110 protein-coding genes, 2 tRNA genes and 4 pseudogenes (2 of these 116 only partly in view) are annotated in these 113,869 nt (G+C 68.9%); 30 read left to right on the top strand and 86 right to left on the bottom strand.

All coding sequences use genetic code 11. The features are described 5' to 3' along the window. Nucleotides 1-149 carry the 5' portion of a trans-aconitate 2-methyltransferase gene (locus ACFY04_RS26290; RefSeq protein WP_389120158.1) on the bottom strand. The gene continues 709 nt to the left of window position 1, outside the view, so only the first 149 of its 858 coding nucleotides appear in the window; it begins with the start codon at nt 147-149; its stop codon lies beyond the left edge, outside the window. Between the two features lie 160 nt (nt 150-309). Between ACFY04_RS26290 and ACFY04_RS26285 the strand changes: the two genes are divergently transcribed. Continuing rightward, nucleotides 310-807 carry a MarR family winged helix-turn-helix transcriptional regulator gene (locus ACFY04_RS26285; protein ID WP_030659599.1) on the top strand — a complete coding sequence of 166 codons (498 nt, stop codon included), beginning with the start codon at nt 310-312 and terminating at the stop codon, nt 805-807. Here ACFY04_RS26285 and ACFY04_RS26280 read toward each other — a convergent pair. The 14 genes from ACFY04_RS26280 to rsmI form a co-directional block, all read right to left on the bottom strand. After that, a complete protein-coding gene (locus tag ACFY04_RS26280; protein WP_389120155.1) occupies nt 766-1,533 on the bottom strand; it encodes a LuxR C-terminal-related transcriptional regulator in 768 nt (255 codons plus the stop codon). The two genes, ACFY04_RS26285 and ACFY04_RS26280, sit on opposite strands and share 42 nt — an antisense overlap. A 490-nt stretch (nt 1,534-2,023) precedes the next feature. After that, nucleotides 2,024-2,983: a UDP-glucose 4-epimerase GalE gene (gene galE / locus ACFY04_RS26275; protein WP_373037001.1), complete on the bottom strand. Its 960-nt coding sequence runs from the start codon at nt 2,981-2,983 to the stop codon at nt 2,024-2,026. A 113-nt stretch (nt 2,984-3,096) separates the two neighbouring features. Then, nucleotides 3,097-3,792: a response regulator transcription factor gene (locus ACFY04_RS26270; RefSeq protein WP_389120153.1), complete on the bottom strand. Its 696-nt coding sequence runs from the start codon at nt 3,790-3,792 to the stop codon at nt 3,097-3,099. Nucleotides 3,793-3,934: 142 nt separating this feature from the next. Next, nucleotides 3,935-5,662: a PQQ-binding-like beta-propeller repeat protein gene (locus ACFY04_RS26265; RefSeq protein WP_389120151.1), complete on the bottom strand. Its 1,728-nt coding sequence runs from the start codon at nt 5,660-5,662 to the stop codon at nt 3,935-3,937. A gap of 43 nt (nt 5,663-5,705) precedes the next feature. Further along, the gene (locus tag ACFY04_RS26260) at nt 5,706-7,322 is read right to left on the bottom strand and encodes a PQQ-binding-like beta-propeller repeat protein (RefSeq protein WP_389120148.1); all 1,617 of its coding nucleotides are present in this window, start codon (nt 7,320-7,322) and stop codon (nt 5,706-5,708) included. A 249-nt stretch (nt 7,323-7,571) separates the two neighbouring features. After that, entirely contained in the window at nt 7,572-9,182 is a 1,611-nt protein-coding gene (locus ACFY04_RS26255) for a PQQ-binding-like beta-propeller repeat protein (protein WP_389120145.1), read from the bottom strand. Nucleotides 9,183-9,252: 70 nt separating this feature from the next. Next, a complete protein-coding gene (locus tag ACFY04_RS26250) occupies nt 9,253-11,055 on the bottom strand; it encodes an ABC-F family ATP-binding cassette domain-containing protein (RefSeq protein ID WP_389120142.1) in 1,803 nt (600 codons plus the stop codon). 28 nt (nt 11,056-11,083) lie between these two features. Further along, nucleotides 11,084-12,412, bottom strand: a complete 1,329-nt coding sequence (locus ACFY04_RS26245) for an acyltransferase (protein ID WP_389120141.1) — start codon at nt 12,410-12,412, stop codon at nt 11,084-11,086. A gap of 182 nt (nt 12,413-12,594) precedes the next feature. Beyond that, nucleotides 12,595-13,506 (bottom strand): 4-(cytidine 5'-diphospho)-2-C-methyl-D-erythritol kinase, encoded by a 912-nt coding sequence (locus ACFY04_RS26240; protein ID WP_389120138.1) that lies wholly within the window; start codon nt 13,504-13,506, stop codon nt 12,595-12,597. Next, nucleotides 13,503-14,423: a 16S rRNA (adenine(1518)-N(6)/adenine(1519)-N(6))-dimethyltransferase RsmA gene (gene rsmA / locus ACFY04_RS26235; protein WP_030717038.1), complete on the bottom strand. Its 921-nt coding sequence runs from the start codon at nt 14,421-14,423 to the stop codon at nt 13,503-13,505. The genes ACFY04_RS26240 and rsmA overlap by 4 nt, the downstream gene beginning before the upstream one ends. Then, nucleotides 14,420-15,919 carry a ubiquitin-like domain-containing protein gene (locus ACFY04_RS26230; protein WP_389120135.1) on the bottom strand — a complete coding sequence of 500 codons (1,500 nt, stop codon included), beginning with the start codon at nt 15,917-15,919 and terminating at the stop codon, nt 14,420-14,422. Before ACFY04_RS26230 ends, rsmA begins: the two co-directional genes overlap by 4 nt. A 125-nt stretch (nt 15,920-16,044) precedes the next feature. Then, a complete protein-coding gene (locus tag ACFY04_RS26225) occupies nt 16,045-16,935 on the bottom strand; it encodes a TatD family hydrolase (RefSeq protein WP_389120134.1) in 891 nt (296 codons plus the stop codon). Between the two features lie 10 nt (nt 16,936-16,945). After that, entirely contained in the window at nt 16,946-17,458 is a 513-nt protein-coding gene (locus tag ACFY04_RS26220; protein WP_389120131.1) for a hypothetical protein, read from the bottom strand. 140 nt (nt 17,459-17,598) lie between these two features. Next, nucleotides 17,599-18,474, bottom strand: coding sequence for a 16S rRNA (cytidine(1402)-2'-O)-methyltransferase (rsmI, locus tag ACFY04_RS26215; protein ID WP_389120130.1), 876 nt, complete (start codon nt 18,472-18,474; stop codon nt 17,599-17,601). Nucleotides 18,475-18,616: 142 nt separating this feature from the next. Here rsmI and ACFY04_RS26210 point away from each other — a divergent pair, with 142 nt between their 5' ends. After that, the gene (locus ACFY04_RS26210; protein WP_389120128.1) at nt 18,617-20,386 is read left to right on the top strand and encodes a dolichyl-phosphate-mannose--protein mannosyltransferase; all 1,770 of its coding nucleotides are present in this window, start codon (nt 18,617-18,619) and stop codon (nt 20,384-20,386) included. 64 nt (nt 20,387-20,450) lie between these two features. On the opposite strand, the gene ACFY04_RS26205 is transcribed toward ACFY04_RS26210, so the two are convergent. Together ACFY04_RS26205 and ACFY04_RS26200 are read right to left on the bottom strand one after the other, a co-directional pair. Further along, on the bottom strand, nt 20,451-20,714 hold the full coding sequence (locus ACFY04_RS26205) for a hypothetical protein (protein WP_389120126.1): 264 nt from the start codon (nt 20,712-20,714) through the stop codon (nt 20,451-20,453). A gap of 178 nt (nt 20,715-20,892) precedes the next feature. Continuing rightward, complete coding sequence (locus ACFY04_RS26200) at nt 20,893-21,441, bottom strand: GNAT family N-acetyltransferase (protein ID WP_389120123.1); 549 nt, start codon at nt 21,439-21,441, stop codon at nt 20,893-20,895. 160 nt (nt 21,442-21,601) lie between these two features. Between ACFY04_RS26200 and ACFY04_RS26195 the strand changes: the two genes are divergently transcribed. Continuing rightward, entirely contained in the window at nt 21,602-23,245 is a 1,644-nt protein-coding gene (locus ACFY04_RS26195; RefSeq protein WP_389120121.1) for a penicillin-binding transpeptidase domain-containing protein, read from the top strand. Between the two features lie 75 nt (nt 23,246-23,320). After that, the gene (locus tag ACFY04_RS26190) at nt 23,321-23,842 is read left to right on the top strand and encodes a YbaK/EbsC family protein (RefSeq protein ID WP_389120118.1); all 522 of its coding nucleotides are present in this window, start codon (nt 23,321-23,323) and stop codon (nt 23,840-23,842) included. Here ACFY04_RS26190 and ACFY04_RS26185 read toward each other — a convergent pair. From ACFY04_RS26185 to ACFY04_RS26170, 4 genes are all read right to left on the bottom strand, one after another. After that, complete coding sequence (locus tag ACFY04_RS26185) at nt 23,831-24,997, bottom strand: serine hydrolase domain-containing protein (protein ID WP_389120116.1); 1,167 nt, start codon at nt 24,995-24,997, stop codon at nt 23,831-23,833. The two genes, ACFY04_RS26190 and ACFY04_RS26185, sit on opposite strands and share 12 nt — an antisense overlap. 173 nt (nt 24,998-25,170) lie before the next feature. Continuing rightward, a complete protein-coding gene (locus ACFY04_RS26180; protein ID WP_389120114.1) occupies nt 25,171-25,944 on the bottom strand; it encodes an energy-coupling factor ABC transporter ATP-binding protein in 774 nt (257 codons plus the stop codon). Then, the gene (gene cbiQ / locus ACFY04_RS26175; RefSeq protein ID WP_389120111.1) at nt 25,932-26,693 is read right to left on the bottom strand and encodes a cobalt ECF transporter T component CbiQ; all 762 of its coding nucleotides are present in this window, start codon (nt 26,691-26,693) and stop codon (nt 25,932-25,934) included. Before cbiQ ends, ACFY04_RS26180 begins: the two co-directional genes overlap by 13 nt. A 1-nt stretch (nt 26,694) precedes the next feature. Continuing rightward, nucleotides 26,695-27,765 (bottom strand): energy-coupling factor ABC transporter permease, encoded by a 1,071-nt coding sequence (locus ACFY04_RS26170; protein ID WP_389120109.1) that lies wholly within the window; start codon nt 27,763-27,765, stop codon nt 26,695-26,697. Nucleotides 27,766-27,935: 170 nt separating this feature from the next. Between ACFY04_RS26170 and ACFY04_RS26165 the strand changes: the two genes are divergently transcribed. After that, nucleotides 27,936-28,382 (top strand): SsgA family sporulation/cell division regulator, encoded by a 447-nt coding sequence (locus ACFY04_RS26165; RefSeq protein WP_389120107.1) that lies wholly within the window; start codon nt 27,936-27,938, stop codon nt 28,380-28,382. Nucleotides 28,383-28,472: 90 nt separating this feature from the next. Here ACFY04_RS26165 and ACFY04_RS26160 read toward each other — a convergent pair whose 3' ends face one another. After that, on the bottom strand, nt 28,473-30,671 hold the full coding sequence (locus ACFY04_RS26160) for an MMPL family transporter (RefSeq protein ID WP_389120106.1): 2,199 nt from the start codon (nt 30,669-30,671) through the stop codon (nt 28,473-28,475). Between the two features lie 130 nt (nt 30,672-30,801). Continuing rightward, nucleotides 30,802-31,392, bottom strand: coding sequence for a TetR/AcrR family transcriptional regulator (locus ACFY04_RS26155; protein ID WP_328963049.1), 591 nt, complete (start codon nt 31,390-31,392; stop codon nt 30,802-30,804). Between the two features lie 151 nt (nt 31,393-31,543). Between ACFY04_RS26155 and ACFY04_RS26150 the strand changes: the two genes are divergently transcribed. After that, nucleotides 31,544-34,825, top strand: coding sequence for a S41 family peptidase (locus ACFY04_RS26150; protein WP_389120103.1), 3,282 nt, complete (start codon nt 31,544-31,546; stop codon nt 34,823-34,825). 117 nt (nt 34,826-34,942) lie between these two features. Here ACFY04_RS26150 and ACFY04_RS26145 read toward each other — a convergent pair whose 3' ends face one another. The 4 genes and pseudogenes from ACFY04_RS26145 to ACFY04_RS26130 all read right to left on the bottom strand — a co-directional run bounded on the left by ACFY04_RS26145 (nt 34,943) and on the right by ACFY04_RS26130 (nt 37,971). Further along, nucleotides 34,943-35,122, bottom strand: a complete 180-nt coding sequence (locus tag ACFY04_RS26145) for a hypothetical protein (protein ID WP_314254379.1) — start codon at nt 35,120-35,122, stop codon at nt 34,943-34,945. A gap of 76 nt (nt 35,123-35,198) precedes the next feature. Beyond that, a complete protein-coding gene (locus tag ACFY04_RS26140; protein ID WP_389120100.1) occupies nt 35,199-36,083 on the bottom strand; it encodes an SDR family oxidoreductase in 885 nt (294 codons plus the stop codon). 107 nt (nt 36,084-36,190) lie between these two features. Continuing rightward, nucleotides 36,191-36,292, bottom strand: a pseudogene (locus tag ACFY04_RS26135) (alpha/beta hydrolase); the annotation flags it as partial. Continuing rightward, nucleotides 36,289-37,971, bottom strand: a complete 1,683-nt coding sequence (locus tag ACFY04_RS26130; protein WP_389120213.1) for a flavin-containing monooxygenase — start codon at nt 37,969-37,971, stop codon at nt 36,289-36,291. The gene ACFY04_RS26130 and the pseudogene ACFY04_RS26135, both read right to left, overlap by 4 nt. A gap of 194 nt (nt 37,972-38,165) precedes the next feature. Here ACFY04_RS26130 and ACFY04_RS26125 point away from each other — a divergent pair, with 194 nt between their 5' ends. Then, the gene (locus ACFY04_RS26125; RefSeq protein ID WP_389120097.1) at nt 38,166-38,879 is read left to right on the top strand and encodes a MerR family transcriptional regulator; all 714 of its coding nucleotides are present in this window, start codon (nt 38,166-38,168) and stop codon (nt 38,877-38,879) included. Here the strand turns inward: ACFY04_RS26125 and ACFY04_RS26120 are convergent. Further along, nucleotides 38,861-39,664: an exodeoxyribonuclease III gene (locus ACFY04_RS26120; RefSeq protein WP_389120095.1), complete on the bottom strand. Its 804-nt coding sequence runs from the start codon at nt 39,662-39,664 to the stop codon at nt 38,861-38,863. The two genes, ACFY04_RS26125 and ACFY04_RS26120, sit on opposite strands and share 19 nt — an antisense overlap. Before the next feature lie 38 nt (nt 39,665-39,702). On the opposite strand from ACFY04_RS26120, the gene ACFY04_RS26115 reads away from it, so the two are divergent. Beyond that, the gene (locus ACFY04_RS26115) at nt 39,703-40,200 is read left to right on the top strand and encodes a GNAT family N-acetyltransferase (protein WP_389120093.1); all 498 of its coding nucleotides are present in this window, start codon (nt 39,703-39,705) and stop codon (nt 40,198-40,200) included. 207 nt (nt 40,201-40,407) lie between these two features. Here the strand turns inward: ACFY04_RS26115 and ACFY04_RS26110 are convergent, their stop codons facing one another. Further along, entirely contained in the window at nt 40,408-41,802 is a 1,395-nt protein-coding gene (locus ACFY04_RS26110) for a CoA transferase (protein WP_389120090.1), read from the bottom strand. Nucleotides 41,803-41,977: 175 nt separating this feature from the next. Here ACFY04_RS26110 and ACFY04_RS26105 point away from each other — a divergent pair, with 175 nt between their 5' ends. From ACFY04_RS26105 to ACFY04_RS26095, 3 genes are read left to right on the top strand one after another with little or no spacing between them, the layout of a single operon-like run. Continuing rightward, nucleotides 41,978-42,964, top strand: a complete 987-nt coding sequence (locus ACFY04_RS26105) for a LuxR family transcriptional regulator (protein WP_389120088.1) — start codon at nt 41,978-41,980, stop codon at nt 42,962-42,964. A gap of 22 nt (nt 42,965-42,986) precedes the next feature. Continuing rightward, nucleotides 42,987-43,973: an aldo/keto reductase gene (locus ACFY04_RS26100; protein ID WP_389120086.1), complete on the top strand. Its 987-nt coding sequence runs from the start codon at nt 42,987-42,989 to the stop codon at nt 43,971-43,973. Nucleotides 43,974-44,006: 33 nt separating this feature from the next. Continuing rightward, nucleotides 44,007-44,537 carry a hypothetical protein gene (locus ACFY04_RS26095; RefSeq protein WP_389120084.1) on the top strand — a complete coding sequence of 177 codons (531 nt, stop codon included), beginning with the start codon at nt 44,007-44,009 and terminating at the stop codon, nt 44,535-44,537. A gap of 24 nt (nt 44,538-44,561) precedes the next feature. Here the strand turns inward: ACFY04_RS26095 and ACFY04_RS26090 are convergent, their stop codons facing one another. The 8 genes from ACFY04_RS26090 to galU form a co-directional block, all read right to left on the bottom strand. Then, complete coding sequence (locus ACFY04_RS26090; RefSeq protein ID WP_389120082.1) at nt 44,562-45,683, bottom strand: hypothetical protein; 1,122 nt, start codon at nt 45,681-45,683, stop codon at nt 44,562-44,564. Nucleotides 45,684-45,817: 134 nt separating this feature from the next. After that, a tRNA-Ala gene (locus tag ACFY04_RS26085) sits at nt 45,818-45,891 on the bottom strand. Nucleotides 45,892-45,969: 78 nt separating this feature from the next. Then, the gene (locus ACFY04_RS26080; RefSeq protein WP_389120080.1) at nt 45,970-46,992 is read right to left on the bottom strand and encodes a hypothetical protein; all 1,023 of its coding nucleotides are present in this window, start codon (nt 46,990-46,992) and stop codon (nt 45,970-45,972) included. A gap of 180 nt (nt 46,993-47,172) precedes the next feature. After that, a complete protein-coding gene (locus tag ACFY04_RS26075) occupies nt 47,173-47,781 on the bottom strand; it encodes a GNAT family protein (protein WP_314250661.1) in 609 nt (202 codons plus the stop codon). A gap of 17 nt (nt 47,782-47,798) precedes the next feature. Further along, nucleotides 47,799-48,320: a molybdenum cofactor biosynthesis protein B gene (locus ACFY04_RS26070; protein ID WP_373042120.1), complete on the bottom strand. Its 522-nt coding sequence runs from the start codon at nt 48,318-48,320 to the stop codon at nt 47,799-47,801. Between the two features lie 86 nt (nt 48,321-48,406). Then, a complete protein-coding gene (gene moaC, locus ACFY04_RS26065) occupies nt 48,407-48,886 on the bottom strand; it encodes a cyclic pyranopterin monophosphate synthase MoaC (RefSeq protein WP_030012065.1) in 480 nt (159 codons plus the stop codon). Nucleotides 48,887-48,959: 73 nt separating this feature from the next. Further along, nucleotides 48,960-50,309, bottom strand: a complete 1,350-nt coding sequence (glp, locus tag ACFY04_RS26060) for a gephyrin-like molybdotransferase Glp (protein WP_389120077.1) — start codon at nt 50,307-50,309, stop codon at nt 48,960-48,962. 4 nt (nt 50,310-50,313) lie between these two features. Next, the gene (galU, locus tag ACFY04_RS26055) at nt 50,314-51,216 is read right to left on the bottom strand and encodes a UTP--glucose-1-phosphate uridylyltransferase GalU (protein WP_389120075.1); all 903 of its coding nucleotides are present in this window, start codon (nt 51,214-51,216) and stop codon (nt 50,314-50,316) included. Between the two features lie 95 nt (nt 51,217-51,311). On the opposite strand from galU, the gene ACFY04_RS26050 reads away from it, so the two are divergent. After that, nucleotides 51,312-51,926, top strand: coding sequence for a 5-formyltetrahydrofolate cyclo-ligase (locus ACFY04_RS26050; protein ID WP_389120073.1), 615 nt, complete (start codon nt 51,312-51,314; stop codon nt 51,924-51,926). A gap of 23 nt (nt 51,927-51,949) precedes the next feature. On the opposite strand, the gene ACFY04_RS26045 is transcribed toward ACFY04_RS26050, so the two are convergent. Then, nucleotides 51,950-54,823 carry a penicillin acylase family protein gene (locus ACFY04_RS26045; RefSeq protein WP_389120072.1) on the bottom strand — a complete coding sequence of 958 codons (2,874 nt, stop codon included), beginning with the start codon at nt 54,821-54,823 and terminating at the stop codon, nt 51,950-51,952. Nucleotides 54,824-55,038: 215 nt separating this feature from the next. Here ACFY04_RS26045 and ACFY04_RS26040 point away from each other — a divergent pair, with 215 nt between their 5' ends. The 10 genes and pseudogenes from ACFY04_RS26040 (at nt 55,039) to mscL (ending at nt 63,002) form a co-directional block, all read left to right on the top strand. Further along, nucleotides 55,039-56,562 carry a potassium/proton antiporter gene (locus ACFY04_RS26040; protein ID WP_389120211.1) on the top strand — a complete coding sequence of 508 codons (1,524 nt, stop codon included), beginning with the start codon at nt 55,039-55,041 and terminating at the stop codon, nt 56,560-56,562. Between the two features lie 400 nt (nt 56,563-56,962). Beyond that, on the top strand, nt 56,963-58,363 hold the full coding sequence (locus tag ACFY04_RS26035; protein WP_389120070.1) for an MFS transporter: 1,401 nt from the start codon (nt 56,963-56,965) through the stop codon (nt 58,361-58,363). Nucleotides 58,364-58,430: 67 nt separating this feature from the next. Further along, nucleotides 58,431-58,742: an FmdB family zinc ribbon protein gene (locus tag ACFY04_RS26030; RefSeq protein ID WP_389120068.1), complete on the top strand. Its 312-nt coding sequence runs from the start codon at nt 58,431-58,433 to the stop codon at nt 58,740-58,742. Nucleotides 58,743-58,823: 81 nt separating this feature from the next. Continuing rightward, the gene (locus ACFY04_RS26025; RefSeq protein ID WP_389120065.1) at nt 58,824-59,657 is read left to right on the top strand and encodes an S-methyl-5'-thioadenosine phosphorylase; all 834 of its coding nucleotides are present in this window, start codon (nt 58,824-58,826) and stop codon (nt 59,655-59,657) included. A 65-nt stretch (nt 59,658-59,722) separates the two neighbouring features. Further along, entirely contained in the window at nt 59,723-60,217 is a 495-nt protein-coding gene (locus tag ACFY04_RS26020; RefSeq protein WP_389120063.1) for a hypothetical protein, read from the top strand. Between the two features lie 95 nt (nt 60,218-60,312). Continuing rightward, entirely contained in the window at nt 60,313-60,870 is a 558-nt protein-coding gene (locus ACFY04_RS26015) for a carboxymuconolactone decarboxylase family protein (protein ID WP_389120061.1), read from the top strand. Between the two features lie 16 nt (nt 60,871-60,886). Beyond that, nucleotides 60,887-61,066: pseudogene (locus ACFY04_RS26010) on the top strand (orotidine 5'-phosphate decarboxylase / HUMPS family protein); the annotation flags it as partial. A gap of 34 nt (nt 61,067-61,100) precedes the next feature. Then, nucleotides 61,101-61,595, top strand: a complete 495-nt coding sequence (locus ACFY04_RS26005; protein ID WP_389120209.1) for an orotidine 5'-phosphate decarboxylase / HUMPS family protein — start codon at nt 61,101-61,103, stop codon at nt 61,593-61,595. 156 nt (nt 61,596-61,751) lie between these two features. Further along, nucleotides 61,752-62,384 carry a hypothetical protein gene (locus ACFY04_RS26000; protein ID WP_389120060.1) on the top strand — a complete coding sequence of 211 codons (633 nt, stop codon included), beginning with the start codon at nt 61,752-61,754 and terminating at the stop codon, nt 62,382-62,384. Between the two features lie 123 nt (nt 62,385-62,507). Next, entirely contained in the window at nt 62,508-63,002 is a 495-nt protein-coding gene (gene mscL / locus ACFY04_RS25995) for a large conductance mechanosensitive channel protein MscL (RefSeq protein ID WP_389120058.1), read from the top strand. A 31-nt stretch (nt 63,003-63,033) separates the two neighbouring features. On the opposite strand, the gene ACFY04_RS25990 is transcribed toward mscL, so the two are convergent. Next, entirely contained in the window at nt 63,034-63,246 is a 213-nt protein-coding gene (locus ACFY04_RS25990; protein WP_373042075.1) for a hypothetical protein, read from the bottom strand. 281 nt (nt 63,247-63,527) lie between these two features. Here ACFY04_RS25990 and ACFY04_RS25985 point away from each other — a divergent pair. Beyond that, a pseudogene (locus ACFY04_RS25985) lies at nt 63,528-63,734 on the top strand (low temperature requirement protein A); the annotation flags it as partial. A gap of 115 nt (nt 63,735-63,849) precedes the next feature. Here the strand turns inward: ACFY04_RS25985 and ACFY04_RS25980 are convergent. From ACFY04_RS25980 to ACFY04_RS25970, 3 genes are all read right to left on the bottom strand, one after another. After that, complete coding sequence (locus ACFY04_RS25980) at nt 63,850-64,044, bottom strand: hypothetical protein (RefSeq protein ID WP_389120057.1); 195 nt, start codon at nt 64,042-64,044, stop codon at nt 63,850-63,852. 822 nt (nt 64,045-64,866) lie between these two features. Continuing rightward, complete coding sequence (locus ACFY04_RS25975; protein WP_389120054.1) at nt 64,867-65,232, bottom strand: hypothetical protein; 366 nt, start codon at nt 65,230-65,232, stop codon at nt 64,867-64,869. 220 nt (nt 65,233-65,452) lie between these two features. Continuing rightward, nucleotides 65,453-65,620 carry a hypothetical protein gene (locus ACFY04_RS25970; protein ID WP_389120051.1) on the bottom strand — a complete coding sequence of 56 codons (168 nt, stop codon included), beginning with the start codon at nt 65,618-65,620 and terminating at the stop codon, nt 65,453-65,455. 126 nt (nt 65,621-65,746) lie between these two features. On the opposite strand from ACFY04_RS25970, the gene ACFY04_RS25965 reads away from it, so the two are divergent. Both ACFY04_RS25965 and ACFY04_RS25960 read left to right on the top strand, forming a co-directional pair. Next, complete coding sequence (locus ACFY04_RS25965; RefSeq protein ID WP_389120048.1) at nt 65,747-66,601, top strand: Scr1 family TA system antitoxin-like transcriptional regulator; 855 nt, start codon at nt 65,747-65,749, stop codon at nt 66,599-66,601. Further along, on the top strand, nt 66,598-66,795 hold the full coding sequence (locus ACFY04_RS25960; protein WP_389120045.1) for a DUF397 domain-containing protein: 198 nt from the start codon (nt 66,598-66,600) through the stop codon (nt 66,793-66,795). Before ACFY04_RS25965 ends, ACFY04_RS25960 begins: the two co-directional genes overlap by 4 nt. 503 nt (nt 66,796-67,298) lie before the next feature. Here ACFY04_RS25960 and ACFY04_RS25955 read toward each other — a convergent pair. From ACFY04_RS25955 to ACFY04_RS25910, 10 genes are all read right to left on the bottom strand, one after another. After that, nucleotides 67,299-67,493: a hypothetical protein gene (locus ACFY04_RS25955; protein WP_389120044.1), complete on the bottom strand. Its 195-nt coding sequence runs from the start codon at nt 67,491-67,493 to the stop codon at nt 67,299-67,301. Between the two features lie 435 nt (nt 67,494-67,928). Further along, nucleotides 67,929-68,411, bottom strand: coding sequence for a hypothetical protein (locus tag ACFY04_RS25950; RefSeq protein WP_389120043.1), 483 nt, complete (start codon nt 68,409-68,411; stop codon nt 67,929-67,931). A gap of 166 nt (nt 68,412-68,577) precedes the next feature. Then, entirely contained in the window at nt 68,578-68,829 is a 252-nt protein-coding gene (locus ACFY04_RS25945; RefSeq protein WP_389120042.1) for a hypothetical protein, read from the bottom strand. Further along, complete coding sequence (locus ACFY04_RS25940) at nt 68,826-69,002, bottom strand: hypothetical protein (RefSeq protein WP_389120039.1); 177 nt, start codon at nt 69,000-69,002, stop codon at nt 68,826-68,828. The genes ACFY04_RS25945 and ACFY04_RS25940 overlap by 4 nt, the downstream gene beginning before the upstream one ends. Next, entirely contained in the window at nt 68,999-69,745 is a 747-nt protein-coding gene (locus ACFY04_RS25935; RefSeq protein WP_389120038.1) for a sigma factor, read from the bottom strand. The genes ACFY04_RS25940 and ACFY04_RS25935 overlap by 4 nt, the downstream gene beginning before the upstream one ends. Before the next feature lie 445 nt (nt 69,746-70,190). After that, nucleotides 70,191-72,047, bottom strand: a complete 1,857-nt coding sequence (locus ACFY04_RS25930) for a DNA polymerase (protein WP_389120036.1) — start codon at nt 72,045-72,047, stop codon at nt 70,191-70,193. Nucleotides 72,048-72,120: 73 nt separating this feature from the next. Continuing rightward, nucleotides 72,121-74,550, bottom strand: coding sequence for a phage/plasmid primase, P4 family (locus ACFY04_RS25925; RefSeq protein WP_389120035.1), 2,430 nt, complete (start codon nt 74,548-74,550; stop codon nt 72,121-72,123). 57 nt (nt 74,551-74,607) lie between these two features. Further along, nucleotides 74,608-75,111, bottom strand: a complete 504-nt coding sequence (locus ACFY04_RS25920; protein ID WP_389120034.1) for a hypothetical protein — start codon at nt 75,109-75,111, stop codon at nt 74,608-74,610. 770 nt (nt 75,112-75,881) lie between these two features. Continuing rightward, nucleotides 75,882-76,598, bottom strand: a complete 717-nt coding sequence (locus tag ACFY04_RS25915; protein ID WP_389120032.1) for a hypothetical protein — start codon at nt 76,596-76,598, stop codon at nt 75,882-75,884. Between the two features lie 135 nt (nt 76,599-76,733). After that, nucleotides 76,734-76,883 carry a hypothetical protein gene (locus tag ACFY04_RS25910; protein ID WP_389120029.1) on the bottom strand — a complete coding sequence of 50 codons (150 nt, stop codon included), beginning with the start codon at nt 76,881-76,883 and terminating at the stop codon, nt 76,734-76,736. Nucleotides 76,884-77,147: 264 nt separating this feature from the next. On the opposite strand from ACFY04_RS25910, the gene ACFY04_RS25905 reads away from it, so the two are divergent. Further along, nucleotides 77,148-77,591, top strand: a complete 444-nt coding sequence (locus tag ACFY04_RS25905; RefSeq protein WP_389120027.1) for a hypothetical protein — start codon at nt 77,148-77,150, stop codon at nt 77,589-77,591. Between the two features lie 213 nt (nt 77,592-77,804). Here ACFY04_RS25905 and ACFY04_RS25900 read toward each other — a convergent pair whose 3' ends face one another. The 26 genes from ACFY04_RS25900 to ACFY04_RS25775 form a co-directional block, all read right to left on the bottom strand. Beyond that, nucleotides 77,805-77,993, bottom strand: coding sequence for a hypothetical protein (locus tag ACFY04_RS25900; protein ID WP_389120025.1), 189 nt, complete (start codon nt 77,991-77,993; stop codon nt 77,805-77,807). 200 nt (nt 77,994-78,193) lie between these two features. Continuing rightward, nucleotides 78,194-78,388 (bottom strand): hypothetical protein, encoded by a 195-nt coding sequence (locus tag ACFY04_RS25895; RefSeq protein ID WP_389120023.1) that lies wholly within the window; start codon nt 78,386-78,388, stop codon nt 78,194-78,196. Nucleotides 78,389-78,435: 47 nt separating this feature from the next. Then, entirely contained in the window at nt 78,436-78,912 is a 477-nt protein-coding gene (locus ACFY04_RS25890; protein ID WP_389120020.1) for a hypothetical protein, read from the bottom strand. 113 nt (nt 78,913-79,025) lie between these two features. Continuing rightward, entirely contained in the window at nt 79,026-80,912 is a 1,887-nt protein-coding gene (locus ACFY04_RS25885) for a hypothetical protein (RefSeq protein ID WP_389120019.1), read from the bottom strand. A gap of 173 nt (nt 80,913-81,085) precedes the next feature. Further along, nucleotides 81,086-81,685, bottom strand: a complete 600-nt coding sequence (locus ACFY04_RS25880) for a hypothetical protein (RefSeq protein ID WP_389120017.1) — start codon at nt 81,683-81,685, stop codon at nt 81,086-81,088. A gap of 27 nt (nt 81,686-81,712) precedes the next feature. After that, nucleotides 81,713-81,931, bottom strand: coding sequence for a hypothetical protein (locus ACFY04_RS25875; protein WP_389120015.1), 219 nt, complete (start codon nt 81,929-81,931; stop codon nt 81,713-81,715). A 50-nt stretch (nt 81,932-81,981) separates the two neighbouring features. After that, on the bottom strand, nt 81,982-82,755 hold the full coding sequence (locus ACFY04_RS25870; RefSeq protein WP_389120012.1) for a peptidoglycan-binding protein: 774 nt from the start codon (nt 82,753-82,755) through the stop codon (nt 81,982-81,984). Between the two features lie 78 nt (nt 82,756-82,833). Continuing rightward, nucleotides 82,834-84,678 (bottom strand): hypothetical protein, encoded by a 1,845-nt coding sequence (locus tag ACFY04_RS25865; protein ID WP_389120010.1) that lies wholly within the window; start codon nt 84,676-84,678, stop codon nt 82,834-82,836. Between the two features lie 87 nt (nt 84,679-84,765). Continuing rightward, nucleotides 84,766-85,008, bottom strand: coding sequence for a hypothetical protein (locus ACFY04_RS25860; protein ID WP_389120008.1), 243 nt, complete (start codon nt 85,006-85,008; stop codon nt 84,766-84,768). Nucleotides 85,009-85,019: 11 nt separating this feature from the next. Then, a complete protein-coding gene (locus tag ACFY04_RS25855; RefSeq protein ID WP_389120006.1) occupies nt 85,020-85,799 on the bottom strand; it encodes a hypothetical protein in 780 nt (259 codons plus the stop codon). A 19-nt stretch (nt 85,800-85,818) separates the two neighbouring features. Beyond that, a complete protein-coding gene (locus ACFY04_RS25850; RefSeq protein WP_389120004.1) occupies nt 85,819-86,892 on the bottom strand; it encodes a hypothetical protein in 1,074 nt (357 codons plus the stop codon). Continuing rightward, complete coding sequence (locus tag ACFY04_RS25845) at nt 86,892-87,695, bottom strand: hypothetical protein (protein WP_389120002.1); 804 nt, start codon at nt 87,693-87,695, stop codon at nt 86,892-86,894. Before ACFY04_RS25845 ends, ACFY04_RS25850 begins: the two co-directional genes overlap by 1 nt. A gap of 51 nt (nt 87,696-87,746) precedes the next feature. Beyond that, nucleotides 87,747-90,164, bottom strand: coding sequence for a phage tail tape measure protein (locus ACFY04_RS25840; RefSeq protein WP_389119999.1), 2,418 nt, complete (start codon nt 90,162-90,164; stop codon nt 87,747-87,749). A gap of 219 nt (nt 90,165-90,383) precedes the next feature. Next, nucleotides 90,384-90,662, bottom strand: a complete 279-nt coding sequence (locus ACFY04_RS25835; RefSeq protein ID WP_389119998.1) for a hypothetical protein — start codon at nt 90,660-90,662, stop codon at nt 90,384-90,386. A gap of 3 nt (nt 90,663-90,665) precedes the next feature. Beyond that, nucleotides 90,666-91,094 (bottom strand): HK97-gp10 family putative phage morphogenesis protein, encoded by a 429-nt coding sequence (locus tag ACFY04_RS25830; RefSeq protein WP_389119996.1) that lies wholly within the window; start codon nt 91,092-91,094, stop codon nt 90,666-90,668. A gap of 37 nt (nt 91,095-91,131) precedes the next feature. Then, nucleotides 91,132-92,127 carry a phage tail tube protein gene (locus ACFY04_RS25825; RefSeq protein ID WP_389119993.1) on the bottom strand — a complete coding sequence of 332 codons (996 nt, stop codon included), beginning with the start codon at nt 92,125-92,127 and terminating at the stop codon, nt 91,132-91,134. Between the two features lie 8 nt (nt 92,128-92,135). After that, on the bottom strand, nt 92,136-92,567 hold the full coding sequence (locus ACFY04_RS25820; RefSeq protein ID WP_389119991.1) for a hypothetical protein: 432 nt from the start codon (nt 92,565-92,567) through the stop codon (nt 92,136-92,138). Nucleotides 92,568-93,009: 442 nt separating this feature from the next. Further along, nucleotides 93,010-94,179 carry a phage major capsid protein gene (locus ACFY04_RS25815; protein WP_389119989.1) on the bottom strand — a complete coding sequence of 390 codons (1,170 nt, stop codon included), beginning with the start codon at nt 94,177-94,179 and terminating at the stop codon, nt 93,010-93,012. Beyond that, complete coding sequence (locus ACFY04_RS25810; protein ID WP_389119986.1) at nt 94,160-94,789, bottom strand: HK97 family phage prohead protease; 630 nt, start codon at nt 94,787-94,789, stop codon at nt 94,160-94,162. The genes ACFY04_RS25815 and ACFY04_RS25810 overlap by 20 nt, the downstream gene beginning before the upstream one ends. Beyond that, complete coding sequence (locus ACFY04_RS25805) at nt 94,752-96,020, bottom strand: phage portal protein (RefSeq protein WP_389119983.1); 1,269 nt, start codon at nt 96,018-96,020, stop codon at nt 94,752-94,754. The genes ACFY04_RS25810 and ACFY04_RS25805 overlap by 38 nt, the downstream gene beginning before the upstream one ends. A 155-nt stretch (nt 96,021-96,175) precedes the next feature. Then, entirely contained in the window at nt 96,176-97,723 is a 1,548-nt protein-coding gene (locus ACFY04_RS25800) for a terminase large subunit domain-containing protein (protein ID WP_389120207.1), read from the bottom strand. Nucleotides 97,724-97,771: 48 nt separating this feature from the next. Continuing rightward, complete coding sequence (locus ACFY04_RS25795) at nt 97,772-98,116, bottom strand: phage terminase small subunit P27 family (protein WP_389120204.1); 345 nt, start codon at nt 98,114-98,116, stop codon at nt 97,772-97,774. Between the two features lie 302 nt (nt 98,117-98,418). Then, nucleotides 98,419-98,589, bottom strand: a complete 171-nt coding sequence (locus ACFY04_RS25790; protein ID WP_389120202.1) for an HNH endonuclease — start codon at nt 98,587-98,589, stop codon at nt 98,419-98,421. A gap of 236 nt (nt 98,590-98,825) precedes the next feature. Further along, nucleotides 98,826-98,901: transfer RNA gene (locus ACFY04_RS25785), tRNA-Leu, on the bottom strand. Between the two features lie 435 nt (nt 98,902-99,336). Continuing rightward, nucleotides 99,337-99,600, bottom strand: coding sequence for a hypothetical protein (locus tag ACFY04_RS25780; protein WP_389119981.1), 264 nt, complete (start codon nt 99,598-99,600; stop codon nt 99,337-99,339). Nucleotides 99,601-99,681: 81 nt separating this feature from the next. After that, the gene (locus ACFY04_RS25775; protein WP_389119978.1) at nt 99,682-101,505 is read right to left on the bottom strand and encodes a recombinase family protein; all 1,824 of its coding nucleotides are present in this window, start codon (nt 101,503-101,505) and stop codon (nt 99,682-99,684) included. Nucleotides 101,506-101,634: 129 nt separating this feature from the next. Between ACFY04_RS25775 and ACFY04_RS25770 the strand changes: the two are divergent. Both ACFY04_RS25770 and ACFY04_RS25765 read left to right on the top strand, forming a co-directional pair. Next, a pseudogene (locus ACFY04_RS25770) lies at nt 101,635-102,609 on the top strand (low temperature requirement protein A); the annotation flags it as partial. A 129-nt stretch (nt 102,610-102,738) separates the two neighbouring features. Further along, nucleotides 102,739-103,992 (top strand): cytochrome P450, encoded by a 1,254-nt coding sequence (locus ACFY04_RS25765; protein WP_389119975.1) that lies wholly within the window; start codon nt 102,739-102,741, stop codon nt 103,990-103,992. 105 nt (nt 103,993-104,097) lie between these two features. Here the strand turns inward: ACFY04_RS25765 and ACFY04_RS25760 are convergent, their stop codons facing one another. Together ACFY04_RS25760 and ACFY04_RS25755 are read right to left on the bottom strand one after the other, a co-directional pair. Beyond that, nucleotides 104,098-104,592: a DUF5949 family protein gene (locus ACFY04_RS25760; RefSeq protein WP_314250623.1), complete on the bottom strand. Its 495-nt coding sequence runs from the start codon at nt 104,590-104,592 to the stop codon at nt 104,098-104,100. Between the two features lie 56 nt (nt 104,593-104,648). Further along, complete coding sequence (locus ACFY04_RS25755) at nt 104,649-105,239, bottom strand: hypothetical protein (RefSeq protein ID WP_389119972.1); 591 nt, start codon at nt 105,237-105,239, stop codon at nt 104,649-104,651. A gap of 120 nt (nt 105,240-105,359) precedes the next feature. On the opposite strand from ACFY04_RS25755, the gene ACFY04_RS25750 reads away from it, so the two are divergent. After that, complete coding sequence (locus tag ACFY04_RS25750; RefSeq protein WP_389119970.1) at nt 105,360-105,836, top strand: DUF6299 family protein; 477 nt, start codon at nt 105,360-105,362, stop codon at nt 105,834-105,836. A 43-nt stretch (nt 105,837-105,879) separates the two neighbouring features. On the opposite strand, the gene ACFY04_RS25745 is transcribed toward ACFY04_RS25750, so the two are convergent. From ACFY04_RS25745 to ACFY04_RS25725, 5 genes are all read right to left on the bottom strand, one after another. After that, complete coding sequence (locus ACFY04_RS25745) at nt 105,880-106,047, bottom strand: hypothetical protein (RefSeq protein WP_389119967.1); 168 nt, start codon at nt 106,045-106,047, stop codon at nt 105,880-105,882. Nucleotides 106,048-106,118: 71 nt separating this feature from the next. After that, nucleotides 106,119-108,206: a SpoIIE family protein phosphatase gene (locus ACFY04_RS25740; RefSeq protein ID WP_389119964.1), complete on the bottom strand. Its 2,088-nt coding sequence runs from the start codon at nt 108,204-108,206 to the stop codon at nt 106,119-106,121. 12 nt (nt 108,207-108,218) lie between these two features. Beyond that, the gene (locus tag ACFY04_RS25735) at nt 108,219-108,503 is read right to left on the bottom strand and encodes a hypothetical protein (RefSeq protein ID WP_389119961.1); all 285 of its coding nucleotides are present in this window, start codon (nt 108,501-108,503) and stop codon (nt 108,219-108,221) included. A gap of 25 nt (nt 108,504-108,528) precedes the next feature. Continuing rightward, complete coding sequence (locus tag ACFY04_RS25730) at nt 108,529-109,830, bottom strand: NAD(P)-binding domain-containing protein (protein WP_389120200.1); 1,302 nt, start codon at nt 109,828-109,830, stop codon at nt 108,529-108,531. Between the two features lie 67 nt (nt 109,831-109,897). Continuing rightward, on the bottom strand, nt 109,898-111,421 hold the full coding sequence (locus ACFY04_RS25725) for an ATP-grasp domain-containing protein (protein WP_389119958.1): 1,524 nt from the start codon (nt 111,419-111,421) through the stop codon (nt 109,898-109,900). Between the two features lie 150 nt (nt 111,422-111,571). Here ACFY04_RS25725 and ACFY04_RS25720 point away from each other — a divergent pair, with 150 nt between their 5' ends. Then, nucleotides 111,572-113,245, top strand: coding sequence for a glycosyl hydrolase (locus ACFY04_RS25720; protein WP_389119955.1), 1,674 nt, complete (start codon nt 111,572-111,574; stop codon nt 113,243-113,245). 5 nt (nt 113,246-113,250) lie between these two features. On the opposite strand, the gene ACFY04_RS25715 is transcribed toward ACFY04_RS25720, so the two are convergent. Next, nucleotides 113,251-113,869 carry the 3' portion of a GNAT family N-acetyltransferase gene (locus ACFY04_RS25715; RefSeq protein ID WP_389119952.1) on the bottom strand. Its footprint extends 524 nt past the window's final position, so only the last 619 of its 1,143 coding nucleotides appear in the window; its start codon lies beyond the right edge, outside the window; it ends in the stop codon at nt 113,251-113,253.

The following is a 113,869-nucleotide window of genomic DNA, read 5'->3' as shown; positions in this document are numbered from 1 at the left end:
CGGTGGGGGAGCTCGGGTATGCGGGTGAGCAGGTCGAGGAAGGGCCGTGTGCGGTGACCCGAGTGCCGGAGGTACTGCTGGGGATCCCAGGTGGGGGCGGATGGCGCGGTGGACGTGGGGGTCCCGGCGCGCGCGGTATCGGAATACATGTTCGAGCCTCCCTGCTGGCGGGCGATCGGAAGCGGAATCCGTTCCGGCCCCCTCCATGCCCCATGCTCCCTTCATTTATATCTCGATGTCAAGATACTCGCGATCGAGATACTCGACATGAAGAGACTTCACGTCGACAGATCCCTTACACTGATCGGCATGGAGGACGAGGTCGACCGACTGGTGGCGGCATGGCGGCGGGAGCGCCCTGACCTCGACGTGGAACCGCTCGAGGTACTGAGCCGCGTCAGCAGGCTCGCGCGCCATCTCGACCGCGCCCGCAGGCTGGCCTTCTCCGAGCACGGCCTGGAGCCGTGGGAGTTCGACGTCCTGACGTCGCTGCGCCGGGCCGGCGCGCCCTACCAGCTCTCCCCCGGCCAGCTGTTGACCCAGACCCTGGTCACCTCCGGCACCATGACCAACCGCATCGACCGGCTCGCCAAGAAGGGCCTCGTCGAACGGCTCCCGGACCCCAGCGACCGCCGGGGGGTCCTGGTGCGGCTCACCCCCGAGGGCCGGGACCGCGCCGACCAGGCCCTCGCCGGGCTGCTGGCCCAGGAACGGGCGATCCTGGCCCAGCTCTCGCAGAGCCAGCGCGGCGATCTCGCCGGGCTGCTACGCCAGTTGACCGCTCCGTTCGACAACATCCCCGGCTAGGTCCGCCGGTCGTACACCGGCCCGCCGGGCCAGTGCCACCGCGGCCAGCGTGGAGTGCACCCCGAGCTTGCCCAGCACGTTCTGCATGTGGGTGCGGACCGTGTGCGGGGACAGGAACAGCCGTGCCGCCACGTCCTTGCGGCCCAGCCCCGCCACCATGCAGCGCAGCACCTCGTGCTCACGCGGGGTCAGCGATTCCACCAGCCGCTCGCTGTCCGTACGGTGCTTGCGCGCCGCGGTCAGCTCCCGGAGCACGCCGGTGAGCAGGGCGGGCGGCAGGTGGGTCTCCTCGCGCAGGACCCCGCGGATCACGGCCAGCAGCCGGGAGAGCGAACAGTCCTTCGCCACCCAGCCCGAGGCTCCCGCCTGGAGTGCGAGGGCGGCCCGGCGGGGATCGTCGCGCTCGGCGAGCACGACGATGCGGACCCCGGGGTGGGACACCCGCACCCCCGCGACCAGCGCGATCCCGTCCGGGCTGGGCGGCGGAGGCCCGGAGCCGGACTCCCGCTGGGCGGGCACGGCCCCCGGGACCACGCCGAGATCGGCGTCGACCAGCAGGACGTCGAAGCGACGGCCCTCGGCCGCCGCGCGTTCGAGGCAGCGCAGCGCGGCGGGGCCGCTGCCGGCCGCGGACACGTCCACGTCCGGCTCGGCCGCGAGCGCGGCTGCGAGCGATTCGGCGAAGATGCGGTGATCGTCGACGACGAGAACCCGGATACGAACCACAAAACCCCCAAGGGTAGGGGAACGGACGACGGCGGGTACGGCGCCCGGACCGGGTGATCCGCAGCTGCCCCGGCCGCCGCCGTGACATCTCTGCACTACCCCGGACCGGACGACGTACCCGACTTGTCTCGACCCCTGAATCAACACCGGCCCCCACCGGTGTCACGCATCAGCGTAGGGCCGGGGGCGTCCGGCGGTTGGCCGAATAGCAGAAGTTTTCCCGGGGATTTTCCGGCGCGGGCGTCCCGAACCCGCTTTGTGATGGCTTGAAATCGCCCGCACCGAAGGTCCTGATGGCGGCTTCGGTACCGGCGTGTGCCGCGGGCAGTTGCACGGGGGGCATTTCACCCGGCGTGTGCACGCCGGGCGCCCGCGCACAGCGCCCGTCCGCAGCGCACGGCCGACACGCACACGCCCCCCGCACCGGTCGGGGTGCGGGGGGCGCGCAGGACAAGGGGAGGTCCGGGCGGATACCGGAGATCCAGGAGGTTCAGGAGGTGTGCGTACGCGCGAAGTTCCACGCGTCCGTGATGATCCCGGTGAGGTCCGAGCGGCTCGGGGTCCAGCCGAGGCGCTCGTGGGCCGTGCGCGCGGAGGCGACGAGCATCGCCGGGTCGCCGGCCCGGCGCGGCGCGACCACCTCGGGGATCTCCCGGCCGGTGACCTTGCGGACGGTCTCGACGACCTCGCGGACCGAGAACCCGTTGCCGTTGCCCAGGTTGCAGATCAGGTGCTCCCCGCCGGTGGCGGCCCGCAGGGCGGCCAGGTGGGCCTCCGCGAGGTCGGCGACGTGGATGTAGTCGCGTACGCAGGTGCCGTCGGGGGTCGGGTAGTCCTCGCCGAACACCGAGATCGACTCCCGCTCGCCCAGCGCGACCTGGAGGACCAGCGGGATCAGGTGCGTCTCGGGGGTGTGGCGCTCGCCGAACTCCCCGTAGGCGCCGGCCACGTTGAAGTAGCGCAGGGACACCGCGGCCAGGCCGTGCGCCACGCACTCCCCCGCGATCATGTGGTCGACGGCCAGCTTCGAGGCGCCGTACGGGTTGGTCGGCGCGGTCACCGAGGCCTCGGTCAGCAGGCCCTCCGTCGGCTCCCCGTAGGTGGCGGCGGTGGAGGAGAACACCAGCTTGCGCACTCCCGCCCCGCGCATCGCGGCCAGCAGGGCCAGCGTCCCGCCGACGTTGTTCTCCCAGTACTTGCCCGGGTTCACCACGGACTCGCCGACCTGCGAGGAGGCCGCGAAGTGCAGCACCGCCTCGTAGGAGCCGTCCACGTACCGGGCGGCGTCCTGGATCCGGCCCTCGATGAAGGTGGCGCCCTCCGGGACCCCTACGCGAAAGCCCGTGCTCAGGTCGTCGAGGACGGTGACCTCGTGGCCGGCCTCCAGAAGGTGGGCCGCGACCACGCTGCCGACGTATCCTGCGCCACCGGTTACCAGGTACTTGCTCACTCGCCTACTGCCTCTCGCGGGGGAGCACGCGCGGGTACGTGCGCGTGCGTGGACACTGGCTTACCCGATTCCGCGCCCACGGGGAAATCGGGGCCCGGCCCCCGGCCGGTACGTCAGCCGCGCGCGGCGGCGGCGGACGGCAGCGTGGGCAGCGCCCGGTCCAGCAGCCCGGTGCGGGCGGCCAGCGCGGCCGCCTCCAGCCTCGACCCCACGCCCAGCTTCATCAGCACCCGCTGCACGTGCGTACGGGCGGTGCTCGGGGCGATCTCCATGCCCGCGGCGATCAGCCGGGTGTCCTCCCCGTCGGCGACCCGGACGAGCACCTCCACCTCGCGCGGGGTGAGCAGCCGCAGCAGCCGGCTCCCCTCGTCGTCGGGCTGGGCGGCGGGGTTCAGCAGCTCCGCGAAGGCCCCCTGCAGCAGCTGCGGGGCGATCGCCACCTCCCCCGCCCTGGCCTTGGCCAGCGCCCGCTCCACCCCCTCGATGCGCTCGTCCTGGCGTACGTACCCCGAGGCGCCGGCGGCGAAGGCGGCCGCGATCCCGCGCGGGCTGGGCACCGGGCCGAGGACGACCACGGCGATCTGCGGGCGCTCCCGTTTGATGCGGACGACGGGCTCGAAGACCCCGGGTTCGGCGGGGGTGGCGGTGCCGAGCAGGCAGACCTCCGGGGCGCGGCTGATGACCAGCTCGGCGGCGCCCGCCGCCGGGGCGGCCGCGGCCAGCACCCGGTGGCCGCGCAGCTTCAGGGCAGAGGCGAGTGCCTCGGCCAGCAGCCGGTGCTCGTCGACCACCACGACCCGTACGCCCATCGAGGAAACACCCCCCACCCTTCTGACCCGGCAAGCTACACGCTTGTTCGACGGTGCGCGGGGGATACCGCGCAGAAGCCCCCGATCGGTGCGGACCGTTCGGGGGCTTTCGGCGGTGCTGTGCGAATTCGGCGCGGCCCCGTCAGCTCGCGGTGAAGGAGACGAAGAGGTACTCCGGGTCGTCCTTGTCCGAGTACGGCTTGGAGACCGTGGTGCGCGAGATGAAGAACTTGCCGTTGTGGTACCGGTACTCGGAGTACTCGGGCGAGTAGCCGGTCTCGGCGCGCCGGCTCGCCTTGTCCTCCGGGTTCTCCATGAGGACGGTCTCCTTCATCGTCCTGCTGTCGATGCTGACGATCTGACCGCCCTTGTCGTACGGGGGGTTCTTGTAGGCGATGATGTTCGACCCGTCCATGCGCAGCGGGAACATCGTGTACCGCTCGCCCGCGTCGGCGCGGTCGGTGGTCTGCTTGCCGGTCTCCAGGTCGAAGGAGAGCAGTTCGTTGGTGCGGCCGCCGGAGGCCTGTTGGCCCTGGTGCTCGTACGACGGCAGGTAGAGCTTGCCGTTGCCGACCACCATGTTCGTGCACTTCTCGACCTCGGATCCGCACTTGCCGCCGAAGTCTCCGGAGGCGAGCGGGATACGGGCCTTCAGCTCGCCCTTGGCGTCGACGACGAAGAGGTCGCTGATGCCCGTGGCGTTCTTCGCGGTCTTGCCGACGTCGGCCGCCACGATCAGCGGCTTGGTGGCGACGATGTACGCGTCCTCGATGCCCTGGGAAAGCTTGTACGAGGCCGTGGGCGCGCCGGTGGCCGGGTCGAGGAGCTGCCCGTACAGCGTGTAGTTGGGGCTCTGGCCGCACTTGCGGATGGCGGCGAGGGCCTCGCCGCCGCCGTAGCCCACGTCACGGCAGCCCTCGCCGTCGACCTTGGGCAGCCACAGGGACTTGCCGTCGGCGAGGTTCCAGGCGGCGCCGCCCGCGGAGATGCCGGCCGCGGCGACCGTCTTGCCGCTGAGGGTGACGCTGGAGAACGTGACGGGCTTGTCGCCGCCGGTGGCGCTCTTGGCGTTGCCGGACCAGACGAGCTTGCCGCTCTCCAGGTCGATGACGCCGACCTCGGTGCACTGGATGTACTTGTTCTCGGGCGTCGGCTGGGAGGCCTTGAAGAGGACCGCCGCCTTGTTCTCGCTGACGTGCTTGGTCGCGCCGCAGAGCTCGCCGGGGAAGGGCAGCTCCCACTTCTTGCCGCCGTCGACGAGGTTGTAGCCGACGACCTTCGACAGATCGGACTTGATGTAGGTGGAGTCGGTCAGCCAGGAGCCGGCGACGCCGACGACGTCGGCCGGGACCGGGCTCGGCAGGTTGAGGAGCGGCTTCGACTTCGGGTTGCCGGGCACCTTCTCGGTGCCGGGCACGAAGTCCTGGGGCTTGTCGTTGCCCGGGGAGGCGCTCGGGTTGCTGTCGGCCTTGTCCCCGCCGCCGCTGTCGCCGGAGGTGTACCAGAGGCCGCCGCCGACGATGAGGACGATGGCCAGGACGGCCGCGCCGACGATCGTCAGCTGGGTGCGCTTGTCGTTGCCGCCGGCCGCGGCCGGGGGCTGCGGGGCGGGCACGGGCGCGCCGCCGGGGGCGCCGGGGGCGCCGAACGGCGGCGGGGTGCCGGGCTGCTGCGGGTAGCCGTAGCCGGGCCCGGTCTGCGGGTACCCGTACGCGGGCTGAGCCGCGGCCGGCGGCTGCTGCGGGGGCCCGGCCTGCGGCGCGGCCGGTTCGGACGGCGGCACGGGCGCGCCGAACCCGCCCGGCGGCGGGTCCTGGGGCGCGCCGAAGCCACCGGACGGCGGCTGGCTGGGGGGCGGCGGGATACTCATCGGTTGCTGTTGCCTCTCGGTGGGCGGGTCGTGGGACGCGTGTTCACTTGCCGAAGGCCATCAGGAGCTTCTCGTCCTTGTTCTCGCCCAGCAGCGTGGTGGTGGAGAGGAAGAACCGCCCGTCCACGTAGGCGGCGCTCTGGGAAGCCAGGAAGGAGGCGGACAGGAAGGAGGATTCGATCCGTGCGGAGGGGCCCGAGGGGAGCTTCAGCAGCGTTTTGGGCGCGCCTCCGTCGGCCGGGAACGAGACGATCTCGCCGGGCTCGCCGACAACGCTGGCGCGGTAGGCGGTCAGCCGGCCGTTCGCGGCATCGAGCGGGATGAGGAGCTTCTTGTCACCGGCCTTGGTGCGCCACTTGATCTTGCCCGTGCCGAGGTCGAAGGCGACGATCTCGCTGCCGGTGGACTTGTCCCCGGCAGCGAGGTAGACGGTGTCCGCGTCGACCGCGGAGTTACCGCAGTTCTGGAGGCCCTCGCTGGTGCTGTAACCACCGCAGTTGACCACGAAGTTGCCTTCACCGGAGAGCGTGTTGCGCTTCTGTCCCTTCTCGTCGAGGACGAGGATGGCCCGCTCCTTGGTGTCGCGGTTGCCGGCGTCGATGACGATGGGGCTGACCGAGTAGACGGCGTTGACCTGGTAGCCCTTGGGCAGGCGGTAGCTCCAGGTCTTCTTGCCGGTGTTCGGGTCGGCGTCCTGGATCTCGATGGTCTTGTCGGCGTCCAGGCAGAGGGCCACGGCGATCATCTTGTTGTTGCCCGCGGCGTAGGTCATGGGCTTGCAGCCCTCGGGGCCCGCGTCGGAGAAGAGCTTGTCGCCGGTGCTCAGGCGGTGGGCGCTCTGGCCCCCCACCCAGTCGAGGGCGAAGGTGTCGCCGCTGAGGGTGACCCTGGTGGAGTCGGCGGTGTCGAAGGGCCCCGTCATGGCGACCTCCTTCGTCCAACCCTCCTTGCCGGCCTTGAGGTCGATGAGCTTCATCTGGTTGCAGCTGGAGCCGTCGGCGTTCTTGACGACCATGACGGTCCTGCCGTCGGGGGTGGTCTGACCGGTGAGTCCGCAGATCTCCGTGCGGAGGTCGATCTTCCACTTCTCCTTGCCGTCGCTCACCCCGTAGCCGATGACGGACTTGTCGACGGTCTTGACGACGGCGTCGCCGACGACCCACATGCCCTTGGCGGGGATTCCGGCTCCCGGGCCCTCCATCTTGGCGGTCTTCAGCCAGAGGGCCTTGTCCTCACCCGGCTTGCGGCCCTCGTTGAGGTCGGTCGGGATGTCCATGCCCTTGCCGTTGCCGTCGCCCTTGTCCACGGACGGGGACCCGGAGGGCTTGGCGTCGGCGGGCTCCTGCGCGACCGGCTTCGGGTCCTTGTCGTCGCCCGAGAAGGCCACGTAGCCGACGCCCCCGAGGACGAGGACGGAGGCCACCGAAGCGGCGATCAGCAGGACCATCTTCTTCTTCGGCGCCATGCCGGGGCCGGGGCCGCCCGGGCCCGCCACCTGCTGCTGCGGCACGGTGGGCGGCTGCGGCGGGTACCCGGGCTGCTGGGCGTACGGGTTCTCACCCTGCGGCGGAAACCCGTACCCCTGCTGCGGCGGACCGGGCAGGTGCCCGTAACCGGAAGGCGTCGGCGGCTGGTTCGAGGGCTGGGGCAGCTCGGTCATCAGCGCACGCTTTCGGCATCGAGGAGGTCGGGGAGGATGACCTTTCTATCACTGACGGCGCGCATACATCGGGCCGGTCCGTCCCCTGTTCCCAAGGGAGGACCGGCCCGTGACGCCGCCGTTATACGGCCGGTTGCCCCCGAAGTCCGACGGAATCCAGGCCTCCTTGGCCGTCTCGCCCCGGCGCGCCGCCAAATCCGCGCGGTCCGGGTCGAGTTAGCGGAGCCCTGCGCCAACCCGGACGCGTCCTCACTTTCCGAAGACCATCAGGAGCTTCTCGTCCTGGCCCTGGGCCCGCAGGTGGGTGGAGGAGATGAAGAACCGTCCGTCCACGTAGTCCAGCTTCGGGAGGGTGAAGGTCCGCTCGATCGGGGCCGCGGGGCCCGAGGGGTGGCGCAGGAGCGCGGTCGGGGTGCCACCGGCGGCCGGGATCGAGAGGACCTCGCCGCCCTGCTCCCGCTCGGCCTTCCGGTAGGCGATCAGCTGCCCGTTCACGGCCTTGAGCGGGGTGAGCGTGCGCTTGTCCCCGGCCGGGACACGCCACTTGTCCTTGCCGGTGGCCAGGTCGATGGCGACGATCTCGTTGGCCTTGCCGGTGCCCGCCGCGGTGGGCAGGTAGAGGGTGCCCGCGTCGACGACGGCCGAGGGGCAGGTCGCCAGGGACCGGAAGACGCCGGTGTCGCCGCAGCCGACGGCGAAGCTGCCCTCGCCGGCAAGGGTGGCGGTCTGCTTCCCGTCGGGTCCCAGGACCACGATGGAGCGCTGCTTCGTCTGCTCGTTGCCGATGTCGATGACGGTCGGGTTCACCGAGTAGATGCTGGTGACCTTGAACTTCGCGGGGAGCCGGTAGGCCCAGCCCTTCGCGCCGGTGACGGGGTCGATGCCGTGGACCTCGGCGGTCGAGTCCTCGTCCGAGCAGGTGACGAGGGCGATCATCTTGCCGTTGCCGGCCTCGTAGGAGTCCGGGTTGCAGCCGTCGCCCACAGGGCTCGCGAAGAGCTTGTCACCGTTGCTGATCTTGAAGGCGCTGGCGTTGCCGCCGCGGCTGACGGTGACGGTGTCCCCGATCATGGACAGCGTGGGGCTGGTGAAGATGTCGAAGAGCCCCTCCTTGGGCACCTCCTTCGACCAGGCCTCCTTGCCCGTCTTGAGGTCGACCACGCGCAGCTGGGTGCAGGAGGTGTTCTCCCCCTCGCCGTCGCGGTACATGACGACCGTCCTGCCCTCGGCCGTGGTCTGCGAGGCGACGGAGCAGATCTGCGCGGGGAAGGGGAGTGTCCACTTCTCCTTGCCGTCCGTGACCGCGTAGCCGGTGAGGTTCTTCCAGAGGCTCTTGACCACGGTGTCGCCGATGACCCACTGGGCGGCGGCGGCGACGCCCATGCCGGGGCCGTCGATCTTGGTGGTCTTGAGCCAGAGGACCTTGTCCTCCCCCTGCTTGCGGCCGGCGTTGAGGTCCGTCTGCTGGCCTCCGCCGTCGCCGTTGCCGTCGCCCTTGTCCACGGAGGGGGACCCGGAGGGCTTGGCGTCGGCGGGCTCCTGCGCGACCGGCTTCGGGTCCTTGTCGTCGCCGGAGAAGGCCACGTAGCCGACGCCCCCGAGAACGAGGACGGAGGCCACCGAAGCGGCGACCAGCAGGACCATCTTCTTCTTCGGCGCCATGCCGGGACCGGAACCGGAACCGCCGGGCCCCGCCGCCTGCTGCGGCACGGTGGGCGGCTGCGGCGGGTACGCGGGCTGCTGGGCGTACGGGTTCTCACCCTGCGGCGGAAACCCGTACCCCTGCTGCGGCGGACCGGGCAGGTGCCCGTAACCGGAAGGCGTCGGCGGCTGGTTCGAGGGCTGGGGCAGCTCGGTCATCAGCGCACGCTTTCGGCATCAGGAGGTCGGGGAGGATGACCTTTCTATCACTGCCCCGGCCCGGTCCCGCTCAGGCCTCCTCGGCCAGCTCCAGCCAGCGCATCTCCAGATCGTCGCGGTCCGAGAGGAGTTCGCGCAGCTCCGCGTCGAGCTTGGCCACCTTGTCGTAGTCGGTGGAGTTCTCGGCGATCTGGGCGTGCAGGTTGCCCTCGCGGTCGGACAGCTTGTTCAGCTGCCGCTCGATCTTCTGGAGCTCCTTCTTCGCGGCGCGCGAGTCCCCCGAGGCGGTGGACTTCGCGGCGCCCGTGGACTGGACGGGCGCCGGGGCGGCCGCCTCGATCATCCGCTGCCGGCGCTCCAGGTACTCGTCCAGACCGCGCGGCAGCATCCGCAGGCTCGCGTCGCCGAGCAGCGCCATCACCGTGTCGGTGGTGCGCTCGATGAAGAAGCGGTCGTGGGAGATCACGATCATCGAGCCGGGCCAGCCGTCGAGGAGGTCCTCCAGCTGGGTCAGGGTCTCGATGTCGAGGTCGTTGGTGGGCTCGTCGAGGAAGAGGACGTTGGGCTCGTCCATCAGCAGGCGCAGGATCTGCAGACGGCGGCGCTCACCGCCGGAGAGGTCGCCGACCGGCGTCCACTGCTTCTCCTTGGTGAAGCCGAACTGCTCGCAGAGCTGGCCCGCCGTCATCTCGCGGCCCTTGCCGAGGTCCACGCGGTCACGCACGCGCTGGACGGCCTCCAGGACGCGCAGGGACGGGTCGAGTTCGCCGACCTCCTGGGAGAGGTAGGCCAGCTTGACGGTCTTGCCGACGATGATCTTTCCGGCGGCGGGCTGGACCTCGCCCTGGGTGCGGGCGGCCTCGGCGAGGGCGCGCAGCAGGGAGGTCTTGCCGGCGCCGTTGACGCCGACGAGGCCGACGCGGTCGCCGGGGCCCAGGTGCCAGGTGAGGTGCTTGAGGAGTTCCTTCGGACCGGCGTGGACGCTGACGCCTTCCAGGTCGAAGACCGTCTTGCCGAGGCGGGCGTTGGCGAACTTCATCAGCTCGGAGGTGTCGCGCGGCGGCGGCACGTCGGCGATGAGCTCGTTGGCGGCCTCGATGCGGTAGCGCGGCTTGGAAGTCCGGGCGGGGGCGCCGCGGCGCAGCCAGGCCAGCTCCTTGCGCATCAGGTTCTGCCGCTTGGACTCCTCGGTCGCGGCGATGCGGTCGCGCTCGGCGCGGGCGAAGACGTAGTCGCTGTAGCCGCCCTCGTACTCGTGCACGTCGCCGCGCTGCACGTCCCACATGCGGGTGCAGACCTGGTCGAGGAACCAGCGGTCGTGGGTGACGCAGACCAGCGCGGAGCGGCGTTCCTGGAGGTGCTTGGCCAGCCAGGAGATGCCCTCGACGTCGAGGTGGTTGGTGGGCTCGTCGAGGATCAGGAGGTCCTGGTCGGCGATGAGCAGCTGGGCGAGGGCGATCCGGCGGCGCTCGCCACCGGAGAGCGGGCCGATGACCGTGTCGAGGCCCTGGCCGAAGCCGGGCAGGTCGAGGCCGCCGAAGAGTCCGGTGAGGACGTCACGGATCTTGGAGTTGCCGGCCCACTCGTGGTCGGCCATGTCACGGATGACCTCGTGGCGGATGGTCGCCCGGGGGTCGAGGGAATCGTGCTGGGTGAGGACGCCCATCCGCAGGCCGCCGGACTGGGTGACCCGGCCGGTGTCGGGCTCCTCCAGCTTGGCGAGCATCCGGATGAGGGTGGTCTTGCCGTCGCCGTTGCGGCCGACCACGCCGATCCGGTCCCCCTCGGACACGCCGAGGGAGATGCCGTCCAGCAGGGTACGTGTGCCGTACACCTTGCTGACTGCCTCGACATTGACCAGATTGACGGCCATCAGACGCGCTCCAGGGAAAGGGTGTGGATCAGCCCCTCAGCCTAACCCTCCGGGCCGGGGCAGACCGTTCTACGAGATACCAGCCGCCCAGTGCCATCGCGATCGCGGCCGGCGCGGTGACGGGCAGGGCGATCAGCGTGGCGCTGTGCCCGTCGAGCAGGCCGCCGAGGCCGGTCATGGACAGGCCCAGGATGCCGAGCAGGCACAGGGTGATCCCGAGGGCGGCGACGGGGCCGCCCGAGCTCCGCACGGAGGCGGGCGCGCCGGGCCGGGGCGCCTCGAAGCGGCGGAACAGCGCGACGAGCACCCCCGTCAGGGCGGCCGCGGCCAGGATCCGTACCGGGACCTGCGCCCACCAGGCGGCCGTGGCGGGAGCCGGCAGGCCGAGGCCGAGGGCGAGCTGGGCCGCGTACACGCCGAGCATGGCGGTCAGGTGCCACAGGAAGGCGGTCATGGCGAGGCCGTTGGCCGCGACCACCCCGCGCCAGACGCGCGGGCGGCGCAGCCACGCGGTGGCGGGCCCGGCCGCCAGCTGGACGGCGCCGACGAGCCACAGGCCGTGGCAGAGCAGGGCGAGGGTGGGCGGGGCCATGTTGGAGACCTTCTCGCCGGGCATCCCGACCATGGACAGCGGGTACGGGCCGTACGCCACCAGCAGGGCGGCGCAGGCGAGTCCCGCGGCGGCGAGGACGGCGGGCCTGCGGATGCGGCCGTCGGCGCGCAGGAAGCCGAGCTGGTGGACGGCGAGCCAGACGAGGGCGAAGTTCAGGAACTCCACGTAGGGGACGCCGAGCGCGAAGCGCAGTACGTCGACCAGTGCGGCCGCCCCGGCCAGGGCGGCGAAGGCGGCCCAGCCGTGGCGCTCGTGCAGCTTCAGCAGCGGCGGGGTGAAGGCGACCATGGCGAGGTAGATCCCGATGAACCACAGCGGCTGGGTGACGAGCCGCAGCGCGGCCCCGGTCAGCGTTCCGCCGCCGTGGCCGGCGAGCTGCACGGCGAGCGCGGCCGCGGCCCACACCAGGACGAAGACGAGGGTGGGGCGCAGCAGCCGCTGGAGCCGGGCCCGCAGGAAGGCGGCGTAGACGGGCCCTTCGGTGCGGCGGGCCAGGGAGCGGTAGGACAGGGCGTGCGAGAACCCGCCGACGAAGAAGAAGACGGGCATGATCTGCAGCCCCCAGGTGAGCACCTGGAGGGCGGGCACGAGGGCGAGCAGATTCCCTATGCCGTCGCCGCTGACGGCGGCCATCAGCCAGTGTCCGGCGATGACGGTGCCGAGCGAGGCGACGCGCAGCAGGTCGACGTACCGGTCACGGTCTGCGGGGGTGGCCTCGGCCAGGGCGCGTGCGCTAGCTGTCATGGGGCCACGGTGTCCCCTGCCGGGTGTCTCCCGACAGGGTGCGGATACTCAACTCCGGCCTGAGTAGGCCGGGCCCAAAGATCCGGGGCTCCGCCCCGAACCCCGCGCCTCGACATTCAGCCCCGCCGGCGTTTGAGGCGCGGGGGTCCGGGGGCGGCGCCCCCGGCAGCGGACCCGCGGGGTCAGGACGGCAGGACCGTGGCACCCGGGGCAGGGCTGGAGGCGATCCGCGTGGCCCGGCAGGTGCCGGAGGCTTCGAGCGCGGCAGCGACCTTGGCGGCGGCTTCCTCGTCCGCGACGAGGAACGCCGTCGTCGGCCCCGAGCCGGAGACCAGCGCGGCGAGCGCACCGCCCTCCACACCCGAGGCCAGCGTCCGCGCCAACTGCGGCCGAAGAGACAGCGCCGCGGCCTGGAGGTCGTTGGCCAAGGTGGCGCCCAGCGCGTCCGCGTCGCCCGAGGCCAGGGCCGCGAGCAGCGCCGGGGAGGCCTCGGGGGCCGGGACCGGGGTGGAGGCGGTGAGGCGGTCGAACTCGCGGAAGACCGCCGGGGTGGACAGCCCGCCGTCGGCCACCGCGAAGACCCAGTGGAACGTCCCCGCCGCGACCGGCGTGAGCAGCTCACCGCGGCCGGTGCCGAGCGCGGCCCCGCCGACGAGGCTGAAGGGGACGTCGCTGCCGAGCTCCGCGCAGATGTCGAGCAGCTCGGCGACCGGGGTGTTCAGGCCCCACAGGGTGTCGCAGGCCAGCAGGGCCGCCGCGCCGTCCGCGCTGCCGCCCGCCATGCCGCCCGCGACCGGGATGTTCTTCGCGATGTGCAGGTGGACGGCGGGTTCGATCCCGGCCCGGGCCGCGAGGATCTCGGCGGCGCGGGCCGCGAGGTTGGTGCGGTTCAGGGGGACCTGGTCGGCGTCGGGGCCGGTGCAGGTGATGGTCAGGGCGTCGGCCGGGGTGGCGGTGACCTCGTCGTACAGGGAGACGGCGAGGAAGACGTTGGCCAGGTCGTGGAAGCCGTCGGGGCGGGCCGCGCCCACCGCCAGCTGGACGTTGACCTTCGCGGGGACCCGTACGGTCACGGGCGCCTGGTGCACGCTCACAGTGCGGGCCTCTCCGCCGCCGGCTTGTGCTCGGCGATCGCCGCGAACTCCTCGACCGTCAGGGACTCCCCGCGGGCCTGTGGCGAGACACCGGCGGCGACCAGCGCGGCCTCCGCGCCCGCCGCCGAGCCGGCCCAGCCGGCCAGCGCGGCGCGCAGCGTCTTGCGGCGCTGGGCGAAGGCGGCGTCGACGACCGCGAAGACCTCGGCCTTGGTGGCGGTGGTCTTGATCGGTTCGGTGCGGCGCACCAGCGAGACGAGACCGGAGTCGACGTTCGGGGCGGGCCAGAAGACCTTGCGGCCGATGGCGCCGGCCCGCTTGACGTGCGCGTACCAGTTGGCCTTGACGGAGGGCACTCCGTAGACCTTGTTGCCCGGTTCCGCGGCCAGCCGGTCGGCGACCTCGGCCTGCACCATCACCAGCGTGCGCTCGATGGTCGGGAAGCGGTCGAGCATGGTGAGCAGGACGGGCACGGCCACGTTGTACGGCAGGTTCGCGACGAGCGCGGTCGGCGCCGGGCCGGGCAGTTCGGTCACCAGCATCGCGTCGGAGTGGACCAGCGCGAAGCGGTCCTTCTTCGCGGGCATCCGGGCCTCGATGGTGGCGGGCAGGGCGGCGGCGAGGATGTCGTCGATCTCGACGGCGACGACCCGGTCCGCGGCCTCCAGCAGCGCGAGCGTCAGCGAGCCGAGCCCCGGGCCGACCTCGACGACCACGTCGTCCGGGCGGACCTCGGCGGTGCGCACGATCCGGCGGACCGTGTTGGCGTCGATGACGAAGTTCTGCCCCTTCTGCTTCGTCGGGCGTACGCCGAGGGCGGCGGCCAGCTCCCTGATGTCGGCCGGGCCGAGGAGGGCGTCGGGCGCGGCGGGGGAGGTGTTCTCGGTGTTCTCGGGCTGCTGCTCTGCGGTGCTCACCGGTAAAGCGTACGGCCGCAGTGCGGCCACGGACTCGCCCCCCGCTGCACGTAGAGCTTCTTCGCCCGGTACGTCTGCTCCGCGCCCGAGGCGTCCTGCGGGCGTCCGCTGCCGCCGAGGCCCTGCCAGGTGCGGACGTCGAACTGGTACAGCCCGCCGTAGGTCCCCGAGGCGTCGGTGGCGGAGGGGCGGCCGCCGGACTCGCACTGGGCGAGGGCCGCCCAGTTGAGGCCGTCGGCGCCGGCGACGGAGCTCGGCAGCGCCGTGGTGCCGACCCTGACGAGCTGGGTGACGGGTTCGCGGACGACCTCGTCGGCGATGGGCCGCGGCTTCTGCCGGACCCCGTTGACGGTGCGCAGGCTGTACGTGACCCTGCGCGCCCCGGGGCGGCCGACGCGTTCGACGACCTCGGTGCCGGCGAACAGCTCGGGGTCCTTGACCTTCTCGGTCTCGTACGGGATCCGCTCCTCGCGGACCTCGCGGGTGCCGGTGATGCGGAGCACGGTGACGGTCTGTCCGTCGCGCGGGAAGTCGGTGGGCGGTACGGAGGTGGTGTCCTGGCCCCGGAGGGTGATGCCGGCCTGGTCGAGGGCCTCCTGAACGGTGGCGGCGTTGGTGCGGATGGTGCGTTCGCGGCCGTCGGCCATGAAGGTGACGCTGCGTTCGGTGCGGACGCTGAGGGCCAGGCCGCCGCGCGGCACGGGGGCGGTGCGGGGGGCGGAGAGGTAGGCGCCCTCGGCGCGGATGCCGAACTGGCGCAGGGCGCCCTCGACGGTTCGGGCGGTGGTCCACACCTGGCGATGCTGTCCGTCGAGGGTCAGGTGCAGGGGGCGGCCGTAGCGGACGACGATCTCCTCGCCGTCGTCGAGGGGTTCGCCGGGGGCGGGGGCGACGAGGTCGTGGGGGCCGACGCCGAGGCCTTCGGCGGCGAGCAGCTCGCCGATGTCGTCGGCGAAGGTGCGGAGGTTGCGCGGGACGCCGTCCACGGTGAGCCGTACGGCCTTGTCGGCGGCCACGAACGCCGTGGTGCCGCCCGCGAGGAAGGCGACGACGAGGGCCTGCGGCACGATCCGCCGCCAGTTCCCGCCGAGGATCTCGGCGGGGGCGCCGCGGCCCCGGGCGCGGCGGCGGCCCGGCACCGTGGGGGCGGGTGCGGCCGGGGCCACCGCCACGGGGGCCGCGGCCCTGCGGCGGCCCGAGCCGGGCGCGACGGGCACCGCGGCCAGGGTGTCGGCCTGCGACAGCTCGGCCGGTGACAGGCCGGCCCGGCGGCGGCGCCCGCCGCGCGGGGCCGGGACCGGGGTCGGGGCCGGGACCGGGACCGGGGCCGAGACTCGGACTGGGGCCGGAGCCGGGACCGGCGGCTCCGGGTCCCACGCGGCGGGCCCGGGATCCCCCGTACCGGACGGCCAGGCCACGGGCTGGGCCAAGGGCTGGGCCTCGTACGCCTCGGGGACGGGACCGCCACGGCGGTGACTGCCCTGCGTATCGCTCACGACGCTCGCTCCACTGGTGATCCGGCACCCTCCGGTGCGGGCACGGCACCCTAGCGGAGGAGCCGTCACACTCCAAAGCGAAACGATTACTCAGCGTGTCGGAGCGGGTGGTGCGCCAGTGGCGGTCAGTAGTCGAAGGCGCGGGCCGTGTTGGCCGCCAGGGCCGTGGCCATCGCGTCCTCGTCGATGCCGCGGACCGCGGCCATCGCCCGGACCGTCAGCGGAATGAGGTACGGCGCGTTGGGCCGTCCGCGGTACGGCGCCGGGGTGAGGTAGGGCGCGTCCGTCTCGACGAGCACCAGCTCCAGCGGAGCCACGGCCAGGGCCTCGCGCAGCGGCGCGGCGTTCTTGAAGGTGACGGTCCCGGCGAAGGACATGTAGTACCCGGCGGCGGCGCACTCGCGGGCCATGTCGGCGTCCCCGGAGTAGCAGTGGAAGACGGTGCGCTCGGGGGCGCCCTCCTCGCGCAGGACGCGCAGCACGTCCGCGTGGGCGTCCCGGTCGTGGATGACGAGCGCCTTGCCCTGCCGCTTGGCGATCTCGATGTGCGCGCGGAAGGAACGCTCCTGCGCGGCCATGCCCTCCGGCCCGGTGCGGAAGTAGTCCAGGCCGGTCTCGCCGACCGCCTTGACGTGGCCGAGGGCCGCCAGCGCCTCGATCTCGGCGAGGGCCTCGTCCAGCGCGGCCTCGCCGCCGCCCGGCCTGGCACCCTGCCGCGACCAGCCGTCCGGATCGCCGAGCACGATCCGCGGCGCTTCGTTCGGGTGGAGGGCGACGGCCGCGTGGACGTTCTCGTACGCGGCCGCGGTCTCGGCGGCCCACCGGGAGCCCTTCACGTCGCAGCCCACCTGGACGACGGTGGTCACGCCCACCGAGGCTGCCTTCGCGAGGCCCTCCTCGACGGTCCCCGACTGCATGTCGAGGTGGGTGTGCGAGTCCGCCACCGCCACCCGGAGGGGTTCGGGCAGCGGCGGCGGTGCGTCCTTGGGCTGCGTCTTCTCCACGCGTGTGCTCATACGGCCGATCTTATGACCGGCGGAAGAGCCCCTTCAGACGGGAGACCAGGCCCCGGCGCTCCCCGGCCGGATCGGCGGCCACCGGCCCCGGGGAGGCGTGCGACCGGGCGGGCTTGCGCTGCCTCGGCGGCTTCGGCGGCTTCGGCGTCCGGGGGACGTTCGCACCGGCCGGCACCGGTCCGGCGATCCCGGGGGCGATCTGGTGGTGGTAGATGTGGTCGATCATCCCCAGCACCGAGGAGACCTGCCCGGCCCGCATGATCCGTACGACGTGTCCGCCGCAGTTCAGGCAGGTCGGGTTGGACAGGGGCGAGGGCACCCGCTCGCCGTTGACCTTGTACATGATGAACGGCTCGCCCTTGCCGTCGACGTGGTGCTCGATCGCGTACGCCTGCTCCCAGCCGTACCCGCACCTCATGCACGCGAAGGAGTAGGCCTCGTGCACGGTGTGCACGTCGGAAGCGGTCACAGCGACAGGGACTGCGGCGGGGACGGGTACCGGGGTGTCTGCGATCTCACTCATGCCAGCTCCTCTTGTTCCACTGGTGCCATTGCCAGTGGACGCCTCAACGGGCGGGAGCGCATCAGGCCCTGTCTACTGTTGGACGGTCTTTGGGCGACTCATGCCCCAAAGCGCCCGGTGCGCGGTCTGAGCTTTGCCTTTCAGGCTAGCTCTTTACCGACCGACGGCACCTTTTGTGCCGCGTTCTTTGCCGCGACCACAGCGTCGAACACCTCGCGCTTGGGTACGCCGGCCTCGGCCGCGACCGCCGCGATGGCCTCCTTGCGCCGCTCACCGGCCTCCTCGCGCACCCGCACCCGGCGCACCAGCTCCTCGTCGTCCACATCTCCGGGCGCGGCGGCCGGGGCGCCCTCGACCACGACGGTGATCTCCCCGCGCACCCCTTCGGCGGCCCAGGCGGCGAGCTCGCCGAGCCCGCCGCGCTTGACCTCCTCGTACGTCTTCGTCAGCTCGCGGCAGACCGCGGCCCGCCGGTCGGCGCCGAAGACCTCGGCCATCGCGGCCAGGGTGTCGTCGAGCCGGTGCGGGGCCTCGAAGTAGACGAGCGTGCGCCGCTCGCCCTCGACCTCGCGCAGCCGGCCCAGGCGCTCCCCCGCCTTGCGCGGCAGGAACCCCTCGAAGCAGAACCGGTCCACCGGCAGCCCGGACATGGCGAGTGCGGTGAGCACCGCGGACGGCCCGGGGACGGCGGTGACCTTGATGTCCTTCTCCACGGCGGCGGCGACCAGCCGGTAGCCGGGGTCGGAGACCGACGGCATGCCCGCGTCCGTCACCAGCAGCACGCGCGCCCCGCCGGCCAGGGCCTCGACCAGCTCCGGGGTGCGCGCCGACTCGTTGCCCTCGAAGTACGAAAGGACGCGCCCGGTGGTGTGCACGCCGAGCCCCTGGGTCAGCCGGCGCAGCCGCCGGGTGTCCTCGGCGGCGATCACATCGGCCCGCTCCAGCTCGGCCGCCAGACGCGGCGGGGCGTCCGCGAGATCGCCGATGGGGGTGCCGGCGAGCACAAGCGTGCCCATCAGGCCTCCGGCCGTGACGGCAGTCGAGGTGGGCTGGGTACCGCGGGGCTGGTCAGTTGTCACCCGCCCATCCTCTCAGCCCGGTGCCCCGCCGCCCCCCGCCACTGGTGGCGCACACAGATCTCTTCCCTACGATGTGCCGGTGACCAGTACCGCGACGCCGCCGCCCAGCCCCGCGGGGGCCCCGCCCGCCTCACCGGTGGGACGCGAAGACGAGCCGCCCACCTGGCTGCGCCGGCTGCGCGGCTTCGGCTACGTGCCGCCCGCCGCCGCTTCCGCGCGCGCGGACGTCCGCACCCGCCTGGTGCCCCCGTACACCAGGCCGTCCAAGCAGTTGTGGATGACCTTCGGGCTGCCGCCCCAGGTATGGGGGACCTGGCGGCTGATCGTCTCGTGGGTGGGGCCGCTGCTGGTGGCGCTGGTCGCGGGAGTGCTGCGGTTCGTGCACCTGGGCAGCCCGAAGGCGGTGATATTCGACGAGACGTACTACGCCAAGGACGCCTGGGCCACGATCCGGCAGGGCTACGAGGCGAGCTGGCCCAAGGACATCGACGCTTCGATCCTCGCCAACCCGGACGCGGTCGCCCTGCCGTCCGACCCGGGCTACGTCGTGCACCCGCCCGTCGGCAAATGGGTGATCGGGCTGGGCGAGTGGATGTTCGGCTTCACGCCCTTCGGCTGGCGGTTCATGACCGCCGTGCTCGGCACCCTGTCGGTGCTGATGCTGTGCCGGATCGGGCGCCGTCTCTTCCGCTCGACCTTCCTGGGCTGCCTGGCGGGCGCGCTGCTCGCGGTGGACGGCCTGCACCTGGTGATGAGCCGCACCGCGCTGCTGGACCTGGTGCTGATGTTCTTCGTGCTCGCCGCCTTCGGGGCCCTGCTCATCGACCGTGACCGGGCCAGAGCCCGGCTCGCGGACGCGCTGCCGGTGGACGAGGAGGGCCGGACCCGGCCGGACGTGAAGATCGCCGAGACGCTGCGGCTGGGCTGGCGGCCGTACCGGATCCTGGCGGGCGTCTGCCTGGGTCTGGCCGGGGGCACGAAGTGGAACGGCTTCGTCATCCTCGCCTTCTTCGGCGTCCTGACCGTGCTGTGGGACGCCGCCGCGCGCCGCACCGCGGGCGCGGGTGCCCCGTACGCCTCGATGCTGCGCCGCGACGCGCTGCCCGCCTTCGTCTCGACCGTGCCGGTGGCGATCGTCACGTACCTGGCCTCGTGGTCGGGCTGGATCCTCAGTCCGGACAACGGCAAGGGCGGCTATCTGCGCGACTGGGCGGCCAAGTACGACCAGGGCAGTTCGCTGGGGTTCCTGCCGGAGTGGCTGCGCAGCCTGTGGCACTACGAGACCGAGGTCTACAAGTTCCACGTCGGCCTGACCTCGGGGCACACCTACGAGTCCAACCCGTGGAGCTGGCTGGTCCTGGGCCGGCCCGTCTCCTACTTCTACGAGTCCCCCGAGGCCGGCACCGACGGCTGCCCGGCGACCGCGGCCGGCAAGTGCGCCCGCGAGGTCCTGGCCCTGGGCACCCCGCTGCTGTGGTGGGCGGGCTGCTTCGCCCTGCTGTACGTGCTGTGGCGGTGGTTCTTCCGCCGCGACTGGCGGGCGGGCGCGATCGCGTGCGCGCTGGGTGCGGGTCTGCTGCCCTGGTTCAACTACCAGGAGCGGACGATCTTCTACTTCTACGCGGTGGTCTTCGTCCCGTACCTGTGCCTGGCGGTGGCGATGATGATCGGCGCCCTGCTGGGCCCGGCCGGGTCGAGCGAGCGCAGACGGGCGCTGGGCGCGATCGGCGCGGGCGTGCTGGTCCTGCTGATCGCGTGGAACTTCATCTACTTCTGGCCGATCTACACGGGCCAGATGTTGCCGATGGACTCCTGGCGCGGCCGCATGTGGCTGGACACCTGGGTCTAGCAGGCGAAGCGACGGGCCCCGATGCCGGACGGTGTCGGGGCCTTCGTCGTCGTCGCCACCGCCGTTACCGGGAGGCCTCGCAGGCCGCGGAGGCGACGTCCTTGCTCGCGCCGACCGCGACGAGGCTGGCGTCGCAGCTGGTCTGGTTGCCGATCGACCCCTGGTAGCAGGCCTCCGCGGCGCCGTCCGTGGCCTTCGGGGCGTGCTGGGCGACGTACTGCTCGCAGGCCTTCACGTCCGCGTGGGCGGACGGGGCGGCGATGGCGGTGCCGCCGACGGCGAGGGCCAGGCCTGCCAGGATGCTGGGGATACGAGCCGACGGACGCATGCGGATGCACCTGCTCTCTCGGTGGGTCACGCGGTCCACCGGCGCGCGGGACCGCGGGCGGGGGCGGGGGCGCGGAGGGGGCACTCCGGGGGGGCGACCGGCTCGACGCAACGGCCACCCTCGCTCTTCCGACGCTAGAACACGGCGCCGGAGCACGCACTTTCGCGCCGCGCCGGGGTCAGCCCTCCCGCGTGTGCTCGTCGTCCCACGCGGGCGCCGTGGTCGTACCTGCGGCCCAGTCCCGCCGCAGGATCGCGTACCCGACCGCGTCGTGGACCGTACCGTCGGCCGAGGGCCATCCTTCCCGGTAGTGCGCCTCCTTGACGTACCCGCACCGCCGGAAGGTGCGGCGCATCGCCGTGTTGTCCTGGCGCGTGGTGCCCTCGATCCGCCGGATCCGGGGGAGTTCGGTGAACAGGTATCCCGTCAGCCAGGTCAGCGCATGGCCGCCGATCCCCCGGCCCCGGTACCGGGAGCGGATCCGCAGGTCGAGGACGGGCGTGCTGTCGCCCAGGTCCATCAGGCGGACCAGGCCGAGGGTCTCGCCGCCGCCGGCGATCCAGAACGACCTGGTCTCCGCGTTGCCGAAGCGGCCCTCCGCGGCCCATTGCCGGGCCTGCTCCGGGTCGACCACGGCCGATCCGTGGAACGGCCAGGTGTCCCCGGCGAGGAAGGCGACCAGGTCATCGGCATCGGCATCGGCGTAGCGCCGGTAGGTGAGGTCCACGGCGGCACTCTAGGGACGGGGGGCCGCCGGTGCCGAGCCGATTACGTTCGGATGTCCCGGTCCGGTAACAACGACGTACCAGAGCGCTGCACAGAGTAAAGTCCGCACCAAGGGTTCTTTGAACGTGTTCAGGAACCGTGACCATGGGGGAAGGACTCAAGTGAACGGGGCAGCGAAGGGTGCCGTCATCGGCGGGGTGTTCCTCGCCATGCTCGGCGGCGCCGGGTACGGGGTGTACGCGCTGGTCGGAGACGCCGGCGGCGACACGGAGGAAGGCCTGGACGGCGAGACCTCCGTCCAGGCCGAGAAGGGCAGCGGGCCGGTCAGCGAGAAGGACGCCGCGAAGACCGCCAAGGCCTTCCTGGCCGCATGGGCGGCCGGGGACGAGCGGGTGGCCGCCGACCTGACGAACAACGCCGCGGCCGCACAGGCCGCGGTCGGGGATTTCAAGACCAAGACGTACGTGTCCAAGGCCGTGATCACCCCCGGCCCGCCGAACGGCACCACCGTGCCGTTCAAGGTCGAGGCGGAGATCACGTACGAGGGCACCACCAAGCCGCTGGCCTACGACTCCCAGCTGACCGTGGTGCGCGGGCTGACCAGCGGAAAGCCGCTGGTCGACTGGCAGCCCTCGGTGATCCACCCGCAGCTCCAGAAGGACGAGAAACTGCGCGCCGGCGCGCCCGCGAGCCCGCCCGTCAAGGCCGTGGACCGCAACGGCGAGGAGCTGACCGCGGAGAAGTACCCCTCGCTGCGCCAGATCCTCGACGAGCTGCGCCAGAACTACGGCAACAAGGCGGGCGGCAAGGCCGGGGCCGAGGTGTGGATCGAGCCGGCCGCCAAGGAGGCGCCCAAGCGGACCCTGCTGACCCTGGTCGAGGGCGAGCCGAGCACCCTCAAGACGTACCTGGACGCGAAGGTGCAGGCGGCGGCCGAGCAGGCGGTCACCAAGTTCCCTGAGGCCTCGGTGGTCGCCGTCCAGCCGAGCAACGGGCACATCCTGGCCATCGCGAACAACCGCAAGGACGGCTTCAACGCGGCGATGCAGGGCAACCGTGCACCCGGATCCACGATGAAGATCGTGACGGGGGCGATGCTGCTGGACCGCGGCCTGGTCGCCGCCGACAAGCCGGCGGAGTGCCCGAAGACGGTGACCTGGGGCCGTGAGTTCCACAACCTGGACCACTTCGACCTGCCGCCCGGCACCAACTTCGCCACCTCGTTCGCCAAATCCTGCAACACCGCCTTCATCAAGCAGATCAAGCCCGTCGACGACGACTCCGCACTGCCGAAGGAGGCGATGGAGGTCTTCGGCATCGGCCTGGACTGGAAGACCGGCGTCAAGTCCACCGACGGCAAGGTCCCGCAGGCGACGGGCGCGGCGGCGGCCGCCGAGTACATCGGGCAGGGCCAGATCACCATGAACCCGCTGAACGTCGCGTCCATCACCGCGACCGCGCGCACCGGTGTCTTCCGCCAGCCGGTACTGGTCTCGCCGGAGCTGGACGGCCGGACGATCGCGACGGCGCAGCGCCGGATGAAGTCCTCGGTGCAGCAGCAGCTGGTCGCCATGATGAAGCTGACGGCGTCCAGCGGCACCGCACAGAAGGCGATGGCCCCGGTCCGCGGCTCGGACAAGGGCGCGAAGACCGGCTCGGCGGAGGTCGGCGGCGCCGGGGACAGCCCCGACAGCTGGTTCACCGGCTTCAGCGGTGACGTGGCCGCGGCGGCCATGGTCGAGGGCGGCGGCCACGGCGGCGAGGCGGCGGGCCCGATCGTCGCCCAGGTACTGAACGCGGGCTGACCGGGTGGCGGCGACGCGACCGGCTCGGGCCGAAATCGGTCGTGTCGCCACGCCGGGCGGCGTTAACGTCGCGGCATGACGACGTCCACGCACCCTCTGTTCGCCGAGGCCCTTGCCGAGCTGGGCCTCGACCTCACCGTCCGGAGCTTTCCCGAAGGGACCCGTACGGCCGCCGACGCGGCGGCCGCGATCGGCTGCGAGCTGAGCCAGATCGTCAAGTCGCTGGTCTTCGCCGCGGACGGGGTCCCGGTGCTGGTCCTCATGGACGGGGCCTCACGGGTGGACGTGGAGGCGGTACGCCGCGAGCTCGGCGCCGGGAAGGTGACGCGGGCCGATGCCGCCCTGGTCCGGGAGACCACGGGGTACGCGATCGGCGGGGTCCCTCCCTTCGGGCACCGCACGCGTACCCGGGTGCTGGCCGACCGGTCGCTGCTGGCCCACGAGGAGATCTGGGCGGCGGCCGGTACCCCGACCACGGTGTTCCCGATGGCCCCGGACGCGCTCATCGCGTACGCGGGGGCCACGCTGGCCGATGTGCGCGAGCAGGCTGGTAAGCAGGCTGACACACCCGCCGACGCGCAGGCTTCAGAAGGCTGACAGCGCCGACTTCAGGGCCCGGACCAGGGCCTGCGCCCGGGGGTCCGCGGTGACCGACTTGGCCAGGGCGTTGGTCACGTAGCCGAAGCCGATGCCCGCCTCCGGGTCCGCGAAGGCCAGGGAGCCGCCGCGGCCGGGGTGCCCGAAGGAGGCCGGCGAGAGCAGCGGGGAGGCCGGGCCGTGCAGCATGTAGCCGGCGCCGAAGCGGGTGTTGACGACCAGCACCCGGTCCGGTCCGGCGGAGTGCTCCCGGGCGGCCAGCGCGGTGGTGGCCGGGGTGAAGATCCGCGCGCCGTCCTCGACCACGCCGATGGCGGCCCCGTAGAAGCGGGCCAGGGCGCGGGCCGTCCCGATGCCGTTCGATGCGGGGAGCTCGGCGGCCCGGTAGGCGGGGTCGTTCTCGTCGGGCAGCGGTTCGATGGCGGCGAAGGCGCGGCGGGTGAGGGAGTCCGGGTCGGCGTAGGCCTCGGAAACGTTGCGCCGCGGCCGGGTCCGCAGCATGCCCGCGCTCTCGGGCGGCTCGACCGGCGCCACCCGGCCCACCCGGTGGGCCTCGGTCTCGGGCAGCCCGATCCAGAACTCCAGCCCCAGCGGTTCGGCGATCTCCTCCGCGAGGACCGAGCCCACCGTGCGGCCGGTCGCCCGCAGCACCAGCTCGGACACCAGCCAGCTGTAGGTCTGCGCGTGGTAGCCGTGCCCGGTGCCCGGCTCCCAGAAGGGCTGCTGCGCGGCGACCGCGCGCGCCCCGGACACCCCGTCGGCGGCCTCGGCGGCGCTCAGCCCCCGGTCCAGCGCCGGTATGCCCGCGCGGTGCGCGAGCACGTCGCGGACCAGGATCCGCTCCTTGCCGCCCGTCTTGAACTCCGGCCAGTACGAGCCCACGGGCGCGTCCAGGTCCAGCAGTCCGCGCTGGTGCAGCAGCAGCGGCACGGCGGCCGCCACGCCCTTGGTGGCGGAGCGGACGATCTGCGCGGTGTCCTCGGTCCAGGGCTCGGTGCCCTCCGCGTCCCGGGTGCCGCCCCACAGGTCGACGACCTTGCGGCCGTCGCGGTACACGGCCACGGCCGCGCCCCGGTCGCCGAGCACCTCGAAGTTGCGTACGAACGCATCTCTGACGGGCTCGAAGCCCTCCGTCACCGTCCCGTGGACATCCACGTCTACTCCCAGCACCTGCCGCGGCGCCCCGACGGCGCCTACGCCACAATGCAACGCCTGCCGGACGGCCCTGCTTCCCGGGTCCCCCCGGAGCGGCTCACCGGGCCCGGCCCCCGACCGGCGGACGGAGTCCGACGCAGCGGCTCGAAGCCTGGGAGGCGCCCCGGCGCCGATCAGTGCGAGGGGCGCGTCAGAAGGGGCGTGCGCGGGTCGAAGCCGAACGGGAGCTCCAGCCGGTGGGCCCGCATCAGCTTGTCGTCGCACAGGAGCTCCTGCGTGCGGCCGTCCGCCGCGATGACCCCCTCGCTGAGGATCACCGAGCGCGGGCACAGTTCCAGCGCGTACGGCAGGTCGTGCGTCACCATCAGCACGGTCACGTCCAGCGAGCGCAGGATGTCCGCGAGCTCGCGGCGCGAGGCGGGGTCCAGATTGGACGAGGGCTCGTCCAGGACCAGGATCTCGGGCCGCATGGCCAGGACGGTCGCCACCGCGACGCGGCGGCGCTGGCCGAAGGACAGGTGGTGCGGCGGCCGGTCGGCGAAGTCCGCCATGCCGACCTGGTCCAGGGCCGCCCGGACCCGCTCCTCCAGCTCGGCGCCCCGCATTCCGGCCGCTGCCGGGCCGAAGGCCACGTCCTCGCGGACGGTCGGCATGAACAGCTGGTCGTCGGGGTCCTGGAAGACGATCCCGACCCGGCGGCGGATCTCGGCGAGGTTCCGCTTCTCCACGGGCAGTCCGGCGACGGCCACGGTGCCGACCCCGCCGGTGAGGATGCCGTTGAGGTGCAGCACCAGGGTGGTCTTGCCGGCGCCGTTGGGTCCGAGCAGGGCGACCCGCTCGCCCGGCCCGACGGTCAGGTCCACCCCGAAGAGGGCCTGGTGGCCGTCCGGGTAGGCGTAGGCGAGGCCGGCGACTTCGAGGGAGGGGGTACTGGTCACAGGGTCCATCCCATCAGACAGACGGCGAGGGCCGTCACCGGGAGCACGGCCGCGTACGCCCACTGGGCGCGCGTGGCCACGACCTCGTCGATCACCGGCATCGAACCGGCGTAGCCACGGCTGACCATCGCGAGGTAGACCCGCTCGCCGCGCTCGTAGGAGCGGATGAACAGCGCGCCGGCGGTCTTGGCCAGCACCCCCCAGTGCCGGATCCCGCTCGCCTCGAAGCCGCGGGAGCGGCGGGCGATGGACATCCGGCGCAGCTCGTCGCTGATCACATCGCCGTAGCGGATCATGAAGGAGGCGATCTGGACGAGCAGCGGCGGCAGCTTCAGCCGCTGCAGGCCCAGCAACAGGGCCCGCAGCTCGGTCGTCGAGGCGAGCACGACGGACGCGGCCACACCGAGGGTTCCCTTGGCGAGGACGTTCCAGGCGCCCCAGAGGCCCGAGACGCTGAGCGACATGCCGAGCACCTCCACCCGCTCGCCCTCGGCCACGAAGGGCATGAGCACGGCGAAGGCGACGAAGGGCACCTCGATCAGCAGCCGCCTGAGCAGGAAGCCGGCCGGGATCCGGGCGACGGCGGCCACCACCGCGATGAGGACGGCGTACAGGCCGAAGGCCCACACCGCCTCGCGCGGTGTGGACACGACGACCACGACGAAGGCCAGGGTCGCGGCGAGCTTGCAGTGCGCAGGCAGGCGGTGGACCGGCGAGTGGCCGTGGCGGTAGAGCTTGTGGGCGTGGCCGGCCCCCATGTCAGCCTGCCGAGACGGAGGTGGAGGTGGAGGTGGAAGCGGCGGTGAGGTCTTCCGCCCGGCGGCGGCGCACGGCCCAGAAGATCCCGGTGCCGGCGACGACGGTCACGCCGACGCCGATGACCCCGGCGAGACCGCCGGACAGGCGGGCGTCGTCGACGTCCTTGACGCTGTAGTCGGCGAGCGGGGAGTTCGCCGCGGCGTGCTCCTCGGCCTTCTCGTCGATCCCCTTGTCCGCGGCGACCTTCTCCAGGCCGTCGGGGTCGGCGGAGGCGTAGAAGGAGACGAACCCGGCGAGCACGAGGGCGGTGACCAGGCCGGTCACCCACACCTTCTTCGTCGATCCGGCGCCGGCGGCGACGGGCGCGGCGGCCTCGGCCGGGGCGTCGACGAGCGCGCCGTCGACGCGCAGCTTCAGGGGCGAGGCCATCCATCGGGCCCCGTGCACCAGGTCGGGGCGTACGGCGATCACCGCGCCCACGGTGGCCGCGGTGATCGCGGCCTCACCGATGCCGATGAGCACGTGCACGCCGACCATGGCGGTGATCACCTTGCCGACGGGCACGTCGGTGGTGCCACCGATGGCGTAGACGGCGGTGAAGGCCGCAGCGGCGGCGGGCACCGAGAGCAGGGCGCCGGTGAAGGCGGCCACGGTGACCGAGCGGCGGGTGGGCGGCAGGATCCCGAGCAGGCCGCGGAAGATCGCGTAGGCGACGACGACGGTGACGACGCCCATGACGGTGACGTTCACACCGAGGGCGGTCAGGCCGCCGTCGGCGAAGAGGATGCCCTGCATGAGCAGGACGACGGACACGCACAGCACGCCGGTGTAGGGGCCGACGAGTATCGCGGCGAGCGCCCCGCCCAGCAGATGGCCGCTGGTGCCGGCGGCGACCGGGAAGTTCAGCATCTGGACGGCGAAGATGAAGGCGGCGACGAGACCGGCGAGCGGCGCGGTGCGCTCGTCGAGTTCGCGCCGGGCGCCGCGGAGACTGACGGCCACCGCGGCGGCGGCCACCACTCCGGCGGCCACCGAGACGGGTGCGTTGATGAATCCGTCGGGCACATGCATGGAGTGGCTCCGCTTCTTACTCAGTCTTTAGCTGTTCAACCATAGTGCCCAGTTGCAAATCGTTGGCAAGAGCGGACGCATCACAAATAGAACCGCGCGCTTTCGTGGGAATGTGCGAGGCTGGACGGGACAAAAGGACGCAAATGTTCTGATTTCGAGGAGTCTTGTCGATGTCAGCAACCGCCGAGAATCCCCCAGCGACGGCGACCGCCACCGCGACCGCGACCGCCACCGCCACCGCCACCGCCACCGCCACCGGCGTCGAGGAACGGGTCCGTGCCCGCGTCATCACGGACGATCCCCTCTACCGGACCATCCCGGTCGCCCTGCGCTTCGCCGTGGCCGAGCCGCTGGCCGTGCGGATCGTCTTCCCGGCAGGCCTGTCCCCCGAGGGCACCGACAACGAGTGGGTCTTCCCCCGGGCCCTCCTGGAGGCCGGCCTCCAGGCCCCGACCGGGACCGGGGACGTACGCGTCTGGCCCTGCGGCCGCGTCCAGGCGGTCGTCGAGTTCCACTCCCCCGAGGGCGTCGCCGTCGTGCAGTTCGACATCGCCGCGCTGCGCCGGTTCCTGCGGCGTACGTACGCCCCCGCGGCCGCCGCCACCCGTCAGGCGTAACCGGGCCCGGCCCCGTACCGCCCGGTGATCGGGCGGTACGGGGCCGGGCCGTCCTGTCGGCAGGTGCGGGGCCGACGGGGTCGGGCGGGGTCAGGCGTTGACCAGCTCGCGGTCCTTGTCCGGGCCCTCCGGGGACTGCGCGGACTCCAGGTGCCTGCGCAGGCTCTCGCCCTCCACGTCCACGTTCGGCAGCAGCCGGTCCAGCCACTTCGGCAGCCACCAGGCCTTGTGCCCGAGCAGGGCGAGCACCGCGGGGACGATGGCCATGCGGACCACGAAGGCGTCGAAGAAGACGGCGACGGCCAGACCGAAGCCGATCATCTTGACCATCTGCTCGCTGGCCCCGATGAAGCCCGCGAACACCGCGATCATGATGACGGCGGCGGCCACGACGACCCGCGCGCTGTACTGGAAGCCGGTGACCACGGCCTGGCCCGGGCGCTCGCCGTGGACGTACGCCTCACGCATCCGGGTGACGAGGAAGACCTCGTAGTCCATGGCCAGGCCGAAGACGACACCCACCATGAAGATCGGCATCATCGACATGATCGGACCGGTCTGCTCCACTCCGAAGACCGAGCCGAGCCAGCCCCACTGGAAGACCGCGACGACCGCGCCGAGGGCGGCGACGACCGAGAGCAGGAAGCCGAGGGCAGCCTTGAGCGGGACCAGGACCGAGCGGAAGACGAGCATCAGCAGCAGGAAGGCGAGGCCGACGACGAGCGCCAGGTAGGGCAGCAGCGCGTCGTTCATCTTCTGCGAGAAGTCGATGTTCATCGCGGTGGCGCCGGTGACGAGGACGTCGTCCCCGCTGCCGTCGCGGATCTCGTGGACCAGTTCCTCGGTGTGCGTGGAGGACGGGCGGTCCTTCGGGATCACGGTGATCACCGCGGCGTCGCCGGCCTCGTTGAGGGTCGGCGGGGTGACCGCGACGACTCCCTCCAGGCCCTTGATCCGGTCGACGGTGGAGTCGGCCAGCGCCTTGTCGCCGTCCACGACCACCATCAGCGGGCCGTTGAAGCCCGGGCCGAAGCCGTCGGACAGCAGGTCGTACGCCTGGCGCTGGGTGGTGGAGACCGGCTGGGCGCCGTCGTCCGGCAGGCCCATCTCCAGCTTGCTCGCAGGGATGGCGATGATGCCGAGGCCGATCACACCGGCCAGCAGCACCATGACGGGGCGGCGCAGGACGAAGCGGGCCCAGCGGGTGCCGCCGTTGGCCTTCTTCTCGGCGCCCGCCGGCTTGCCCTTGCCGAACAGCCGGCTCTTCTCGCCCGCGGGCAGCACCTTCTTGCCCGCGAAGGCGAGGATGGCCGGGACCAGGGTCAGCGCGACGAGCACGGCGATGACCACGGTGCCCGCGGCCGCGAAGCCCATCTTGGTCAGCATGGGGAGGTTGACGACGGCCAGGCCCACCAGGGCGATGACCACGGTCAGACCGGCGAAGACGACGGCGGAGCCGGCGGTTCCGACGGCGCGGCCGGCGGCCTCGTCCCGCTCGCGGCCCTCGGCGAGCTCCACGCGGTAGCGGGAGACGATGAAGAGGGCGTAGTCGATGCCGACCGCGAGGCCGATCATCGTCGCGAGGGTGGCGGTGGTGTTGCCGAGGTCCAGCACGTTGGCGAGCGCGGTGATGGAGGAGACGCCGATGCCCACGCCGATGATCGCGGTCAGCAGCGGCAGACCGGCGGCGATCAGCGAGCCGAAGGTGATGACGAGGACGATCGCGGCGACCGCGATGCCGATGATCTCGCCGGAGCCCGTCTCGGGGGCCGCCATCAGCGCGTCGCCACCGATCTGGACGTTCAGCCCGGCGGCCTTGGCGGCCTCGCCCGAACCCTTGAGCGCCTCGCGGGTGTCGTCCTTCAGCTCCATGCCGCTGACGGTGTACTTGGCGCTGATGTAGGCGGTCGAGCCGTCCTGGCTCACGGCCTGGACCTCGTACGGGTCGGCGACGGAGGAGATCTCGGCCGCGCCCGGTCCGGTCTTCAGACCCGAGACGATCTTCTGGACCTCGGCCTTGGGGCCGGGGTCGGTGACCTTGGCGCCCTCGGGGGCCTTGATGACGATGCGGGCGGTGGCGCCGTCGGCGGCCATGCCCGGGAAGCGCTCGTCCAGCAGGTCGAAGGCCTTCTGGGCCTCCGAACCGGGTATCGAGAACGAGCCGGAGGTGGGCGCCGCCGCCGAGGCGGCGCCGAAGCCGGCGGCGAACAGCAGTGCCACCCAGAGGAGGGCGACGAGACCGCGGCGCCGGAAGGCGCCTCTGCCGAGTCGGTAGAGGAAGGTAGCCACGTCGGTGGTTCTCCCGTTCAGGTCGTGGGATGGATCCGGATCGGATCAGGGCATGAGGAGCCGGCCCGACGACGAGAGCGGCGTGTCAGGAGCAGCGAAGAGCCGAGCTGGGGACGGGGAGGATCGAGGATCAGACGCCGAGGGCGGGGAAGACCACGGCGTCGATGAAGTCACCGAGGAAGGCCCGGTCCACCGAGCGGTCCTCGATCAGCGGGAGCGCGATGAACGCCCCGATGAGCATGTGCGGTACGAAGTCGAGCGCCGGACAGTCCGGGCGGATCTCGCCCCGGTCCACCGCGCGCCGCAGCATCGCCTGGAGACCGTTGATCTCCGGGTCGACCAGCAGGTCGCGCAGGGCCTTGTGCAGCTCCGGGCTCTCGTGGACGGCATGGGCCAGACCCCGCATCAGCGCGGTGTCCTTGGCCATCTGCGCGTCGTCGGAGTGTTCGACCATGAGCGCGAAGTCCCCGCGCAGGCTGCCCGTGTCGATCTCGCGCAGCGAGACCGGCTGCGTGCAGCGCAGGGCCTTGGCGACCAGCTCCGGCTTGCTCCCCCACTGGCGGTAGAGGGTGGCCTTGCTGGACTTCGTACGGGCGGCGACCGCGTCCATGGTCAGCGCCTCGTAGCCGACGTCACGCAGGAGGTCGAGGACCGCCTCGTGCAGTTCGGCCTGCCGCTCGGGGGTGATCCGGCTACGCCGAGCCGCCATCGCCTCGGTCATGTCCGTGCCTCCCGTCGAAGCGAAACTGTTCCGTACGCTTAAGACCATACCCCCACCCCAAGCGAAACGAAACCGTTCCGTTTCGCTTGGGGAGTGGCATGGATCACCTGTACGAGTTGCCAGGGCCCCCCTACGCGGAAAGCATTGGGGGGTGAGTCACGACGTCGCGTACCTCCGGTTCCCGCACCTGCACGACGACCTTCTCTGCTTCGCCACCGAGGACGACCTGTGGGTCGCCCCGCTGGTCCCCGACGGCCAGACACCCGGACGGGCCTGGCGCATCACCGTCGACCGGACCCGTGTCGGCCACCCGCGCTTCTCCCCCGACGGCAAGCACATCGCCTTCACCACCTGGCGCAGCCTCGACCCCGAGATCCACCTCGCCCCCGTCGACGGCGGCCCCGCCCGCCAGCTGAGCCACTGGGGCGCCCTCGACACCCGCGTCTGCGGCTGGACCCCGCCCGACGAGGACGGCCGCAGCGACATCCTGGCCGTGTCCTCGCACAGCCAGCCCTTCTCCTACTTCGCCTGGGCCTACACCCTGCCGACCGACGGCAGCCCCGGCGGGCGCCTGCCCTGGGGACCTGTCTCCGACATCCAGGTGCACGCCACGGAGGAGGGCGAGCGGCACTCCCTGCTGCTCACCGGCAAGCCCCCGCACGAGCCGGCTGCCTGGAAGCGCTACCGCGGCGGGGCCACCGGCCGGCTGTGGCTGCACGGGCAGCGGCTGCTGGAGGACGTCGAGGGCCACCTCGACTCCCCGATGTTCGTGGGCGGCAGGATCGCCTTCCTCTCCGACCACGAGGGCATCGGCAACCTGTACTCCTGCCTGCCCGACGGCACCGGTCTGCGCCGCCACACCGATCACGAGGAGTTCTACGCCCGGCACGCCTCCAGCGACGGCTCCCGCGTCGTCTACCAGTGCGCCGGCGACCTCTGGCTCGTCGAGTCCCTGGACCGGGACGCCGTTCCGCGCAAGCTCGACGTCCGCCTCGGCGGCCCGCGTGCGGGCCGGCGTACGTACCAGGTGCCGGCCGCCAGCCACGTCGACTCGCTCTCCGTGGACGCCACCGGGCGCGCCAGCGCGGTCGTGGTGCGCGGCAGCCTCTACTGGCTGACCCACCGCGACGGCCCGGCCCGCACCATCGCCGACACCCCGGGCGTACGCGTACGGCTGCCGGAGATGCTCGGCAGCGGCGGGCAGGTCGCCTACATCACCGACGCCGAGGGCGAGGATGCGATCGAGATCGCCTACCTGCCGCGGGCCTCCGGGGAACGGGAGCCGCGCCGACTGGCCTCGGGCGAGCTGGGGCGGGTCACCGAGCTGCTCTCGGACCCGGACGGCGAGCGGCTCGCCATCGCCTCCAACGACGGCCGGCTGCTGCTCATCGACGCCACCGAGGAGTCCAACGGCGCGGTCACCGAGCTGATCCGGTCCATCAACGGCCCCGTCACCGACCTCGCCTTCTCCCCCGACGGGGCCTGGCTGACCTGGTCGCACCCGGGCATCGGGCGTTCGCTGCGGCAGATCAAGATGGCCCGGATCTCCGGACCCGGCGCCCGCACCGTCGTCGACGTCACCAACGGCCGCTTCGAGGACGAGAATCCGGTGTTCACCCGGGACGGGCGCTATCTGGCCTTCCTGTCCTGGCGCGGTTTCGACCCGGTCTACGACGTGCACACCGGCGACCTGTCCTTCCCGCTGGGCTGCCGCCCCTACCTGGTGCCGCTGAACTCCGCGACCCCCTCCCCCTTCGCGCTCTCCGCCGAGGGCCGGCCCGCGGCCGGCGGACTCGACGTGGCGGAGGGCGACTCGGGCGAGGCCGACGGCGCCGTGACCGTGGAGGTGGAGGGGCTGGAGAGCCGCGTCACCCCGTTCCCGGTGACCGCGTCCAAGTACTCGGCCCTGTACCCGGTGCACGGCGGCGGGCTGGTGTGGCTGCGCTGGCCGATCTCGGGCGCGCTCGGCGAGACCTTCGCCAACCCGGCCGACATCAGCGGCAAGCCGACGCTGGAGCACTTCGACCTCACCAAGGCCCGCAAGACCGAACTGGCCTCGGGGCTGGACTGGTTCGCGGTCAGCGGCGACGGCACCCGGCTCGTGATCAACGACGACGGCGACCTGCGCGCGGTCCCGGCGACCGAGTCGGGCGACAGCGACTCGACCGTCTACCTGGACCTGCGGCGCATCCTGCACGAGGTGGACCCGGCGGCCGAGTGGCGCCAGGCGTACGAGGAGGCCGGGCGGATCATCCGCGCGTACTTCTGGGAGCCGAAGATGTGCGGCATCGACTGGGACGGGATCCTGAGCCAGTACCGCTCCCTGGTCGAACGGGTCGCCTCGCCCGACGAGTTCGCCGACCTGATGCGCGAGGTCCTCGGCGAACTCGGCACCTCGCACGCCTACGTCTCCCCCGCGCGCCGCAACGAAGGCCCCCCGCACTACCAGCGGGCGATCGGCCTGCTCGGCGCCAACCTCTTCCCCCGGGACGGGGAATGGGTGGTCAGCCGGATCCTGCCCGGCGAGTCCTCGGACTCCAAGGCCCGCTCCCCGCTGGCCGGCACGGGCATCCGGGAGGGAGCGGTGCTCACCCACGTGGACGGCCGTCCGGTGGACCCCGTCGCCGGGCCCTACCCGCTGCTGGCGGCGGCGGGCGGCACCACGGTGGAGCTGACCTTCCAGCCCGCGGCGGGCGAGGGCCGGGCCCGCCGGGTCGCCATCGTGCCGCTGATCGACGAACGGCCGCTGCGCTACCAGGACTGGGTGTCCAAGCGGCGCGAGGCGGTCCGCGAGATCAGCGGCGGCCGGTGCGGCTACCTCCACATCCCCGACATGGGCGGCTCGGGCTGGGCGCAGTTCAACCGCGACCTGCGGATGGAGATGTCCCGGCCCGCGCTGATCGTGGACGTACGCGGCAACGCGGGCGGGCACATCAGCGAGCTGGTGGTGGAGAAGCTGACCCGTTCCATCCTCGGCTGGGACCTGACGCGCAACGCGCAGCCGGTCAGTTACGCCTCCAACGCGCCCCGCGGTCCGATCGTGGCGCTGGCCGACGAGGCGACCTCCTCGGACGGGGACATGATCACCGCGGCCTTCAAACTGCTGGGCCTGGGCCCGGTGGTGGGCCTGCGCACCTGGGGCGGGGTGGTCGGCATGACCGGCCGCCACACCCTCGGGGACGGCACGGTGATCACGGTGCCGATGAATGCCGCCTGGTTCCCGGAGTACGGCTGGTCGGTGGAGAACCACGGCGTGGAGCCGGACCTGGAGATCCAGCGCACTCCCCTCGACTGGGCGGAGGGGCGGCACGCCCAACTGGACGACGCCGTGCACCTGGCGCTGGAACTGCTCGAACAGGACCCGGCCGCGGTGCCGCCCGGCTACACGGACGTACCGGACCGGCGCCGTCCGAAGCTGCCGCCGAGGGAGTGAGCAGGCGCGGCATGCGGGATGCAGGCGCGGCATGCGGGAGGGGCGCGATCCCCGGGAACAGCGGGGATCGCGCCCCTCGGCGCTGCGTGCGGGCCCGGTAACGGCCGGGCCGGGTACCTAGGTCCGGTCGTCGAGCTCGTCCCGGATGTCGTCGAACGACCGCTGCGGCGAGTCCTTCGGCTGCGGGGTCCGCTGGGACTTCGGGTCCTGCGGGCCCTTGCCCGGCTGCTTCTGCCCCTTCTGGGCCTTCTCCTTGAGCTCCTGCGCCTTGTCCTGGAACTGGTCCTTGATACCCATGCTGTTCACTCCATGAGGGGTGTTGGTGGTGGGGCCTCGACCAGACTTGCACGGGCGGACAAAGGTCGCATTTCGATCAGTGACTCTGTGTGCGCTCCTTCTCGTCCGCCGCCCCGCCGGCCCCGACGAGCCCCTTGGACACACCGCTCAGACGCGGCTCGAAGCGCTTCATCTCGCGCTGCCCGACCGTCGCGATCAGCCCCGGCAGGTAGCCGCGCATCCCCTGCATGCCGCGCAGCCACCACTGCGCGTACACGTGCGGCGAGCGCCGCTCGATGCCCGCGACGATCCGGTCGACGGCCGGCCCCAGCGGGTACGTACGGTTCGACGGCCACGGCAGCCGCTGGCGCAACTCCCGCATGACCTCGTCCTGGTCGGCGCCGCGCACCATGTCCGTGTCGGTCCAGGAGAGGTAACCGACGCCGACCTTGACCCCCTTGTGGCCGACCTCCGCGCGCAGGCAGTGCGCGAAGGCCTCGACCCCGGACTTGGAGGCGCAGTAGGCGGTCATCATCGGCGCCGGGGTGATCGCGGCGAGCGAGGCGATCTGCAGGAAGTAGCCGCGGCTCGCCGTCAGTACGGGCAGGAAGGCGCGGGCGGTGACGGCCCCGCCGATCAGGTTGACCTCGATCACCCGGCGCCAGGCGTCCGGGTCCGAGTCGGCGAACGGCCCGCCGGCGGCCACGCCCGCGTTGGCGACGACGATGTCCACCTTGCCGAAGCGCTGCTTGACCTCCTCGGCCACCCGGGCCATGGCCTCGTGGTCGGTGACGTCGGCGTACCAGTGGTCGCTGTCGGTGTGCAGCCGCTCGGAGACCTCCTTGAGGGCCTCCGGCTCCAGGCCGACGAGCGCGATCTTCGCGCCGCGGGCCGACAGCTTGCGCGCGAGCAGCTCGCCGACCCCCCGGGCGGCGCCGGTGACGACGGCGACCTGGCCTTCCAGACTCCTGCGAGCGCTCACGGCGTCTTCTCCTTCACGGTGGTGTCGAGATCGGTGGTGTCCGGCCCGGTGGTGCCCAGATACAGCGCGGCGAGCTCGCGCAGGGCAGCGGTGACGGCCTCGGGGGCCTCGACGTGCAGACGGGCCCCGTCGGCGGAGACGGCGACGAGCTCGCGCCGCGCGAGGGGCGGAGCGTAGGGCCCGGAGACGACATGCATCAACCGGCTCACGCGACACCCTCCGGCGCTTCGGCGGATCCAGCCCCGCCGGCGTTCGAGGCGTCGCCCGGGGCAAATCCAGCCCCGCCGGCGTTTGAGGCGCGGGGGTCCGGGGGCAGCGCCCCCGGCAGCGGCGCCGCACCGGACCCCGCGGCACCCCCGCGGGAGCGGCGCGGCTTCGGCCCGGCGGCAACAGCAACGGCCGGGACCCGCTCGCGCTCCCCCACCCGGACGACCTCGTACTCCGCCAGATCGACGCTCCGCGTCTCCCGGCGGAACTCTCCCGTCGTGCCCGGCCAGACCGTCGTGTTGCGCCCCTGCGCGTCCAGGTACCAGCTGGTGCAGCCGCCGGTGTTCCACACCGTCCGCTCCATCCGGGCCTGCACCTGCCGGTTCCACCGGCTCACGGCGGACGGCCGGGCGCCGAGCGCGACCTTCCCGCCCAGCATGCCGAGCTGCCGCAGGTAGTCCGCCATGTAGTTGAGCTGCGACTCGATCATCAGGATCATCGAGCTGTTCCCGAGTCCGGTGTTCGGCCCGATGATCGTCATCCAGTTGGGGAAGCCGGCCGCGGTGGCCCCGCGCAGCGCCTGCATCCCGTCCTTCCAGGCGTCCGCGAGCGTCTGGCCCTCCGCGCCCACCACCCGGTCCGCGATCGGCATGTCCGTGACGTGGAAGCCGGTGCCGAAGATGATCGCGTCGGCCTCGGTCTCGGTCCCGTCGGCGGCGACCAGCACCGAGCCGCGGATCTCCTTGAGCCCGGAGGCGACCAGGTCCACATCGGGCCGGGCCAGGGCCGGGTAGTACTCGCTGGAGAGCAGGATCCGCTTGCAGCCGATCCGGTAGGAGGGCGTCAGCTTCGCGCGCAGGGCCGGGTCCTTGATCGAGCGCGCCATGTTGGCCTTGGCCAGGGACTCGATGAGGCCGAGCTGGTTCGGGCGCTTGGTGAAGGCGCTGACCTGCAGCTCCCGGATCCCCCACAGCAGCCCGCGCCGCGCCGCCCGGGTGAAGGGCAGCTGGCGGTGGAGCCAGCGCTCCACGGCAGTGATGGACCGGTCGGTACGGGGCATGACCCACGGCGGGGTCCGCTGGAAGAGGGTCAGGCGCTCCGCCTCGGGGGCGATGGCCGGCACGATCTGGATGGCGGAGGCGCCGGTACCGATCATGGCGACGCGCTTGCCGCGCAGGTCGTAGTCGTGGTCCCAGCGGGCGGAGTGGAAGACCTTGCCGGGGAACTCGGCGAGCCCGGGGATCTCCGGCATCTTCGGGTCGGACAGCGGCCCGGTCGCGGAGACGACGACGTCCGCGGCAAGCGATCCGGCCGAGGTCTCGATCTCCCAGCGCAGCTCGTCCGCGTCCCAGCGCATCATCCGCACCTCGGTGTCGAGCCGGATGTGCCGGCGCAGTCCGAAGGTGTCGGCGACGTGCTCCAGGTAGGCGCGGATGGCCGGCTGTCCGGAGAAGGTCCGCGGCCAGTCGGGATGGGGGGCAAACGAGAACGAATAGAGGTGGGAGGGCACGTCGCACGCACACCCGGGGTAGCTGTTGTCGCGCCAGGTGCCGCCGACCGAGTCGGCCCGCTCCAGTACGACGAAGTCCGTGATCCCTTCGCGCCGCAGCCGTACGGCCGCACCGAGCCCGCCGAATCCGGACCCGATCACCGCCACCCGTACGTGCTCGCGCCCGCCCATGCCACTCGTGCCACCCATGCCCGCCGCCTTCCGCTCATCCGCAGTCCCAGCCACGCACCGCACCGCACCGCCGCACCACACCATCGAAACACTGCCAGCAATCACTGGCACAATCGGGAGGGTAGAGCAGCCCCGTACTCATGGGTAGGGGTCCGACCCGGAAAGTTACTGCCGGTACGCCATAAGGTGCGTCTGTGGCGAAGGAAGAGACGCGAGCGAAGACGGTGCGCGAGTACCGCACGGAGGAACTGGCCGAAGCGGCCGGCATCCCGGTCCGCACCCTGCGCTTCTACCGCGAGCGCAAACTGCTCCCACCGCCCCGCCGCGAGGGGCGGATCGCCTGGTACGACGACCACCACCTGGCCCGGCTGCGCACCATCGCCGCCCTGCTGGAACGCGGACACACCCTCGGCGGCATCGCCGAGCTGACCGCCGCCTTCGAGAGCGGCCGCGACGTCGGCCAGCTCGGGGAGCTGCTCGGCATCGGCTGGTCGGAGGAGACCCCGGTCCGGCTCACCCCGGAGGCACTGGCCGACTACTTCGAGGGCGAGGTCACCCCGGAGAACCTGGCGGCCTCCCTGGACCTCGGCTACGTCGCCGTCGACGGCGACGCGATCGTGCACGTCAGCCGCCGTCTGCTGGACGTCTCCTCGGCCCTGGTCCGCGAGGGCGTCCCGCTGGCGGCCGTCCTGGAGACCGGCCGCCGCGTCCGCGAGCACGCGGACGCGATGGCCCTGCTCTTCACCGAGCTGATATCGGCCCACATCTCACCGGACGCGCTCACCCGGCTGCGCCCGCTGGCGAAGAGCGTGGTCGAGGCCGAGCTGACGATGGCGATGGACCGCCTGCTGGCCGCGGGCGGAGGCGCCGCCGCCGACACCGAATCCGGTCAGACGCCCAGCTCGTAGACCACGGTCACGGGCGCGTGGTCGGACCAGCGCTCGGGGTGCGTCTCGGCCCGCTCCACGAAGGCCTTCACGGCCTTCGCCGCCAGCCCGGGGGTGACCACCTGGAGGTCGATCCGCCAGCCGGCGTCGTTGTCGAAGGCCCGCCCGCGGTAGGACCACCAGGAGTACGGCCCCTCGGTGTCCGGGTGCAGTTCCCGCACCACGTCGACGTAGCCCGCGTCCGAGTACACCTTGCCGAGCCACTCCCGCTCCTCGGGGAGGAAGCCCGCGTTCTTCCGGTTCGTCTTCCAGTTCTTGAGGTCGGCCTCCTGGTGACAGATGTTCCAGTCACCGCACACCACGACCTCGCGGCCGTCGGCGGCGGCCCGCTCCTTCAGCGCCGCCAGGTACGTCAGGAACTCCCCCATGAACCGGTACTTCTCGTCCTGCTTCTCCGTCCCGGCCTCGCCCGAGGGCAGGTAGAGGCTGGCCACGGTCACACCCGGAAGGTCGATCTCCAGGTAGCGCCCGGCGGTGTCGAATTCCTCACTGCCGAACCCGACCTGCACGCGCTCGGGCGCCCGTCGCGTGTAGAGCGCGACCCCGGCCCGCCCCTTGGCGGCGGCCGGCGCGAAGACGGTGTGCCAGCCCGCGGGGGCCCGGACCTCGTCCGGGATCTGCCCCTCCTCGGCCCGTACCTCCTGCAGGCAGACCACATCGGCGTCGGATCCCGCGAGCCACGCCCCGAAGCCCTTCTTGGCGGCGGCCCGGATCCCATTCACATTCACGGAGGTCACAGTGAGCATCCCAGCACCTTAGCGGGAGGGTTCCGTACGATGTCCGGATGTCTCACCGGATAGACCTCCGCACCGTGCCGTACGACCACCCGGACGCGGTCAAACTCAACGACCAGGTCCAGCTGGAGTACCAGGAGCGGTACGACGGTGAGGGCGACGCCACCTTCCTGGACCCGGCGATGTTCGCGCCGCCGCACGGCCTGTACCTGATGGCGTACGACGCCACGGGCACCCCGGTGGCGAGCGGCGGCTGGCGCACCCAGGACGAGAACGACGAGGGCTACGCGGACGGCGACGCGGAGCTCAAGCGCATGTACGTCGTCCCGGAGGCCCGCGGCCTGGGCCTCGCCCGCCGCATCCTGGCGGTCCTGGAGGCGGACGCCCGCGCGGCGGGCCGCCACCGCATGGTCCTCGAAACGGGCGACCAGCAGCCGGAGGCGATAGCCCTGTACCTCTCCTCGGGCTACACCCTGTCCCCGAAGTTCGGCCACTACCGCTTCTACGACTCCAGCCGCTGCATGACGAAGCCCTTGACCGACGCCTGAGCCGCTCTCCCGGCGCCGCCGCCCCCACCCTTTCCCCGCGGCCCCACCCAGCCCCGCCGCCCAGCCCAGCCCCGCCGGCGTTTGAGGCGCTCTCTCAGCCCCGCCGGCGTTTGAGGCGCTCTCTCAGCCCCGCCGGCGTTTGAGGCGCAGGGGTCCGGGGGCAGCGCCCCCGCAACGGCGCCGCACCCGCCCCGCCCCACCCCACCCCTACCGCGGGAGCCAGACGGCCCGGTCCGTCCCCCACCGGGACGGCCCTACCCCCCACTCCCCGAAGGGACTGGCGGCGTGCCGCAGCACCCCGTATCCCGACCCGGTCTCCCTGAGCCACGGCTCCGCCGCATACCCCGAAGCCCCCGCCTCCGCACCAGCCTCCGCACCAGCCCCGGCACCCGCACCCACACCCGCACCCGCTCGGGAGAGCCCCCGCACCAGCCACGACCCCGTCCCGGCGAGGGAGAACCGCAGCCCCCGCCCACCCCCCTCCGCCAGCGCCCGCAGTACCCCGGCCGCCACCAGGTACCCCGTCCCGTGGTCCAGCGCCTGCGCCGGCAGCACCCCGGGCCTCCCGTCGGGCCCGGCACACGCGGCGGCGATCCCGTACCCCGCCTGCACCAGCGAGTCGAACCCCCGCCGCCCCGCCCACGGCTCCGCCGCCCGCCACCCCCACGCGCACAGCTCGGCCACCACCAGCCCCGGCCACCGTTCCAGCAGCTGTCGCGCCCCGAGCCCGTACGGCTCCAGCGCGCCCGGCCGGTAGCCCGTCACCACCACGTCGGCCTCGGCGAGCAGTCCCTCGAAGACGGCCCGGTCCCCCGCCTCAGCCAGGTCCAGCAGCGCCGACCGCTTCCCGAAGCCGGTGTCCGCGTACGCGTCGTCCGCCTCCGGCAGCCGCGGCGAATCGATCCGCAGCACGTCCGCCCCCAGCAGCCCGAGCGTGCGCGTCGCGACGGGCCCGGCGATGACCCGGGTCAGATCCAGTACCCGCACCCCCGTGGCGGGCCGGCCGACCGGGGCATCGCCGAGGGTCCGTCCCCGCGCCCCTGTCACCCGTACGGGCTCCACCAGCGGCTGCGGCTCCCCGTAGTCCCGTGCCACGGCGACGGCGAGTCCGCCCTCCCCGTACACGAGCTCCTGCACCTCGACGGCGGTGCGCCCCGCGACCGCGGCGCGTACCGCCTCCGGGGTCGCCGACGGCAGCCGCAACGCCCGTACCAGCGCGGCTGCGTGGTGCGGATAGTTGGCGTGCGTGCGCACCCACCCGTCGGCCGCCTGCCAGAAGCCGGACAGCGGAGCGAACGTCACCGGGGTCCGGCCAGAGACCCGGAGGTGACGTTCGCTGACGAAGGCCGTGGCCACCGCCCCCTCGTGCACGACGAGGGGAGCGGTGTCCCCCGTCGTACCTCCGGCCCGCAGTGCGGCGAGCTCCCCCGCCGCCAGTCCGCAGACCCCGACGGTGGCGCGCGCCAACTCCCGTACCGGCAGCGGCCCTGTCCCGAGATCGCCGGTTCCGGCGTACCGGACCCGTTCGACGAGTTCCGGTGCGCCCCCGACGGCCTCCCAGGCCTGGGCCGTCCCGCTGTCACGTTCCCAACTGATCGTCATGAACGCATCTTTGCCCAGCGGCCCCAACGGCCCCAGCTGCCCTCCCCCGCGGACCTGTTGTGGTCCCCGTGCACCCCATGCTTGCCGCCGGCGGCCCCGAGGGCAGCGGGAAGCGTGCAGGATGATCGTGCAATGCGAGATCCAGCAGGGTGGATATATGTGCACTGGAACGGACATGAGCGACACGGGCCCGTCCACGGAGGTCCGCGGGCACGCGATCTGCCCGGAAGGTCTCCAGTACTTCGCCGGCCTCCTGCAGGGCCGGGCCCCCTCCGGCCCATGCCCCCGGTGCCTGCTCGACCTGGAACTCGTACGGCGGCTGCCCGACGGCACCCTCGCCGCCATCCCGCCCCGGCTCGCGGCGGGCGCGCACACGGAACGTCTGGAGCGGGCCATCGAGGAGCGGCGGAAGGCCCTCGCGGCCGTCCGCACCTCGATCTCCCTGGCCCAGGAGGTCTATCTGGACAGCTACCGCAACGGGGACGCGCATCCGGTCCGTACGGTGCGCGGCGCGGGCACCATCGGCGCGACCGTCTCCGCAGCCGTCGGCTCCTGCCAGGAGGAGCTGCTGACCGCCCAGCCGGGCGGCGGGCGCCCGCAGGAAGTGCTCGACGCGGCGCTCGTGAACGACCTCGCCGCCCTCGGCCGCGGGGTCCGGCAGCGGACCGTCTACCAGCACACCGTCCGCTCCGACCAGCCCACACTGGCCTACGTGGAACAGATCTCGCGGGCGGGCGGCGAAGTCCGCACCCTGGACGAGGTCTTCGACCGGCTGATCGTCTGCGACCGCAGGATCGCCTTCGTCCCCGACCCGGGCGCGGAGCGCAGCGAGGTCGCCCTGGCCATCGAACATCCCGGCGTCGTCCGCTACCTCGTGGGCCTCTTCGAGCACGCCTGGCAGCGCGCCTCGCCGCTGCGGGACGTGTCCGGCGGCCGGCTGCCGGCCGCGCTCACCGACGACATCCGCCGCACGATCCTGCGCCACATGGTCAACGGCCATACCGACGAGGCCATCGCCGCCCGGGTCGGCATGAGCACGCGCAGCGTCGCCCACCACATGCGCTGGGCCGCCGACCGGTTCGGCAGCCGCAGCCGCGCGCAGCTCGCTTATCTGATTGCCCGGAGCGGATTCCTCGACGATCATCCGCCCAGAGAGGTCTGACGAAGCGAAAGGCACCATCACCGTGAAATACCGTGTCATCGGAACCGCCGCCGAGACCCGCCGCGAAGTGAGCGTGCTGAGCCTGGGCACGATGACCTTCGGCACCACCGTCGACGAGGCCACCTCGTACGCGATCCTCGACCGTTTCGCGGAAGCGGGCGGCACCTTCATCGACACCTCCAACAACTACGCCTTCTGGGTCAACGGAACCCAGGGCGGCGAGAGCGAGGAACTGGTCGGACGCTGGCTGCGCAGCCGTGGCGCCGGCGACGGGATCACCGTCGCCACCAAGCTGGGTGCCCGCCCCAACCAGCCGACCAGCGGCTTCAGTCTGGACGTGGAGGGCCTGTCCGCGAAGGTCATCCGGGAGTCCGCGGAACGCAGCCGGGAACGGCTCGGCATCGAGCGCATCCACCTGCTGTACGCGCACATCATGGACGAGAACACCCCGCTGGAGGAGACCGTCCAGGGGTTCGCCGAGGTCGTCGCGAACGGCACGGCGGGCCTGCTCGGCGCCAGCAACCACTGGGCCTGGCGGGTGGAGCGCGCCCGTGCGCTGGCCGCGGCGGCCGGCGTACCCGGCTACGAGGTGCTCCAGCACCACCACAGCTACCTGCGCCAGCGCACCGACCTCCCCAGCCTGCGCTCGCCCGACGGCAACCAGGGCCTGGTCAGCGGCGACCTGCTCAGCTACCTGCGGGACAACCCGTCGCTGACGCAGGTCTCGTACTCCCCGCTGATCGCCGGCGCCTACGTCCGCGACGACAAGCCGCTGGGTCCGGGCTTCGACCACGCGGGCACCGAGCCGCGCCTGCGCGCGGTCCGCGCGGTGGCCGCCGAGACCGGAGCCACCGTCAACCAGGTGGTGCTGTCCTGGCTGATGGGCGGGGACATCCCGATCCTCCCCCTGGTCGGGGCCTCGTCGGTGGCCCAGCTGGAGGAGAGCCTGGCCGCGGTGGACCTCGACCTGACCCCGGACCAGCGCACGAGGCTCGACGCGGCCCACTGACCCCTTGTCAGTGGGTGCCTCTACGGTTCTGGCGTGCCGAACTCCTATACGACCTTGTGGACCAACGACCTGTGCCGGGAGCTCGAACGCACGGGTCGTGCCGGGCAGCGCCTCACGATGCTGTTCGGGGGCCCGCACCAGTCGCTGCCGAGCTTCGTACGGGCGGGGGTCCGGCCGGGCGACACCGTCTTCCCCGTCCGGGCCTTCCGCAAGCGGCTCCACGTGCTGGGGTCCATGGAGGTGTCGCGGGTCATCCCCTACGAGGATGCCGGGGCCGAGCTCCACGACGACGACTACACGAAGCTGCTGGACTGGCGGACGCTGAAGGCGGGCTGCGTCACCGAGGTGCTGCTCGGACCGCCCGGTTCCGCGCTCGGACTCGACGTGACCGTCCCGGCCGATCTGCTGGGACGGCTCACGTACACCTCCCGCCGCGGTGAACGCACCCTCAAGCACGTCGTCGACGGCGAACTGGTCCACTCCATCAGCGTCCAGGGCATCTACCGGCTCGCCACCGACTCGGCCGCCGAGCTCCGGCAGCTCGTCCTGGAGCACAGCCGGTGACCGGCGGACGGCGCGCGGGGCCGCTCACTCGATGCCGGCGGCGGCTCTCAGGCGGTCCAGGACGTCCTGGGGGGTGACGAGGTACGACTTGCCCGTGATGGACCGCTCGTACGAGGAGCGGACCTGCCGCCACAGCGCGCAGGCCTCCCGCCCCGTGACGGCCAGCGCGTTCTGCATGCGCGGGTCGAACAGGTCGTAGTAGTGGAGGGTGAGGCCGGGCTCCACGGTCTCCGGGGTACGGGCCGAGCCCTCCTTCTCGTGGTTCGCGAGGACACTGATCACGTGCGCCATGTGGATCGCGGGCAGGCGGCCCTGCGGGGCGTCCGGGTGCTGGAAGGTGTGCTGCCAGAGGTAGGAGTCGGTGTCCGGGCGGGCCTCGACCGGGGTCGCGGCCAGCCGGCCGAGGTACGCGTGGACGGATCCGCCGGTCCTGATCGAGCCGCCCAGCACGTGCCGGATCCTTTCGAGCAGGCGGTCCTCGTCGTCCGGCGTCTCGTAGGCGAGTCGCGCCTGCTCGACGGCGTGCTCCTGGTACCAGTCCGGAATCCACTCCGGCAGGTCGCCCGCCCCGGGCACCTCCCGCGGCGTGACGCCGGCCATGTCCTCCGGGGCGTGCGCGTCGAGGCGGACCAGCACGCGGCCGGGGATCCTGGTGAACAGCGGGCTGTCCGGGTCCAGTCCGTGCGAGCTGTTCATCCAGAGGCGCAGGTACGGGCCTTCCTCGCCCCCGGGGCGCCAGATCGCCTCCGGCACCTCGGCGTCGTCCTCCGTCACCCGGACGGGGGCGCCGATGCGCCGCGCGATGCCGTCCACGTACTCCCGCCACGCGGTGCGCCCCCGGGCGAGGATCTCCGCGTTCTCCTCGATGCTCTCCGCCTCGATCGCGTACGGCGCATAGCGCGCCAGCCGCACCGGGTTGAGGAAGTCGCGTCCCTTTCCGTACAGCTCGAAGGCGTTGCCGGAACGGCTGTGCACGGTGAGGACGGAGTCGATCTCGATCGTGGTGAAGAACTTGACCTCCTCCATCCACGCGGCGATCTCGCTCTCCCGGACCGGTGGGCCGGACCACAGCCTCGGGTCCGGCAGTCCTATGAAGATGGCCGCGTCCCGGAGTTGGGCCGCCTCGTGCTGCCAAGCAACTGGCACAGTTCTTCTCCCCGTCGGATGATCATTCGCCGATCATCCTAAGGTCGTCCCCGGAAACGCCGAGATCCCGCCCGGTCTTCCGACCGGACGGGATCTCATGACGTCCACGAGAGCTACTCGCGAACTGTCGTTTGTGGACCTGTGGGGATTTGAACCCCAGACCCCCTCGATGCGAACGAGGTGCGCTACCAGACTGCGCCACAGGCCCTTGCGACGTGTGAAACATTAGCATCCCCGCGCGGGTGCTCCAAAACCGATATCCCGCAGCGTCCGCGCAGGTCACCGATCACTCGTTCGCGGCGCGCGGGCGGTCTTCGCCCTCGTACTGGTCGAACAGCGGGGTGCGGCCCTTGCCCTGGCCGCGCGGGCGCGGGGTGGTCTGGGGCTTCGGATCCGGCTTGAGGGGTCCGGGCTGGGCGCGCAGGCGGGGTTCCGTCGGCTCGGCTGTGCTGGAGCGGGTCGCGCTCCAGGCGTCCGGGGCCGCCGGGCCCGTGGCGCGGGGGGCCACCGGGGCGGTCACGTACGTCGGCAGCGGGACCGGGACCGGCTCCCAGCTGTCACCGCGGGCGGGGCCGCGTTCGCGCTCGCGCTGCTGGTCCACCCACTCGGCGTGGTCGGTCTGCTCGACCAGTGCGCGCCGTCCGGCTTCCTGCGGGGAAACCGGTGGCGCAGGGTCCGGTTCGGTGCCCGCCGCGGCCTCGGGCTCACGGCGGCTCGGGCGGTTCTCCCGCAGCTGCCGCGCGGCCGCCTCGGCGCGCCGCCGGTCCATGGTGAACTCGTAGCGCCGCCGCTCCTGGACCCGCAGGTGCACGATGTACGTGCTCAGCAGCAGGGCGGGAACCGCGGGAGCCCACAGGTAGTGCAGACCGCCCACCGCGGCGACGACGGCGCCGAGGGTGAAGACCAGGAAGAGGAGTGCGGTGGTGCGCCGGCGGCGCGCGAGGACCTGGAGGCGCTGTTCGCGCCGGGCCCGCTCCGCCCGCTGCTCCCGTTCGACGGCGGCCGGTCTCGGCTCCGCCCTGGTCGGGGGCACGGCAAAGGCCCGGGCGTCGGCGTCGACGGAATCAACCGTTTCCGTCGCGGCGTCCGGGTCCGCGTGGGGCTCCGCCTGCTCGTCACCACGCTCACGCAGCCCCTTGGCGTAACGGCGCTCCATTCCCGCCCGGCCGGAAAGCAGCCGAATGGCAGTGGAGAAGCGTTCCGTCGGACGGGCTTCGTTCAGCTCGTCCTGCCTCCGGAGCCACATGGGCACCAAGTAGGCGGCCCAGGCCCCGACAATGACTGCGTAGATGAGGCCGCTGCTGCTCACACCTCACACCGTAGAGGGGCGCGGCCGAGGGGATCGGCCAATTGGGCCGGTGTGTCGTGCGATCTCGCTGATATCACGGACTTTTTTTGTGAATCTTCGGATCAGGTTATGGGCGAATCGGTTACCCGAGGCCATTAATTCGAACAGATATTCGCTTATCGACGCTCCGAGTGGTCCCCGCTATTTCGGCGGGGACTGCGAGTGGCGCGCACGGTGCCAGCGGCGCAGCAGCCCCTCCGGGACCTCCTCCACCGTCACCGCGTAGACGAGGTGGTCGCGCCAGGCCCCGTCGATGTGCAGATAGCGCGGCCGCAGCCCCTCCTCGCGCAGGCCCAGCTTCTCCACGACCCGCCGGCTCGGAATGTTCTCGGGGCGGATGCACACCTCGATCCGGTGCAGGCCGACCTTCCCGAAGCAGTGGTCCACCGCCAGCGCGACCGCCGTCGGCATCACGCCGCGGCCCGCCACCTCGCGGTCCACCCAGTAGCCGATGTGGCCCGCGCACATCGAGCCCCAGGTGATCCCGGCGACCGTCAGCTGGCCCACCAGCCGGCCCTGGTACTCGATGACGAAGGGCAGCATCCGGCCCGCGTTCGCCTCCGCCCGCAGATGGCGGACCATCTGGCGGTACGTGGGCCGCTGGACCACCGGCCCCCACGGCGCGGGCGGCGGAATCGTGGCCTCCCACGGCCGGAGCCAGTCGCGGTTGCGCCGGTTGACCTCACGCCAGGCCTTCTGGTCCCGCAGCTTTATCGGCCGGAGCGTGACATCGCCGTCCGACAGGACCACCGGCCAGGTCGGGCCGTTCAGCTCGTGCTCCCGGAGGGTGCCGCCGGTCTGGGGTGGTCGCCGCCCCGCATCTGGTCCACCGCGTGCGGCAGGACGCGGGCCAGGACGGCGAGGCCGTCGCGCACCCCGCCCGTCGAGCCGGGGAGGTTGACGATGAGGGTGCGTCCGGCCACGCCCGCCAGGCCCCGGGACAGGGCCGCGGTCGGCACCTTCGCCAGGCCTTCGGCACGGATGGCCTGCGGGATGCCGGGGACCTCGTAGTCCAGCACCCGCGCGGTGGCGTCCGGGGTGCGGTCGGTCGGCGAGATCCCGGTCCCGCCGGTGGTCAGGATGACGTCGTACCCGGCGGCCACGCCCTCGCGCAGCGCCTGCTCCACGGGATCGCCGTCCGGGACGACCCGCGGGCCGTCCACCGTGAAGCCGAGCTCCTGCAGCGCCTCGGCCAGCAGCGGGCCGCCCTTGTCCGCGTACACGCCCTGCGAGGCCCGGTTCGAGGCCGTGACGACCAGGGCCCGGCCCAGCGGCTGCGCAGAACCCACCGCCTCGGCGGTGACGCCGTGGCCATGACCGTGGGTGTGGGTGTGGGTGTGGGTGTGGCTGTGGACCTCGCCGCCGCGCGGGGCGTTCACGAGCGCGCCCAGTCGCCGGACTTGCCGCCGGTCTTCTCCTCCACCCGGACGTCCGTGATGACCGCGCCCTTGTCGACCGCCTTCACCATGTCGATCACGGTGAGGCCGGCGACCGCGACCGCGGTCAGCGCCTCCATCTCGACGCCCGTGCGGTCGGTCGTCTTCACGGTGGCGAGGATCTCGACCGCGTCGTCGGCGACCCGCAGGTCCACCTTCACGCCCGAGACGGCCAGCGGGTGGCACAGCGGGATCAGGTCGGGGGTCTTCTTCGCCCCCATGATCCCGGCGATGCGCGCGGTCGCGAGGGCGTCGCCCTTGGGGACGCCCTCGCCGCGCAGCAGCTCGATCACCCGCGGGGCGACGAGTACGCGTCCGCTGGCCCGTGCCGTCCGGGTGGTGACGTCCTTCCCGGACACGTCGACCATCCGGGCCGCGCCGGCCTCGTCGATGTGGGTGAGCCTGCTTTCGGTACTCATTGCTGCGCCGCTCCGCTCTGGGCTCCCGGGGAGCCTGTGTGGTGCGACACACGCTACCCGCACCGGCCCGACTTCAGCCGAGCAGGATCACTTCCAGCTCGGTCCCCGGCTCCACCGAGGTGACGTCCTCCGGTACGACCATGAGGGAGTCGGCGTGCGCCAGCGCGGCAATCAGGTGGGAGCCCGATCCGCCGACCGGGCTGACCGTGCCGCTCTCGGCGTCGTACTTGCCGCGCAGGAACTGGCGCCGGCCGGCCGGGGAGCCGAGTGCCTTGCCGGCGCTCAGCACCGCGCGCACGCCCGGCCGCCGGACCTCGGACTCCGGCAGCCCCATGAGGGTGCGGATCGCGGGGCGCACGAATAGCTCGAAGGAGACGTACGAGGACACCGGGTTGCCGGGCAGCGCCAGCAGCGGAGTGTGGTCCGGGCCGATCGTGCCGAAACCCTGCGGCTTGCCGGGCTGCATGGCGAGCTTGCGGAAGTCCATCCGGCCGCCGTCGACGTCCTCGCCCGCGCCCTCGTCGGACTGCCCGACCGAGGACAGCGCCTCCTTGACGACGTCGTACGCGCCGACGCTGACCCCGCCCGTGGTGACCAGCAGGTCGGCCCGGATCAGCTGGTCCTCGATGGTGGCGCGCAGGGTGTCGGCGTCGTCCGCGACGGCGCCGACCCGGTAGGCGATGGCGCCGGCGTCCCGCGCGGCCGCGGCCAGCGCGAAGCTGTTGGAGTCGTAGATGGTGCCCGCCGTGAGCGCCTCGCCGGGCTGGACCAGCTCGCTGCCGGTGGACAGGACCACCACGCGGGGTCGCGGCCGCACCCGTACGGTGCCGCGCCCGATGGCAGCCAGCAGGGCGATCTGCGGCGGCCCGAGGACGGTGCCGGCCGCGAGGGCCAGGTCACCGGCCTGTACGTCGCTGCCGCGCGCGCGGACGTGCGCCCGCGCCTCGGCGGCACGGTGTACCCGTACCTCGCCGCCCGCATGTTCGGGGGCGGCGCTGGCCGGGGTCATCCCGGCGGCCGCGCCGCCGCCCGTGCCGCCGTCGGTCCACTCGACCGGTACGACGGCTTCCGCGCCGGGCGGCAGCGGGGCGCCGGTCATGATCCGGGCAGCCTCGCCGGGGCCCACGGTGGGCAGCTCACCGCTGCCCGCCGCGACGTCCCCGACGACCGTCAGCACCGCGGGGAACTCCTCGCTCGCACCCTGGACGTCGGCCGTCCGGACGGCGTAGCCGTCCATGGAGCTGTTGTCGAAGGGCGGGAGGGCGACGGGCACGGTCACGTCCTCGACCAGGACACAGCCCTGGGCGTCCAGCAGTTGGAGCTCGATGGGCTCCAACGGCCGGACGGCCGAGAGGACGTCCGCGAGGTGCTCGTCCACGGACCACAGACGGTGGCCGGTGTCCTGCGGTGCGGAACTGCTCAAGGTGCTACATCTCCTCCGTGACGTAATGGTGAAGCCAGGTGCGGAACTCGGGGCCCAGGTCCTCGCGCTCGCACGCGAGGCGGACGATGGCCCGCAGGTAGTCGCCGCGGTCCCCGGTGTCGTAGCGACGGCCCCGGAAGATCACGCCGTGCACCGGACCGCCGACGGTCTCGTCGGCGGCCAGCTTCTGCAGGGCGTCGGTGAGCTGGATCTCCCCACCGCGGCCCGGCTCGGTCTCCCGCAGTATGTCGAAGATCGCGGGGTTGAGGACGTAGCGTCCAATAACCGCGTAATTGCTGGGGGCGTCCTCGGCGTCCGGCTTCTCGACGAGGCCGGTGATGCGGACCACGTCCTCCTCGTCCGTGGCCTCGACGGCGGCGCAGCCGTAGAGGTGGACGTTGGCCGGGTCGACCTCCATGAGCGCGATGACGGTGCCGCCGGTGCGGGCGTAGATGTCGGCCATCTGGCGCAGCAGCGGGTCGCGCGGGTCGATGAGGTCGTCGCCGAGCAGGACGGCGAAGGGCTCCCGGCCGACGTGCGGCTCGGCGCACAGCACCGCGTGGCCGAGGCCCCGCGGGTCACCCTGACGGACGTAGTGCATGGTGGCCAGGTCGCTGGACTCCTGGACCTTCTTCAGGCGGTCGTCGTCGCCCTTGGCGATGAGGGCCGACTCCAGCTCGTAGTTCCGGTCGAAGTGGTCTTCCAGGGCACGCTTGTTACGCCCAGTGATCATGAGTACGTCATCGAGCCCGGCCCCGACGGCCTCCTCGACCACGTACTGGATGGCCGGCTTGTCCACAACCGGGAGCATTTCCTTCGGGGTCGCCTTGGTCGCCGGAAGGAAGCGGGTACCGAGGCCAGCGGCCGGAATCACGGCCTTCTTGATCACGGGGTGCAACATAGTCATGCCCCGAACGATAGTGGGCTTCCGTCGAACACCGGACGAGATCGCATCAGGTAGATACAGATATGCCCCGATTCGGAAGGATATTTGATTTCCTCGTGGCAGAGAACCAGCCCACCGCCTCCGCCAAGGCCGAACTGCGCCGGGAACTGCTCGCCGCACGCCGCGCCTTGTCCCCCGAGAACCGCCGTGCGGCGGCCACCGCACTCGCCGTCAGGTCCCTCGAACTGCCCGAACTGGCCGATGCCCGCACGGTGGCGGCCTACGTCTCGGTCGGCACCGAACCCGGCACCCGGGAGCTCCTCGACGCCCTGCGCACGGCCGGCAAGCGGGTGCTGCTCCCCCTGCTGCTGCCCGACGACGACCTCGACTGGGCGGCGTACGAAGGCCCGGCCACACTCGCCGAGGCCGCCCACCCGGGCAAGATGCGGCTGCTGGAGCCGACCGGCCCCGCGCTGGGACCGGACGCGGTCACCGGGGCCGACGCCGTACTGCTGCCCGGGCTCGCCGTGGACGGCCGCGGCATGCGCCTGGGCCGCGGCGGGGGCTCGTACGACCGGGTGCTGGAGCGGCTGGAGCGCGCCGGGGCGCATCCCGCACTCGTCGTGCTCCTCTACGACGACGAGGTGGTCGCGCGGGTCCCGGAGGAACCGCACGACCACCCCGTGCAGGCGGTGGCCACCCCGTCAGGGGTGCGCCGCTTCAGTGCATGACGACCTGGTCCGCGCCCTGACCCCTACGAGCCCTCGGGCTTGAGGGTCAGGGTGTCGACCGTGGCCTTCTCGACGGCGTCCTTGCCGAAGGGCCACTCCAGCAGCTCGCCCTTGGCCCACATCGTCGTCTGGTCCGTGTAGTGCGCGTTGTACGCGTGCCCCGAAGCACCCGTCAGGTTGATCCAGCGCGACTTGTCGAGGTCGTTGAGGTTCACGACCATCCGCATCGAGGGCACCCACGTGACCCCGTACCCGCTGGAGGCGTTCCAGCCGGTCGCGTTGACCGTGGCCTCGCCGCCGCCCACGTCCCACGGGCCGCGGTTGAGGAGCCACTGCATGAAGCCGGGGCCCTCGGTGCCGATCGTCTGGTTCTTCAGCGTCAGCTGGTGCAGGCGGCCCCAGCTCCAGGTGGACTGGTCCTTGCCGAGCTTGGCGGTCAGCTCCCAGCGGGCGTCCCGCATGGCCCGGGCGAAGAGCTCGTCGCGGGTGGTGGCCGCCGGCTGGGTCACGGTCCGCGGCGAACTCCACCACGGCGACTTCTCGTCCTTGACCAGGCGGCGGACCACCTCGAACCAGCGGTCGCCGCCGTCGGGCTGCGCCGAGTCGGCGTCCCGGGTGCCGCATTCGCGGACCGTCTTGGCGAGGTCGTCGGCCGGGCCGGTGCCGTTGCCGACGACGCTCATGCAGCTGCCCTCGATCCGCAGCTCCTTGGGCATCTTGTCGCCGAAGGACAGCTTGAGGATGTGGCGCCAGACCGCGTTGAAGTAGGCCGCGGCCGCCGAGTCGGGCTCCTGCGTGTAGTTCCAGCCGTCGAGCAGCTTCTGCGCGGCCCGCACGCCCGGGTCCGAGACCTCTATCTTCGCCAGCATCGGGGTCAGCAGCGCGGCGATCTCGCTGCTGTTGTCCATCTGCATGGTGCGCATGTCGTCGGTCGAGATCCGGCCGCCGTCCTTGATCTTCGCCTCGATGAGGTCGTTGATCCGCTGGCTGCGGGCGCCGTAGCCCCAGTCGGTGGTCAGCACGTACGGGTACTTGCCCGCGCCGGTCCCGCTCTCCACGACGGCCTGGTTGGCGGTGACGATGTAGCCGCGGGACGGATTGAGGTCCCAGGGCATCTCGTTCTGCTGGATGTAGCCGGTGTTGCCGTCCTTGCCGCCCTTCCAGGCGTACTTGGAGTCCCAGCCCGGGGCGGGCATCCGGCCGTCGTGCTGGCCGCGCACCGGGATGCGGCCCGGGGCCTGGTAGCCGATGTTGCCGTTGGGGGCCTTGTTGTCGGCGTAGATCAGGTTCTGGGACGGGACCTCGAAGTCGGCGGCCGCCTTGCGGAAGTCGTCGAAGGTCTTGGCCTTGTCGAGCCTGAAGACCGCGTCCATGGACTTGCCCGGGTCCAGCGCCGTCCAGCGCAGGGCGACGGCGTAACCGTCACCGCGGTCGGGGGCGGAGCTGGCGACGGGGGCGCGGGTGCCGACCGTGCCGAGCTGCTCGCTGCGGTCGGAGACGAGCGGGCCGTTGTTGGTGGTGCGGACGGTGATCTTCTTGCTGTCGCCGCCCGCGACCTTGATGACCTCTTCACGGGTGGTGAAGGGGAGCACCTTCCCGTCGTAGAGGTAGCCCTCGGGCTTGACCTGCTCCAGGTAGAGGTCGGTGACGTCGGCGCCGAGGTTGGTCATGCCCCAGGCGATGTCGGTGTTGTGGCCTATGACCACGCCGGGCATGCCCGAGAAGGTGTAGCCGGCCACGTCGTACTGGCACTGGGCCGAGACCGCGCGGCAGTGCAGGCCCATCTGATACCAGACCGAGGGCAGCTGCGGGGACAGGTGCGGGTCGTTCGCGAGCAGCGGCTTGCCGGTGGTCGTGTACTGGCCCGAGACGACCCAGGAGTTCGAGCCGATGCCGCTGCCGTTGGGGCCGAGGATCGCGGGGATCTTGTCCAGGGTGTCGGCGAGGGAGGTCAGCTGGGTGCGCAGGCCCACGGTCGCGCCCTGGGCGGCGGCGTTGTCGGCCAGGCCGTTGGCCTCGCCGTTGGCCGGGCCGCCGACCGGGCCCGTGACGGTCGAGGTCTGGGTCCCGGCGGCGTTGCCGTTGCCCGAGCCGGTCCCGGTGCCGGTCCCGGTGCCGGTGCCCGAGCCGCTGCCCTTCGGGGTGTACTTCCCGCCGTCGACCTTGCCGCCCTCGACGATCGGCTTGTTCCGGTCGAAGGGGTACGGCGGGTAGAGCTCGTCGATCTGCGCCTGCGAGAGCTTGGTCGCCATCAGGGCGCGGTCGATCTCGTCCTGCATGTTGCCGCGCAGGTCCCACGCCATCGCCTTGAGCCAGGCCACCGAGTCCACCGGCGACCACTGCTCGGGCCGGTAGTCGTCGCTCAGCTTGAGCGCGGCGTGCTCGACGGAGAGGTCCTTGCCGGACTTCCCCTTCAGGTACGCGTTGACCCCGTCGGCGTAGGCCTGGAGATACTTCTTGGTCTCGGCCGACAGCTTGGTGTCGTACTCGGCCTGCGCGACCTGGCGCCAGCCCAGCGTGCGCAGGAAGGCGTCGGTCTCGACCTGGCCGGAGCCGAACATCTCGGAGAGCCGGCCGGACGTCATGTGACGTCGTACGTCCATCTCCCAGAACCGGTCCTGCGCGTGCACGAAGCCCTGCGCGCGGAAGAGGTCGTCGTCGTTGTCCGCGTAGAGCTGGGGAATGCCGTGGGCGTCGCGCTTGACGTCGACGGTCCCGGTCAGGCCCGGCACCTTGAGCGAGCCGGTCGTCTGGGGGAAGGAGGCGCGCACGCTGTCCACGCTCCAGTACGCCCCGTAGCCGAGGCCCGCGAAGAGCGCCAGGACCAGGACGAGCACGATCAGACGGGCGCGTCGTCCCTTCTTCTTGACGGGAGGAGCGGTTTCGTTGGCGGGCATCGCTGTCCTTAGAGGGGCAGGGTGGTCCTGGGAGTACTGGGAGCAACCATAGGCGCACGACCGCCTCCGTTGATCCGCCAGGGGTCGAGGTGCTGAGGACAGGGGGGAACAGGCGTTTCACAATGTGGTTATCGCGTAAAGGGCGCGTCAAAGATTAGGTAAGGTAACGAACTACTTGCCGAACTTGTCGCCGGGAGGATCGATCCGCCGGGCGCATTGAGGAGGGCCGCCCGCTGACTGTCCACACGCTCAATGAGCTTCTGCTGGTCTGCTCGCTCGTGCTGCTCGTCGCCGTGGCGGCGGTACGCATCTCTTCACGCAGCGGCCTCCCCAGCCTGCTCATCTACCTCGGCATAGGCATCGCGATAGGACAGGACGGCATCGGCAACGTCGTATTCGACAATGCCGAGCTGACCCAGGTCATCGGTTATGCCGCGCTCGTCGTGATCCTCGCCGAGGGTGGTCTGGGCACCAAGTGGAAAGAGATCAAGCCGGCCCTGCCGGCCGCGGTCATGCTGTCACTGGTGGGCGTTGCGATCAGCGTGGGCGTAACGGCGGCGGGAGCGCATTATCTGGTCGGACTGGAATGGCGCCAGGCCCTGCTGATCGGCGCGGTCGTCTCCTCGACCGACGCGGCGGCCGTCTTCTCGGTGCTGCGCAAGGTGCCGCTGCCCGCCCGGATCACCGGTGTCCTGGAGGCCGAGTCCGGTTTCAACGACGCACCCGTCGTCATCCTGGTCGTGGCCTTTTCGACCGTCGGCCCGGTGGACGAGTGGTACGTCCTGATCGGCAAGATCACCCTGGAGCTGGCGATCGGCGCCGCGATCGGCCTGACCGTGGGCTTCCTGGGCGCGTACGGGCTGCGGCACGTGGCGCTGCCCGCCTCCGGCCTCTACCCGATCGCCGTGATGGCCATCGCCATCGTGGCGTACGCGGCCGGCGCCATCGCGCACGGCTCCGGCTTCCTCGCGGTGTACCTGGCGGCGATGGTGCTCGGGAACGCGAAGCTTCCGCACTGGCCGGCCACCCGGGGCTTCGCCGACGGGCTCGGCTGGATCGCCCAGATCGGCATGTTCGTGCTGCTGGGCCTGCTGGTCACCCCGCACGAGCTGGTCCGCGACTTCTGGCCCGCCGTGGTCATCGGGCTGGTACTGACGATGGTGGCGCGCCCCCTGGAGGTCTTCATCAGCCTGCTGCCCTTCCGGATCACCTGGCAGGAGCAGGTGCTGATGTCGTGGGCGGGCCTGCGCGGGGCCGTGCCCATCATCCTGGCGACCATCCCGATGGTGTCCGGGATCGAGGGCAGCGACCGGGTCTTCAACATCGTCTTCGTACTGGTCGTCGTCTACACCCTGGTGCAGGGCCCGACCCTGCCCTGGCTCGCGCGCAAGCTGAACCTCGGGAACGGGGACGAGGGCGCCTTCGACCTCGGGATCGAGTCGGCACCGCTGGAGAAGCTGCGCGGACACCTGCTCTCCTTCTCCATCCCGCCGGCCTCGCGGATGCACGGCGTGGAGGTGAGCGAGCTGCGGCTGCCGCCGGGGGCCTCGGTCACGCTGGTGGTCCGGGACGCGAAGAGTTTTGTACCGGCGCCGTCGACCGTGCTGCGGCGCGGGGACGAGCTGCTGGTGGTGGCCACGGATCCGGTGCGGGACGCGGCGGAGGCACGGCTGCGGGCGGTGGCCCGGGGCGGCAAGCTCGCGGGATGGCTGGGCACGGGCGGACCCGTTTCGCGTTAGAGCGCCGCGAGCGTGTCACTGGAGCGCCGTTAGAGCGTCGTTCTAATTCGGCCAAATTCGCTAAGATATGCCCGATTTTGCCTACTCTTCCGGGCTCTTTGCATGCGAAGCAGCCGTTAATCCCAGGTGAAGAGACCCCCTGTCACCGAATTCACAGGGCGTGGTAGTGGCTTTCCCTGTACGATGAAGGCACACCAGATCGAACCAACTCTGCCTGACGCAGAGCTGGCGCGACCGCAAAGCGGCCGTGGCACCACCCCGACGTGGGCGCCCAGGTATCACTCGGTTCTGCGCAAGAGGACAGCTCTCGGGGCTCCCACATGTACGGGTGCGGTCGCTCACAAGGCGAAGCACCGTCCGCAGACGGGGACGCTCTACCAGGCAGCGGAAAGGCAAGGCCGTGACATCCGCGGTCACGACCGACACGTCCGCCCGCCCCGGCTACGGGCAGCTCCTGCGCACTCCCGGCGCCCTCGGCTTCGTACTCCCCGGCTTCGCAGCACGACTCCCCTTCGGCATGCTGACGATCAGCATCCTGCTGCTGGTCCAGCACACCACCGGTTCCTACGGCAGCGCCGGCATCGTCGCCGCCGTCACCGGTATCTCCATGGCACTGTCCGCCCCGCTGATGGGCATCTTCACCGACCGCTTCGGCCAGACCGCCGTCCTGCTGCCCGTGGTCCTCGCGCACTCCGCCGCCGTCACCGGCCTGGCCGCGCTCGCGCTGCTGGACGCGCCGGTCTGGGCACTGGCGCTGGCCGCCGTACCCACCGGTGCCTCGGTGCCGCAGGTCGGACCGATGGTCCGGGCACGCTGGGCCGCCAAGCTGGAGGGCTCTCCGCTGCTGCCGACGGCCGCCGCCTTCGAGTCCGTCACCGACGAGTTCACCTTCGTCGTCGGCCCCGTCCTGGCGACCGCGCTGTGCACCGGCGTCCACCCGGCGGCCGGCCTGGTCACCGAGGCCACGCTGACCCTGCTCGGCGGCCTGCTCTTCGCGGCCCAGCGGGCCAGCCAGCCCAAGACGCACACCCCGTCGCTCACCGGCGAGAAGCGCGCCTTCGCACTGTCCTTCCCGGGCCTGCGCGTCCTGATCTTCGCCTTCCTCGGGATCGGCGCCGTCTTCGGCGGCATGCAGGTCTCGCTCGCCGCCTTCTCCAACGAGATCGGCAACCCCGGCGCCAACGGCATGCTCTACGGAGTCTTCGCCGCGGGCAACATGATCGCCGGTATCGCCATGGGCGCCATCGCCTGGAAGATCGGCCCGCGTCGCCGGCTGATCCTGGGCTACATCGGCCTCACCGCCGCCGCGTCCGTCCTGTGGGCGGCGAACTCGATGATCCTGCTGGGCGCGCTCGGCCTGGTCGTCGGCCTGTGCATCGCCCCGGCGCTGATCACCGGCTACACGATGGTCGAGCAGCTGGTCCCCGCGAACGCGCGGACCGAGGCCTTCACCTGGCTGACCGGCTCGATCGCCTTCGGTCAGGCCATCGCCGTCATCCTGGCCGGCCGCCTGACGGACGCGCACGGATCCTCGTTCGGCTTCCTGGTGCCCATGGGTGCCACCGCGCTCGCGCTGGCCACCCTGCTGGCGCTGCGCGCGAAGCTCGCCCCGAAGGCCCCGAGCCGGATCGTGAACGCGTCCGCGCAGGAGGCCGCTCCGGCGCCCGCGCCCGCGGCACCGGCCTCTGCGCAGACGCAGGCAAAGGCCCAGGCGACCGCCCGCACCACCCCCTCGCCGGCCTCCCGTAACCGGGTGAACGAGCGTGGGATGGGTCACCGCGTGCCGGTGACGGTGGACTGATCCGCCGGAATACGTCACCATGGAGCGTCGTTAGCACTCATTGAGTCAGAGTGCCAGGAGGAAATTCGTGCCGACCTACCAGTACCAGTGCACCGAGTGCGGTGAGGGCCTTGAGGCCGTGCAGAAGTTCACCGATGACGCACTGACCGTGTGCCCGAGCTGCGACGGACGCCTGAAGAAGGTGTTCTCCGCGGTCGGCATCGTCTTCAAGGGCTCCGGTTTCTACCGGAACGACAGCCGTGGCGCGTCGTCGAGCAGCACCCCTGCCTCGAAGCCGTCGTCCGGCTCCTCGTCGTCCTCGACGTCGACCGCTGCCGCCGCTCCTGCCGCCTCGACGTCGTCGAGCTCGTCGAGCAGCAGCTCCACGTCGGCCGCCTGATCGCTTCTCCCCGAAGCCCCGCCGCCCCTGCCGGCAGCGGGGCTTTCGGCATGCCCACGGCAGGGCCTTAGGGTGGACCGCATGGTGAACGCAGAGATCGGTGTCATCGGCGGCTCGGGCTTCTACTCCTTCCTGGAGGACGTCTCCGAGATCCAGGTGGAGACCCCGTACGGACCCCCGAGCGACTCCCTGTACGTGGGTGAGCTGGCCGGGCGCCAGGTGGCCTTCCTGCCCCGGCACGGACGCAGCCACACCGTCCCCCCGCACAAGATCAACTACCGGGCCAACCTGTGGGCCCTGCGCTCGGTCGGCGTCCGCCAGGTGCTGGGCCCGTGCGCGGTCGGCGGTCTGCGGACCGAGTACGGACCGGGCACGCTGCTCGTTCCCGACCAGCTGGTCGACCGTACGAAGGCCCGCGCCCAGACCTTCTTCGACGGTGAGCCGCTGCCGGACGGTTCTGTTCCGAACGTCGTGCACACCACCTTCGCCGACCCGTACTGCCCGGTGGGCCGGTCCGTGGCGCTGGCGGCGGCCCGCGGGCGGGACTGGGAGCCGGTGGACGGCGGCACCATGGTCGTCATCGAGGGACCGCGCTTCTCGACGCGCGCCGAGTCGCGGTGGCACGCGGCGGCGGGCTGGTCGGTGGTCGGCATGACCGGCCACCCGGAGGCGGTCCTCGCCCGTGAGCTGGGGCTCTGCTACACCTCGATGGCCCTGGTCACGGACCTGGACGCGGGCGCGGAGACCGGTGAGGGCGTCTCCCACACCGAGGTCCTGAAGGTGTTCGGCGAGAACGTCGGGCGGCTGCGCGAGGTCCTCTTCGACGCGGTGGCGGCCCTGCCGGCCACGGAGGCCCGGGCCTGCCTGTGCACGCACGCGCACGACGGGTGGGACCTGGGCATCGAGCTCCCTTAGCCGCTGCCGGGCTGTCCTGGGGACGCCCCGGCCGGGTTGTCAGTGGCGGCCCCTAACCTGCGCGCATGGGAAATCGGGGCGGGATGGCCGTGGCGCATGCCACGGTGGCGGAGGTGCGTGAGTTCGCGGCCGAGGCCGGGTGCGCCGGCGTCGACGGCGACGCGGACCTGGGTGGCGGCTGGTCGGTGGTGTACTGCGCCGACAAGGCGGACGGCGCCGCGGCGGCGCTGGCGCGGCGGACCGGGGCGCCGGTGCTCACGGTGGCCTACCTCGACAGCGATGTCGGCTTCGTCGAGGGCGCGACCTTCGCCGGGGGCCGCTGGAAGGCGCTGCTCAACCGGGACATGGCTGCGGACTACGAGATACCCGTCGACCGGTTCCCCGTCGAGGCGGCCCTGGCGGGCGCCCTCGACTGGGCGGCCGCGGGCGGGCTGACCGCCGACCCGGAGGGTGTGCGGGCCGTCCTCACCGGCTCCGAGGTCTTCGCGGAGGACCTCGCGGACCGGCTCCTCGGCGCGCTCGGGATCGCTCCCGCGGCACCCGGCGAGGAAAGCGCCTAGAGAACCGGCCGTCGGCTGTCACATCCGGCGGGGCTGTCCGGTCCTCCCTGGTGAAGGCGGAAACGAAGACCGCCCCAGCCAGGGAGATGACTGTCATGCCGCGTATCTCGCTCACCCCGCCCCGCACCCTGCTCATGCGGATCGGGGCCTGGTACTCGCGCCGTACCTACGGCAAGGTGCTCGACCCCGGCCAGGCGTACGGGCACAACTCGCGCGTGCTCTTCTCCTACGTCCGGCTGGAGCGGAGCGTGGCGAAGTGGAAGGCGCTCGACGCCGGGCTGAAGCACCTCGCCGTGATGGCGGCGGCGGCGCGCATCAACTGCTCGTGGTGCATGGACTTCGGCTACTGGGAAGGCCACGAGCTGGGCGTGCCGACGGAGAAGATCGAGCGGGTGCCGCAGTGGCGGGAGGCCCCTGAGGTGTTCACCGAGCTGGAACTGCTGGTCATGGAGTACGCCGAGGCCATGACGGAGACCGAGCCGGCGGTCACGGACGAGCTCGCGCGGGAACTGATCGCGCGGCTCGGCGAGGAGGCCTTCGTCGAGCTCACCGCGATGGTCGCGCTGGAGAACTGGCGCTCGCGCGTCAACAGCGCCTTCGGCCTGACCAGTCAGGGCTTCGCGGAGGCCTGCCAGGTCCCGGCCGGGCAGTGACGTCGACAATGGCGGCGTGAACACCGACCGCCCTCTCTCCGAACTCCCTCTCGCCGACCGCAGGGTCATCGTCGCCCTCGACTTCGACGACCGCCGGGCCGCCGAGGCGCTCGTCGAGCGCCTCGGCGACGCGTGCGGCTTCTACAAGATCGGTCTGGAACTGCTGACCGCCGCGGGCCCCGGACTCGCGCGGGACCTCGTCGGGCGGGGGGCACGAGGTCTTTCTCGACCTGAAGCTCTTCGAGATCCCCAACTCCGTCGCCGGAGCGGTCCGGGCCGCGGGCGCGCTGGGCGCGTCCATGGTGACCGTGCACGCCATGGGCGGTACGGGGATCATGTCCGCGGCGGTGGAGGCGGCGCGGGAGTTCCCGCGGCTGCGGGTACTCGCGCTGACGGTGGTCACCAGCATGACCGGGAGCGACCTCGCGGACATCGGCGTGGCCGCGGACACCGAGGAGCAGGTGCTGCGGCTGGCCCGGCTGGCCGTGGGCGCGGGCTGCGACGGGGTCATCGCCTCGCCGCGGGAGGCCGGGGTGCTGCGTGAGCTCCTGGGGCCGGACCGGCTGATCGTCACGCCGGGGGTGGTCCTGGAGCCGGAGGGCGCGGCGGGCGGGCACGCCCGGCCGGGGAGCCGCGGGCTGCCTTCGCGGCCGGCGCCTCGCACATCGTGGTGGGCCGGTCGGTCGCCCGGGCGGCGGACCCGGTGGCCGCGCTGCGGCAGGTGATCTCCTCCGCCGGCTGACTCGTGCGGGTGACGGGGTTGTCCACAAGCTGGGGATCGTCCACAGGCGCCGACGGGATTTCCGGGGAGGCCGGATCGTGAGATGTGTCCGGGCGCCGGGTCCGGACACAGCAACTCCCTCGGTCTGGTGGTGTTCGTCATGTCCCGTACTTCCGCGGCCCCTTCGGTCCGCTCCGCCTCCTCCGCCTCCTCCGCCCCCTCCGTCTCCTGCACCTCCTCCGTCTCCTGCACCTCCTCCGCTTCCCGTGCCGCCCTCGCTCCCGCCGCGTGCGCGACGTCTTCCGCGTGTCCCCCCGCACGCCCGGTCCCGCCGTTCCCGCCGCTTCGCGTGGGGCGGGGCGGGGACCGGCTGCGCCGGGCCGTGCGACGGCGGCGACGGGCCGCCTCGGCCGCGCTGGCCGTGGTGGCGGCGGCCGTGGCGGTGGGCGGGACGGAGGCGCAGGCCTCGCGGGGCGCCGCGCGGCCCGAGGTGCGGGCCTCTCAGCGTGCGGCGCCCCCCGCCGCGGTGCGGATGGTGTCGGCGCCCGTACGCATCGCCGACGCGGCGACGGTGCGGCTGCTGCGGCCCGGGGACCGGGTGGACGTGGTCGCGGCGGAGCGCACCGGGCCGCCCAGGGTGGTGGCCTCGGGGGTGCTGGTCGCCGAAGTCCCCGATCCGGACGGGGGTGTTGCGGACGGTGGGGCGCTGGTGGTGCTGTCCGTTCCGCGGGATACCGCGCCGGGTCTCGTGGGCGCCGGCGCAACGACGCGGCTGGCGGTGACGTTGTGCTGATTCGCACACACGGCCAGTCAATTCACTGCAAGGAGGGGGCCGATTGGACACTCCGCGCCTGGACTGCCGTAGCTTTCGGAACCGTTGGCTCCGTGTTCGGTAGATGTGAAGAGAGGCTCAGTGGTGAGCGAGAAGAAGAAGGAGAGCGTGCTGGCAGGCTTCAAGGCCTTCCTGATGCGCGGCAATGTGGTCGACCTGGCGGTGGCCGTGGTCATCGGCGCCGCGTTCACGAGCATCGTGAACTCGGTGGTCAAGGGGATCATCAGCCCGGTGGTGGGCGCCGTCGGCACGAAGAGCCTGGACGGCTACAAGTCCTGCCTCAAGGCTCCTTGCGCCATCGGCCCGGACGGCCAGCCGACGGGTGTGGAGATCCTCTGGGGCTCGGTGCTGAACGCGACGCTGACCTTCGTCATCACCGCCGCGGTCGTGTACTTCCTGATGGTGCTGCCGATGTCGAAGTACCTCGCCAAGCAGGAGGCCCGGCGCAAGGCGAAGGAAGGTGTCCAGGAGGTCGTCGAGATCACCGAGCTGGAGCTCCTGAAGGAGATCCGGGACGCGCTGGTCGCACAGCGTGGCGGTGGCGGCACGTCCCCCACCGGTCCGCGCAACGGTTTCTGACCTCTCCGGCCTCTCCGGCCGCCCCGGCCGGTCAGACGTGGTGCGGGGGCTTCTCGTCGAGGAAGCGGGCCAGGTCGGCCGCGCTTCCGCCGGCGGGCGGCCGCTCGCCCCAGCCGTGGTCGGTGTCGTCCGAGGACTGCTGGTCCAGCGGGTCGTCGAAGACCAGCCTGGGCTTCGGCCGCGGCTTGTCGGCCTCGGGGGCGGTACGCGAGGGCTGCGGGTCGGGGGCGGGGGTGCTGCTCATGCCTCCAGGGTACGGCCGCCCTCTCCTCCACCCCGGCCCCCGCCCTGTCCGCCGGACCGATCCGGCGGGGCGCCCCGGCTCCGAGGCGGGCGCAGGACCACCGGCACACCGCCGGGCACCCGGCACGGAGGCCGATGCGGGGCCGGTCACGGCGCCCGCCTCCGTCCGCGAACGCTCAGGCCGGGCCGCAGGCCGCGCCTCGCATCCGCCCGGGGCACACGGGCCCGGCGGGCCGCGCGTCCGCCCTGCCGGAGGTCCCTGCCTCTGGTCTCCTGGCCGGTATGGCCTACTCCCCCATGACTGCTCGCAGTCCCGACGAGCTCCACCGTGCCGCCACCCCGCTGGAGCTGTTCTTCGACCTCTGCTTCGTCGTCGCCATCGCCCAGGCCGGCGCCCGGCTGGTGCACTCGCTCGCGGAGGGCCATCCCGGCGCCGGGGTGGTCGGCTACTTCCTCGTCTTCTTCGGCGTGTGGTGGGCGTGGATGAACGCTGCAACACGTTGATGTGAGCCTACCGTCTGCCCTGGTCAGCGTGCCAGGAAAGCAGGAAGCCCCGCCTGTCTGCGAAGGGGGCCGCAGACAGACGGGGCGGGTCAGTGGCTAGTCAGCCGCCGGGGTTACAGGCGGAGCACCCGACTTTAAAGGGCTCTTTCGTCACGTGGTTCACCATGACGATGTGCCCCAAGCCTGAACAGTTGGTGCACGGTTTCAGGCCGCCACGGCGTGCGGCTTCTTGGACCGTGCTGACGAAGAACTCGATGACGTCGGCCTGTTCCGGGTCGTGCCACTCTTCACGCATGTAACACCCCTCCTGATGACGAGGGTTCCCACGGTACGCGCCCGGCGGGTGCCTGAGAACGTGGCAAGCCCATCCGGTCCCGTGCCGGTTCCGCCGCACGACGGGCAGTCGATCCGCATGGGTATCCCGTCCGGCCCCATGACCTCCCTGCCGCCCTGTCCGCCGCACCCCTGGCAGTGCATTGCCGTGACGGTGAGGGGCTGACGGACGGTCGGGAGTTCGACAAGGCGGTTGTCCGCGTTCCGGCCGGACCCGCCACAGGCCCCGCAGGAACCAGCGTCCTTGTACTGGCCCGTTTCCGGGTCCACGTAGACGGTGCGTCCAGCACCGCCACAGTTCGTACAGCTCGCACTCATCTGCATTGACACTCCTATGGGTTCGGAAGTTCGGGACCCGCCCGGTTGCTATTTGGAGCGGCGGCAACCGGGCGGGGGTTAGGCCCGCCCCTGCCGGGACTACCTGATCCGTGGGGAAGCACGTTTCTCGGTTTCATCCGGCAGGGACGGAATCAGTGGAAGCGCGAGGCGCTGGCCAGAATCCTGAAATCGGGGGTATAGCACCCCGTGGGGAGTTCGGCGAAGTAGAGCCTTGACCGGCCGTCGTGCTTGCCCCAGAAGGCGACGAGCCAGCCGTCTGGAATCTCTCGCAGCGACATGGCGTGCAACTGGTCTCGGTTATGCGACGGCAACGCGCATGTCAGCATCTTGGGGACGGGGCCGTCATATCGGTTCGTCTCGGGGTGGCAGCGGCGGGAAAGCTCTGCCTGGTGCGTCCGCCACCACACCGTGGCCGCACACATGCTGTGTCGGGCCGTTCGGAGACTCACCGCCGCATCACCAGCGTTGCCCCCAAGAAGAGGCCGATGGACCCGCTGATCATGATGATGGTGAGCGGACCAGTGAAGGACGCCACGTAGTCGTAGGCGCGGCGCGTTGCCGACCGGCGCTTACGCACTCGACGCACGGGACCTTGCATGGCCGGATTGCTTCCGACGCGGGTACGCGGCGCGTCAGCCTTCCATCCATGAACGGCTTCAATTTCCGGGACCTTGTCCGCGCATGTGGCGAGAAGGCCGGGGAGTGCGCCTTCTATGGTCCGCGCGTCCTTGTCCGCAAGGATGCTAAGGAATCCGGCGTCAAGCTCCGCGCGCTGATCTGCCGTGAACCGGGGCACGTCTTCTGTCCTCACTAGTGGGTCCTTTCATGCCATGCCGTCGCCACGTCTCGGTACGTGGCGTAGGTGAGATCCCCCGGGTTGGCATCCCAGTTATCGCCACCCCCAACCGGACGGATGCGGAGCTTCCCGCCCACGGGCCCCAGGACCCGCCCTACGCGGCCGGTAGCGCCGTCCACGACCGTGTCACCCTCTTCCGGGTCGGCAGGGTGCGGACGGGCCGTCTCAGGGGCGTTCACGGCAGCCGCCGGAGCGCGTAGAGGGTCCGTACGAGTCCCCACACTTCGCGGTCGCGGGAGATCAGGGGCACGTCGAGCCAATCGGGCCGCTTACCCCGCCGTATGGCTTCGGCCAGCGCTGCCGTGCCGTCCGCGATTCCGGGGGTTCTGGTGTTGCTGGTCATGGGCGGGTGCCTACCCCTTCGCTCTGTCGTCTGGTCAACAACCTTGCGTAGTGCCAGGGTTGTGCTCAGCGCTCCCAGCGACTAGGGGTGTCGCCTTAACAACGGCGAAGTTAAGGGCGGATGCATATGACGATGGAAAATGACCCAGGACAGCCGGACGCGTCAGCGTCTCTGCTCGCCTTCTTCGGCAGGCAGGTGCTCAAGCAACGGACCGAACGCGACTGGTCCCAGCAAGAGTTAGCGAAGGAGGCGCACACGACCGGCGCCATGATCAGCTACGTAGAGAACGCCAAGCGCGTACCGCCCATCGAACTAGCGGGTGACCTTGACGCAGCGTTCAAGACCACGTTCTTTACGGAGTTCCATCCGCTGGTTGTGCGGTACGCCTACCCGACATGGTTCCTGCCGTTCATCGAGCTTGAGCGCGACGCGGTAAGGCATCGGGTGTTTGAGTCTCAGATCGTCCCCGGGCTTCTTCAGACGGAGGAGTACGCGCGCGCGATGCTGGCAGCCGTCCGCCCGGACAACCTTGATGACCTTGTTGCCGCCCGACTGTCACGGCAAGCGATCTTGGAACGGGACACCCCGCCGCACACCTGGTTCATCATGGATGAGCAGGCACTACGCCGGACGATAGGAGGTCCGGCCGTCATGGCAGCGCAGCTTGAACACCTGCTACTTGCCGGGCAGGCGCCCCGCACCGTGGTCCAGGTGATGCCGGAGAAGGTCACGGCACATCCGGGCCTTGCAGGCCCCTTCACGCTCCTCAGCTTCGACCACGGCGGCGCCCCCAAGGTTCGGGAAGCGAAGCCGCCGCATGACGTGCTGTACGTCGATGGGTTCTCCCAGGGACGCACGGCCCTAGAAACGGCTGAGGTTATGGCGGCTGGGCACGCCTATGATCTGCTCACAAGTTATGCCCTGTCGCCGGACGAGTCTGAAGACCTGATCCGCGACCACTTGAAGGGATTGACGGCATGAGCACCGCAAGCAAGCTGCCCGTGCGCTGGCGTAAGTCGAGCTACAGCACCAACGGCGGCAACTGCCTTGAAGTCGGGGAGGGGCTGGCCAATGTGGTTCCCGTCCGAGACAGCAAGGTCACTGACGGTCCGGTCCTCATGGTGTCGGCTGACGCGTGGTCGCGTCTCGTCGGCCTGGTCCGCGCGGACGGCTGACGCTGCACGACTTCCTACCTGAGCCCCGCCACTCCACCCCCTTCGGAGCGGCGGGGCTCTCTGCTTACGCTCTGTAAAATTTTGGGCTCCAGCCGGCGAAATCCGCAGGGGTAAAACGGACATGCCGGGCGCCGCGGATTAACGCACGGTGATCATGCGTAGGACGGCGACGGCTGGCCCGTGTCGGGTCAGGCCGGAAGGACTCAGGGGGGCGCTCCGGCCCTGGGGGGTGCGGGTGCTGGCGTTGGAGTCGGCCACGGTTACGGGGGCCGTCTGCGGGCGCTCAGGGGCCGCTACAGGGGCTATGGGGCGGGTGACGGGGCCGAGGGCGGCTAGCCACGCGAGACAGCCGTAGACGGCCAGCGCGGCAAGCCCGAAGGCTAAGAGATGGTGTGAGCGGTAGTGCATGTGAACCCCCCTGGTTCGTCCGGCCGTTGCGGCCGGGGCGGTGCGTCGCTGCAAGTGCGGCGGCTTCTCCTGTTGAGTCGTCGGACGGATGGGTGTTAGGCGGTTTCGGGGTGGACGTGTTCGCCGTAGTCGCACGCTGACCACGCGGTGCCCGGGTAGGGCAGGTAGGCGCCGGTTTCGGGGCTGACGTACCACTCAGCGCCGCCTACCAGGTCTCCCCCATCGACGGAGCGGACCAGGACCCGGAAGCCGTCGTACCGGCCCTTGGGCAGGACTCGCGACGTCAGCAAGCCTTGCGCTCTGACCACTCCCCCGATGTCTTCGCAACTCACGATCTTCTCTTCCCCCAATGGCGACGGCAGGTCCGTGCACGGCCCCCAGCTCAGACGGTTCTCGCCCAGCGTTGGCACCATGACAAAGACCCACACATCCCCCGTACGGTCCGTAACCATGCGATAACTCTCGCACAACCTTTCGGCCACTGGAAGCGCATATCCATGCGGCATCCACACCCCCTTACGTACCTAGACAAGCCATGGCGCGTTTGGGTTGTAGCGCTCTGAGCTGCGGGTTTAATCCTGCCTTGAGGTACTGACATGTGACCCACGTCACAAAGTAGTTGAACGGTCACGCATAGCTATGCGTCATGGACATGCAAAAGCCCCCCACTCGAACCGAGTGAGGGGCTGTCAGGCTTTCGAGCAGTAACGCACGTGCGTTGCTGCCTACTTCAAGGCTTCAACCGCACTGAGGAACGCTTCCCCGCCTTCCTGGTCCAGCGGGTTGAATGGCGTTCCGCGCCGCAACGCTTGGTCGGCCAGCTCGGCAATGCCGGTCAGTACGGCAAGCGGAGCGGTAAGGGTCAGATCGTCGCGCCCGCTTGCCGTCCGTGACGCGATCCAGGCTGCACGCATGGCGCGCGTCATGTCGGAATCGTGCTTCAAGTCGGTTTCGGTGGGGTTCATGAGCCGCGTAGCTTCGAACCAGTTGCCGAAGGCCCAAGTGACCGGCACGGAGAATGCGCGGGCCATGGCCAGACGCTCGGGGGTGAGTGTGGCAATCCACGTCTTCCCCCGACGCTCATACAGGGCATCAAGCACGTATTCATGCACGGTGACGAAGCCTGCCGCTTCAAGCGCGCGGATAACCGTGATGCTGAACCCTCCGCCTTGAGCAACGCTTCCCCCGTTGCGGTGAAGGTGTCGCACGCAAGTGAGTTGAGTCTCTGTCAGCCCTGCCACTACCCCGCCTCTCACTATGAACCTGTTGTCGGCAGACGCTACACCCCGCCATCCCGCAGGAGCAATAGCGCACGTGCGCGATTGCCTCAACACAAAGAGCCCCCGCCGGAGCGGGGGCCCTGTCTCGATGCTGCTACCAGGTTCGGGGAGATGCGCCCCCAAGCGTGGCCGTGCGGAACGGCGAACGGTCCTCAAGCTCGACAGCCTTCGCCGCTTCAATCAGCCACGCGGCAAGGTTGCGCGCTTCGACCGGGGACAGCTTCGCCCTGTCGCTCGGTACAGCAAGGCTGAGCGTGCGCGGTTCACGGTCGTTGTGCCATGCGATTACGCGTCCCCCATCCCTGGCTGTCAGCGTCGCCTTCGTCTCACGCGATACGTTCATCATGCGTGTGCCCCCTCATGGTTGATATTCAGGCCAAGCAGTAGCCGAACAGATTCGGCGTAAGTCGTGTGCACGGTGGCCGTGGTCGCCCCTGCCGGATTGCGCAAGTGGAGATCCACGTAGGCGCCCGTGCGGATTACCTCAACGGTGCCGCCGTCGCTGGTTGCGTACTTCACGCGGTCTGCTCCCAGAGTTCGGCAAAGCGGATCTTGGCCTTGTTCCGGGTGATGCGGATTTGGTCGTACTGCAAACCGTGGTCGGCAGCCAGTTCGGCGTCACGCTCGGTGCCGTAGTAGCTGACCGGCACAATGCCTGTCAGCGCCATAAGGATTGTGTTCTGATCCCAGCTCATCCGGCGGAGCGTCTGGCGTACGCGAATGCTGGTCTGCTTGCGCCGTTCCCGCTCGAAGTCGCTGGGCTCAAGAAGGTCCGCAGGAACCTCTTCCTGCTGTGCCAGCGTGTCAGCGAGCGTGAACGTCTCGCCCGTGTCGCCGGAACCCAGCGGGGCGTCAAGGTACTCAAGACCTTGCCAGCTCAGCCGGGCAGCGTAGGCCGTATCGGCGCTGAGCCTGCGGTCCCCCAGGACTTCCGGCATGGTCGCCATGCGTTCGGCTTCGTACGGGTCGCCACCGGCCATGGACAGGGCCGACTCAAAGGCGGCAGCCACGGAGCGGGAAACCCCTTGTCGGGTCTCTTCCTTTCGGGTGTCACTCATGACGCCCTTAAGGGTCCGGTCCACGTAGGTGAAGAACTCAGCCACGGTGGTACCGGAGAAGCGTGACAGGCATTCCCAGACGGCTATGCGGCCCGTCTGGGCAAGGTCTTCGGCAAGGCTGGAATCTGTCCGCCCGCCACCGGTCGCATACTTCCAAGCCAACTGGTTGATGCGTTCTTCGGTGGCCTGCACGACTGCCGACACGGCTGCAAGGTCATTGTCCTTAGCGGCGGCAAGCTGGGATTCAGAGAGGGATATCAAGGAGTGCTCCGCGTGTTCCTGGGCTGGTTGCACTCCCGTGGGGAGCGCAAGGGTTGCCCGGGAACGGGGCAGAGCACGCGCAAGACCGAAGGGGCCGAAGCCTCTTAAGCGAAGTAAGAATTCAGGGCATGACAATGCCCCGTCCCGGATCGCTCGGACGGGGCTTGCGCATTGCCTTCGCCGTTGCTGGCGCCTACTTAAGAACGGAAAACAGGCGGCAACAACGGGGTTGATGTGGGGTTAGACCGTTGGTCTTTTGGATGGTTGTAGAACGACTCCTATTCGGGATTCCAGCCATCCCCAGTGACGAGAGGGATGAGACCCGTCTCATTACTGGGGATGACTAAGTCACGGAAAGGTCACGAGCAATAACGCACGTGCGTTACTGCTAGAAATCGGCACCATAGAGAGAGCCCCAGGACCGTCCGCCGATATCGGCGCTGGCGACGATGGGCACTCCAAACAGGTCCATGGTCATTGCCTTCTCGAATTCGCGGGCAATCTCCTTGGCGTGTGCCGCCGGAGCTGACGCGAGAATTTCGTCATGGATAGGCAAGCGCATCAGGTCACCCAATCCGGCCGCTTCGGCATTCAGCATGGCCTGTCCCAGCAGGTCCCTTGCCGCGCTTTGGCACTGGTAATTCACCACGGCGTAAGTGCGGTCGCGATCCAATGGCATGCGCCGCCCCGTGGCGGACACAGTGACCATTTCGGTAGCGCGGGCTTCCCGCTGCCAGCGCACGGACGCACGCTTGATCTCAGGGAATGCCCGGTCATACTCCGCGAAGGCGCGCGCCATATCCTCTTCCGGTGCGCCTGTCTGGCGGGCTGCGGTAGCGACTCCTCCCCCGTAGACCTTCGAGAATCCGGCCCCCTTGAATACCTTCCTGTCTTTCTCGTCGGCAGCCAATCCCTTGATGAGTCGGGCAGTAAACATGTGAATGTCAAAATCACTGCCGCCCTGCCGGAAGCCCTCCTTCATTCGCCGCACATCGGCCAGCGCTGCAAGGACACGCATTTCAACAGCCTGGAAGTCCGTACTGATCATTACGTGGCCTTCGTCGGCAAGAAGGCAACGGCGGATCATCTGATCCGAAGACGGCAGGGTTTGAAGCGCCGGACGGGTCACACTCATACGTCCCGTGCGTGCGGCCAAACTCTGCACATTCGGGTGCACCCTGCCACCCTGGTCCACAGTCTCTAGGAACGTATCCGCGTAGGCTGAGCGCCACTTACCGGCACGCTTCGACCTTAGTACGGATTCGGCAAGCGGGTTGGGTGCGCGCACTCCTAGGCGCTTCCACTGCAAATCCATGTCAGCCATGGCAAGCAGAACAGCTTTGTCTACCTTGAGCGCGCCCCCGGCCGTGCGCTCCGTCAGCTCTTCACCCATGGCTAGAAGGGCTTCGGAAATCTGCCGGTTGGAGTTGACCGAATCGACGCCGTACCGTGCAGCCTTCTCGGCGTGCGTGTATGCCTCTTCGCTCAGCGCCCCATCTAGGTCACGCGTGTACGGCTCATCAAGGACCATGCCCCGGCGTTGCATAAGCGCGCACAGCCTTGATATCTCGTGCTCGTACTCAACCAGCCGATCACGCACACCCAGCGTGGCAAGCGCGTCATTGAGGCAGGGGTATAGCCGGGCCGTGAACAAGACGTCAAGACCGGCGTAAAGGTTGTAGGTGGGATGGTCTAGGTCGATGCCCGCGAAGCCGGTTGACTTCGTGAACCCGAGCGACCGGAAGACCGCCGTAAGGTCGCCTTGCGTGTCCGGCGCCGTCCGGTCCACGTAATAGGCGGACAGGGGCTTGAGTCCGGCGCCAACTCCCCCTTCCTGGGGCTGCCTTGGATCTATGAGCCTTGCCATGACGGATGTGTCTCGGGTGCGGGGTGCCAGCTCTTCAACGGGAATGCCCGCATGCTGGTCTAGGACCAGCCAGTCAAAGGCCGCATTGTGAATGAGAAAGCGGCGCGTCTTCGTGAGCACCCGAAGGGCTGCACGGCGGAAGTGTCCGCCACGCTCCCAGTGGATTACCCACGCGTCGTCAACGTCTCCGAATTGCACGGTCCGAAGGCGGTAGCCCTCAGAGAACACGTCGAGACCTGTCGTCTCTGTATCCAGGGCGATCGGTCCGCGCGCGTCAGCGCTTTCCGCCCAGGCTAGGAACTCATCTAGCTCCGCCGGAGTGGCAGGGACGTGTACGCGGGTTATGTCGTCGGCAATAGGGTGCCGGTAGGTCAACATGCGCTTCCCCCTAGAACGCAAGGGGACCAGTAACGCACGTGCGTTACTGGTCCCAACGGGCAAGCGGGCATGGCTACTTGGCGAAGATGCCGGGGCCGGTCGGCTTAGCCGTGGCTTCACGGACGCCGACCAGGACCACGCCCTTACTGGACGTCTTCCGGCTTAGGCCACGCTCTTCCATGGCCGCGTAGAAGGTGCGTCGGGTCCAGCGCTCCCGACTGGGAAGGTTTTCCGCTTCACACCAATCCAGGTAGATGGAAAACATGTCGTTGCCGTTGATCGAATGACTGTCGTCGGCAGGCTCGACTACGCCAGGGAAGAAACCCGCCAGCGCGTCACTGGTCTCGCGATAGTCCTTGCTGGCGCGGAGAATCACGGACGGGTCATTGAGTCCGTCACGGTGCCAGGCAACGGCGCCACGTACCGCCCATGCGGCAATGCCTTCGGCTTCGGCCATGAGCTTGGAATCAAGGTCGTGATCCCGCTCATTCGGGGCGAACCACCGCTTGAACGGAATCAGCTTGACCCGTCGCCAAAGCCCTTCATCCTGTCCGCGAAACCTGGGCTTATGGTTCGTCGCCAACAGAAGAAGGAAGGTCGGCTTGAATTCAAAGAATTCCTGCCGGAGGAACCTTGCGCTGATGACGTCCTTGCCAGTAACGCGCTTGAGTACGGCTTCACTCATGGGCTTGCCGGACTCACCCTCACTCGCCATGACAAGGCGGCTTCCCCTGAGTGCGGCAATGTCGTTGGGGATGCCGCCTGAACCCTTTTCCTCAAAGGTGGCGAACGGCGTGGTCTTGGCAATGGAACGGAAGACGTGCGTGAGAACGTCGGTCAGAACCGACTTCCCGTTAGCGCCCTTCCCCCAGAGAACGGCGAAGCATTGTTCCGCCGTGCTGCCGCTGATTCCGTAGCCGACAAGCCTTTGAATGTAGGCAGGCAGGTCCGCGTTATCGGGGAAGATTTCAGTGAGGAATTCTTCCCAGCGTGGGCATGTGGCGCCGGGCTGGTAGTCGAGATCAAGTGAGTACGTCAGCATGTCGGCCTTGTCGTGCGGCTTTATCCGGCCGGTGCGAAGGTCTACGGTGCCGTTCTTGAATCCCAGGAGTTCCGGCCGGTTGTCGAATTCCGATGCGTCCACGTGAACGTGGGGCACGCTGCGAAGTTCCGTCATCAGCGCGTCAATGCGTGTGGTCATGGTGTAGCCGCGCGCCTTCTGAGTTTCTCCGGCGAGAACCAGGGCGGCACCCATGCGGTGAATCTCTTGCCGGATCTTCACCTCAGAGCGCTCCCAGACGGACCCGTTCCACACGTAGAAGCCAAGTCCGGGCGCGTACTTGATCCGGCCGTCCGACCACGCGAAGAGTGCGTGTGCGTTCATGGCGTCCGTCTCGCCGTACCGGCCGATAAGTCCGGCCAGAATGCGGGCGGCTTCGCTGCCCTGGTCCCGGCTGACGACGTCGGCGCCGGTCTTGTCGGTCAGCTCCGCCGATACGGCTTCGGCCTTCGCAGTGTCGGAATCCTCAACCGGTCGGGCGGCACTGACGGCATCGTGAAGTTCCGCCGGGAACTTCTGCGGGTCGCGCCCCCGCCAGTCAGTCAGGTCATCCCCCGCGTGAGGAATGGGCAGCGCGTAAACGGTGATCCCGTACGCCTTGAGCCCTTCGGCAAGCCGCCGGTTGAACGTCTGCCCGGCCGGGTCGTTGTCTCCGGCAGCAATGACCTGAGTCCCCTTGAGTCCTTCGGCCAGCTCCGCCAGGAGTTCCGGACTACCGGCCAGCGCGGCACCCCGGATGACTACGGCGTCATACCCGACAGAAACGGCTGTAAGGCCGTCTCCGGGCCCCTCAGAGACGATGGTGACCCCGTAGCCGGACTGACCCCGGAACACCCCGTAGGAAGCCCAGCGCTGACCACGTGGATTCATGACGGAAAGCCAGCGCCCGGGGCACTCTCCGCTGAGGTCTCGCCCCTGTAGCCCACGGGGCACGCCCCGGAAGTCGAAGAGCGGAACGGTCAGCCGGGGGAACTTCGTGAATGCCTTTGAGAGGAACGGGAAGTTGCCCGTTGCACTGCCATCGTCGGCCCCAAGTTCAAGATCAGCGGCAAGGTCATCGTCTACGCCGAACCGGTCCGCCATGTACGTGCGGGCGGTAGCGCCTACTTCGCTGGTGAAGTCGAAGAGCATGCCGGACGCACGGTCAACGTAGGCGGCAAGGGCGGCAGTTGGACCCGCGCCTACCAGGGTGGGGCGCTCACGCGGGACGGTAGCCCCGGGGCCGGACGCGTTGAAGAGGTCTGACCATGTAAGCCCAGCGGCCTTGACCACGTCCTCATTGGGGCAGCCAGCGCGACAGGTGAAGCGGACCTTGCCGTCTTCGCCCCGCCAGATACGGAGGGACGGACGGCTATCCCCGTGTCCGGGACACAATGCGAGATAGCCGCCGTCAGCCTCGTCGCTCACCTCAGAGAAACGGGCAAGCACTTCCTTGAACTGCATTGGCAATCAACTCCCTTAGTCCCTCCCCGGGGAGCGCAAGGGTTGCCAGCCGATCACCTATCGCGCGTCGCGCACGTCGGCAAGCAGTACGCCGAATGCCTCAAGGTCCGTAGTCATGTACCACTTGCCGGTATCAAGCCCGCGCAATGACGGTGTGAACGCGTACCGCTCAGCGAATGCGCGGGAGTTGAGCCCTACCGATCGGCGCACCCTGGTCCAGGTCCGAATGCCGAAGTGGACCTTGCCGCGCCGGACGCTTTGCCGGGCAACCTTGACGACTGCCACGCCGTACGGGAAGCCTGCATTCCTAGCCTCAACTTCGGCTTGCCGCAAGAAGGTTGGAACGCTGGCCTTCTTGACGTTCTTACATTCCAGTACAAACGGAACGGCGTGAACGTCGCCAACGTCGGCTGCACCTTCCTGAGCGGGTCGGCGCACATTGTGCGGGTCGAACGGGTCAAGGAACTTGCCGTACTCATTCACCACGCCGGTAGCCGCATTGAGGTAGTTCCGTACATCACTTTCCCACTGAGTCCCCTTCACCTTGTTCGGGTTAGCCACGTCGCCCCCCAAGCAAGGCAGCCCCAGCCAGGAAGCCGACGTTGAACATCAGCCATCCCACTAGAAGCGCGATCACTTGCACCCCCAGCGTGCGTCAGCACCACGCCGGACGGCATGGGCTACAGCGGCCAAGTACCGGCACCAGTCCGTCCGTTGGAGAACATCAGGGGCGAGCCACACCGTGTCACCCCTGCCCATCTGCCGTACGTCCCCCAGCGCGGGGGCAGCGTCGGCCCGTATCTCTCTGTCCATGTCTCCCCTTCGCAATAACGCACGTGCGCTATTGGGTACGCGAAAGGGCCGGACGGCCCGTGTGGGTTCCGTCCGGCCCTGGTAGCTGCCGCCTAGTTGCTGGTAGCGGCTGGCATGACTAGCCGCGTGTGCTCCGCACTGATCCACTCCGGGCGCATCGTCTTGCGCTTTGCGAAACCGGATTCCGTGCCGGTCGGCTGCACCTTGAGCATGGGCCGTAGCCGCCCGTCCACCAGCTTGGCCGTGGCCTTGAGGATCAGAGCGTCAGACACCCGCACTCGGTTGCCCTGCCGTGCCGCGTAGGCAATCAGGTCCCCCGGATACAGCTCTTCCCCCGCATAGTCCGTGATGACTCCACGCTTACCCAATGTCCGCCCCCTCTTCGTCATTGACGCCGAACCGGCGCCTTCGTTCGCTGATTACCGCCTTGCGCTCAAGTGGCGCGAACTCCCACAATGGGGAGCGGATCACGTCGTCCGGCATAGCTCGAAGACGTGCCCGAAGTTCCGCCCCCACGGTTAGCGCTCATCTGCAATGGCATCGTTGTATGCCTTGAGTACGTCAATGACAGGCTTGACGTAGCTGACGTTCCGCCCCTTGTTCGGGCCCTTCTTGACCGTGTACTCAACGAGTTCAAGGGACAGGTCAGCCAGCGCCGGACCGCCAACGGCATTCAGTGCGTTCTCATACTCGTGAAGCACGCTCGCCAGCATCCAGCTACCGGACTGGAACTTGAACTTGCCCAGCTCCGTGTCATCGGCCAGCCGGAACGTGATGCTGATGGACGGTGCCGGACCGATGAAGTCCTTAGCCGCCTGCTTACGCTCCGCGAAGAGTTCCGGGCAGCCGCACGACTTACCCGCCTTCTCTTCGGGGGAAAGGAATTCGGAACCGTCACAGTGATGTACAAGCTTGTTTCGGTTCCACAGCTTCATGTCCGCGTAAATCGCGTCCGCCCCGTCCAGCACGACAGGGATAGACGACTTGTCCGTGAAGACGTCGATAAAGTTCTCTGCCGCACTGTCAGTCTCGATCGGCTCACCGCCAAAGAGCTGTGCAACCGACTGAGCAACCACCGGGTCACCGGTAGAGATCCGCCACTCACTCAGCGCCTCAGGTACGCCGTCCACCTGTCGGCCAGAGTGGAACTTGCCGACCGTGTCATCCGAGAAGCTGACTCGCTCCTTCGGCTTCGCGTTCGGGTCGGTGTCGAAAATGGTCATCTTGTTCGCCATGCGAATAGCCCCCTGTTGAAACGATTGAACGAGAGGCGGGGGCAAGGGGTGCGGAGCAATCGCGCACGTGAGTTACTGCCCTTCCGGCCTTGCGCCCGCCTCTTCTGAATGGCCTAGAGCGCGGGTGTTACCCGCCTACTTGGCGCGGCGCTGAGTGCCGGTAACGAGCTTCCCCGCGCTCTTCGCGATGGCCCGCCCGATGACCGTCTTAGAGACGTCCCTGTCCCAGTTGAAGACCTTGCGCAGAGTCAGGAAGAAGGAGAAGACCTCGGGGTCAATGCGCACGGGCTTGAATGCCCAACCTTCCGGCGTGATGTGGAGTACGGCGGCGCCATCAAACTCCGGCATGGGTTCCGTGCTGCCGTCCGGCGCGATGATCAGTTCCGCATTCGCGTAGGCGCTCATCTGTAGCGCCACATCCGGATAGGTGTCCTTGCTGGTCTTCCAGTCCACCATCAGAAGGTGGGGAGTTCCGGACCGGTCCGGCGTCGGCATACCCTCTTCGTCCAGCCAGACAGTGAGGACAGCATCAAAGGAACCGGCATAGCCGTGTACGTCCGACCATGCGATATCTTCCGCGCGGACAAGGGCAGGGTTTACCGCCTCAAGGAACTCGGCGAAGTGAATTCGGTACGGCTCAAGGTCCGGATGAACCTTGCCGACGAACTCACCCCGGACCATGCGCTCAAAGAGGTCATGGGCATTGCTGCCGACGTCGGCGCGAATCTTCGTGTACCGGCGTGCGGCACCCTTGAGATAGTCGATTGCTCCCTGTCGGTCCCGCTCCGCCATGTGTGCGACGAAGGGCAGCGAGTCAACGGCCAGTTCGGCCGTCATCTTGGCGTACCAGAAAGTCAGGAATGGCTTCGGCAGCATCGACACGACGGACGTAACGCCAGGGTGCTTGATCTCAGGCTTGTCCGGGTGGATATAGAAGCGGCTGCCGCTCCGCTGGATGGTGCGTACGCGTCCCACGCGTTCCCCCTTGGCTAGGTGATGACACCCAGTGGGGAGCGTGAGGGTTGCAAGGGCCCTGTACGCTCGCCTGCGGGCATAAGGGGGCCCCCGGGCCTCAGGGTGCCGGGGGGTGCCTGCCAGGCCCTTAGGGGGCCGCTCAGGCAATCACGCACGTGCGTTATTGGTCGGCGCACGACGAAGCCCCCGACCCTTGGGAGAGTCGGGGGCTGGTCGGCGTTCCGCCGTTGGCTAGGCGGAGTAGTTCAGAAGCTCCACCTTCTCGTCAACCTCCAGGATGGCGGGGCGTCCGGTGCCGGTCCCTACCGTGACAACGCCGTCGTACATGTCCACATCGACGGAGTGGACTACTGCGACCCCATCGGCGTTCGCGATGACGTCCCCGTAAGTCAGGTCCTTCGCTGTCTTGCTGGTGACCATTTCCGCTCCCTCATGTCGGCGTGTTGTGGTCCGACTATGGGGCCAACTCTCCAGCCACGTCAAGGAGTTCGGGAACATGAAAAGCGGATCGGTGGCAATGAGCGTGAGCGCCCGCCTGCGGGCATGAAGAAGCCCCGCCCGACCATGGGGGCCGAACGGGGCTGAGAGGCGCTTAGGCGGGCGGCTAGGCCCCTTGTCGTCTACGCCGGGTCGTCGCCGCGCCAGACGCCATAGAGGCGGAAGCGCAACGCGCCCAGCGCTACAGCTTCGGCGTCGGTCTCGCCCCGCTCCTTGCGCAACCTGTCTTCTCGCTCAGCCATCGAACGAGCCAGGAACCTGAATTCCTCCGGCGTCAGATCAACCGACAGGGTGCATGTTCCGTCTTCATTCAGCATGTTCCCTCTTCCCCTTGAGCAATAACGCACGTGCGTTGCTGGTTTGCCTACTGCTGGGATTGCTTGCTTGCCGCCGTGGTCAGCGCCAGCGCGATACGGCGCCACGCCTCACCCTCTTCACCCTCTTCGGATGTGCCGCGCGCGTGAGCAGCTAGCGCGAGTCGCCCGAAGTCCTCTTCCGTCATGACTACCGGGAACAGTGCGCGCATCCCGCCCCGCTGACCTTCGCGGGCAGCATGGTCTTCCCAAAGCTGGAACTTGGCTTCACCCCGAGAGAAGGTGTCGTTGCCCTCATCCGACTTTTGCCCGTCGAGCCAGTACAGCCATTGCTTCACCCTCCCGCTCTGGCCTGTCATCCTGCCGCCCCGGTTATCTTGGATATCCGGATAGAAGCTTTCGATGTACCCAATGAGGGTGCCGCCGTCCCACGCTTCGTACCTCGTGTGATTGGCGCGCATTGAGCCTGCCTTTATGCTCGCAACCTTCTTGAGCTTGAGGTGACTTCCCGGCCGGTCGTCTGCCATTCTCTCCCCTTCCCCCTGAGCAATCACGCACGTGCGTTACTGGTTGGCCTACGGGGAAGCCCCCGCCCTTACTGTGAAGAGTCGGGGGCTTCCCGGGGTGACCGGCTGGCCGATCAGATTTCGTTGATTTCCTTGCGGATGGAAGCGAGAAGGGCAATCAGCTCATCCTTCTTGTCTTCCTTTGCCTTCTCGTCTTCGATCTTCTTGACTTCGGTAATGAGCTTGTGGAACGCGTTCTTGGCGCGCTTCTCCGGGTCGGCAGCCTTCGCGTCCTCAGCCGGGGCACTGAGCGACGCGTCCGCTTCTTCCTGCGTCATCTCGCCAGCCTCAACAGCTGCCGTCAGCTCAGCCTTCCGGCGGGAGTCAATGGCGCGCTTCTGCTTCTGCTCTTCGCCACGCGTCAGCGTGCGCAGCTTCTTGCCCTTGGCTTCGTAGTAGGCGAAGACGCGCTCAGACCACTTGATCGGGCGCTTCTCCATGATGACCTTGCCGTCATCGCCCTTCTTGGGGAGAAGCGCGTCATCAAGGACCGGCGCCTCAATCTCGTGCCCCTCCGGGAACATCTCAAGCGCGTTGGCGAACTTGGCGCGCTCAACCTCAAGGGCTTCCTTCTGCTCCTTGTAGTCGTCGGCCTTCTCGTCAGGCTCGATGTCCAGCGCCCGAACCCAACGAACCTGCACGTTGTGCATGGCACGCTGAGCGTCGGTCTTCACGCCTTCAATCTTGTCACGGACGATGTCCGCATCCGTGTCCGTGCCCATTTCGGGAAGTCCGGCTTCAACGGCCTTGTAAAGGCCGGTAACAGAGTCACGGGTGATCTGCTGACGGGCACCCAAGTCCGGGTCCCCATCCTTGTCCGTGCAGTTGGTCCGAAGCTTGAAGTTGATTTCAGCAACCTCGGTGCCAGCCTCAAAGGACTTCTTCGCGGCGGCCTTGACCTTCTCGACTCCCAGAGCGTAAAGCGCGGGAAGTTCCTTGATGTCCTCAAGGCTCTTCGTAGCGAGGTTCACCACCTCAGCCTTCGGCGCGGCCTTCGCGGCCTTGTCGGCGTCCTTCTTGGCCTTCTCGGCATCCTTGACAGCCTTCTCGGCGTCAGCGCGAAGGCTGGCCTTGAGACCGGCGGCGCCGGTGCCGGTGATCGCTTCGGTTGCCGTCTTGATCTCTTCGCGCAGTTCGGTAACAGCGTCGGCCTTGCCTTCGGCAATGAGCGACGGAAGCCGTTCGATGCTCGCCCGGATCTCCTCAGCGGCCTTGCTCTGGTCGGCCTTCGTCATCTTCGGTGCAGCGGTAGCGGCCACGGTGGCAGTCTCCTCGTTGGTGGTGTTCTTGCGGGTAGCGTCGGTAATCAGTCCGGCTTTGGTCGCCAGCCGACGAACGGCGGACGCGTCGCTAGCGTCCAGCTCACTGTCAGTCTCGACAGGGGTAAAGACACGCTTGGCAACCTTGCGGCCAAGTCCGGGAATCTCAACCATCTCTTCCGAGATGACTACGGGTCCGGTCGGTACAACCTTGCTGCAACGGGCGCACAGTTCAAAGTCGGGCTTCTGCTCACGAGCGAGACCAAAGGAGCGAAGGGGGGCTTTCGCGGCAAGGCCGCAAATGGCTACATGCTTCCCACCCTGGAACTCAATAGCGTGCGGCGTGCCGCTTCCGTTAATTCCGCCAATCATGACGTCACCACGAACTTCGGACATCTTGAGCTTGGTAGCCATGCGGCCCCCCTCTTCCTTCTTCTGGTCGGCTTCTGCCGCAAGCTGAGCTTCGGCAGCTTTCTCGCAGGTCTTGCACAGCTTTCGTCCACCCTTGCGGGCGCCTTCAAGAGCGTCGGCCAGCGAGCCATAAGACGCGCCGTCCGCGAAGCGGTAGCGGGTAAGAGAGCCGCAAGCATTCTCGGCGTAGTAGGAGACGTGGTCCCCCATGTCCTTACCGTCACCCGTGGTGCGGACAGTGAGTCCACCGATGTGGTTCGTGGTCCGGTTGTACTTGACCGTGTAGCTCACTGCCAGCCCCTCCCCTTCGACCGTGCCCCTTGCGGTGCGTTGCGTGATCAGAATGGCACACGCGCGCCCCCACGCGCAAGGCAATCACGCACGTGCGTTATTGCTCCAACGCAAGAAGCCCCCTACCGGCCGCGTTGGCAGGTAGGGGGCTCACTCGTTCGGGTGACGTTTGCTCAGGTCAGCGCGTCGGCAAGGGTGTTGAGGTATGCGGCGGTGCCTACGTTGGCAATCGTCGCATCGGTCGGGTAGTCGTCTAGTGCCGTCTCACTCTCATGTGTGGCTTCCGCATCGGAGTAGCCGGGCCGCGTGATGCGGACCAGTTTGAAGCCCCGCACGCGCAGTGCCTCAGCTTCGTTCGGGTAGCGGCAATCTGTGATCACTACGGGCAGGTTCCATGTGTCGGCCACGGTGACCTTGTCCAGTGCCAGCCCCAGCCAGAAGCCCGCGTCTTGTTCCCGTACGGCTTGACCGGCGAGCTGTAGCGTGCGGCGCACCTCAGGGAACTTGTCCTTGGCTACCTCCCAGCCGTACCGCTGAACAACGGCACTAAGGCGCGTCGGCAGGGGACCGTATCCGGAAGGCTCATAGGCAACGATCGGGTCAACGCCCAGCGCAACAGACTTGAGCGGGTCAGCGAAGGCGACGCGGGTATAGGCGAACCGGCTGACCAGCCGTGCGGCCACCGTGTCCTTGCCAGAGCGTGCGCGGCCAATCAATGCGATGTGCGGGTGCCCCATGGGTTCAACTCCCGTGGCTTGTGGGATCAGTTCCACTCACCACGGGAGCGTGACCGTTGCCGCCTACTGAATGCGGTGCCGTCCGCCGAACTCAGCGGCCAGACGGGCCGACTCAGTCTTACCGTCCTCAAGGCGCTGCACAGCCTCACCGGTACCCAGGGCAGCCGCCGCAAGACCCAGAATCAGCGCCGTCGGCAGGGTCGGCAGGTAGTGAGCCACTAGAGCCAGTACGGCAACCAGTACGGCATAAAGGCGGGTCGAGTGAGCCTTAATGAAAGTCATGAATCAATCTCCTGTTGTGAGTGGTGGGCAATAACGCACGTGCGCTACTGCTAGGAGCGGGGTACGCGGAGCGCATCCCACGTGGTCTTGCCCGGCGGCCACGTTGCAGCCGAACCGGTGAATCCCTGCTTGCGCTGCCAAGCCTCATAAGAGGCCACGTCACCGGACCCGATGACATCGGGGTCAGCGCTGGACTTGTACCGGTTGCAGCCAACGACAATCAGCCGATCCCGCATGGCCTTGACTACGGGGCTCTTGCGGCCCTTCGTGAACCATCCGGCGCCCGGGAACGCGACATACTCGGGGACCGGCTGTACGGGCTTCTGAGCGCCCCACTTCGGGTCAGCGGACACGATGCCCTCAGCGAATGCCGGGTAGCCGTAGCCGTACACGTACGCGTCCCGGCGGGCGCGCTTCTGGCGATAGACCCCGTCGCCCTGGGCTGAACCCCGGTCGTTCGTGTTTCCCTCGTAGGTGTAGATGTAATCGGCGTCGTAGTTGTAGACGATGCCGGTGTGAGTGCCGCCCCCGGAACCGAAAAAGACCTGAGCGCCGATTGCCGGGTATTCGCTGAACCGGCCCTTGGCCTTGAACCACTGAACGCCCGTGTAGCAGGAGGCGGTTCGCGGGTACAGGTCCGCCACTTCCGCAGTCATAGCAACCCAGCTAACCCACGTGGCACACCATGCCTGCCAGTCGGACCACTCAAGACCAGGAACGGCCGGAGAATACTTCTGCTTGTTGTTCCAACTGCCGTTGGAATACCCCTCGTGATATCCCACCTCAGCCTCAGCGATATTGAGAACGCGCTCAACAGTGTTCATGTGATCTCCATTCATGACGAAGCCCCATCCGAGTACCGGACAGGGCTGGAAAGGCGGCAGTGAATTTGGTTGATGGTTCTAGACGGCAACGGCCATGATCGGCGGATCGTGGTCCGTAAGACCGGCGGAGGAAGTAACTGTTGCCGGTAGGGTCGTCTGTCCACTCAGGTACCAGTTCCGAGCAAAGGCAGTCGTCCCGAGAAAGAAGTTCGACGGGTTGCTAGGCGACTCGTTCTGAATGTGGAAGTAGTAGAAGTCCGTCGCGCTTCCGGCGCTCATCAGGAAGGCAAGCCAGTACCGTCCGGGCTGCATCACGTACGCGGCAGTCAGGGGCAGCGGCACCGCGCCAATATGGTTGTTCACCATTGAGGCAGGTGACCCCGAAATCTGACCGGCAGCCGCAACCGCCGAAAGGGCCGTTGCTCCGGTCCATGCAACCCGTGATCCGGCTTCGTTATAGATACCGGCGAAGAACCTTGCAGCGGGAACCGTGGTGGACCCTGCCCAGCCACGCGCATGGATGACCACCTTGCCGACGCTGGTCGGTTCAGTGATGTTCACCGCGCACATGTAGAGCCGCTGAACGATTGCAGCTTTAAGGGCAGTTGGGTTGGCAACCGATCCGGGGTCAACGGACCACGCTTCGAATCCAAGCGCGTCGGGAGTCCATGTGTTGCGCGTCCCCTCGTTCACGGAAAATGCCCGGCCGCTCTGTTCCTGCACCATGAGCTGACCGGCATTCGCATATAGATGAACTCCGGCAGCGTTGGCGGCAGACGGCCCCGTACCGTTGTCGATAGCTAGGACCCCATTGACGGCAGTACCGACACCGGCCGCACTTGCCGATCCGCCAATCCGCACATTCTTGTTGAAGTACGCATTGCCTAGCGGCGTGATGGTGCTGCCCGTCTTCCGCACACCGAAGAGCTGCGCGTCTGCATCATCGACTACGCGGAATGGGTCTGTAGCGGCTGCTGTGGCCTTGGCGGTGACGGGTACGGTATTCGCCACGGCACCGACGTCTGAAGCCGCTAGAGCCACGTTTCCGGCCCCGTCTGGGGTCTTGGCGTTGACAGTCTTGACGGTGCCCGTTCCGGCGCCAACATCAGCGGCTACCAGGGCTACGGCACCCGCACCGTTAGGCACCTTGCCGTTGACTGACGTAACGGTTCCCGACCCTGTACCGGCGTCGCCCTTGTCGCCCTTCGGCCCCTGGGGGCCAGCCGGGCCCGTGCCGCCCGTTAGCCCTATATCGCCCTTGTCGCCTTTCGGGCCCTTCAAGTTGCCAACGGCTGAGCCCCAGCCGGACGGACCACGCTGCCAGATGTCGCCCGTGTCGGTCCTGAGGAGCACGTCACCGGGCTTGGCATCCGTGCTGGGAGTCGTGGTGTTGTTCAGGTACCACTGACTACCGCGCACGTCTCCGCCAACCTTCACCCATGTGCCCGCCGCACGGGTCCACATGGTGACCGTGGTATGCGTAACGCCGAGAAGAGTGCGGGTGTCGTACTGCGTATAAAAGTCGCCGTCACGCCCCAGAGCGGCCGTAGGAATCGCACCACCGGTGAATATCTGGCTGCCGACAACGGGCACATAGTTGGGTGTGGTCGGATCGCTCGGCGCAAGGTCCGCTAGGTCAACGTCCGTCTTCGCCTTCGGCAGTAGCAGACTGAATATCCGCCCGCCGATCACGCCGGACAGGTTCTCTTTGACGACGTAGGACCACTTCGACGGGTCCATGTTCGGCGCATCGGTCGCCGGTAGCTTGGTTTCAAAGCGCCCGTTCTCATCAAGGCTGGCGACCACTGGGCCAGCAATGAAGAGGTCACTGTCCGGGAAGGTCAGCATTGACGGGGCGGAGAAAGTGACGGTTCCGGCGAGCGGACGCGAGTCCGGCCCCAGGTACGTGCCGTGAACGGTCACGGTAGGAATTGCGACAGGCAGCGGCATGAGCCCCCCTAAACGGCAGGGACCAGCAACGCACGTGCGCTACTGGTCCCGTCCGATGGTCTAGCGGTTGAGTAGTTCTGTGATCTGATCCCGTAGCTGTGCGTTCTCTCGCCTGAGTTCGCGGACTTCGCGGCGAAGGTCGGCCAGCTCTTCCGACTGGCGCTCTACCTTGCTGCGGTAGGCTTCCGCCTCTTCCTTCCAAGATGCCTGCATTCCCGTTCGGAACTTGCGCAGCGATACGGCAAGGAAGAGGAGGAGGGGGACGAGAATTTCAGCAGTGCCGTACAGGCGGGTTAGTTCCAATTCTTCGCCCCCTACATACCGAAGTCGTCTTCATTGATGTCCGGGCCACGGCCCCACGCGGAACCCAGGTTCCATGTACGGGCCCACCCCTTCGGCGTGGCGTCCGGAAGCCGCTCCTTCGGTAGGCCAACGCAATAGTGCATAGCGCTGATGCCGTAAGCCCCGTCTTCGTCGGCACCATCGGGAATGGTGGTGTACCCGATCGGGCTTCGGTTGTTGCCTGCCTGGAATGCCACCCAGCGCCAGCCGCCGTTCCCATCGGACACGGCGAAGGCGCCGCCATCGTCGGCCCCCTGGTCTTTCTCGCGCTTATACATGCCGAAGACCTGTAGGCGGTTGGATACGAAGGGTTCGGGGCCCACCTTGTAACGGTGCTGTAGCTCAATGGTGTAGATAGTGGTGTCGTCCGCGTAGTCCCAGCCGTACGGGATTCCGTGGACCCAGCGCATCACGGCCAGGCCGATAGCGCGTTGCGGAGTGCCGGTCAGATTGAGGACGCTAGAAGCGCTCACGCACTGCCGGACGTTTCCCTCATGTCGGTACGCGGCAAGTCGGACTTCCGCCTCACGCTTTCCGGTGAGCATGTAGTCCGTGATGAACTTGACTTCGACCCGGTCGAACTTCATGCCGGTCACGTTGGCTATGCCGACGCTGGACCAAACATTTCCGCCGACCTCGGGTCGGCCCTGGGAAGCCCACTCGATGACGGGATATCGGTCAAACTGATTGACCGGCGCCGGTGCGCGCTCAATGGCGGACATGCGCCGCTTGAGTTCGGAAAGCTCATTCACCAGCGACGGGGGTACTGCGTTAGCTTGGGTTGGCATTGCTCCACAACTCCTTAGAGGCGAGTGCGAGACGGATGGATTCGTTGCCGTTCGCGTCTACGCTCGTACCGCATTCGGTCACGGCGAATTGATCGAAGAGGGCTACGTAACCGGCGTCCACGCTGACGGCGACGAAGGCGCCCGGAACGAAGTCGGTAGGGCTGTACTGCCCCGGGTAAAGCGTCAGCTCAGGAATTGCGACAGGCACGGCGCCCGCGTTGATGGTTGCCTTTGCTTTGTCTATGAGCGTGACGGTTTCCTTGACATCCGAGTACGCCCCGACTGTGACGCGCTCCGGCATGCGTGCGGCAAGCGAAGGGTTCTCGAAGATGCCGACTACCTTCTCCCCGTTACCGGCATCCGCCCCCGTCGCATAGGCCACCGTGCATAGGGCCGTACTGTCGTAGGTCACGCCAGTCACATTGCAATTGATCCGATGCGTAAGCACGTGCGGGGAAGTTGTCGCACCGCGCTTTGTCGGAATGAACCGGTGTCCCACGTTCTTGCCTTCAGTGCGCCAGTAGGGTGCGTATCTGAAGTTGAATCCACCGATGTTGTCGGCAAGCTCCTCAATGGCTTGGGCTATGTTCTTGAGTTCATAGCGGCTCCATACGGCGGTTCTCTTGTTACCGGTCGGCTTGATCAAGTCAATGCCGGTCGCAATGCCGTTATCCAGGTTGGCGGCAATCAGCCATTCGGCAAGGATGTCGGCCTGTTCCTTAGACTTCGCCGCATAGCCGTTGACCAGGTACCGGCCCTGATAGTGGGAATGGAAGCCGGAAGCCGAAAGGGTCAGCGTTCCGGCGTCAATGTCCGCAGACAGCGCCCAGAGAATGCCAGCCCACACCACGGCACCGTCACGCACGACGGCAAGCCCGCTGATACCAGGGCTGAGGGATTCCGGGTCAGCCTCAGGGGCGAACAGTGGAATGCCCACCGTGGCCGACCCGGATGCATTGAGGGTGTGCGTGAACTGGATTCCCGTTACGGGCAGCCGCTTAACTACGTCTCCGGTTCGCGCATTGGTCTGATAGACGACGTACTTAGCGCTGACCATTAGACCCACCTATCCCGCCACTCGATTACGGCCGTGGTCGGACTGTTCACGGCAGCGCTGGACAGGGTCAGAAGGTGATCCCCGATTCCGAATTCTGGCCACGTCGAACCAGACGTGATCCGGTCGTTGAAGTTGGTTCCGTTAGTCGTGGCCGTAACGGACTGAGCCTCAGAGTTGATGGTGAGCGCTCCGGCAAGGTTGGCCATCCCAAACCACAGGCCAGAGACTTCGTCCCGAAGCACACAATCCTTTGCGTTGGTCAGCTTGATAATGGGCAGCGCCGGAACGGAGCCAGGGGAAACAAACCTGAGCTTGGGGCTTGAGCCCTGCCAGGGGGCCGTCAGTGTTCGCGAGACCAGCGCGTCACCGTAGATGTACGGGTCCGTAGCGAACAGTTCAACGGCCACATTGCACACTAGGTATGCGAAGTTCAGATCAAGGGGGGCCGACCGCTTGCGCGGGCGGACCTTCACAAAGCCTGTCCTGTCGCCCGCTATGCCCGGAAACTTGAACCGTAGGGGCTTCTCCCGTTCGGCATGCCCGAAGGCCGCGTAAATGGCGCTCAGGGCTTCTGTGAACTCCTCGCGCGTCCGGCCGTAGACCTCAAGTGTGAGGGTGATCGACCGCCCCCCCATGTAGTCATCCCCGGGATACAGGCCGTGCCGTTGAACGAGCGTGAGATCAGCGGACCGGATATCCGGCAGCGACACCAGCCCATCAACGGCAACGAGGGATATGGCAGAGTCCGGACGGCCAATCGTCAGCCCATTGAACTCACACGTCCAGTCGTCAAGCTCCGCCATATCCGCCCCCTGTTGTGTTGTGCACGGCAATAACGCACGTGCGTGATTGCTCTACCGGGCCCCCACCCGAAGAGCCCATGCCACTTCCCGCGCAATGGCGTACGGGTCCGCGTTGCTGTGAACGTTGACCACCACGCCCCCGCCTGCTTGCCCGGCAGCGTGGTTGGGTGCGACGTTGGCGCCGTTCGGCAGGTTGACCCATTCCGGGCCACGCTCGCCCACCTTCGTCCAGCCGGAAGCCGGACCACCCATCGCGCGAATCTTGGGGATGGGATTCTTGGGCAGGTCAACGCCGATCGGGCCAATCCCTAGCCGGTCGGGAATTGCCCAGTTGAGAAGGTCAATCAGTTGGTTGATGGAGTCCTTGACGGCACGCCATACAGCCGAGCCGATGTCCTGCCCGAAAGACGAAAGCCGGGAAAGCCCTTCGCCTAGCTTGCCGATAAGCTCAGCGCCAACGTTCCGGGCGGCACTGCCCATGCTCCCGATGTAGCCCATGATCCGGCCGGGCAGGTCACGGAAGAATCCGATGACGGCATCTAGTCCGGCTTGCGCCTTGTCGGCAACCCACTGGAAAGCCTCGGCGGTCTTCTCCCTGATGGTGTCCCAATGTTTGATCAGGAGTCCGGGGCCCGTGAAATTCAGGAAGAGGTCAACAAGCCACGCGAATACGGCCTGGATTTTCTCCCACACCCATTGAAAGGCTTCGGCTGTCCATGTCTTGATTGAGTCCCAGTTCTGCCAGATGAGCAGAGCAAGGCCGACGACTGCCGCAATGACAATGGCAATTGGGCCCATGGCTATGAGCCAGGCAGCCGCCATGCGTGCCGCCTGCAACATGGCTTGCGCGCCCATGGCAATCCATGTGGCGACCATGACGGCACCGTTGACTGTGGCAGCGGCAGCCCCGGCAATCCACTGTCCAACGACAATGGCACCGGATATGACTGCCTGTCCGCCTGCTTTGAGCCAGCCGCCCACCACTGCCCATGAAGCCGTGACCTGAGCAAGTGCGGACGTGGTGGAAGCCGCCCCCGACGTCACCCAAGCCGTTACGGAAGCGATTCCCTGAGTGACTGAGGTGACACCCCAGGAGACCAGGGCGGGAAGCACGAAGACCGTGATAGCCGTTGCTATCCCCGTGAAGGTGGTCTTGTGATCCCCAATGAAAGAGAAGGTGGAATCGACGACTTCACCAAAGGTCCGGACGGCAGGAACAACCCCGTCCATGATGACCGTCTTAGCCGCACTCCCAATTGGCGCGAAGGTTTGCGCTAGCGCCTCAAGCTTGGGAATGACCTTTCCGCCCACAAGGTCAACGGCACCTGTCTGAAGTGTGCGCCAGAATGCCGTCAGCTTTTGCGTGGCATTGTCGTGCATGGTGTCGCCAGCGCGAGACGCTGCACCCTCAACCTTGTCAAGGCCGTTGGACGCTGCCGCAGAAGCCGGGTCCATCGCAAACAGGGCCTTGCCCATGACGTTCGCAGGATCACCAAAAAGGGCGGCAGCCGCATTGAGCTGTACCGTCTCGTCCTTGGTTCCCCGCAGTGCATCAAGGGTGAGCTTCAATGCGTCTTGCGCACTCTTGCCGCCTTGCTGCATTTTCGCGGCAATGGTGTCTGAGTCCAGCCCAATGGACTTGAAGGCTTCTTCAACTGCCGTGCCACCCGCAACGGCCTTTTCGCCAAACTGGCCTAGCGCGTCGGCAACCTGGTCACTGTCTCGCGCGCCCGCCTGTAGCGCCTGCGAGATAAGCCCCATCGACGTCTTACCGTCAAGGCCGATCCGCTCGAACTGCACGCTGTATTCGTTGAAAGTATCTAGTAGATCCTCGGCTTTATTCGAGCCGTTCTGTGCTCCGACAACGAGAATGTCAAATGCCTCTTTGGCATTCTTCGCCATGCCGGTTTTGAGCATCGTTCCGACCGCATTAGCGGTAGGGCCGACGTCGTCCCCCAGGACGGAAGCCACGTCCATGGCCTGCTTGGATATGTTGGCCAGCTCATCCGACGTCGCTCCGGCGGGAACTAGACCCTGTTGCCATAGAGACTTAAGGGCTTCGTTCGCGTCAGCAATGGACTCGCCATAACCAGCCGAGTAGACCTGTCCGGCCGCCTGCCCCAGGGCTTTCGCTTGGGCAGGATCGGCCCCTAGCTGCGCGGCTAGAAGGTCAGTCCCGGCTTCCCGGTCCATGGCCTCAGAGATACCAGCGAAGAGACCGGCACCAACGGCGAGACCAGCGGCAGCGGCAAGGCCGCCGAACTTCTCAGCGAAGCCGCCTATTTCCGAACTGGCGTCATCACCTGCCTTAGCAACTTCCCGCCCCAGCCGTTCGGCCTCTTCGGTCGCCTGCTTTAGCGCCTCTTCGACCTGGTCACCAAAGCCGGTCACATCCGACGTGGCTTCATTAAGGGACGCGCTCAAGTCGTCCAGATCACCCAGAAGGGTAATCGTAATCGGCTTGGCCATGGCGGCGCCCCCTATGCAGTTACGTCATTACAGGTGTCCGGCGTTCCCCTTGCGCCGGTACACCAGAGCGGCCACGCGAATTGCGCCGCTCGGCTTTCTGCTGTGCTTCAATGTCGGCAGACATGGCATCAACCAGCGTGTTGAAATCCCTCAGCGGGAGCGCGCGAATGTCAGACCATGCAAGCCCCCGGAAGTGGCCGACCAGTCGCGCGCACGCAATTACCCGCTGAGCGCGGAAGGGTCCGCCTTCGCCTTCTGCTTGAACTGAATGCGGAGCTTCCCCGCATCCTCGGCCGTGAACGACGGGTCGTCACGCTGCTTGATGACCACGGCCATAGCGCGCAGAAGCTTGGCCTTGCGTGCGCCAGGCTTGGCCAGCGAGTCAAGGGGGCCGTCAATGATCTCTTCGATAACGTCGATCTCATCAATGGTCAGACTGTCGATATCCAGCGACAGGACGTCATCAAGGGAACCGGCGTCAGTCTTCTGCTTGCCCATGTGTTAGCTCTCCAATTTGTCTCGGAGTACGGCGGTAATCTCACGCTCGTACGTCTCGGAAACCCTGTCGCTGTTACGCGCCATGGCCCGGTATAGAAACCTGTTCGGCTTGATGCCCCGACGCGGGAAGCCGAAGTGAATAGCCCCCGCGTACGGGGAGCGTGAAGCGGTACCCGCCTTAACGGCAGCCGAGTTAGCGGAAGCCACGACCTTTACGGACTTGGCCAGCTTTCCGGGCCGGTACTTCTTGCTGTCCTTCGGGGAGCGCTGGTGTTGCGGTACGCCCCGCTGAGCATCGGGCTTGACTAGCTCAGCCGCCTCTTTGTTGACTTCGCGGACCCGCTTGGACAGGTCTTTGTCCTTGAGTTGGCGAAGCGTCTTCTTGAGCTGGTTGAGTCCTTCGACCTGAACCGAGAAACGCGAACCTGCCACAGCACCCCCCGACCAATCACGCACGTGCGTTATTGCCCTACGGCTTGACCCAACCAGGGGTGGGCTCCACATAGGTGAGCTTGATTACGGGCTTACCGTCGCCCGGGTCCAGCGCCCGGAACGGAAGCTCTGACATCGTGACGTCGTCAACGCTGGCTTCCGGCGAGTCGCCCGTGAACTGCACGGCGGACACTTCAACCTTCATGGACGTACCAGCGCTGATGCCCGCGAAGTCGATGACCAGCGAAGCCACTTTTCCGGCAATGAACGCTTCATAGACCTTGAGGGAAGCAGTAGAGAATTCTCCCGAAAGGCTGCCCTCATACGTCGGCATAGCCGCACGTGCGGGCGCCTTCTTGAGTGCGTTGGCTCGAAGGAAGCGCCGGTCAGTCTTCATGCCACGATCGCCGGTCAGCTCAAGGGAGTTCGCGTCAACGGCTACGTTGGCCCCGTCAATGGACAGGGCGATACCGGTACGCGTCCAGTCGTAGGCAAAGGCAATGTTCGGGTACGTGATCGGCAGCGCGTCAGCGGGCTTATCCGAGTGCGTGACATCCTGAAAGTCAAACGTCACATTCAGCGTGACAGCGCTTTCCACTTCGGCCTTGAGTGACCACTCTGTTGCCGTGCAGCCGACATGCTTGTAAGCAACGATCTTGCCGTCAGTGGTCGGCCGGGTCATCTGAGCCGTAAACGAGGGAGCGGCGCTAGTGGGCGCCGTCTCGAACACATGGGTAGTCAGACCAGTAGTCGCGTTCGGAACGCCACCGTTGTACTTGTCGAATGCAGCGGAGAAGAGAGCGGCGGCGCCAGCATCTAGGACATCGGTTTCTATTTCACCTTCACCGCCCATGTTGACGACGTTCCGGCGGTCCGCCCGCGCCGTCTGCATTCCCGCCCGGAATCCGACAGACTCGATAAACTCCCTGGTCGTCTTCCAACTGTCGGCCTTGCCCTCATAGCCCAGCACTGTCGTTGCCGCCGTGCCGTAGGTGTTCTCTTTACCGATGCCGATAGCGGCGTCTAGCGCCATGGTTCCCCCTAGATAGTCCTGCCGCGAATTCGTACGCGGACGGTCAGCGCGGCGTACGCGCCGTCAGTTGCTTCGGCCGTCTCCGTCTCGGACGACTCAGGCCGTACGTCCATCAGCCCCAGGACGGAAGCCGGAGTGACAGACCGGCAGGCTTCGGCAATGGCCTCACGAAGGCCGTAGACGGCCCGCTCAGCGGCCTTCGGGTCGCCGGGCAGGATGACCAGCGCATGAACGTCCACGTAGCCTGTGACGGCCGTAGGCTTGCGCGGACCCTGCCGCATAGCGACGACGTTCATTTCGTCCTCAGTCGTGGCACCTAGCCAGACCTGTTGCCGCCGGTCGGCCTTGCCTGTCTCCGCCCAAGTGCACTGCACCCCAGCGGGAACGTTCGCCTTGAGTGCGTCGAACAGAGCGGCCTTCGCCTCAAAGATGAGCGTCACGGTTACCCCCTACATGAAGACGAAGGGAAGTCGAACCCTGTACCGGTTCAGGTGGGCATTCACTTCGGGCAAGGACGTTGGGCGCCAGGTGCCACCCGCTTGCGCAAGCTGCACTGATCCGAATTCGGATTGAAGTTGTAGCGCCCGGTCCGGTATTCGCGACACAAGGTCAAGGCAGTATTGCCGCGCCAGTGTCCGCACACACCACCGGATCGTTTCCGGCGGAGCGTCCACACCTTCCCACTTCCGGCCGCAATAGTTCTCGACTACCTCAACGGCGTATGCCACGGAATCGGCAAGGGTGCCGTCCGGGAAAGTGGACGCGTCTTCCATTCCATCAAGCGCGCGAATCTCATCAATCGTCGCGTAACTCACAGCACCCCCCACAAGGGGGAGCAATAACGCACGTGGGTTATTGCTCCCCCGACCATGAGCCTTGCGGCTACGGCGTAACGGTCAGAACCTTCGCCGCGCGAAGGTCCGTCAGAAGGCCGTCAGCACGCTGAATGAACCGATAGACAACCTGGTCCGTGGTGAACTTCGCATCGACAGAACGCTCAACGCGAAGCGGACCGGCAAGCCGAACCTTGTACTTACTCAGATCGGCAAACAGGACCTTGTCATCGGGCATGACAGCGTCAGTCTCAACCGTCTTACCGTTGAAGAGATCCGGCGCTCCGGCCGTTAGAGCCGACTGCCACAGATAGGCGCCGTTCGCATCCTTGAGCTTCCGCATGATTGCGGCCGTCTTGTCCGAGACAATGAACGTTGCCGCACCCCGGTAGAACGAAGGCAGCTCATAGAAGAGATCAATCAGCGCGTCAGACACCTTCGTATCCGTAACGCCAGCCTTCCACGTGGCAGTTGCCGGAGTGGCCGAAGGGATAAGCCCCTTGGGCTGGCCGGTACCGGTACCCGTCAGCCAGTGCGCCCCCATGCCGTGCCCCAGCGCAGGACCCGCATCCCCAACCAGGAAGCCGACAAGGTCTAGAGCCTGGTCCTGCACGAACTCAGTGGACAGTACAGACGCATACGCATACTTGAACGCGCCCACCGAACGCTGAACCGTGGTCGGGGTGCTCTCAGGAATGTTGGCATTCTCGGCAACAATGCCAGCCGATGCACGACCGGTGACAACGGTAAAGTCAATGGACTCACCACCAGACGTAGTCAGGATGGAAGCACCATTGCGCATGACCGTAGAACGCTCTACCGCCTCAGCGAGAAGCTGACCGAAGAGGGTTCGCGGAATCACGTTCTTGCCGCTGACCGTATCGATGCCACGCGACTCCGGCGCAAAGGTAGCCGACTCGTAAAGCCCCAGCGAACGAAGCTGCGTAGCCGCATCCTTAAGCTTGTCCTGAGTGTCGCGCTTGCTGCCGGTTCCCTTGAGTCCACCCATAAGGGCGTTGATGGACTCCTGAGACTTCACGGCTTCAATGCCGCGCTTGATCCGGCCGTCATAGTCGGCAATCGCGTCAAGTAGCTTGTCTTCCTTCTCGCGCGCCGACGCGTCCATGTCCTTACCGGCGAACTCGTCACTGAGTGTGCGAAGCTCCGCCGTAGCCTTCTCGCGCGCCTCAAGGTTCGCGCTAAGAGTCGTTGCGTCCATTACCGGACACCCCCCTGTTAAGAGCGCGGAACAGTTCGCGCGCCGGATTGAAAGGCAATAGCGCACGTGCGTTACTGCTCTGCGGAATGCCGAGACTCGCCACGATGGAGCGGCTGAGTCCGGCGTCAGTGGTGGGGTAGGCGGGATTCAGGACCGGTCCTAGCTCCACCACGTCCATGTTTGTGATCTCGCGAATGGGCAAGCCGGACTCTTCGTCAAGCTCATCGTGTACGCGCTGCCCACCGTCGTTCACGCGGAAGGTGAACGAACTTCCCTGCACGTCTCCGCGCTTGAGTAGTTCGGCAACGTCACGGCCTGCCGTGGTGTTGGGCAGATCGATTTCGTACCAGCCGCCTTCGGCGTCTTCGCCGGTTCGCAGCGTCCCCGAACTCATCCGTCCTAGAGCGTTGTTGTTGTCGTGATTGAACGTTGCGATCACGTCGTTACTGCGGAGAGAATCCGCTCCGGCCCCCGGCATGATGCGTTCGCGGAAGCCGCCTAGGTTCAGCGACAGTTCATTGAACCGGTAGGCGTATCCGCGCATGGTGACGCTTTCGCCTTCGGCGCGGACCTCAGCCGGTAGAACCAGGTTCCGGCGTTCCATCTGCATTGGGCTCTTCCCCCTCTTCGTCGTCTTCCCCAGCGGGCGCCGGGGGTTCTATTGCGGGCGGGGGCGGAGCGGCGGCAGGCGCTTCGTCGGCCGTGACGTCGGCAAGGTTTAGCGGCACACGGTGCGCTTCTCCGGCGCCGTCTGGCAGGGGCTCAAGGTCTTCCCATGCACGGACTTCGTCAATGGAATAGATGCCTTGCTGTAGCCCGATCGAGTACATGCCCATACGCTCTGTCGGGGCGCCACGCTGGATACCGTCAAGCCCGAACTTGATGAACTTCTTTCGGTCGGCTGTCTCCGCGTAGAGAAGCCGGGTAAGCCCTGCCTCAATGCGCTCAAGCCACGGCCGAAGGGAGAACTGTGCGAATGCCTGGTTCTGTTCGGCCAGCCCCGAACCCCAGCTAGTTGAGTTGGTCGCGTCCGCAATCAGGTGCGGCGGCACGCCGAAGATTCGGGCGATTTCCGGAACCTGGAATTGCCTGGTCTGTAGGAACTGCGCTTCGTCCGGCGACAGGGCCACCTTCGAGAACTTCGCGCCTTCGGTAAGCAAGGCCACGCGGTGCGCATTCTCGGCGCCGGAGTTGGCCAGCCGCCACGCTTCGCGTGCACGCGCTAGCCCCTCTTCGGACATGGCGCCCGGTACTTCAATGAGTGCTCCGGGCATAGCCCCGTTCGCGAAGAACTTCGCGCCGTACGTCTGCGCTGCCATGGCCAGGCCGATAGGCTCACGCGCAAACGCGATAGGCGAAACGCCGGTGAATTCGCCGGGCAGCATCATGCCGGGGATATGCAGGATTTCCCGCGTGGTGTACCAGCCAAGCGCGACTTCATTACCATCGTCGTCATAGTCGGCCACGTAGAAGACCTTGCGGCGCCGCCCGTCCACAACGACCGTATGAGTGTCGATGCGATTGGGGTCCAGCACTTCAAGGCCAACGATATTCGGCCCATCCCAAATGACGGCAAGGTATGCATTGCCGTCAAGCAGGAGACTGAGCACAACCTGAGACAGAAGGTCGATGCGGCCAAGTCCGCCCGGTTCGGCGTTCGGATATTCCAGCCAGAGCGGTGAATCAATTTCCCTACGCACCCCGCCCCGACGCGAGTACGTCGAAACAGGCAGGGTACATATCGTCTCGGACAGCAGGCGCACGCAAGCGAAGACAGCCGAAACTGTCAGCGCGGAATTCGCGTCTACCTTCTGACCGGCAGCCGACACAACGCCGGGCATAGGGAACAAGTCCGTTGCCGGGTCCCACTGTGCCCGCCTCTCAATTTCCCGAGACGGCCCCCGAAAGAGCGCACGCCAAAAGCCCATGTGAGCCACCCCCCAAAAGCCCACACCGAAGCAATAACGCGCGTGCGTCATTGCCCTACCGGGTAGCGCTACAGATCATCGAAGAATTCGGCGGACCCGCCGAAACTGAACACTTCGCCGTCGCTCTCCCATGTGGCAACGATCGGCGCGTCTATCAAGCCGGGGTTCTCTTCCCGCCACATGACGGCCCCGTGAACCGCCAGGATCATGGCTATAGCCAAGTCGATCTTCCGGCGCGAGGCTGCGAACTCTTTCGTGACGCGTGCCCCGTACTTGTCTTCGCGAAGGACGGCATTGCCGATATGGCGCGAGAGAGCAGGATTACCGTCATGAGAAAGACGGCCGTCACGGCAAGCATCGTAAACAGACTGAGTCGCCGGAACCATGCGCTTAAGGGAGTTCGTAGGGAATGCCTCAACGGGATATCCCTCCGCCTCAAGATTCTCTAGCGTCTCTTCCCACCGGTACGGATCGGCCACTAGATTCCGCACCGTGTAGGTAGCCAGCGCGGAACGAAGAGCCTCGCGCACGTCCACCATGGGAACGCGCCAGTGTGCGTCATCCGCCGGAGCTTCCCAGTGACCTAGGACGAAGACCCTGAGGTCTTCCACCCTCGTTGCTACTAGAGCGGTGCTGTCTCCCTTCCAACTGCCATCGAATCCCAACACAACAGCATCGCCGGAACTGAGTTCATCGGTCACGGCCAGCGAATCCCACAGGCCGTGCGGCAGCCACGTGGACGCGCCACGGACGAACTGCGACAGGCGGTAAATCCGGAAGCTAGCCTCAGTACTCCGCTGAGCGGCAGCACGGAAATCCTCTTCGTTCAAAATGTCGAACGAGGGATTGCAGGCACGCCAGACCTCCGGGTCCAGGTGGTCCACCTGATCACCAATACGGGGACCCCAACTCCGGTAGAAGAGTGTCGGGTCCGTCGCCTCACCAGAGTTAACCCGTTCGCCTTGCTCACACAGTTGAGCAAAAGGGCCGTCCGGGTCAGGGCCCGCCGTAGACACAACCCACGTCATGGGCGCATTACGGGCAGCACTGCCCAGCGTCAGCGCGTCGAACAGATCCGCATTCTTGGAGAAGGCGTATTCGTCAAGCGAGACAGCCGAAGGGTTGAGACCCTGCTGACGTCCGGCATCTGCGGACACCACGCGATAGGTGGAGTCCTTATAGCGGATCACGTCCCGCTGCACATCGCAGACGGCAGACAACTTGGGCGACGCGTTGACCATTTGCTTAGCCGCATCAAAAACCATGCGTGCCTGGTTCCTATCATTCGCCGCAGCGATGACCTGGCGCTGACTATCCGCCGTATCGGCAATCAGGTGATAGAGCATGATGGCTGCCGCAATTGTGGACTTGCCATTCTTGCGCGCGATGCACACCACGGCCATGCGGTGCCTGCGGCGCCACACACCGAATGCGTCACGCTCAAGGCGGTAGGCATCAATGAGAAGTTCCCGCTGCCACGGCAAAAGCTTGAAACGCTGACCGGCAAACGATCCGGTGAGATAGCAGAAGGCTTCGATCCACGCGGCCACGCGGTAGCCCTCACTAGGGAACGGCGCGTCAGCCGGAATATGGCGGGCAATCAGGGGGTGGATCACACTCAAGACCGCACCCCCTTGCCGACCAGTAACGCACGTGCGTGATTGCTAGAAGTCCTCAGGGCCAGCCGCTACGCGTCGCGCCTCAGCGGCAACGATGCCCAGCCGCATACGCGCCTCAGGAGTGAAGCCGATGACAGTCTCAATCGCCCGTAGCTCACGCTCTGTGGATTCCACGTAGCGCATGGCCGGATGCACGGCAGGCTGACCAGTGGAACCCACGGTCATGAGTCCGTCGTTATCAACGGCAGCGAGAAGGGACGCACGCCGGTCATGAAGCTCCGCATACCGCAGGATGATGTTCCGGTCCGTGTCCGGCGAGTACGCCCCGCCACCGGCCGCCCAGACGGCACGCCACACGTCACGGCCCACCGACTTGAGGTGAGACGGCACGCGCGGCGCCCGACCCTCGTACACAACCGGGGCGGACGGGTCGGCAGCCACGTTGGCGTTGCCGGTCCGCTGGTCGATGCCCTTACTTCGGGACACTTGACACCACCCTCCGGGGGCTTATCGACCCGTTAAGGGGTGCCTTTCTCGTGAGCCCAAACAGGCCGTGCGCCAGTAGCCACAAGGAAGCGGCCACCCAAAAACGGCGTCACACCTAGCGCGCATAAGTCGAGCTTGGGCCGGGATCGCCAGGAGGCATGCGGCCGGAACTTTCGACCCGCTCCGCCCTACCCTGCCGCACCGAATCAGAAAGGCAAGGTCTTATGGTCGAAGTCCTCACGCGTCTTGCCCTTGTGGCACGCCTTGCATAGGGGCTGCACGTTGCTGGCCACGTCTTCGCCACCCTTGGCAAGCGGGATGATGTGGTCAATGTCGATGGCCGATGCAAGGTAGGTCATGCCGCATCGGGCACACATGCACTGACCGGCCTTACGTACGGCCTTGCGCATAAGGGCGGCAGCATTGTGCCCACGGGCAATAGCCTCACGCCTCTTGCGGTGCGACTGACGAGAGCGAGTGTTCTCATACCCCTTGTGATGGGCAGAGCACCGACCCTTGACGGTTGCCCACTCTCGACACTCAAGGCATCGGACGCGCATTGCGGACACCCCCTACCCTGTCGAAGCAATCACGCACATGCGTTATTGGTCGGTACCCGCCCCCGGATTCGAACCGGGAACATCCGCCTTCTAAGGGCGGCGCCTCTTAACCAGTTGGGCTAGGCGGGCATGAAGAGCGGGGTGGACTCAGTCCGCCTTATCCGCCAGGGGCGCGCGGTAACCGCCCCGCTCTCTGCCCTTACTAGAGCGTGAAGGTTGCCCGGAAGGAATGCATTCCCTGAGGGCTTGGGGCTTTGGCGTGTGACGCCGGTCACCGTGTGGCGTTTTGGTGATTCTTGGATGACTTCGGTTTGCCTCTAGGTTTCTCTTAAGCAATCCGAAAATACATAAGAACCACCACCGCACCACACCCGCTGAGCGAGACCCGCCCGCCGTCACGCTCCGCATGCGTCTCGGCACTCTCTGTTTATCATGTTCATGTCAAGTCTGTGCCGACAAGAAAGCCCCGCCAGCCTCAAGGGGCTCACGGGGCTCTCTACGGGCCTGAGACGGCACGGACGGCTTGGGTGTCAGCGAAGCCGCCTCAGGGGCTTACGTCGGCGGCTAGGCGGTCTTGACGACCCGGTAACCGTCAGCCCACACGCGGACCTTGTCATGTGGGGCGGGGTACTGCGTGCCCTTGTCCATCTCGACCAGGACCATGCCCGCCGGGTAGCCAGTGCCGCCCAGCTCCGCCACCGTGCCAGAGTCACCGCCCTGCCAGCCCAACGCGTCTCCGCCGGACGGCCCGTTGATGACGCTGAAGTACTCCACACGGTCCCCGACGTTGAGCGGCTGGCCGTTGTGGTCGCTGTAGGTCCGTTCCACGCTCATGCTCCTTCTTTGGGCTGTCTGCGATCCTGGGGGAAGCCCCGGCGGAACTCGACTCCGCCGGGGCGCCAATTGAGGCTAGCTGGTCACATTGAGGTTTGCCTCATATTCCTGCCTTACCGTCCTTCGGCGTTCCTTCTGGGCACGTTCCAGGGAAACTATCTCCGTCAGTAGGACTTGCTTTAGGTCGGCTTCGGTTACAGGAGCTTCCTGCGTCCGCTTGCGCCTTTCCTTGCTGCGCTCCACCGCCTTGAGTGCGCTGTCGATGTTCCTGGGGTCGTTCGTGTCCTTCCATGAGACCTTGAGGCGCTTTTCTATTGGCGTCCGGTCGCCCCTTCCCGTTGCAGGAATGATGTGGATCTCCTTTACTGCCGCCTTGAGTAGCGCCCGCTGACCTTCGATTCCGGCCACTTCCCAGAGTGCGGCCAGGGCTTTTGAGTTCATGAGCGGCGTAAGGTCCGCCGTCTTCCCCAATTCGTTCAGTTCTGCTTTCAGGTCTTCGATTTGCTTGGCGACCTGCCTTCGCAGGTCTTCGAATGTGGCTTCATCCATGTTTGCCGACGCGCCAAGGAAGAATTCCTTGTTGAGCTTCAGTTGCCGACCAAGGGCACTATCCAGCGCCGCCATTACAGCTTGCCTGCGCGCCTCCTTATCGGGGTTCTCATAAGACAGCCAGTCCCGCGCTATCTGGTGAATGGTCGGGGATTCTGGCGACAGGCTCATGATGTGCTTCAACCACATAGCGGCCATGGCGTCATCTATGCGGCGCCGTTGGGTTGCGAATCCCAGACAGACGCTAGGTCCCTGGTTCACGCGGGCAATGCACCTGTAGTTTGCTCCCCCATTTCCTGAAGGCCCCTTGCAGCGCGGGCATTTCAGTATGTTCGTAACGAGGGTCGCGGCCTTCCGAACTCCCCGCGCACGGTCACCGATTGTCGTTCCTGGCCGGGAACGGCTTTCGATTTTGGCATTGATCTGCTTGTACTCCGCGAAGGTTACAACGCCCACTCCGCACTTGATCGGGTGTCCGTCGGCCCCCATGAGCGGCTGAGCCTTCTTGTACCACCAATCGATTAGCGCGCCCGACTTATCCTTTGCCCTTTCGCGGTCGGGGATCAATCCTGCCCAGCTCGGAGTTTGCGCAAGCGCTATGACGGTTTGGGCCCGCCACAGCTTGCCCTTTCTCGTTCGGATACCTACAGCGTTTAGCGCGTTGGCGATGTCCCCGGGCACGACCCCATGAAGCAGCGGAACCGCGATGTAGTTGCGCGCGAACGGGTATTCCGACTCCTTGTGCCGGAGCTTTCCATCAACTACTTCAAGCCCATAGGGTGCGACTCCGCCCGGCCATTTCCCTTCCTTCTTGTGGGCATCCCCTCCGATCTTTGTACGCGTAGCAATAGACTTCGCTTCTTCGCGGGCACGGTCGGCCAGGATGCCGAAAACCATGCGCATTCCAGGGAGGGAGCTATCTAGCCCCTCAGAGGTGATGACGATTCGGGCGCCCTTCGGCTCCATCTGATCAATGAGCCTATCGACTGCACCCATGCCCCTTCGGGACAGTCGGTCTGTCCGCCACGCGTAAAGGGTTTTGGACCTTCCCTCTTCGATGATGGCGGCTGTGGCCTTCTCGAATTCTTCTCGCCGGACATGCGCCTTTGAGGCAGAGCGCTGCTCAAACCAGACGTGCCGAATTTTCTTCTTCTCTTCCTTGGCCTTGCGGCACAGCTCCCTAAGGTGCTCCCGAAGGGTAGAGAGGGTGTCCTTTTTCTTGGAGCGCCTTAGGTACGCCTCAGCAAGGTCTTCCGATGCTCCTTGCGCTTCGTCCCAGAGTCCAAGCGCCTTGATCTCTTCGTCCTTGAAGCCCAGCGCCCGCAGAGTGGGGCGGTCCGCGCGTTCCATGTGTGCCGTCCGTGTGGTTGGGGTCTGATGACCCCTGGCCTAGAGCGGGACGGTTACCCAACGGCTCTACAGAGTCGCAACACCGTGTTCCCCCAGGTCAGGGCACGTGTTGCACCGTCATTCCACGGGTGGGCCTGGATGAACTTCACCTGGTTCGCCTCGGCGTACGACGTGGACGACGTCCCGTACCGGATCGCGACGCTCGTACAGATCGCCGGTGTGCTCGTGTACGCGGCCGGGGTGAGCCGGGCCTTCGACGACAACGACTGGGCGGTCGCGGTCACCGGCTACATCATCATGCGTGTCGCCCTGACGGCGCAGTGGTTGCGGGCCGCCTCCGGGGAGGAGGGCGAGGCCCGGGCGTCGGCGCTGAAGTACGCGGCCGGACTGGTGATCTGCCAGCTGGGCTGGATCGGCCTGCTGTTCGTCCCGGACGACCTGAAGCGCTGGCTGTTCCTCGTGCTGCTCATCGCCGAGCTGGGGGTTCCGGTGATCGCCGAGCGCGGGCACCAGACGCCCTGGCACGCGCACCACATCGTGGAGCGGTACGGCCTGTTCACCATCATCGTGCTCGGCGAGACGATCGCCGCGGCCACGGTGGCGGTCAAGTCCGCGATCGACGAGCACGAGGCGCTGGGCCGGCTGCTGCCCATCGCGGCGGGCGGGCTGCTGATCGTCTTCGCCGCGTGGTGGATCTACTTCGCCGTGCCGATGCACGAGCACCTGAACTCCAACCGCGAGGCCATCCCGTGGGGTTACGGACACCTGCTGATCTTCGCCTCGGGCGCGGCGATCGGTGCCGGCATCGAGGTCGCGGTCGAGCACACGGTGGGCAAGGCGCACATCTCCCAGGTCGCCGCGAACGCCGCCGTCATGGTCCCGACCGCACTGTTCCTGATGATGGTGTGGCTGCTGCACTCCCGGCACTTCAAGCGCGGCCTGGCCCAGCAGCTGGTCCTGCCGGTGTCCGCCCTCGTGACGCTCGCCTGCACCTGGTCGGGTACGTACGCCGTCCTCTGGGCGGGCCTCGTCGGGGTGCTGACGGTGGCGGTCGGCCTGACCCTGTCCACGCGGGCCGGTGCGGCCGCCGGCGCCGCCGTCTGACGCCCCGGGCCGCGCTCGCGCCCGCACCCGCACCCGCGGCCCGCAGCCGCACCCCGCCGAACCGTCACTCCCGCGCCCCCGGCGCCGTTCTCCAGCGCAGAACGACGCACACCGACTGGAGGCCCTGCCATGACACTCCCGGCACAACGCCACGGCACCGACCCCGGCGGGGAGCTGGCCGAGCCAGGCTTCTGGCAGCAGCCCCCCGCCCACCGCCTCGCGGCCTTCGCCCGGCTGCGCGCGGCCGAGGGCCCGGTCTTCGTCCCCGAAGGGTCCGGGCGCGGCCACTGGGCCCTCGTCCGCCACGCCCAGGTGCAGGAGGCCAGCCGCCTCCCCAAGGTCTTCGCCAGTGCCCCCGGCGTGACCACCCCCGAGCCGGCCCGCTGGGTGCGGGCCCTGTTCGGGGACTCGATGGTCAATCTGGACGGCCCCGACCACGCCCAGCTGCGCAAGATCGTGCAGCGCGCCTTCACGCCCCGCCTGCTGGCGGCCGCCGAGGAGGACATCCACGCCGTGGCCGCCCGCATCGTGGACGACGTACTGGCCGAGCAGCCCGACGAGTTCGTCTCGGCCGTGGCCTCGCGGCTGCCCCTGGAGGTCATCTGCAACATGATGGGCATCCCCGAGCACTACCGCGCCGAGATCGCCGACCGCGTCAACCACGCCTCGGAGAACATCGGTGTGGAGCGGGGCCTGGCCTCCCGGCTGCGGATGCCCGGGCGCGGGCTGCGTGCGCTCGCCCGTATGCAGCGGATGGTGGCGGGCATCGGGCGGGAGCGGCGCAAGCACCCCACCGACGACCTGATCTCGGCGCTGGTCTGCGCGAACGTCGACGGCCAGGCCCTCGGGGCCCGCCAGCTCGGCGCCTTCTTCTCCCTGTTGATGGTCGCCGGGGTGGAGACCACCCGGAACGCGATCACCCATGGGCTGTCCCTGCTGACCGACCATCCGGACCAGCGGGACCTGCTGCTCTCGGACTTCGAGAAGTACGCGGACGGAGCGGTGGACGAGATGATCCGGCACTCGACGCCCATCATCCAGTTCCGCCGGACCGTGGCCGCCGAGCACACCATGGACGGGCACGTGTTCCGGCCGGGCGACAAGGTGGTCCTCTACTACGCCTCCGCCAACCGCGACGAGGCGGTCTTCCCCGACCCGGACGCCTTCGTCATCACCCGCTCGCCCAATCCGCACCTGGGGTTCGGCGGCGGCGGCCCGCACTTCTGCCTGGGCGCGCACCTGGCCCGGGTGGAGATGAAGGCCCTCTTCCGTGAGCTGCTGACCCGGCCGGTCGGGCTGCGGGCGGTGGGCCTGCCGGACCTGGCGGGGTCGAACTTCGACAACCGGGTCCGCTCGCTGCGGTTCGCCTTCGAACGGCCCTGACCACGGCCACGGCCCCGGCCCCGGCCCCGGGTGAAGCGGAACCGGCCACCGGGCGGGCTGGGAGCCCGGCGGCCGGAGCGGGTGGTGGCGGCACCCGGCCTGTGGTTACCGCTGCACGCGCCGCACGGCGAGGACGCAGTGGGCGCTGCTGGTGAGCACGGACTCGTCGCCCGCGAAGGCCTGCAGGGTCTCCGGCGCGACCGGCCGGCCCGGGACCGCCTCGGGCCAGGCACGGGTGGCGAACAGGAAGTACGCCTGCCCGCTCTCGTCCGCCGCGGCGACCCACTCGTCGGGGGCGGTGCAGCGCGCGTTCATCCCGGGCAGGGTGAGGGCGATCTGGTTGCCCTCCAGCAGGATCTGCACCGGGAAGGTGGCCGCCTTGAGGGTGCCGTCCATGACCACGTCGCCGATGGGCAGGCCGATCTCCTCCAGCAGCCCGCGGGCTGCCGCCTCGCCGGCCTCCCGGCCCTGCGGTCCGTCACCGAGGGTGTAGGCGAGGAGGTACGGGATGTCGTGCGCCTCTTCGGGGTCTCCGATCCAGGCGAGCACCGAAAGGGTGCCGAGCGAGGACCGGTCGATTTCGGCTTGAGTAGAAGTCATGCGCGCACCCTAGTGGTCTCTCCGCCGAGCCTTTCACGGCCCTTCACCCGGGCGGGCTAGACGGTCCAGAATCCCTCTCCGGAATTCGCCTGCGTGTTCGCGTCCTGGTACTGGAGCCGCACAATGCGCGCGCTTTCCGGGATTTCGAACACCACCCACCCCTCGGCCCGCTCACCGACCTCCAGGGAATCGAAGACGATCGGTTTGCCGGTCGTCAGCTCGCCGGTCTTCACCACCGGGTGACGCTGCCCCGCGCTGTCGTGCGCCCACATGCGTCCGAGGGCCCCGTACGAGGCCCCTCCCACGTTGACGAAGGACATCGAGGCGGCCACCCAGCGCTTTCCGGCGGGCGGGGCGAAGTTCTTGTCCACACTGATCGCCGGGTCCACGAACGCCCCGAGTTCGACCTGGAGGTGCCGGCCGACCTGCGTGCCGTGCACCCGTGCGGTGCCGCCCACATGGGCGTCCTTCACGCCGGGCCGTGCGGGGGCCTGCGCCGCGCCCGGCGCCCCGTCGTCCACCACGACCGCCGGCACGGCGGCGGGCGCGAGTGTGTCCGGCTCCGGGGCGCTCTGGCAGGCGGTGGCACCGAACAGAAGGAGCGGGAGCAGGACGAGGACGGGCAGGGGGAGGGCGGGCTGGCGCATACAAGATCCCTTCGGGGACGTGGTCCGGCCAGTTTCACGCGCCAGGGCAGGTAATTGCGCACAACGACACGAGCGCGCGGAGCAAGTGCGTACGCCCACCTGCCAGCACAATGCGTTCCGGTGGAATCTCGCCATCCGCTGCACCTGGAGGAAAAAATGCTCATCCCCGCCCGCCGAATGGCCCTGACGGCCTTCTCCGCACTGGCCGCCACCACGCTATTCACCGCTCCGGCCGGCGCCACGGTTTTCGATCAGGGGATTTCCGTACATCGCGACTCCTACGTCGCCAGGGACGGCGCCGTCACCCTTTCCGGGATGTACCACTGCGAGCAGGCGTCACCCAGGGGGGCGATGCAGATCAGGGCGACCGTCGAGCAGGAGGGCGGCGGCCGGCTGAGCGTCGGCGCGGAGCAGATCGTCTGCGACGGCAAGGTGCGCCGCTGGGTGGCCAACGCCCCGGGCGCCTTCGTGAACGTGCGCCCGGGCCACGCGGTGGTCACCGCGGAGCTCCAGGAGATCCGGCTCTCGGGCCTGATGCCGAAGTCGGTCACCACCGTCGCCCGGGACTCGCAGGACGTCGAGGTCCGCGAGCACTGAGCGGTGGGGACCCGCGGCACGCGCCCGGGGCCGGTAGCCGCCGCTACCGGCAGTCGGGGGCGACGTCCGTCATCGACATGAAGGCCACCGACTGGCACGCGGGGGCCGCGTGCGGCCGCCCCGTCGCCCAGTCCACGACGGCCGGCACCCCGGCCACCAGCAGGAGCACGGCCAGGGCGCCCGTCACCGCGGCCTTGGTCAGCCCGCGCACAACACGATCCGTTCCATGGCTCGCATCATCACCCCGCCACCGGCACCCCACAACCCGGGGTGACCGTCCGGTCACCCCACGCTCCGGGGGCTGCCGCCGGCGTCGAACTCGCACCACACCGCCTTGCCGTCGCCCCGGGACTCCACGCCCCAGTGCGTGGCCAGCGCGTCCACCAGCAGCAGCCCGCGCCCCGTGGTGGCCGCCTCGCCCGGGGTGCGCCGGCGCGGCCACACGCTGGAGCGGTCCTTGACCCACAGCCGGATCCGCCGGACCGGCTCCGGCAGCACCTCCATCGTCAGCACCGCCCCGCCGTCGGTGTGCAGCAGGGCGTTGACCAGCAGTTCCCCGGCCGCCAGCTCCACGTCGTCGGCGAGCTCCGGCATGCCCCAGTCGCGCAGGGCCTGGCGCAGGGCGTAGCGGGCCTCCGAGAGGCCTTCCGGATCGGCCTGGTGGACGTACTGGTGGATGCGCGGCGCCCGGTGGGTGCCCGGGTCGGGGGCCCGGCGCAGCACCAGCAGGGCCACGTCGTCCCCGGAGCCCCAGCGCTCCCAGAGCCGGTCGGACAGGTGGTCGGCGAGCGCCCCGGCCCCCTGGGGGCCGCTGCGCACCGCCTGGGCGAGGGCGTCCATCCCGGCGGTGATGGTGGTGCCCGGCTCCTCCACCAGGCCGTCCGTGCACAGCACCATGGTCTCCCCGGGCACCAGGTCGAGCCGGGTCTCGGGGAACTCCTCGTACTCGAAGAGCGAGGCCAGCCCGAGCGGCAGGCCGCCGCGTACCTTGGGCCAGCCCGTACGCCCGTCCGTGTGCCGGATCAGCGGTCCGAGGTGACCCGCGCGGACCGCCCGTACGCCGCCCGTCTCCAGGTCCACCTGCGCGTACATGCAGGTGGCGAAGCGCTCGGTGTCCAGCTCGGCGAGGAAGCGCGAGGCCCGGGCCAGCACGGTGGACGGCGGATGGCCCTCCCCCGCGTACGCCCGCAGCGCGATCCTCAGCTGGCCCATGATCGCCGCCGCGTGCGTGTCGTGGCCCTGGACGTCGCCCACCACGACGCCCACGCGGTCGCGGGGCAGCGAGATCACGTCGTACCAGTCGCCGCCGACCTCCCGCCCGCTCCAGGCGGCGTGGTAGCGGACCGCGATCTCCCCGCCGGTGATCTCCGGAATCCGGCGCGGCAGCATGGCGGCCTGCAGACCGGTCGCGAACTCCCGCTCCTGGTCGAAGAGGAGCGCCCGCTGGAGGGACTGGGCCACGATGCCCGCCAGGCCCAGGCAGAGGTTGCGCTCCTCAGGGCTGAACTCAGTGCGCCGCCGGTAGAAGAGGACCAGTCCGCCGATGGCCTTGGCCTGCGCGATCAGCGGCAGGTAGGCGGCGGCGTCGTACCGGATCCGGTTCAAATAGTCCGCGAGGAGCGGGAACTCGCCGCCGAGCTCGGTGAGCGAGGTGACGAAACGTGCCTGCCGGGTGAGCACCGCGCGCGACAGCGGCAGCGAACCGTCCAGCCGGGTGAACCGGCGCTCGCTGAGGATCTCCAGGGACTCCCCGCTCAGCGCGATGATCTTGATGGTGCCGCCCTCGACCAGCCCCAGGGCCAGCCCGTCCGCACCGAGCCGTTCCAGCGCGCCCGCCCCGGTCAGCGCGGCCGTGACGTCGTCGACCGTCACCGCCCGCGACAGGGCCTCCGTGGTCCGCTGCACGATCGTCGTCTGCTGGGCGCGCGCCGCCTCCAGCTTGCGCAGCAGCGTCGCGTGGGCCAGCTCGGCGGTCGCGTCGCGGACGATCCCCACGATCCGCTCGGGCTGCCCGGCGCCGTCCCGGAGCACCCGGCCCGAGGTGTGCGTCCACTGGTCGCGGCCGTCGCGCCGCTGCACCATGAAGTACGCGCCGTACGTGTCCCCGCCGTCCGCCAGGACACCTTCGATGATCTCGGTCAGCCGGAGCCCGTCCTCGTGCGGGATGCGCCGTCCGACACCGGGAACGGTGCCGTCGAACTCCTCCGGCCCGAGGTCGAAGACCTGCATCGCGGCCTCGTCCAGCACCACCGTCCCGGCACCCAGGTCCCATTCGAGACTGCCCATGCCGTTGAGCGCGAACCGCTCCCCGGGCACGGTCACGGGGGACTGCCGGACCGGCTCGGGTCCGTCCCGTTCCGCCGCTGCCACGTTCCACACCACCTAACGGCCGGGCCAGCACGGCTGGGAGATCAGCCGCTCCCACTCCTCGTCAGGATGCCCCGGAAGGGTGCGCCCGGCCTCCCTCCAGCGTTTGATCACGGAGAGGTAGATCGTGGGCTGGTCGGCGTGGGAGGCCGCCGCGTACGGCCCCGCGTACGAACCCGGGTACGACCCCGGGTACGCGGTGCGGTCGTACCCGGCGGCCCTGGCCCGACCGGCGGGCTGTTCCCCACGGCTGGCGGGAATGCGTACCCAGCCGCGGCCCTGTGCTCGCTCCGAGCTCATCACGGACCCCTTCTCTCCGCGGATCTCACCGCAGATACGTCTTCGGATGCCCTGGGGGTACCCCCGGAACGTGCCCGGGGGAAACAGCCCGGCCCGGCCGGGCGACACCGGGGGAACCCGGCCGCGGACCCCGGGCACCGAGGCGCTTGCGGACTCCTCTCACCAGTCTCCCCGCCGTGAAGCCCGCGCCGTGCACGAATCGCATGGAAGGGCCGAATGAGGGAGCCGTCAGCAGCCCCGCGAAGAACAGTCCGGGCCACGAGGACTCGAACCCGGGGCTCAGCTCCGGCGCCCCGCTCTCCCCCACGGTCTCCAGCGCCGCCCGCAGCCCCGCGTCGAGCAGCTCCAGCCGGGCCAGCTCCGGGACGAAGCCGGTGGCCGCGATGACGTGCGCGGTGTCCAGCACCACGGACTCCCCCGACCGGTTGGTCAGCCCGAGCCGGGTCCGCTCGCCCACCGCCACCGCCCGGTGCAGCCGGTGTCCGAGGAGGACGGGGACGCGCCGCTCGAAGCGGTCCCGCAGCCACCAGGCACCGGCCGGGCCCAGCGCCGTCGCCGCGATCCGCTCCCGGGTGGGCGCGGGCAGCCGGCGCACCGCCCAGGGCAGCTCCGACCACACCCAGCTGCGCCAGCCGGTGCCGAGGCCGCTGTGCGGATCGCGCAGGGCCCGCAGCGGGGGCCGGTCCAGGGGCTGCGGGACGGTGTTCCAGTTCAGCCGGGAGCGCCGGGCGACCAGGCAGGGCCGGGCGCCCCGCTCGGCCAGCAGCGCAGCGGTCTCCAGGGCCGCCTGCCCGGCGCCGAGCACGGCGACCTCGCGGCCCGCGAACCGGCTCAGGTCCTGGTGGCCGCTGCTGTGCGAGTAGTGGGCGGGCGGGAGGTCCCCCAGCGCCCCGGGGTGACGGACGAAGGGCATCACGCCGACCGCGAGGGCCACCGTACGGGCGAGCAGGGGCGGTCCCTCGGCGGTACGGACGCGGAAGCCGTCGCCCTGCGGGGTCACCTCCAGGACGGTCACCTCCTCCACCTCGGGCGCGGCCTGCCGGGCGAACCACATCCCGTACGCGCTGAACGTGCCGATCGGCAGCGGAGTGCCGTGTTCCGCGGCCATGCCGAGGGTCGCGCAGTAATCGGCCAGGGTGTACCGCCCGTCCGGCGCGGACAGGTTGGACGACCAGGGCTCCGACTTCAGGTACATGCCGTCGGGCATGTGGTCGCGCCACGAGGCCATCGGCCGCCCGAGCAGCCGTACGTCGAGCCCCGCGGCCGCCGCGTGGGCGGCGATCGACAGCCCGTACGGGCCCGCACCGATCACCACGAGATCGTCGATCCGCGTCAACGCCGTTCCTCCAGCTCGATGGTCACCGGACCGGCCCGGTCCCCCGCGCCGGTCCGGGTCAACGGGTCACCAGCTCGTCCGGCTCGGCCGAGGCCTCCGGGGGAACGGGACGGGAGGCCGGCGCGGCGGATCCGGTGGAGCCTCCTGCACCACCTGCACCACCGGCACCACCTGCACCATCGGCACCGCCGGATCCGGTGGGCGCCTGGTTCCGGCCGCGCTGCCGGGGCGCGCGGACGACCGCGAGCGCCGTGCGGCGGCCCTGCTCCGGAACCCCGCGCAGCGCCCGTACGCCCTTCCCCGCGCCCCGCCCCAGCAGGGCGCCGAGCATCGCCAGGAACGGCAGCAGGTCGTCGGCGGCGAACCAGGCCGTCTCGACGCGCCCCCGCTCGGCGGACCGCTTGGGGGCCCGCTTCGGGGCCGGCCGCTGATCCGCGCCCGGGCCCGAGGACGCGGACGCCCCCGCCGGCCCGGCCGGATCCGCGGGGACCGCCGCCGGGCGGCGCGGCATCGACCCGCCCCGGACCCTCGCCAGCAGCGCGTAGTTCTCCGCGATGAACACCCGGCCCGGTCCGCCCGAAGGCTGCGGAACCTGCTGGCCCGTCAGGTCCAGGTACATCGCCTGTACGACGTCCAGCCCGGCCGAGTCCGCGAACAGCCGGAACTGCGCGCCCGGCCGGGGGTTGAAGTCCACCAGCCGGAAGCAGCCCAGCTCGTCGCGGCGGAAGTCGAGGTCCAGGATCCCCTGATATCCCAGCCGTTCGGCGAGCCTCAGCCCCGCCTCCTCCACCACCGGATCCGGCAGCCAGCGCCCCACGGCCGTCAGCCCCGTCCGCACCGGCCAGGACAGCTCCTTGCGGCCCGAGCCCGCGAGCAGCGGACGCCCGCCCCGCGCGAAGGCGCCGTGGAAGAACCAGTCCGTGTCCGGACCGGCCGGCAGGAACCGCTGGAGCAGCAGCCTGCTCCCGGCCTCGGCGGAGCGCTCGTAGAGCCGGCGCGCCTCCGCGGTGGTGTGCACGAGCATCGTGCTGCGCAGCCCGTCGGCCCCGGCGGGCAGCAGCCAGGGCCGGCTCCACTTGGCGATCACCGGCAGGCCGAGCCGCCAGGCCGCCTCGGCCGCCTCGGCCCCGCTCGCCGGGATCACGGTCTCCGGATGCGGGACGTCCCAGCGCGCGCAGAGCCGCGACAGCTCGGCCTTGTCGGCCACCCGGGCGGGCAGGTTGTCGGGCTGATGGGGAATCCGGAAACGCTCCCGGAGCATCGGAGCGACCCGGGACACGGCGATCGCGCTCAGGTCGTCCATGGCGATGAGCACGGCCGGGCGGCCGATCCGCTCCGACACCCCGGTCAGGCACTCCAGCAGCGCCTCGGGCGCCTCGGGGTCCAGCCCGCCCGCCGGCCCGGGATGCACGGCGCGCAGATATCGCGAACGCCCCATGGGGCCTCCCCCGGCCTCGACGACGGCATGGACCTCCACGCCCTTGCGGCCAAGGGATCTGACGGCGCCGAGGGTTCCGTGGTGGAACGGATTGCGGTCGAGTCTGAGCACAACGGCGGGCACATGGTTGAGATACGCGTGCATGGCAACGGTGTCTTTCACCTAGTCGGACCAAGCGGGGGTGGTGCGCACCTGCTAATGGCCTACGCGGCAGTCACCGGACAGGCCATTCGTCAGATCTGATGCCTAACGTCTTTGGTAAGCACACCGATTCAGGAAAGCTCGGGAGACGCCATGCCCAGACCACGCCGCCGACTGGCGAGCACCTGCATCGGTACGGTCACGGCCGGACTGCTGGCCACCGGGGCCGCGCTCGCGGCACCCGAGAAGGACCGGCCCGAGGGCCCGGACATCGCCATGGGCGCCTATCTCGACTACGGGCCGCCCGGGGTGGCCCGGATCCCGTACCTGTCGAGCTGGCTGGGCGGCAAGGAGATCCGGGTCGGTCACACCTATCTCCCCGGCGACAGGTGGGCCGGTATCGAGGGCAGGGTCTCGTTCCTGGAGGACTGGGCCGACTGGCGCATGGCCGAGGACGACCGGATGTTCGTCCTCAACGTGCCCATGCAGGAACGGAACGAGGGCCCGGTGCCCGACTACCAGGTGGCCCGGCTGATCAGGGCGGGCGCGGAGGGCCTGTTCGACCGGCACTTCCAGCGGCTCGCCGAGCGGCTGGTGGAGCTCGGCGTCCCGGACACGGTGATCGTGCTCGGCTGGGAGATGAACGGCGTCACGTACACCCACCGGTGCGCACCGGACCCGGAGAACTGGAAGCTGTACTGGCGGCGCATCGTCAAGACGATGCGCGCCGTACCCGGGCAGGAGTTCACGTTCGACTTCGCCCCGAACAGGGGTGCGGACGCGATCGGCTGGACGCAGTGCTACCCCGGCGACGACGTGGTCGACGTCATCGGAATGGATTCGTACGACCAGGGTCCCGGCCGGACCTTCGACGACCAGATCACCCAGCCGTACGGACTCCAGCAGCAGGTCGACTTCGCGAAAGCACACGGCAAGCCGATCTCCTACCCGGAGTGGGGGCTGTTCCGGCGCGGGGACAATCCGGAGTACGTGCGGCGCATGCTGAAGTGGATCGAGCAGCACAAGCCGCTCTACCACACCATCACCGACTACTGCCCGCACGGCGTGTGGCAGTGCAAGCAGAACCCGGAGTCCTCGAAGGCCTTCCGCGACGCGCTGACGCCCGAGCGGCCCGGCCCGGTGATCCCGACCCCGGTGGTGCCCACGCCCGTGGTGCCGACCCCGGTGGTCCCGACCCCCGTGGTGCCCACGCCGGTCGTGCCGACCCCGCAGGTCCCGACGCCGCAGGTGCCGACCCCCCAGGTGCCCACACCTCAGGTCCCGACGCCGGAGATCCCCACGCCCACGCCGGTGGTCCCGACGCCCGTGGCCCCGACGCCCCTGGTCCCCACACCCGTGGTCCCGACGCCCGAGGTCCCGAAGCCCACTCCGGTGGTCCCGAGCCCGCAGACCCCGCTGCCGGTCAGCCCGAGCCCGCTCGTCCCGGCGCCGGTCACCCCGAGCCCCGTCAGCCCGAGCCCGGTCGCCCCGAGCCCGCAGGTCCCGAGCCCGCAGGTCCCGCTGCCGGTCACGCCCAGCCCGCTCGTCCCGACACCCGGGGTCCCCGACCCCGATACCGATACCGACCCCGAGCCCTCCCCCCGGCCCTCGCCGGCGGTCCCGACGCCCCAGGTCCCGGCGCCCTCGCCGGTCACCCCGAGCCCGCTCACGCCGAAGCCCCTGCCGCAGCCCACGCCGCCGCCGGTCAACAGCAAGGCCTGGTGCGTGCCGCTCAACTTCGGCGAGTGGCTCTCCAAGCTGGTCGGCATGCAGTCGGTCTGCATCAAGCTGGACTTCGGCAAGGAATCCGGCTTCTGGCCCTTCTAGACGGGTCATCGCACCCGCAGTTCGTTGAGCCGCGCCCGCCAGTCCCTGGCGGCCGGCAGTGCCTCCCGCAGTACGTCCACCGCCCGCTCGCGCCCCGTCACCTGCGACTCGTGTACGCGCAGCAGGGGCGCGAGCGCCGCCGTGGCCAGCAGGAAACGCCGGTTGACGACCGTCTCGGGCCGCCAGTGGTTCTTGTACGGCTCGTTGCCGCGCAGGAAGCTCACCACCGGCCGGCCCTCGGCGAGCGCCCGCCCCGCCTCGTAGCGCAGCAGCAGCGTCGCCACGTCCACCTTCCGCGTCCGCAGGTCGGGGTCGGCCCCGTACAGGTAGCCGCCGCTGAGCCCGGCCGACAGCAGCGTGACGTTGGCCGCCACCACCTTGCCGTCCAGCCGGAACTCCGTCAGCCGGCTCTCCCCCGCCCGCACCATCCGCCGCGTGGCCCGGGTCAGGTGCTCGGCGAAGCGGGGCCGCAGGTGCTCGGGCGTCACCCCGCGGCCGCGCCACTGCTTCTCGTGCAGCCGCAGCAGGGTCCGTACGGCGCGCGGCACCTCCTGCTCGGTGACCTCGTGCTCCTCGATCCCGGCCGCGTCGGTCTTGCGCAGTTTGGCCCGCACCCGCTGGGCG

It is taken from the genome of Streptomyces sp. NPDC001549, from assembly GCF_042894025.1.
Taxonomy (GTDB): Bacteria; Actinomycetota; Actinomycetes; order Streptomycetales; family Streptomycetaceae; genus Streptomyces; species Streptomyces kutzneri.
This window is presented reverse-complemented; position numbering and strand designations above follow the sequence as displayed.

Bases quoted from the DNA above. Each gene is read 5' to 3' on its own strand.
- ACFY04_RS26285 (WP_030659599.1), top strand. From the start codon at position 310: ATGGAGGACGAGGTCGACCGACTGGTGGCGGCATGGCGGCGGGAGCGC.
- ACFY04_RS26270 (WP_389120153.1), bottom strand. From the start codon at position 3,792: ATGGGCGTACGGGTCGTGGTGGTCGACGAGCACCGGCTGCTGGCCGAG.
- ACFY04_RS26265 (WP_389120151.1), bottom strand. From the start codon at position 5,662: ATGAGTATCCCGCCGCCCCCCAGCCAGCCGCCGTCCGGTGGCTTCGGC.
- ACFY04_RS26260 (WP_389120148.1), bottom strand. From the start codon at position 7,322: ATGACCGAGCTGCCCCAGCCCTCGAACCAGCCGCCGACGCCTTCCGGT.
- ACFY04_RS26255 (WP_389120145.1), bottom strand. From the start codon at position 9,182: ATGACCGAGCTGCCCCAGCCCTCGAACCAGCCGCCGACGCCTTCCGGT.
- ACFY04_RS26250 (WP_389120142.1), bottom strand. From the start codon at position 11,055: ATGGCCGTCAATCTGGTCAATGTCGAGGCAGTCAGCAAGGTGTACGGC.
- ACFY04_RS26245 (WP_389120141.1), bottom strand. From the start codon at position 12,412: ATGACAGCTAGCGCACGCGCCCTGGCCGAGGCCACCCCCGCAGACCGT.
- ACFY04_RS26225 (WP_389120134.1), bottom strand. From the start codon at position 16,935: ATGAGCACACGCGTGGAGAAGACGCAGCCCAAGGACGCACCGCCGCCG.
- ACFY04_RS26220 (WP_389120131.1), bottom strand. From the start codon at position 17,458: ATGAGTGAGATCGCAGACACCCCGGTACCCGTCCCCGCCGCAGTCCCT.
- rsmI (WP_389120130.1), bottom strand. From the start codon at position 18,474: ATGGGCACGCTTGTGCTCGCCGGCACCCCCATCGGCGATCTCGCGGAC.
- ACFY04_RS26205 (WP_389120126.1), bottom strand. From the start codon at position 20,714: ATGCGTCCGTCGGCTCGTATCCCCAGCATCCTGGCAGGCCTGGCCCTC.
- ACFY04_RS26190 (WP_389120118.1), top strand. From the start codon at position 23,321: ATGACGACGTCCACGCACCCTCTGTTCGCCGAGGCCCTTGCCGAGCTG.
- ACFY04_RS26180 (WP_389120114.1), bottom strand. From the start codon at position 25,944: ATGGACCCTGTGACCAGTACCCCCTCCCTCGAAGTCGCCGGCCTCGCC.
- cbiQ (WP_389120111.1), bottom strand. From the start codon at position 26,693: ATGGGGGCCGGCCACGCCCACAAGCTCTACCGCCACGGCCACTCGCCG.
- ACFY04_RS26170 (WP_389120109.1), bottom strand. From the start codon at position 27,765: ATGCATGTGCCCGACGGATTCATCAACGCACCCGTCTCGGTGGCCGCC.
- ACFY04_RS26165 (WP_389120107.1), top strand. From the start codon at position 27,936: ATGTCAGCAACCGCCGAGAATCCCCCAGCGACGGCGACCGCCACCGCG.
- ACFY04_RS26155 (WP_328963049.1), bottom strand. From the start codon at position 31,392: ATGACCGAGGCGATGGCGGCTCGGCGTAGCCGGATCACCCCCGAGCGG.
- ACFY04_RS26145 (WP_314254379.1), bottom strand. From the start codon at position 35,122: ATGGGTATCAAGGACCAGTTCCAGGACAAGGCGCAGGAGCTCAAGGAG.
- ACFY04_RS26130 (WP_389120213.1), bottom strand. From the start codon at position 37,971: ATGGGCGGGCGCGAGCACGTACGGGTGGCGGTGATCGGGTCCGGATTC.
- ACFY04_RS26120 (WP_389120095.1), bottom strand. From the start codon at position 39,664: ATGCTCACTGTGACCTCCGTGAATGTGAATGGGATCCGGGCCGCCGCC.
- ACFY04_RS26115 (WP_389120093.1), top strand. From the start codon at position 39,703: ATGTCTCACCGGATAGACCTCCGCACCGTGCCGTACGACCACCCGGAC.
- ACFY04_RS26110 (WP_389120090.1), bottom strand. From the start codon at position 41,802: ATGACGATCAGTTGGGAACGTGACAGCGGGACGGCCCAGGCCTGGGAG.
- ACFY04_RS26105 (WP_389120088.1), top strand. From the start codon at position 41,978: ATGAGCGACACGGGCCCGTCCACGGAGGTCCGCGGGCACGCGATCTGC.
- moaC (WP_030012065.1), bottom strand. From the start codon at position 48,886: ATGAGTACCGAAAGCAGGCTCACCCACATCGACGAGGCCGGCGCGGCC.
- galU (WP_389120075.1), bottom strand. From the start codon at position 51,216: ATGACTATGTTGCACCCCGTGATCAAGAAGGCCGTGATTCCGGCCGCT.
- ACFY04_RS26045 (WP_389120072.1), bottom strand. From the start codon at position 54,823: ATGCCCGCCAACGAAACCGCTCCTCCCGTCAAGAAGAAGGGACGACGC.
- ACFY04_RS26025 (WP_389120065.1), top strand. From the start codon at position 58,824: ATGGTGAACGCAGAGATCGGTGTCATCGGCGGCTCGGGCTTCTACTCC.
- ACFY04_RS26020 (WP_389120063.1), top strand. From the start codon at position 59,723: ATGGGAAATCGGGGCGGGATGGCCGTGGCGCATGCCACGGTGGCGGAG.
- ACFY04_RS26015 (WP_389120061.1), top strand. From the start codon at position 60,313: ATGCCGCGTATCTCGCTCACCCCGCCCCGCACCCTGCTCATGCGGATC.
- ACFY04_RS26000 (WP_389120060.1), top strand. From the start codon at position 61,752: ATGTCCCGTACTTCCGCGGCCCCTTCGGTCCGCTCCGCCTCCTCCGCC.
- ACFY04_RS25990 (WP_373042075.1), bottom strand. From the start codon at position 63,246: ATGAGCAGCACCCCCGCCCCCGACCCGCAGCCCTCGCGTACCGCCCCC.
- ACFY04_RS25980 (WP_389120057.1), bottom strand. From the start codon at position 64,044: ATGCGTGAAGAGTGGCACGACCCGGAACAGGCCGACGTCATCGAGTTC.
- ACFY04_RS25970 (WP_389120051.1), bottom strand. From the start codon at position 65,620: ATGACCAGCAACACCAGAACCCCCGGAATCGCGGACGGCACGGCAGCG.
- ACFY04_RS25965 (WP_389120048.1), top strand. From the start codon at position 65,747: ATGACGATGGAAAATGACCCAGGACAGCCGGACGCGTCAGCGTCTCTG.
- ACFY04_RS25960 (WP_389120045.1), top strand. From the start codon at position 66,598: ATGAGCACCGCAAGCAAGCTGCCCGTGCGCTGGCGTAAGTCGAGCTAC.
- ACFY04_RS25945 (WP_389120042.1), bottom strand. From the start codon at position 68,829: ATGATGAACGTATCGCGTGAGACGAAGGCGACGCTGACAGCCAGGGAT.
- ACFY04_RS25930 (WP_389120036.1), bottom strand. From the start codon at position 72,047: ATGTTGACCTACCGGCACCCTATTGCCGACGACATAACCCGCGTACAC.
- ACFY04_RS25925 (WP_389120035.1), bottom strand. From the start codon at position 74,550: ATGCAGTTCAAGGAAGTGCTTGCCCGTTTCTCTGAGGTGAGCGACGAG.
- ACFY04_RS25915 (WP_389120032.1), bottom strand. From the start codon at position 76,598: ATGGCGAACAAGATGACCATTTTCGACACCGACCCGAACGCGAAGCCG.
- ACFY04_RS25900 (WP_389120025.1), bottom strand. From the start codon at position 77,993: ATGGTCACCAGCAAGACAGCGAAGGACCTGACTTACGGGGACGTCATC.
- ACFY04_RS25895 (WP_389120023.1), bottom strand. From the start codon at position 78,388: ATGCTGAATGAAGACGGAACATGCACCCTGTCGGTTGATCTGACGCCG.
- ACFY04_RS25890 (WP_389120020.1), bottom strand. From the start codon at position 78,912: ATGGCAGACGACCGGCCGGGAAGTCACCTCAAGCTCAAGAAGGTTGCG.
- ACFY04_RS25875 (WP_389120015.1), bottom strand. From the start codon at position 81,931: ATGACTTTCATTAAGGCTCACTCGACCCGCCTTTATGCCGTACTGGTT.
- ACFY04_RS25870 (WP_389120012.1), bottom strand. From the start codon at position 82,755: ATGAACACTGTTGAGCGCGTTCTCAATATCGCTGAGGCTGAGGTGGGA.
- ACFY04_RS25850 (WP_389120004.1), bottom strand. From the start codon at position 86,892: ATGGTCAGCGCTAAGTACGTCGTCTATCAGACCAATGCGCGAACCGGA.
- ACFY04_RS25845 (WP_389120002.1), bottom strand. From the start codon at position 87,695: ATGGCGGAGCTTGACGACTGGACGTGTGAGTTCAATGGGCTGACGATT.
- ACFY04_RS25840 (WP_389119999.1), bottom strand. From the start codon at position 90,164: ATGGCCAAGCCGATTACGATTACCCTTCTGGGTGATCTGGACGACTTG.
- ACFY04_RS25835 (WP_389119998.1), bottom strand. From the start codon at position 90,662: ATGGGCAAGCAGAAGACTGACGCCGGTTCCCTTGATGACGTCCTGTCG.
- ACFY04_RS25825 (WP_389119993.1), bottom strand. From the start codon at position 92,127: ATGGCGCTAGACGCCGCTATCGGCATCGGTAAAGAGAACACCTACGGC.
- ACFY04_RS25815 (WP_389119989.1), bottom strand. From the start codon at position 94,179: ATGGACGCAACGACTCTTAGCGCGAACCTTGAGGCGCGCGAGAAGGCT.
- ACFY04_RS25810 (WP_389119986.1), bottom strand. From the start codon at position 94,789: ATGCAGATGGAACGCCGGAACCTGGTTCTACCGGCTGAGGTCCGCGCC.
- ACFY04_RS25805 (WP_389119983.1), bottom strand. From the start codon at position 96,020: ATGCCCGGCGTTGTGTCGGCTGCCGGTCAGAAGGTAGACGCGAATTCC.
- ACFY04_RS25790 (WP_389120202.1), bottom strand. From the start codon at position 98,589: ATGTGTGCCCGATGCGGCATGACCTACCTTGCATCGGCCATCGACATT.
- ACFY04_RS25775 (WP_389119978.1), bottom strand. From the start codon at position 101,505: ATGGAACGCGCGGACCGCCCCACTCTGCGGGCGCTGGGCTTCAAGGAC.
- ACFY04_RS25765 (WP_389119975.1), top strand. From the start codon at position 102,739: ATGACACTCCCGGCACAACGCCACGGCACCGACCCCGGCGGGGAGCTG.
- ACFY04_RS25760 (WP_314250623.1), bottom strand. From the start codon at position 104,592: ATGACTTCTACTCAAGCCGAAATCGACCGGTCCTCGCTCGGCACCCTT.
- ACFY04_RS25755 (WP_389119972.1), bottom strand. From the start codon at position 105,239: ATGCGCCAGCCCGCCCTCCCCCTGCCCGTCCTCGTCCTGCTCCCGCTC.
- ACFY04_RS25735 (WP_389119961.1), bottom strand. From the start codon at position 108,503: ATGAGCTCGGAGCGAGCACAGGGCCGCGGCTGGGTACGCATTCCCGCC.
- ACFY04_RS25725 (WP_389119958.1), bottom strand. From the start codon at position 111,421: ATGCACGCGTATCTCAACCATGTGCCCGCCGTTGTGCTCAGACTCGAC.
- ACFY04_RS25720 (WP_389119955.1), top strand. From the start codon at position 111,572: ATGCCCAGACCACGCCGCCGACTGGCGAGCACCTGCATCGGTACGGTC.